Source organism: Devosia faecipullorum (assembly GCF_015158295.1).
Taxonomy (GTDB): Bacteria; Pseudomonadota; Alphaproteobacteria; order Rhizobiales; family Devosiaceae; genus Devosia; species Devosia faecipullorum.
Window position 1 is genome coordinate 166,945 of sequence record NZ_JACDXV010000002.1, and the last position, 83,056, is coordinate 250,000.

Annotated in this window: 91 protein-coding genes and 1 tRNA gene (2 of these 92 running past the window's edge); 40 read left to right on the plus strand and 52 right to left on the minus strand. The window is 62.9% G+C overall.

Annotated elements, in window-relative coordinates; translation table 11 throughout:
• The 4 genes from H0482_RS06610 to pyc form a co-directional block, all read left to right on the plus strand.
• On the plus strand, window positions 1-145 hold the 3' portion of the coding sequence (locus H0482_RS06610; protein WP_193729265.1) for an ABC transporter permease. The gene continues 725 nt to the left of window position 1, outside the view; only the last 145 of its 870 coding nucleotides appear in the window; its start codon lies beyond the left edge, outside the window; its stop codon occupies window positions 143-145.
• Window position 146: 1 nt separating this feature from the next.
• Window positions 147-1,187, plus strand: a complete 1,041-nt coding sequence (locus H0482_RS06615; protein WP_193729266.1) for a quaternary amine ABC transporter ATP-binding protein — start codon at window positions 147-149, stop codon at window positions 1,185-1,187.
• A gap of 179 nt (window positions 1,188-1,366) precedes the next feature.
• Complete coding sequence (locus tag H0482_RS06620) at window positions 1,367-1,783, plus strand: TIGR01244 family sulfur transferase (protein WP_193729267.1); 417 nt, start codon at window positions 1,367-1,369, stop codon at window positions 1,781-1,783.
• Window positions 1,784-1,885: 102 nt separating this feature from the next.
• Window positions 1,886-5,326 carry a pyruvate carboxylase gene (pyc, locus tag H0482_RS06625; RefSeq protein ID WP_193729268.1) on the plus strand — a complete coding sequence of 1,147 codons (3,441 nt, stop codon included), beginning with the start codon at window positions 1,886-1,888 and terminating at the stop codon, window positions 5,324-5,326.
• A 75-nt stretch (window positions 5,327-5,401) separates the two neighbouring features.
• On the opposite strand, the gene H0482_RS06630 is transcribed toward pyc, so the two are convergent.
• From H0482_RS06630 to H0482_RS06645, 4 genes are all read right to left on the minus strand, one after another.
• On the minus strand, window positions 5,402-5,851 hold the full coding sequence (locus tag H0482_RS06630; protein ID WP_193729269.1) for a GreA/GreB family elongation factor: 450 nt from the start codon (window positions 5,849-5,851) through the stop codon (window positions 5,402-5,404).
• Window positions 5,852-6,048: 197 nt separating this feature from the next.
• Window positions 6,049-6,258: a hypothetical protein gene (locus tag H0482_RS06635; RefSeq protein WP_193729270.1), complete on the minus strand. Its 210-nt coding sequence runs from the start codon at window positions 6,256-6,258 to the stop codon at window positions 6,049-6,051.
• 240 nt (window positions 6,259-6,498) lie between these two features.
• On the minus strand, window positions 6,499-6,798 hold the full coding sequence (locus H0482_RS06640; protein WP_193729271.1) for a YkvA family protein: 300 nt from the start codon (window positions 6,796-6,798) through the stop codon (window positions 6,499-6,501).
• A 93-nt stretch (window positions 6,799-6,891) separates the two neighbouring features.
• Window positions 6,892-7,287: an iron chaperone gene (locus H0482_RS06645; RefSeq protein ID WP_193729272.1), complete on the minus strand. Its 396-nt coding sequence runs from the start codon at window positions 7,285-7,287 to the stop codon at window positions 6,892-6,894.
• 94 nt (window positions 7,288-7,381) lie between these two features.
• On the opposite strand from H0482_RS06645, the gene ispG reads away from it, so the two are divergent.
• The gene (gene ispG / locus H0482_RS06650; RefSeq protein ID WP_193729273.1) at window positions 7,382-8,623 is read left to right on the plus strand and encodes a flavodoxin-dependent (E)-4-hydroxy-3-methylbut-2-enyl-diphosphate synthase; all 1,242 of its coding nucleotides are present in this window, start codon (window positions 7,382-7,384) and stop codon (window positions 8,621-8,623) included.
• A 103-nt stretch (window positions 8,624-8,726) separates the two neighbouring features.
• On the opposite strand, the gene H0482_RS06655 is transcribed toward ispG, so the two are convergent.
• The 5 genes from H0482_RS06655 to H0482_RS06675 form a co-directional block, all read right to left on the minus strand.
• Complete coding sequence (locus tag H0482_RS06655) at window positions 8,727-9,161, minus strand: PACE efflux transporter (protein WP_193729274.1); 435 nt, start codon at window positions 9,159-9,161, stop codon at window positions 8,727-8,729.
• A gap of 124 nt (window positions 9,162-9,285) precedes the next feature.
• Window positions 9,286-9,897, minus strand: a complete 612-nt coding sequence (locus H0482_RS06660; RefSeq protein ID WP_193729275.1) for a class I SAM-dependent methyltransferase — start codon at window positions 9,895-9,897, stop codon at window positions 9,286-9,288.
• Entirely contained in the window at window positions 9,898-10,374 is a 477-nt protein-coding gene (locus H0482_RS06665) for a YbaK/EbsC family protein (RefSeq protein ID WP_193729276.1), read from the minus strand.
• Window positions 10,375-10,382: 8 nt separating this feature from the next.
• The gene (locus H0482_RS06670) at window positions 10,383-11,015 is read right to left on the minus strand and encodes an MOSC domain-containing protein (RefSeq protein ID WP_193729277.1); all 633 of its coding nucleotides are present in this window, start codon (window positions 11,013-11,015) and stop codon (window positions 10,383-10,385) included.
• Window positions 11,016-11,017: 2 nt separating this feature from the next.
• Entirely contained in the window at window positions 11,018-11,920 is a 903-nt protein-coding gene (locus H0482_RS06675) for a polyprenyl synthetase family protein (RefSeq protein WP_193729278.1), read from the minus strand.
• A 99-nt stretch (window positions 11,921-12,019) separates the two neighbouring features.
• On the opposite strand from H0482_RS06675, the gene H0482_RS06680 reads away from it, so the two are divergent.
• The 3 genes from H0482_RS06680 (at window position 12,020) to fumC (ending at window position 14,609) form a co-directional block, all read left to right on the plus strand.
• Window positions 12,020-12,730 carry a transglycosylase domain-containing protein gene (locus H0482_RS06680; protein WP_193729279.1) on the plus strand — a complete coding sequence of 237 codons (711 nt, stop codon included), beginning with the start codon at window positions 12,020-12,022 and terminating at the stop codon, window positions 12,728-12,730.
• Between the two features lie 177 nt (window positions 12,731-12,907).
• Complete coding sequence (gene rpmF, locus H0482_RS06685; protein ID WP_193729280.1) at window positions 12,908-13,087, plus strand: 50S ribosomal protein L32; 180 nt, start codon at window positions 12,908-12,910, stop codon at window positions 13,085-13,087.
• A 121-nt stretch (window positions 13,088-13,208) separates the two neighbouring features.
• Window positions 13,209-14,609, plus strand: a complete 1,401-nt coding sequence (gene fumC / locus H0482_RS06690; protein ID WP_193729281.1) for a class II fumarate hydratase — start codon at window positions 13,209-13,211, stop codon at window positions 14,607-14,609.
• Between the two features lie 149 nt (window positions 14,610-14,758).
• Here fumC and H0482_RS06695 read toward each other — a convergent pair whose 3' ends face one another.
• Window positions 14,759-15,232 carry a VOC family protein gene (locus H0482_RS06695; RefSeq protein WP_193729741.1) on the minus strand — a complete coding sequence of 158 codons (474 nt, stop codon included), beginning with the start codon at window positions 15,230-15,232 and terminating at the stop codon, window positions 14,759-14,761.
• A 185-nt stretch (window positions 15,233-15,417) separates the two neighbouring features.
• Between H0482_RS06695 and H0482_RS06700 the strand changes: the two genes are divergently transcribed.
• Window positions 15,418-15,867, plus strand: a complete 450-nt coding sequence (locus H0482_RS06700; RefSeq protein WP_330998217.1) for a hypothetical protein — start codon at window positions 15,418-15,420, stop codon at window positions 15,865-15,867.
• Window positions 15,868-15,889: 22 nt separating this feature from the next.
• Here H0482_RS06700 and H0482_RS06705 read toward each other — a convergent pair whose 3' ends face one another.
• Together H0482_RS06705 and gloB are read right to left on the minus strand one after the other, a co-directional pair.
• Entirely contained in the window at window positions 15,890-16,150 is a 261-nt protein-coding gene (locus tag H0482_RS06705; RefSeq protein ID WP_193729282.1) for a hypothetical protein, read from the minus strand.
• A 160-nt stretch (window positions 16,151-16,310) separates the two neighbouring features.
• Window positions 16,311-17,078 carry a hydroxyacylglutathione hydrolase gene (gene gloB / locus H0482_RS06710; protein WP_193729283.1) on the minus strand — a complete coding sequence of 256 codons (768 nt, stop codon included), beginning with the start codon at window positions 17,076-17,078 and terminating at the stop codon, window positions 16,311-16,313.
• 102 nt (window positions 17,079-17,180) lie between these two features.
• Here gloB and H0482_RS06715 point away from each other — a divergent pair, with 102 nt between their 5' ends.
• The 3 genes from H0482_RS06715 (at window position 17,181) to H0482_RS06725 (ending at window position 20,055) form a co-directional block, all read left to right on the plus strand.
• Window positions 17,181-17,924, plus strand: coding sequence for a class I SAM-dependent methyltransferase (locus tag H0482_RS06715; protein ID WP_193729284.1), 744 nt, complete (start codon window positions 17,181-17,183; stop codon window positions 17,922-17,924).
• Window positions 17,925-17,992: 68 nt separating this feature from the next.
• Window positions 17,993-19,087, plus strand: coding sequence for a histidinol-phosphate transaminase (gene hisC / locus H0482_RS06720; RefSeq protein WP_193729285.1), 1,095 nt, complete (start codon window positions 17,993-17,995; stop codon window positions 19,085-19,087).
• Complete coding sequence (locus H0482_RS06725; protein WP_193729286.1) at window positions 19,084-20,055, plus strand: prephenate/arogenate dehydrogenase family protein; 972 nt, start codon at window positions 19,084-19,086, stop codon at window positions 20,053-20,055. Before hisC ends, H0482_RS06725 begins: the two co-directional genes overlap by 4 nt.
• Here H0482_RS06725 and H0482_RS06730 read toward each other — a convergent pair.
• Window positions 20,052-21,023 (minus strand): DUF2125 domain-containing protein, encoded by a 972-nt coding sequence (locus tag H0482_RS06730; RefSeq protein ID WP_193729287.1) that lies wholly within the window; start codon window positions 21,021-21,023, stop codon window positions 20,052-20,054. The genes H0482_RS06725 and H0482_RS06730 overlap by 4 nt on opposite strands.
• Before the next feature lie 150 nt (window positions 21,024-21,173).
• Between H0482_RS06730 and H0482_RS06735 the strand changes: the two genes are divergently transcribed.
• Window positions 21,174-21,731, plus strand: a complete 558-nt coding sequence (locus tag H0482_RS06735) for a gamma-glutamylcyclotransferase (RefSeq protein ID WP_210319103.1) — start codon at window positions 21,174-21,176, stop codon at window positions 21,729-21,731.
• On the opposite strand, the gene H0482_RS06740 is transcribed toward H0482_RS06735, so the two are convergent.
• The 4 genes from H0482_RS06740 to H0482_RS06755 form a co-directional block, all read right to left on the minus strand.
• On the minus strand, window positions 21,719-22,063 hold the full coding sequence (locus tag H0482_RS06740; protein ID WP_193729288.1) for a hypothetical protein: 345 nt from the start codon (window positions 22,061-22,063) through the stop codon (window positions 21,719-21,721). The genes H0482_RS06735 and H0482_RS06740 overlap by 13 nt on opposite strands.
• Before the next feature lie 106 nt (window positions 22,064-22,169).
• Window positions 22,170-22,988, minus strand: coding sequence for a lysophospholipid acyltransferase family protein (locus H0482_RS06745; RefSeq protein WP_193729289.1), 819 nt, complete (start codon window positions 22,986-22,988; stop codon window positions 22,170-22,172).
• A 68-nt stretch (window positions 22,989-23,056) separates the two neighbouring features.
• Entirely contained in the window at window positions 23,057-23,986 is a 930-nt protein-coding gene (locus tag H0482_RS06750; RefSeq protein ID WP_193729290.1) for a cell division protein FtsX, read from the minus strand.
• Window positions 23,979-24,641, minus strand: a complete 663-nt coding sequence (locus H0482_RS06755; RefSeq protein WP_193729291.1) for a cell division ATP-binding protein FtsE — start codon at window positions 24,639-24,641, stop codon at window positions 23,979-23,981. Before H0482_RS06755 ends, H0482_RS06750 begins: the two co-directional genes overlap by 8 nt.
• Window positions 24,642-24,842: 201 nt before the next feature.
• Here H0482_RS06755 and H0482_RS06760 point away from each other — a divergent pair, with 201 nt between their 5' ends.
• Both H0482_RS06760 and H0482_RS06765 read left to right on the plus strand, forming a co-directional pair.
• Window positions 24,843-25,667 carry an MJ0042-type zinc finger domain-containing protein gene (locus H0482_RS06760; protein ID WP_193729292.1) on the plus strand — a complete coding sequence of 275 codons (825 nt, stop codon included), beginning with the start codon at window positions 24,843-24,845 and terminating at the stop codon, window positions 25,665-25,667.
• Window positions 25,668-25,786: 119 nt separating this feature from the next.
• On the plus strand, window positions 25,787-26,194 hold the full coding sequence (locus tag H0482_RS06765) for a response regulator (protein ID WP_193729293.1): 408 nt from the start codon (window positions 25,787-25,789) through the stop codon (window positions 26,192-26,194).
• A 1-nt stretch (window position 26,195) separates the two neighbouring features.
• On the opposite strand, the gene lysA is transcribed toward H0482_RS06765, so the two are convergent.
• The 3 genes from lysA to argH all read right to left on the minus strand — a co-directional run bounded on the left by lysA (window position 26,196) and on the right by argH (window position 29,854).
• Window positions 26,196-27,455 (minus strand): diaminopimelate decarboxylase, encoded by a 1,260-nt coding sequence (lysA, locus tag H0482_RS06770; protein WP_193729294.1) that lies wholly within the window; start codon window positions 27,453-27,455, stop codon window positions 26,196-26,198.
• Window positions 27,456-27,633: 178 nt separating this feature from the next.
• Window positions 27,634-28,353, minus strand: a complete 720-nt coding sequence (locus H0482_RS06775) for a gamma-glutamylcyclotransferase (RefSeq protein ID WP_193729295.1) — start codon at window positions 28,351-28,353, stop codon at window positions 27,634-27,636.
• A 49-nt stretch (window positions 28,354-28,402) separates the two neighbouring features.
• Window positions 28,403-29,854, minus strand: coding sequence for an argininosuccinate lyase (gene argH, locus H0482_RS06780; protein ID WP_193729296.1), 1,452 nt, complete (start codon window positions 29,852-29,854; stop codon window positions 28,403-28,405).
• 21 nt (window positions 29,855-29,875) lie between these two features.
• Between argH and H0482_RS06785 the strand changes: the two genes are divergently transcribed.
• Entirely contained in the window at window positions 29,876-30,532 is a 657-nt protein-coding gene (locus H0482_RS06785) for a TlpA family protein disulfide reductase (RefSeq protein ID WP_193729297.1), read from the plus strand.
• Here H0482_RS06785 and H0482_RS06790 read toward each other — a convergent pair.
• From H0482_RS06790 to gluQRS, 5 genes are all read right to left on the minus strand, one after another.
• On the minus strand, window positions 30,529-30,738 hold the full coding sequence (locus H0482_RS06790; protein ID WP_193729298.1) for a hypothetical protein: 210 nt from the start codon (window positions 30,736-30,738) through the stop codon (window positions 30,529-30,531). The two genes, H0482_RS06785 and H0482_RS06790, sit on opposite strands and share 4 nt — an antisense overlap.
• A 13-nt stretch (window positions 30,739-30,751) precedes the next feature.
• Window positions 30,752-30,934 (minus strand): hypothetical protein, encoded by a 183-nt coding sequence (locus H0482_RS06795; RefSeq protein WP_193729299.1) that lies wholly within the window; start codon window positions 30,932-30,934, stop codon window positions 30,752-30,754.
• Window positions 30,935-31,049: 115 nt separating this feature from the next.
• The gene (locus tag H0482_RS06800) at window positions 31,050-31,646 is read right to left on the minus strand and encodes a cob(I)yrinic acid a,c-diamide adenosyltransferase (protein WP_193729300.1); all 597 of its coding nucleotides are present in this window, start codon (window positions 31,644-31,646) and stop codon (window positions 31,050-31,052) included.
• Between the two features lie 7 nt (window positions 31,647-31,653).
• On the minus strand, window positions 31,654-31,857 hold the full coding sequence (locus H0482_RS06805; RefSeq protein ID WP_193729301.1) for a twin transmembrane helix small protein: 204 nt from the start codon (window positions 31,855-31,857) through the stop codon (window positions 31,654-31,656).
• A 136-nt stretch (window positions 31,858-31,993) separates the two neighbouring features.
• Window positions 31,994-32,842 carry a tRNA glutamyl-Q(34) synthetase GluQRS gene (gene gluQRS, locus H0482_RS06810; protein WP_193729302.1) on the minus strand — a complete coding sequence of 283 codons (849 nt, stop codon included), beginning with the start codon at window positions 32,840-32,842 and terminating at the stop codon, window positions 31,994-31,996.
• Here gluQRS and H0482_RS06815 point away from each other — a divergent pair.
• From H0482_RS06815 to H0482_RS06825, 3 genes are all read left to right on the plus strand, one after another.
• A complete protein-coding gene (locus H0482_RS06815; RefSeq protein ID WP_230989497.1) occupies window positions 32,841-33,536 on the plus strand; it encodes a DNA-3-methyladenine glycosylase family protein in 696 nt (231 codons plus the stop codon). The two genes, gluQRS and H0482_RS06815, sit on opposite strands and share 2 nt — an antisense overlap.
• The gene (locus H0482_RS06820) at window positions 33,533-34,192 is read left to right on the plus strand and encodes an alpha/beta hydrolase (RefSeq protein ID WP_193729303.1); all 660 of its coding nucleotides are present in this window, start codon (window positions 33,533-33,535) and stop codon (window positions 34,190-34,192) included. Before H0482_RS06815 ends, H0482_RS06820 begins: the two co-directional genes overlap by 4 nt.
• 89 nt (window positions 34,193-34,281) lie before the next feature.
• Window positions 34,282-34,839, plus strand: a complete 558-nt coding sequence (locus H0482_RS06825) for an HNH endonuclease (RefSeq protein WP_193729304.1) — start codon at window positions 34,282-34,284, stop codon at window positions 34,837-34,839.
• Between the two features lie 172 nt (window positions 34,840-35,011).
• On the opposite strand, the gene H0482_RS06830 is transcribed toward H0482_RS06825, so the two are convergent.
• From H0482_RS06830 to H0482_RS06850, 5 genes are all read right to left on the minus strand, one after another.
• Window positions 35,012-35,434 (minus strand): SRPBCC family protein, encoded by a 423-nt coding sequence (locus H0482_RS06830; protein WP_193729305.1) that lies wholly within the window; start codon window positions 35,432-35,434, stop codon window positions 35,012-35,014.
• A complete protein-coding gene (locus tag H0482_RS06835) occupies window positions 35,431-35,829 on the minus strand; it encodes a DUF1801 domain-containing protein (protein WP_193729306.1) in 399 nt (132 codons plus the stop codon). Before H0482_RS06835 ends, H0482_RS06830 begins: the two co-directional genes overlap by 4 nt.
• A 9-nt stretch (window positions 35,830-35,838) precedes the next feature.
• Entirely contained in the window at window positions 35,839-36,249 is a 411-nt protein-coding gene (locus H0482_RS06840; protein WP_330998220.1) for a DUF1801 domain-containing protein, read from the minus strand.
• Window positions 36,246-36,569, minus strand: coding sequence for an ArsR/SmtB family transcription factor (locus tag H0482_RS06845; protein ID WP_193729307.1), 324 nt, complete (start codon window positions 36,567-36,569; stop codon window positions 36,246-36,248). The genes H0482_RS06840 and H0482_RS06845 overlap by 4 nt, the downstream gene beginning before the upstream one ends.
• A 61-nt stretch (window positions 36,570-36,630) precedes the next feature.
• Window positions 36,631-37,209, minus strand: a complete 579-nt coding sequence (locus H0482_RS06850) for an NUDIX domain-containing protein (protein WP_193729308.1) — start codon at window positions 37,207-37,209, stop codon at window positions 36,631-36,633.
• 402 nt (window positions 37,210-37,611) lie between these two features.
• On the opposite strand from H0482_RS06850, the gene sdhC reads away from it, so the two are divergent.
• The 5 genes from sdhC (at window position 37,612) to H0482_RS06875 (ending at window position 41,374) form a co-directional block, all read left to right on the plus strand.
• The gene (gene sdhC, locus H0482_RS06855; protein WP_193729309.1) at window positions 37,612-37,998 is read left to right on the plus strand and encodes a succinate dehydrogenase, cytochrome b556 subunit; all 387 of its coding nucleotides are present in this window, start codon (window positions 37,612-37,614) and stop codon (window positions 37,996-37,998) included.
• 1 nt (window position 37,999) lies between these two features.
• Window positions 38,000-38,383, plus strand: coding sequence for a succinate dehydrogenase, hydrophobic membrane anchor protein (gene sdhD / locus H0482_RS06860; RefSeq protein ID WP_193729310.1), 384 nt, complete (start codon window positions 38,000-38,002; stop codon window positions 38,381-38,383).
• A gap of 5 nt (window positions 38,384-38,388) precedes the next feature.
• The gene (gene sdhA / locus H0482_RS06865) at window positions 38,389-40,200 is read left to right on the plus strand and encodes a succinate dehydrogenase flavoprotein subunit (protein ID WP_193729311.1); all 1,812 of its coding nucleotides are present in this window, start codon (window positions 38,389-38,391) and stop codon (window positions 40,198-40,200) included.
• Window positions 40,200-40,484 (plus strand): hypothetical protein, encoded by a 285-nt coding sequence (locus tag H0482_RS06870; protein ID WP_193729312.1) that lies wholly within the window; start codon window positions 40,200-40,202, stop codon window positions 40,482-40,484. Before sdhA ends, H0482_RS06870 begins: the two co-directional genes overlap by 1 nt.
• Before the next feature lie 104 nt (window positions 40,485-40,588).
• Window positions 40,589-41,374: a succinate dehydrogenase iron-sulfur subunit gene (locus H0482_RS06875; protein ID WP_193729313.1), complete on the plus strand. Its 786-nt coding sequence runs from the start codon at window positions 40,589-40,591 to the stop codon at window positions 41,372-41,374.
• A 111-nt stretch (window positions 41,375-41,485) separates the two neighbouring features.
• Here the strand turns inward: H0482_RS06875 and H0482_RS06880 are convergent, their stop codons facing one another.
• The 3 genes from H0482_RS06880 to H0482_RS06890 form a co-directional block, all read right to left on the minus strand.
• Complete coding sequence (locus H0482_RS06880) at window positions 41,486-42,781, minus strand: hypothetical protein (protein ID WP_193729314.1); 1,296 nt, start codon at window positions 42,779-42,781, stop codon at window positions 41,486-41,488.
• A gap of 235 nt (window positions 42,782-43,016) precedes the next feature.
• Complete coding sequence (locus H0482_RS06885) at window positions 43,017-43,964, minus strand: DMT family transporter (protein WP_193729315.1); 948 nt, start codon at window positions 43,962-43,964, stop codon at window positions 43,017-43,019.
• Between the two features lie 83 nt (window positions 43,965-44,047).
• Window positions 44,048-44,977, minus strand: a complete 930-nt coding sequence (locus H0482_RS06890) for a tyrosine recombinase XerC (RefSeq protein ID WP_193729316.1) — start codon at window positions 44,975-44,977, stop codon at window positions 44,048-44,050.
• Window positions 44,978-45,106: 129 nt separating this feature from the next.
• Between H0482_RS06890 and H0482_RS06895 the strand changes: the two genes are divergently transcribed.
• From H0482_RS06895 to H0482_RS06920, 6 genes are all read left to right on the plus strand, one after another.
• On the plus strand, window positions 45,107-47,275 hold the full coding sequence (locus H0482_RS06895) for a primosomal protein N' (protein WP_193729317.1): 2,169 nt from the start codon (window positions 45,107-45,109) through the stop codon (window positions 47,273-47,275).
• A 333-nt stretch (window positions 47,276-47,608) separates the two neighbouring features.
• A complete protein-coding gene (locus H0482_RS06900) occupies window positions 47,609-48,169 on the plus strand; it encodes a F0F1 ATP synthase subunit delta (protein ID WP_193729318.1) in 561 nt (186 codons plus the stop codon).
• The gene (gene atpA / locus H0482_RS06905) at window positions 48,170-49,702 is read left to right on the plus strand and encodes a F0F1 ATP synthase subunit alpha (protein WP_193729319.1); all 1,533 of its coding nucleotides are present in this window, start codon (window positions 48,170-48,172) and stop codon (window positions 49,700-49,702) included.
• Window positions 49,703-49,724: 22 nt separating this feature from the next.
• Window positions 49,725-50,609: a F0F1 ATP synthase subunit gamma gene (locus tag H0482_RS06910; RefSeq protein ID WP_193729320.1), complete on the plus strand. Its 885-nt coding sequence runs from the start codon at window positions 49,725-49,727 to the stop codon at window positions 50,607-50,609.
• A gap of 21 nt (window positions 50,610-50,630) precedes the next feature.
• Window positions 50,631-52,070, plus strand: coding sequence for a F0F1 ATP synthase subunit beta (atpD, locus tag H0482_RS06915; RefSeq protein ID WP_193729321.1), 1,440 nt, complete (start codon window positions 50,631-50,633; stop codon window positions 52,068-52,070).
• 143 nt (window positions 52,071-52,213) lie between these two features.
• Window positions 52,214-52,636, plus strand: a complete 423-nt coding sequence (locus H0482_RS06920; RefSeq protein ID WP_193729322.1) for a F0F1 ATP synthase subunit epsilon — start codon at window positions 52,214-52,216, stop codon at window positions 52,634-52,636.
• 93 nt (window positions 52,637-52,729) lie between these two features.
• Here H0482_RS06920 and H0482_RS06925 read toward each other — a convergent pair whose 3' ends face one another.
• From H0482_RS06925 to H0482_RS07000, 16 genes are all read right to left on the minus strand, one after another.
• Entirely contained in the window at window positions 52,730-53,416 is a 687-nt protein-coding gene (locus H0482_RS06925; RefSeq protein WP_193729746.1) for an aspartate/glutamate racemase family protein, read from the minus strand.
• Window positions 53,417-53,423: 7 nt separating this feature from the next.
• Window positions 53,424-53,960 carry an RNA pyrophosphohydrolase gene (locus tag H0482_RS06930; RefSeq protein WP_193729323.1) on the minus strand — a complete coding sequence of 179 codons (537 nt, stop codon included), beginning with the start codon at window positions 53,958-53,960 and terminating at the stop codon, window positions 53,424-53,426.
• A 10-nt stretch (window positions 53,961-53,970) separates the two neighbouring features.
• Window positions 53,971-55,104 carry a divergent polysaccharide deacetylase family protein gene (locus tag H0482_RS06935; RefSeq protein WP_193729324.1) on the minus strand — a complete coding sequence of 378 codons (1,134 nt, stop codon included), beginning with the start codon at window positions 55,102-55,104 and terminating at the stop codon, window positions 53,971-53,973.
• Between the two features lie 89 nt (window positions 55,105-55,193).
• Complete coding sequence (locus H0482_RS06940; protein WP_193729325.1) at window positions 55,194-56,594, minus strand: S41 family peptidase; 1,401 nt, start codon at window positions 56,592-56,594, stop codon at window positions 55,194-55,196.
• Between the two features lie 7 nt (window positions 56,595-56,601).
• The gene (locus H0482_RS06945) at window positions 56,602-57,996 is read right to left on the minus strand and encodes a murein hydrolase activator EnvC family protein (protein WP_193729326.1); all 1,395 of its coding nucleotides are present in this window, start codon (window positions 57,994-57,996) and stop codon (window positions 56,602-56,604) included.
• Between the two features lie 181 nt (window positions 57,997-58,177).
• Window positions 58,178-58,660 (minus strand): 23S rRNA (pseudouridine(1915)-N(3))-methyltransferase RlmH, encoded by a 483-nt coding sequence (gene rlmH / locus H0482_RS06950; protein ID WP_193729327.1) that lies wholly within the window; start codon window positions 58,658-58,660, stop codon window positions 58,178-58,180.
• Between the two features lie 13 nt (window positions 58,661-58,673).
• A complete protein-coding gene (gene rsfS / locus H0482_RS06955) occupies window positions 58,674-59,087 on the minus strand; it encodes a ribosome silencing factor (RefSeq protein ID WP_210319104.1) in 414 nt (137 codons plus the stop codon).
• A 167-nt stretch (window positions 59,088-59,254) separates the two neighbouring features.
• The gene (locus tag H0482_RS06960) at window positions 59,255-59,887 is read right to left on the minus strand and encodes a nicotinate-nucleotide adenylyltransferase (RefSeq protein WP_193729328.1); all 633 of its coding nucleotides are present in this window, start codon (window positions 59,885-59,887) and stop codon (window positions 59,255-59,257) included.
• 99 nt (window positions 59,888-59,986) lie between these two features.
• The gene (locus H0482_RS06965; RefSeq protein WP_193729329.1) at window positions 59,987-61,270 is read right to left on the minus strand and encodes a glutamate-5-semialdehyde dehydrogenase; all 1,284 of its coding nucleotides are present in this window, start codon (window positions 61,268-61,270) and stop codon (window positions 59,987-59,989) included.
• Window positions 61,267-62,409: a glutamate 5-kinase gene (gene proB / locus H0482_RS06970; RefSeq protein WP_193729330.1), complete on the minus strand. Its 1,143-nt coding sequence runs from the start codon at window positions 62,407-62,409 to the stop codon at window positions 61,267-61,269. Before proB ends, H0482_RS06965 begins: the two co-directional genes overlap by 4 nt.
• Window positions 62,410-62,575: 166 nt before the next feature.
• Entirely contained in the window at window positions 62,576-63,619 is a 1,044-nt protein-coding gene (gene obgE, locus H0482_RS06975; protein WP_193729331.1) for a GTPase ObgE, read from the minus strand.
• On the minus strand, window positions 63,616-64,158 hold the full coding sequence (locus H0482_RS06980) for a GNAT family N-acetyltransferase (RefSeq protein WP_193729332.1): 543 nt from the start codon (window positions 64,156-64,158) through the stop codon (window positions 63,616-63,618). Before H0482_RS06980 ends, obgE begins: the two co-directional genes overlap by 4 nt.
• A gap of 123 nt (window positions 64,159-64,281) precedes the next feature.
• Window positions 64,282-64,548: a 50S ribosomal protein L27 gene (rpmA, locus tag H0482_RS06985; protein WP_046105673.1), complete on the minus strand. Its 267-nt coding sequence runs from the start codon at window positions 64,546-64,548 to the stop codon at window positions 64,282-64,284.
• Window positions 64,549-64,560: 12 nt separating this feature from the next.
• Entirely contained in the window at window positions 64,561-65,082 is a 522-nt protein-coding gene (rplU, locus tag H0482_RS06990) for a 50S ribosomal protein L21 (RefSeq protein ID WP_193729333.1), read from the minus strand.
• A gap of 254 nt (window positions 65,083-65,336) precedes the next feature.
• Window positions 65,337-66,095: an MBL fold metallo-hydrolase gene (locus H0482_RS06995; RefSeq protein WP_193729334.1), complete on the minus strand. Its 759-nt coding sequence runs from the start codon at window positions 66,093-66,095 to the stop codon at window positions 65,337-65,339.
• Window positions 66,096-66,182: 87 nt separating this feature from the next.
• Window positions 66,183-66,632: a gamma-glutamylcyclotransferase family protein gene (locus H0482_RS07000; RefSeq protein ID WP_193729335.1), complete on the minus strand. Its 450-nt coding sequence runs from the start codon at window positions 66,630-66,632 to the stop codon at window positions 66,183-66,185.
• Window positions 66,633-66,740: 108 nt separating this feature from the next.
• Here H0482_RS07000 and H0482_RS07005 point away from each other — a divergent pair.
• The 6 genes from H0482_RS07005 (at window position 66,741) to H0482_RS07030 (ending at window position 74,070) form a co-directional block, all read left to right on the plus strand.
• Window positions 66,741-66,830 (plus strand) — tRNA-Ser (locus H0482_RS07005).
• 588 nt (window positions 66,831-67,418) lie between these two features.
• On the plus strand, window positions 67,419-68,861 hold the full coding sequence (locus H0482_RS07010; protein WP_193729336.1) for an argininosuccinate lyase: 1,443 nt from the start codon (window positions 67,419-67,421) through the stop codon (window positions 68,859-68,861).
• Window positions 68,862-68,868: 7 nt separating this feature from the next.
• Window positions 68,869-69,852, plus strand: a complete 984-nt coding sequence (locus H0482_RS07015) for an ABC transporter permease (RefSeq protein ID WP_193729337.1) — start codon at window positions 68,869-68,871, stop codon at window positions 69,850-69,852.
• A gap of 12 nt (window positions 69,853-69,864) precedes the next feature.
• On the plus strand, window positions 69,865-70,698 hold the full coding sequence (locus tag H0482_RS07020; protein WP_193729338.1) for an ABC transporter permease: 834 nt from the start codon (window positions 69,865-69,867) through the stop codon (window positions 70,696-70,698).
• Window positions 70,695-72,704: a dipeptide ABC transporter ATP-binding protein gene (locus H0482_RS07025; protein WP_193729339.1), complete on the plus strand. Its 2,010-nt coding sequence runs from the start codon at window positions 70,695-70,697 to the stop codon at window positions 72,702-72,704. The genes H0482_RS07020 and H0482_RS07025 overlap by 4 nt, the downstream gene beginning before the upstream one ends.
• A gap of 7 nt (window positions 72,705-72,711) precedes the next feature.
• Window positions 72,712-74,070, plus strand: coding sequence for an MmgE/PrpD family protein (locus H0482_RS07030; RefSeq protein WP_193729340.1), 1,359 nt, complete (start codon window positions 72,712-72,714; stop codon window positions 74,068-74,070).
• Between the two features lie 105 nt (window positions 74,071-74,175).
• Here H0482_RS07030 and H0482_RS07035 read toward each other — a convergent pair whose 3' ends face one another.
• The 3 genes from H0482_RS07035 to H0482_RS07045 form a co-directional block, all read right to left on the minus strand.
• Complete coding sequence (locus H0482_RS07035) at window positions 74,176-75,669, minus strand: ABC transporter substrate-binding protein (protein WP_193729341.1); 1,494 nt, start codon at window positions 75,667-75,669, stop codon at window positions 74,176-74,178.
• Window positions 75,670-75,897: 228 nt separating this feature from the next.
• Entirely contained in the window at window positions 75,898-76,599 is a 702-nt protein-coding gene (hutC, locus tag H0482_RS07040) for a histidine utilization repressor (RefSeq protein WP_193729342.1), read from the minus strand.
• A 98-nt stretch (window positions 76,600-76,697) separates the two neighbouring features.
• Window positions 76,698-78,041, minus strand: coding sequence for a formimidoylglutamate deiminase (locus H0482_RS07045; RefSeq protein ID WP_193729343.1), 1,344 nt, complete (start codon window positions 78,039-78,041; stop codon window positions 76,698-76,700).
• A gap of 95 nt (window positions 78,042-78,136) precedes the next feature.
• On the opposite strand from H0482_RS07045, the gene hutI reads away from it, so the two are divergent.
• The 4 genes in view from hutI to hutU are tightly spaced (at most 11 nt apart) and all read left to right on the plus strand, a layout consistent with a single transcriptional unit that may run on beyond the window.
• Entirely contained in the window at window positions 78,137-79,384 is a 1,248-nt protein-coding gene (gene hutI / locus H0482_RS07050; protein ID WP_230989499.1) for an imidazolonepropionase, read from the plus strand.
• Window positions 79,381-80,934: a histidine ammonia-lyase gene (gene hutH / locus H0482_RS07055; RefSeq protein ID WP_193729345.1), complete on the plus strand. Its 1,554-nt coding sequence runs from the start codon at window positions 79,381-79,383 to the stop codon at window positions 80,932-80,934. Before hutI ends, hutH begins: the two co-directional genes overlap by 4 nt.
• A complete protein-coding gene (gene hutG / locus H0482_RS07060) occupies window positions 80,918-81,727 on the plus strand; it encodes an N-formylglutamate deformylase (protein ID WP_193729346.1) in 810 nt (269 codons plus the stop codon). Before hutH ends, hutG begins: the two co-directional genes overlap by 17 nt.
• An 11-nt stretch (window positions 81,728-81,738) precedes the next feature.
• A protein-coding gene (gene hutU / locus H0482_RS07065; protein WP_193729347.1) for a urocanate hydratase crosses the window boundary here: on the plus strand, window positions 81,739-83,056 show its 5' portion. The gene runs 353 nt beyond the window's last position; the window shows 1,318 of its 1,671 coding nt (coding positions 1-1,318); the start codon lies at window positions 81,739-81,741; its stop codon lies beyond the right edge, outside the window.

Consider the following 83,056-nt stretch of genomic DNA (forward strand, 5'->3'; position numbering starts at 1 on the left):
CTTGCAGGGCATTGGCCGGCTCGAAGTCAGCCGTGGTCTGTTTGCGGGTCTGGGCATCGTCGTGCTCGCCATCATCTTTGATCGGATTACCCAATCCTTCGGCAGGCAATTGCAGGCCCGTATCGGTATGGCGGAGGCGCGCTAACATGAGTGACAATGATTTCGCCATCCGCATGACCGGCGTCACCAAGATTTTCGGCGACGACCCGCAGGCAGCTTTGGCGCTGTTGCGCGCCGGCAAGTCCAAGGCCGATGTGCAGGCCGAGACCAATCATGTCGTGGGGCTCGACAATGTCTCGCTCGATATCGCTCGTGGCCAGATCTTCGTGGTCATGGGCCTGTCCGGCTCGGGCAAATCCACCCTGATCCGCCACGTCAACCGGCTTATTGAGCCGACTGCGGGCGAAATTCTGGTCGAAGGCACCGATGTGCTCAAGATGGGGCTGCCGGACCTGCGGACCTATCGGCGCAACAATGTCGCCATGGTGTTCCAGAAATTCGGACTCCTGCCGCATCGCTCGGTGATCGACAATGTCGCCTATGGCCTGGAGGTCAAAGGCGTGGGGAAGGTTGAGCGGCTGGAGCGGGCCGCGAAATGGATCGAGACGGTGGGCCTTTCAGGCTATGAGGCCAGCCAGCCAAGGCAATTGTCGGGTGGCCAGCAGCAAAGGGTGGGCCTGGCGCGGGCCTTGGCGCTCGATACCGACATCATCCTCATGGACGAGGCCTTTTCCGCGCTCGATCCCTTGATCCGCTCGGGCATGCAGGACCAGTTGATGGAGCTGCAAAAGAGCCTGGGCAAGACGATCCTGTTCATCACCCATGATTTCGATGAGGCGCTCAAGATTGCCGACCGCATCGCCGTGCTCCGGGATGGGGCGGTGCAGCAGGAGGGCCGGCCGGAAGATATCGTGCTCAAGCCCGCCAATGAGCATATCGAGGATTTCGTGCGCGAGGTGAACAAGGCCCGCGCCATTCATGTGCGCACCATCATGGAGCGCGGCGCCTTCGATGAATGCCAATATAGCGTGCCGGCCGATGCGCGCTGCGAGGACGTGTTGCCCTATTTCGCCGAGCATCAATGGGTGGGCGTCACCGATGAGGACGGCAACCAGATCGGCCGCGTTACCGCCAGAAGGGTCATCAAGGCGCTGGCGCGCTATACGCCGGGCGCCAATGAGGGCTGACCCCCTTGCCACCGCGGGGCGGCGCCGGCATCGGCGCGCCGCCTCATGCTTTGGGATGATAGCCCTTCTGTCTAAGGCGACAGTCTGATGACAGCTTTGCGCCGCGCCCTGTTGCGCCCGCGCAAGGCAGGCGGTTATAAGTGTGCCGCAATGCCAAACTCGGCACGGGGAGCAACGCCTTGGATTTGAAGCGGATCAACGATCGCGTCAGCGTTTCTGGACAGATCAGAGCGGAAGACGTGACAACGCTCAAACAGCTCGGCTTTGTCGCCATCGTCAACAATCGTCCGGACGGGGAATCTCCCGATCAACCGGCGGGCGCCGAGATCGAAGCGGCGGCCAAGGCCGCCGGACTCGCCTATCATGCCATTCCGCTGGGGCGCGAGGGGGTCAATCCCGAACTCGTGGCCCAGACCAAGGCCGTGCTCGAGGGGAGCCATGGCAAGGTGTTCTGTTTCTGCCGGTCGGGCACGCGCTCGACCACGCTCTGGGCGCTGAGTCAGGCGGGGGAAGCCCCGGCCGATCAGATCATCGCCGAGGCGGCAGAGGCCGGATATGACATGAGCCATCTGGCCGGCTATCTCGGCCAGAACTGAAGACTGAATTTATTGGCGGTTGGGCGGGCAACCGCCCGTCGTCGATGTGCTGAGCCGGACCCTAAAGCGGTCCCCGACCCCTTCTGCTCGGAATTTAAATCGATGCCTATCAAGAAAATCCTCGTTGCCAATCGCAGCGAAATCGCCATTCGCGTGTTTCGCGCCGCCAATGAACTCGGGCTGAAGACGGTCGCGGTCTTTGCCGAAGAAGACAAATTGGCGCTGCACAGGTTCAAGGCCGACGAGGCCTATCTCATCGGCAAGGGCCTTGGGCCGGTCGAAGCCTATCTGCAGATCGAGGAATATATCCGCATCGCGCGGATTTCGGGCGCCGACGCCATCCATCCCGGCTATGGGCTGCTCTCGGAAAGCCCCGAATTCGTCGATGCCTGCGAGGCCGCTGGCATCACCTTTATCGGCCCGCGCGCCCAGACCATGCGCGATCTCGGCAACAAGGTGGCGGCCCGCAACATGGCCATTGCCTCCAATGTGCCGGTGGTGCCGGCCACCGAGGCGCTGCCCGACGATCCCGAGGCCATCAGGACGCTGGCCGCGGAAATCGGCTATCCGCTGATGCTCAAGGCCAGCTGGGGCGGCGGCGGACGCGGCATGCGCCGCATCATGGATGAAAAAAGCCTGCTTTCGGAAGTGTCCGAGGGCAAGCGTGAGGCCAAGGCGGCCTTCGGCAAGGACGAGATGTATCTCGAAAAGCTGATCGAGCGCGCCCGCCATGTCGAGGTGCAGCTGATCGGGGACGATCACGGCAATCTGGTGCATCTTTACGAGCGCGATTGCTCGGTGCAGCGGCGCAACCAGAAAGTGGTGGAACGCGCGCCCGCGCCCTATCTGTCCGAGGCGGTGCGCAAGGATCTGACCGATGCCGCGGTGCGGCTGGGCAAGGCGGCCAATTATCGCGGCGCCGGCACCGTCGAATTCCTTATGGACGCCGACAATGACCAATTCTACTTCATCGAGGTCAATCCACGCATCCAGGTGGAGCATACCGTCACCGAGGAAGTGACCGGCATCGACATCGTCAAGGCGCAGATCCACCTGCTCGACGGCGCGGTGATCGGCACCCCCGAAAGCGGCGTGCCGCTCCAGGAGAATATCCGGCTCAACGGCAATGCCATTCAGTGCCGCGTCACCACTGAAGACCCGGAACAGAATTTTATTCCCGATTATGGCCGCATCACCGCCTATCGCGGCGCCACCGGCTTCGGGGTACGGCTCGATGGCGGTACCGCCTATGCCGGGGCTATTATCACCCGCTATTACGATCCGCTCCTGGAAAAAGTCACCTGCTGGGCCCCCAGCGCCGACGAGGCCATTGCCCGCATGCACCGCGCCCTGCGCGAATTCCGCATCAGGGGCGTCGCCACCAATCTGGCCTTCCTCGAAAACATCATCACCCATCCCGATTTTGTCGAGAACCGCTATACGACGCGGTTCATCGACACGACGCCGGCTTTGTTCAATTTCAAGCCGCGCAAGGACCGGGCGACGAAGCTGCTCACCTATATCGCCGACGTGACGGTGAACGGGCATCCCGAGGTGCGCGACCGTCCGCGCCCGCCTGCCGATGCGGCGGCCCCCATCGTGCCGGACTTTGCGCCCCTCGCCGTGGTCGAGGGCAGCCGGCAGGTGCTGGACCGGGACGGCCCCGAGGGCCTGGCGCGCTGGATGAAGGCGCAGGAACGGGTTCTGTTCACCGACACCACGATGCGCGACGCGCATCAATCGCTGCTCGCGACGCGCATGCGCAGCTTCGACATTACCCGCATCGCCCAGGCCTATAGCGCCGGCCTGCCGAACCTGTTCAGCCTCGAATGCTGGGGCGGGGCGACGTTCGACGTCTCCATGCGCTTCCTCAACGAAGACCCCTGGGAGCGGCTGGCCAAGGTGCGCGAGGGCGCGCCCAATATTCTCACCCAGATGCTGCTGCGCGGCTCGAACGGGGTCGGCTATACCAATTATGCCGACAATGTCGTGCAGTTCTTCGTCCGGCAGGCGGCTCGGGGTGGCGTCGATATTTTCCGCATTTTCGACTGCCTCAACTGGGTGGAGAACATGCGCGTCTCCATCGATGCGGTGATCGAGGCGGGCAAGGTGGCCGAAGGCGCCATCTGCTATACCGGCGATCTCTTCGATCCCGACCGGGCCAAATACGATCTCAAATATTATGTCGGCCTCGCCAAGCAATTGGAGGCGGCCGGCGCCCATGTCCTGGGAATCAAGGACATGGCGGGCCTGCTCAAGCCCGCTGCGGCTAAAAAGCTGGTCTCGGTGCTCAAGGACGAGGTGGGCCTGCCCATCCATCTTCACACCCACGACACCTCGGGCGCATCGGCGGCGACGGTGTTGGCGGCGGTGGAGGCCGGGGTCGATGCGGTGGACGCCGCCATGGACGCGCTCTCCTCGACCACCAGCCAGCCGACCTTGGGCTCGCTGGTTGCTGCGCTTGACGGGGATGCGCGCGATCCGGGGCTCGATGCCAAGGCAATCCAGCAGATTTCCTTCTATTGGGAAGCCGTGCGCACCCAATACCGGGCCTTCGAGAGCGATCTCAAGGGCGGCGCTTCGGAAGTTTATCTGCACGAAATGCCGGGTGGGCAATTCACCAATCTCAAGGAACAGGCGCGCTCGCTGGGGCTCGAAACCCGCTGGCACGAGGTCGCCCAGACCTATGCCGACGTCAACCAGATGTTCGGCGACATCGTCAAGGTGACGCCGAGTTCGAAAGTGGTCGGCGACATGGCGCTGGCCATGGTCTCGGCGGGCCTCAAGCGCAGCGATGTCGAAGATCCCAACAAGGACATCGCCTTTCCCGATTCCGTCGTCGGCTTCTTTGCCGGCGATCTGGGCCAGCCGCCGGGCGGCTTTCCTGCGGCGCTGCAAAAGAAGGTGCTCAAGGGTAAAAAGCCGATGCAGGAGCGCCCCGGCTCCTATCTCAAGGAAGTCGATCTCGAGGCCGAGCGGGCCAGGATCTCCGAGGAAGCCGGCGTGCCGGTCGATGATTTCCGCCTGGCCTCCTATCTGATGTATCCCAAGGTCTATTCGGATTTCGAAAAGACCCAGGATCGGTACGGGCCCACCGAAGTGCTGCCCACCCCGGTCTATTTCTATGGGCTCGAAGAGGGCGATGAAGTCCTGGTGGACATCGAAAGGGGCAAGACGCTGGTCGTCACCTATCAGGGCCGGGCTCCGACCAATGAAAAGGGCGAGGTCCGGGTCTTCTTCGATCTCAACGGCCAGCCGCGCACCATCACCGTGCCCGATAGGCTGAAGGCCGGAGAGGTCATCGTACGCGCCAAGGCGGTGGTCAGCGATCCCAGGCAAGTTGGTGCGCCGATGCCGGGCGTCATCTCGACCCTGGCCGTGGCCCAGGGCCAGAAGGTCAGCGCCGGCGACGTCCTATGCTCGATCGAGGCCATGAAGATGGAAACGGCCATTCATGCCGAGGTCGATGGCGTGGTGGTTGAATTGCTGATCAAGCCCGGCGACCAGATCGACGCCAAGGATCTGCTGGTGCGGCTGGAATAGTAAGTGTGCCCAACAAATAGCAAAGGCTCGGAATGATCCGAGCCTTTGCAGGTCTTTTCGGGATGGGTGTGATCGCTATGCGGCGCCCGGCCCCGGATCGTCGTCCCAGCGCGGGGTGGAATTGGCCACCTTGAGCACTTTGAGGCGGCGGGTGACGCCATCGGGATCGAGCCAGGTCATCACATGGCCGGGCCTGAGGCCCAGCAGCGCCGCGCCATGCGCCGAGGTGACCGATAGCCGGTAATCGCCGGGCAGGTTTTCATCGCCCGGCATGACCAGCTTGATGGTCCGCTCCTCGCCCGGCATGGGCTTATAGCGCACGATGCTGCCGATACGCACGATGTCGGGCGGCAGCATGGCATCGTCCACCAGATGCGCCCGATCCAGCTCATAGAGCAGGAAGTCGATGCGGTCGGTGCTGTCGCCGATATCGGTCAGCGCCGCAATGGTGAGCTTTTTGTGCTCATGCTCGCCGACGACGATGTCGGGGGCCTGCGACCAGTCTGACAATGAGATCGTGGTCATGGCAGCTCCCGATTTTGCGGCGGCCCATCCGCCTCTGGCGGGATGGCGCGGTCATAGACGGAAAACAGATGTTCGGGCGCGCTGCCCGGACCGCTATAGCTCTTGTGGCACCATGGACAGCGCCGGGCTGCCCGTGGACGGGGGCCGGAACAGGATCGACAATAACGCAATACTTGCAACTTTTGCTCCTTTCCGGGTCATGCCAAAGGCGACTTGCTGAGGGTCTGCAGCATTGCGGCGCGGTCCTCGACCGAGCGCAGGCGGATCGTCATGGTCTCGGTCTTGACCGGGGTCTGCGGAGGCAGGTTGTAGCTCAGGTTCGGCAGATGGGCTTCTGCCCATTCACGGAACCGGCTGAGCTTGTGGCTGCCGCTGATGGGAACGGTCACGGAATATTTGAAAGTCATGGCAAGGCCTCGAAAACGTCATGCGCCATCGCCGCGCCAGGGACGCGGATGGGCATGCTCAGAATACAGGGAGGTAAATGTCAGACATCCTGGTGCCGCTCTTGCCCGTCGGGCAGGTAGCAACACCAGGCCATCAGCCTGCCTTGCGCAGGCGACTTTCAAACAAGCGAGACTTTGACATCGGGCGGTACATGGCTTGCATCATGGCGATAATATCGGGAATGTCAAATCGACGCGGCCTTAGAGGCGGCGCGCCGTGCCATCCATGGTGGGGCCATATTTTCCGGCATAGACCCTGGCCGGAACCGGAATGCGCGCGACGATCCAGCTGACCATGAGCGGGATCAGGACGAGGTCGTCCACCCAGCCCAGGAACGGGATCACATCGGGCACGATGTCGAAGGGATTGATCAGATAGAAGGCGGCAAAAAGCGTCGCCGCCTTGAGATAAAACGGGGTCTCGCGCGCCCAGAAGGCGGTCCAGAGCTGCACGACTTCCTTGCGGAAGAGGAAAATGCGGGGAAGGAGCCTGTTCATCATGCTCAATAGATGGTCCTTGCGCGCCGGGGTTCAAGATGGCGGCCATCACATCTGGGACCACGATGGTCTTGCCGCCGGGCTCCGATTGCCGGTTCAGCGCTTTCGGGATTGGCGCGCGGCGGCCTTGGCGCGGTTTTCCGCCAGCCGCGCGGCGACGATCCTGGCGATCAAGTCGTCGGGCGGCATTGCCCCGGGCGGGAATTGCAGCGTGCCTTTGGAGGTGCGCCAGGGCGCGATCTCGTCCGCCATGCCGACAAAGACGGCATTGCCCATGGGAAAGAGCGAACAATGTTTCTTGAACGCGCTATAGGAGACCAGCGGCCCATCCAGCCCGATGCCGGGCATGGCATAGGTGATGATTTCTTCGGCTTCCGGCGCAGCGGCGCGGATGACGGCGCGCAAATGGGCGATGGCGTTGCGAAAGGGCGGCGCAAGGCTGGCAATATAGGCATCGATGCGCGCCGATGCCGAAGCGCTTTGTTCGCTCATGCCGGTTCCTCCCAGGGCGGCGCCACGTTATTGTCCAGTTGCCAGCGATAAAGGGAAGTCCTATCTCGGTGGCAGATCATCCAGAGGCAGCAATATGGCCGGACCATCCGCGCGCAGGCAATCGGTAGGCGTCAATGTGGGCGGCGTCATGGTCGGCGGCGGCGCGCCCGTCGTCGTGCAATCCATGACCAATACCGACACCGCCGACATCGACGCCACAGTCAAGCAGGTCATGCAACTGGCCCGGGCCGGGTCGGAAATCGTGCGCATCACCGTGGACCGCGATGAGAGCGCCGCCGCCGTGCCCATCATTCGCGATCGCCTGGCCTTCATGGGCTATGACGTGCCGCTGGTGGGCGACTTCCACTATATCGGCCACAAGCTGCTCACCGACCATCCGGCCTGCGCCGAGGCCCTGGCCAAATATCGCATCAATCCGGGCAATGTCGGTTTCAAGGCCAAGCGCGACACCCAGTTCGCCACCCTGATCGAGATCGCCAACCGCTATGACAAGCCGGTACGCATCGGCGTCAATTGGGGGTCGCTGGACGAGGAATTGCTGACCCGTCTCATGGACGATAACGCAGCGTCACCCCAGCCGATTTCCGCCGCTGCCGTGCAGCGCGAGGCCATCATCCAGTCGGCGCTCCTGTCCGCCGCGCGGGCCGAGGAATTGGGCATGGGGCGGGACAAGATCCTGCTCTCCACCAAGGTGAGCGACGTCCAGCACCTGATCGCGGTCTATCGGGATCTGGCTTCGCGCTGCGATTATGCGCTGCATCTAGGGCTGACCGAGGCGGGCATGGGCTCCAAGGGCATCGTCGCCTCCTCGGCGGCCCTGGGCATCCTCCTGCAACAGGGGATTGGCGACACGATCCGCATTTCGCTGACGCCGGAGCCGGGCGGGGACCGTACTCTTGAGGTCAAGGTGGCGCAGGAATTGCTCCAGACCATGGGTTTCCGGCAATTTTTGCCGGTGGTCGCGGCCTGTCCCGGTTGTGGACGCACCACTTCGACCACGTTCCAGACGCTGGCCAAGGACATCCAGGACCACCTCAACATTTCCATGCCCGAATGGCGCGAGCGCTATCCGGGGGTCGAGACGCTGTCGGTGGCGGTGATGGGCTGCATCGTCAATGGGCCGGGCGAGAGCAAGCACGCCAATATCGGCATTTCCCTGCCGGGCACGGGGGAAACCCCCGCCGCCCCGGTTTTCGTCGATGGCGAAAAGGTCGCCACCCTGCGCGGCGCCGATGTCGCCGACCAGTTCAAGGCCATGGTGGCCGCCTATATCGAAAAGAAATTCGGCTCCGGCCGGCAGGATGCCGCCGAATGAAGACTGAGCGCAATCACAGGCGGCTGTTCTGGCTGGCCATGCTGATCCTGGTGCTCGGCGGGCTCAAGCTGATGGGTCAGATCTAGCCGTTGAGGATAGTCATCTAGCCGCGCTTGCCGATGTCCCATTCGGGCAGCGGAAACACCCGGTCATAGGCCCAGTTGAAGACAAAGGCGTAGCCCATGTAGAAAAGGGCCAGCGCAATATCCATTGCCAATGCATCCCAGAGCGAAATCTGCAAATACCAGGCAATGGCCGGCAGCATGATGAGCAGCAGGCCTAGCTCGAACAGCAGGGCATGGAGCACGCGGATGGGCGTGGACTTTTCCGTGCCGCCGCGCAGCCGGACCATCGCATGGTCGAAGCCGAGATTGTAGATATAGTTCCACACCATGGCGATGGTGGCGCCGGCCACCACGATGACGGCGCTGTCCTCGCCCGGCAGGTGAAAGGCGAAGGCGGCGAGCGGCGTCGCCAGCAGAATGCCGATGATTTCGAAGGAAACGGCGTGACGGATACGGTCGGCAGTTTTGCGCATGGCAATCCCCAAGACTGCGGGCCGTCCCGAACGATGACCCGAAATGGGGGAGGTCGTCCTCACGCCGGGCGATATAGGACGTTCCGGTTTTGCCGGCAAGGCCGGGGCGGGCATGTCCGCTATTCTATGGGCGCAGGGTGAAGATACCGGCGCGCTGTGGGGCGGTTCCGCCCATGTCCGGCAAGGCATATTCGGCGATCTGTTCGAGGGCATGGAGCGGCAGATGGCGGCGAAAGGGATCGCCGATCAGGACGCTGGCGCCATTTTGGGCCAAAGCGCGGAGCAGGGGCAGCGTCGCTCGGGCAATTTCTGCGTCATAAAAGACATCGCCGGCCAGAACCAGATCGGCGGGGACCAGGTTGTCGGTGACGTTCAGATCGAGGCCATTGGCCTTGGCGTTCAGTCCGATGGCGATGCGCCCCAGCGGATCGGGTTCGCAGGCGGTGACCCGCGCCGCGCCGGCCAAGGCAGCGGCAATGGCCACAAGGCCCGAGCCGGCGCCGAAATCCAGCACGCTCCTGTCGGCGACTATTTCGGGCTGGACGGAAAGATGGAGCGCCAAAGCCGCGCCCCCGGCCCAGGCATAGGCCCAATAGGGCGGACGGTCCGCGTGGCCCTGCTCGGCAAGAAAGGCATGGAGCCCGCTTTGCGGAATGGGGCGGTAAAGCGCAATATCGGGGCGAAAGGCCAGCTTTTCCAGCCGCATGTGCTGAAGGATGAAGCCTTCCGGGTTCATCTAGCCGGCATTTTCGGGCAATTGGCAGGCATCCACCCATTGATTGCCGCAGAGCTCGGCCAGCCGGGCGAGGCCGAGCTTGACCGAGGCATGGGTGTCGCCGCCGGCGGGGATCACCAGATCGTAGATCTTGAGCGAAGCGTCGAGATAGATCGGCAGCGGCGCGGGCAGGCCGAAGGGGCAGACGCCGCCCACTTCGTGGCTGGTGAGGCGCAAGACATCCTCGGCCCCCAGCATGCGCGGCCGGCCGCCAAAGGCGGCTTTGGACTTGGCATTGTCGAGTCGCGCATCGCCGCGTGTCACCAGGAGGAATTCCTCGTCCTTGACGCGGATGCACAGGGTCTTGGCGATCTGGCCCGGCTCGACGCCATGCACTTCGGCGGCCAATTGCACGGTGGCGGTCGAGGCTTCGGTGACGATCAATTCAAGGTCGGGGGCGCGGCGGGCGAGGTCGTCTCGGACAGTGGAAAGGCTCATGGCAAAACTCAAAACAGGCTGGTCAGGCGGGTTTCATATTGCATCCGCGTCTTGTCGCGGATGGGCGTGGCGAGGGCGCGGCGCATGAAGGGCTGTGGAATTTCCGCGACGCCGTCAAAACCCATCAATTCGGCAACGCTGATGCGCTCGCCGTCATAGGGGGTGATGCTCACCGCCATGCCGGCCTCGACGATGCCGGGAATGATCACCCGGCAATAGGCGCCGGGCCGGCGCGCCTGATGAAAGCGCTTGGGCCAGCGCCGGTCGCCCATCCTGGCGGCAAAGGTGAGACAGGGCGTGCGGTGATAGCTTATTTCCAGCACTATTGTGCCGATGGTAAAGCGGTCGCCGATGGCCATGGCGGCGCTGTCGGGGCCGTCCAGGGTGAGGTTTTCCCCGAACTGGCCCGGCTCCGGCACGATCCCCTCGCCCGCCCAAAAATCGTAATCGGCCGCGGAATAGACATAGATGGCCTGGTCGGCGCCGCCATGATGCCGACGGTCGGCGATGATGTCGGTTTCGATCCCGGTCCTGCCAATGGCGACGGGCCCGGAAACGGGTTCCTTATAGATGCCGGTGGGCGTGCTGGTGCCGGGAATATTGCGCGGCACGCCGACATTGACGCTGAGCAGCCGCCCCATGGCTATTTCTCCCGCGCCGCGAAATAGCGGGCGGTGGCGCGCAGCCCGTCAGCGCGCGGGCCGAAGGTGCGCAGGGCGGAAATGGCGTCGTTGACGGTGCTGTCCAGCATCTGGCGGGCGCCCTCGATGCCGAGCCGGGAAATGATGGTCTGCTTGCCCGCATCCTTGTCCTTGCCGGTGGCCTTGCCCATGATTTCGGGCGTCGCGGTCACATCGAGAATATCGTCGGCCAGCTGGAAGGCGCGGCCCGCCGCCTCGGCATAGGCGGTGAGCGCCGAAAATGCCCGCGCATCGGCGCCGCCCAGAATGGCCCCCATGCGCACCGCGGCGCGGATCAGCGCGCCGGTCTTCATCGCCTGCATGGTGGCGATCTCGAAATCGGTGAAGCCGCCCTTTTCCCCTTCGATGTCGCGCATCTGCCCGCCCACCATACCGCCGGCCCCGGACCCCGCGGCCAGCTCGGCGACGAGGGCAATGCGCACCGCCGGATCGGGATGGCAATTGGGATCGGAGAGGACGGCGAAGGCATGAGTGAGCAGCGCGTCGCCGGCCAGAATGGCGGTGGCCTCGTCATAGTGGCGGTGCACGCTCGGTCGGCCCCGGCGCAGATCGTCGTCATCCATGGACGGCAGGTCGTCATGGATCAGCGAATAGCAATGGACCATTTCCACCGCCAGTCCCGCCGGCAGCGCGGCCTCGCGGGGGATGGAGAAGATGGAGGCCGCCTGGCGCACCAGAAGCGGGCGCAGGCGCTTGCCGCCTTCAAGACTGCCGTAGCGCATGGCCTCCATCAGCCGATCGGCGGATGGACCGGGGCCGGAAAGCCTTGCGCCGGTCAGATAGTGCGAGAGCCCCGCCTCGATGGCGGCGGCGCAATCCATGCTGTCGGCGGAAAAGTCGTACATGGCCCCGTTGCTAGCCGTTTGGCGGAAGGCCGGCAAGTGGGGAGCCGGCACTTGGGGCGGGACTGGCCTATCGCCGGGGGAGCGGTTAAACAGCCCGCCATGGCCCGGCGCACAAGTACAGTCTGGCGCGTTCTGCGCCTTCCCCTCGGCATGATTGCCGGGCTCATCGTCATTCCCTTGTTGCTGACGCCGCTCTATCTGGTGGTCCAGCCTTTGTCGGTGCCCATGCTCACGCGCATGCTGAGCGGCCAGGTGGTCGAGCGCACCTGGCGGGACATCGACACCATCTCCGATCGGCTCAAGGCGGCCGTGATCATGTCGGAAGACGGGCAATTCTGCCGCCATCGAGGGGTCGATGTTTCCGCCCTGCGGACCGAGATCGACAATTTTTTCGTCGGGCGCGATACGCGCGGTGCCTCCACCATCACCATGCAGGTGGCGCGCAACCTCTTCCTGTGGAATGGACAAAGCGCGCTGCGCAAGGGGCTCGAAGTGCCGCTGGCCTTCTATATCGATCTGGTCATGCCTAAGAAGCGGATCATGGAGATCTATCTCAACATTGCCGAATGGGGTCCAGAAGGCCAGTTCGGCGTCGCCGCCGGCAGTGCGTATGCCTTTGGCCGCGAACCGCAAAATCTCGATTGGCGCACGGCCAGCCTATTGGCTGTCACTCTGCCCAACCCGATTCTGCGCAATCCGGCGCGGCCCGGCCCCGGGCTGACGCGCCTTGCGGGGATCGTCGAGGACCGGGCGCGCCAATATGGCCAGCGCGCCGCCTGCGTGGGGCAGGATGGAAAGCTGGCGCTTTAGCCTTGCACTTCTGCCTGCTCCCTCATATGCGGAAAGCGCAGAACCGGGGATGGGTAAGACCACAAAACCCCTAGCCAAGCTCCCGCTCTTGCTCTATAGAGCCCCCCAATCCCTTTCAGAGATACGTCTCTGGGCCGCTTTCGGCGGCGCAACGATATTGAATTCGGAGTACCGACCATGGCAGTGCCAAAACGCAAGACCTCGCCGATGAAGCGCGGCTTCCGCCGCTCGGCTGATGCGATCGCCAACCCCACCTATGTGGAAGACAAGGATTCGGGTGAGCTGCGCCGTCCGCACCATGTGGACCTGAAGTCCGGCATGTATCGCGGCCGCCAGATCCTCGCAGCCAAGAAATAAGCCGAAAGGCTGTTTGGCGCACATGCGCTTTATCTGATATTCCGGCGGCCGGCCCCCCAAAGGGTCGGCCGTTTTTGTTTTCCGCCGCCGGCAGAGGCGGCCATCAGCTTCAGGGGCAAACATGAGCATGCGCGTCGAATCGGACACAATGGGCAATATCGAGGTTCCGAACGACAAGTATTATGGTGCCCAGACCGCCCGCAGCCTGATGAATTTCGATATTGGCGGGGAAAAGATGCCCGCCGAGATCATCAAGGCCTTCGGTATTCTCAAGAAGGCCGCCGCCCTCACCAATTTCAAGCTCGGGCTGATGGATGAGCCGACGCGCGATCTGGTGATCGCCGCCGCCGACGAGGTGATCGAGGGCAAACTCGCCGATCATTTCCCCCTGGTGGTCTGGCAGACCGGCTCGGGCACGCAGTCCAACATGAATGTCAACGAGGTCATTTCCAACCGCGCCATCGAAATGTCCGGCGGGGTGATGGGATCGAAAAAGCCGGTCCATCCCAATGACCACGTCAATATGAGCCAATCGTCCAACGACACCTACCCCACCGCCATGCATATCGCGGCGGTCGAGGCGGTGGAGAATTACCTTGTCGAGCGCGTGACCCTGTTGCGCGATACGCTGCACGCCAAGGCCGAAGAATTCATGGACGTGGTCAAGATCGGCCGCACCCATTTGCAGGACGCGACGCCCCTCACCCTGGGCCAGGAAATTTCCGGCTGGGTGGCGCAGATCGACTACGGGCTGGCCGCCATCAGGGCCAATATGCCCCAGCTCAAGGAATTGGCGCTGGGCGGCACCGCTGTCGGCACCGGGCTCAATGCCCATCCCGATTACGCGGTGACGGTGGCTGCCGAGATCGCGACCCTGACTGGGCATGATTTCGTCACCGGCCCCAATAAATTCGCGCTGCTGGCCGGACATGACGCCTTTGTCGGCGCCTCGGGCGCGCTCAAGCAATTGGCCGCCGCCCTGATGAAGGTCGCCAATGACGTGCGCTGGCTGGCCTCCGGCCCCCGTTCAGGGCTCGGCGAAATCATCATTCCCGAAAACGAGCCGGGCTCCTCGATCATGCCGGGCAAGGTCAATCCGACCCAGTCGGAAGCCATGACCATGGTAGTCGCCCAGGTCATGGGCAATGACGCTGCCATCGGCTTTGCCGCCAGCCAGGGCAATTTCGAGCTCAACGTCTTCAAGCCGGTCATCGCCTATAATTTCCTGCAAAGCGTGCGCCTGCTGGCCGATGCTGCCAAGAGCTTCAACGACAATTGCGCCATCGGCATCGAGCCGGACCGCAAGCGCATCAAGCAATTGGTCGATCAGTCCTTGATGCTGGTGACGGCGCTCAATCGCAAAATCGGCTATGACAATGCCGCCAAGATCGCCAAGACCGCGCATAAGAATGGCAGCACCTTGCGGGAAACCGCCATCGCGCTGGGCCTGCTCACCGGCGAGGAATTCGACGCCGAAGTGAAGCCCGAGCAGATGGTCGGCCCGCTCAAGCTCAAGAAGTAGGGCGCCTCGGCTTGTACGTCGGTTCAGCAACGAGCCGAATTTGATCGTTGTTGCCGGGCTTGTCCCGGCAATCCATCTTGCGGAACCATTGACCACCGGGACAAGCCCGGTGGTGACGATTGCGACATAGGCAGCGGCCGGACGACGCCCTATCCCCGCAGGGCCGCCTCAATCGCTGCGACATCGATCTTTTTCATCGTCATCATGGCTTCAAAGGCCCGCTTGGCCGGGTCGCCTCCTGCTTCCATGGCCCGGCTGAGGGCGCGTGGGGTGATCTGCCAGGAAATACCCCATTTGTCCTTGCACCAGCCGCACATGCTTTCCTCGCCGCCATTGCCGACAATGGCGTCCCAATAACGGTCGGTTTCCGCCTGGTCGTCGGTGGCGATCTGGAAGGAAAAGGCTTCGCTGTGCTTGAAGGCCGGCCCGCCATTGAGGCCGATACAGGCAATGCCCATGAGGGTGAATTCCACCGTCAGCACCGCCCCGGCGGGGGTGGAGGGATTGTCGCTGGGCGCCCTGCTGACCGCAAGCACGCGCGTGTCGGGGAAGGTTTTTGCGTAGAAATTGGCGGCTTCCTCGGCCCCGCTGTCGTACCAGATGCAGACGCTGTTTTTGGCAATGTGCATGATGTTCCTCCTTGGTCGTGCTCTTTGAAATCATGTTCCGTCGCGCCTGTGCAACGGGATCAACCTCACGACGTTCCACAGGATGCAGATTGGACAGGGGGAAGGTTTTCCCGCAAAGCCGGCCTTGCCGCCCCTAGGCACGCTCTGGCATGGTGTGCAAAGCCAAAGGGAGGCTATTTGTGAGCGAAACCGTCATCCTGCCAAGCAATGCCGCGCCCAGACGCAAGGGCGTGTTCATTCCGCCGCTGCTGGTCTTTCCTTTCGTCGCTTATAATCTCGTCGTTTTCTTGTTCTTCGGCGGCAATCCGGCGAACTGGGCCTTCGGCATGTTCGCCCTGCCCATGCCTTCGGGCATGCCCTGGGCGATAACCGCCGGGGATTTCCTGCTCGTCGTCGGCATCATCCTGCTCTTCTTCGAAGTGCTGAAATCGACGCAGACGGCACGGGCTTCCATTATCGAGCATATGCTCTCCATGGTGTTGTTCGTGGTCTTTCTGGTCGAATTCCTGCTGGTCGGGGCGGCGTCGAGCTCGGTCTTTTTCCTGCTCATGGTCATGAGCCTGATCGACGTGGTCGCCGGTTTCACCGTGTCAATCACCAGCGCCAGCCGCGACGTGTCGATGAATTGAGTGCATCCGATACGCGTCGGGATCAGACCAGCATGGTTTTCCGATAGCCCAGCGGCATGCGCCGTTCGCTGATGCGCGCCCCCTTGCCATAGGCGCTGAGCGCGCCTGCCGGCGTGCCTGGGCGCAGAACGGGGTACGGGCCCAATTTCTGGCGCGCGGCGATGAGCTGGCTGACGAAAGCGGCGGTCGGGGCGCTATGGGCAAGCGAGGGGCGTGGCCGCGCCGCCCCCGATGGGACGGGCAGGCTGGCGTCATCGCCGTCATCCTGTTCCGTTTTGGACATGGACTGTTCCATTTCCGGCCGCCTTGTCCCGGTATGGGACAGAATGCGCCGACCTTCACCCCTGTCGGAGCAAAGGTCGTGCCAGATGATAACAGTCTGTTAACGAATTACGATCCCGCGCTAGGCGGTTTCGCACATGCTTTTGATCGCGAGGGAGTGCCTAGAAAGTGTCCTTGCCCTTGCGGATGGCGGCGAAGACCTCGGCCGGATCGGCCCCTTCCAGCCCATAATGCCGTGCCAGTTCGGGGGCATCCGCCCGCAGGAACGGATTGGCCAGCTTGTCCTCACCCAGCGAGAAGGGAATGGTCGGCTTGCCTTGGGCGCGGAGCGATTTTACCGTTTCGGCACGGGTCTTTAGCGCTAGGTTGTCCGGGTCGATGGCGAGAGCGAAGCGGGCATTGCTCTCGGTATATTCATGGCCGCAATAGACCAGAACGGTGTCGGGCAGCTGGCGCAGCCGCTTGACCCCCTCCCACATCGGGCCGGGAGTGCCCTCGAACATGCGGCCAACGCCCAGCGAGAACAGCGCGTCGGCCGAAAACAGATGTCCGCCCAAGGCGTTATAGAAGACGATATGCCCCAGCGTATGGCCCGGTGTCGCCATGACCTCGAACGAAGATTCACCCAAAGCGAGCTTATCGCCATCGCCCACCAATGCGTCCAGTCCATCGATCTTGTCGGCCTCGGCGGCGGGGCCGGTCACTTTGGCGCCGAACGCAGCCTTGAGTTCGGCAATGGCTTCGACATGGTCAATATGGTGGTGGGTGACGAAGATGTCGGTCAGCGTCCAGCGGCGCCGCGCCAGGGCATTGCGGATGGCGAGGGCTTCGGGGGCGTCGATGGCGGCGGTGCGTCCGGTTGCCTCGTCATGCACGAGATAGCCGAAATTGTCGTCGCGGGCGGGAAAGACATCGACGATGAGGGCCATGGCGAAACTCCTTTGCTCTGGTTCGGCTGCAAGCTAGGGAGCCCGGACCGGGAGTGCAAGCCGGGGTTGGACAAGTAGGCCCGGCTTTGGCAAGCTTGCGCCATGACCAGCGATGTGCGGCGCCTGATCGACTATTACAAATCCCCGCTTGGCGGCATTTCACGCTCATTGGTGCGCGACCAGATCATCGACCTGGCCGGCGATGTGGGTGGCAAGCGCGTGCTGGGCCTGGGCTTTGCCACGCCCTATCTGCGCTTCGCCCTCGGCAAGGCCGAGCGCGTCCTGGCCTTCATGCCGGCGCGGCAGGGCGCGTCGTCCTGGCCGCGCGAGGGCCCGTCACGGACGATTCTATGCGATCCCCTGGAAATGCCGTTGACAGATGCTGCCCTGGACCTGACCATTGCCGTCCATGCCCTCGAACACGTGGCCGATGCCGAGGAATTGATGCGCGAACTCTGGCGGGTCACTGCGCCCAATGGGCATCTCATCATCGTTGTGCCCCGACGTCGGGGCATCTGGGCCCAGCGCGACAATACCCCCTTCGGGCAGGGCAATCCCTATTCGGGTGGGCAATTGGAAAAGCTGCTGCGCGATCACAGTTTCGTGCCGGTCGCGTGGCGCGACGCGCTGTTTCTGCCGCCGTTCGAATCGGGTCTGATGCTGAAATCGCGGCAATTCTTCGAGCGTTTCGGGCGATTTTTTGGTCCCGCCATGAGCGGGATCATCTGCGTGCGGGCGCGCAAGGAGGCCTTCCCCGCCGTGCCGCGGCGCAAGCGCGCCGAGCGCTATGTTCGGGTGCCGGGCCTGTCGGCGGCCACGGCACGAAATTCCTGGCGTGCCCAATAGAAGTTTTGCCTTTGGCGGCTGCTTTCACTATGGTCCGCGCGGCTTTCCCGCCTGCTCAAAAGACCATCATGACCCTTCCGATCCGCCCCATTCCCCAGCCCGGCATTCTCGACATCGCGCCCTATCTGCCCGGAAAATCCGGTGCGCCGGGCAGCGCGGCCATCAAGCTGTCGGCCAATGAATCCCCGCTCGGGGCTAGTCCCAAGGCGCTGGCCGCCATGATGGAGGCCGCCGCGCATCTCGAGATCTATCCCGAGGGGTCTTCGCGGCTGTTGCGCGAGGCGCTGGGGGAGGTGCATGGCATCGATCCCGCCAGCATCGTCTGCGGCAATGGTTCGGACGACCTGCTGCATTTGCTGGCGCAGATCTATCTCGGCGAGGGCGACGAAGCAGTGATGAACCGCTTTGGGTTTTCGGTCTATCCGATCATCACCAAGGCGACGGGTGCCCGGATCGTCATGGTCGATGAGCGCGACTATCAGGCCGATATCGATGCAATATTGGCGGCGGTGAGCGCGCGCACCAAGGTGGTCTGGCTCGCCAATCCCAATAATCCAACCGGTACCTACCTTTCTGATGCCGATGTGCGGCGGCTCCATGCCGGGTTGCGTCCCGACATCCTCCTCGTCATCGACAGCGCCTATGCCGAATATGTGACGGCCGCCGACTACAATGTCGGGCTCGATCTGGTGCGCGAAGCCAGCAATGTGGTCATGGTCCGCACCTTCTCCAAAATGGGGCTGGCGGCGGTGCGGATCGGCTGGATGGTGGGGCCCGATCATGTGGTCGATGCCATCCACCGCATTCGCGGGCCGTTCAACGTCAACCTGCCGGCGCAGATGGCCGGTGCGGCGGCGGTCCAGGACGTCGAATTCACCCAGCGGCTCAAGGAGCATAATCGGTATTGGCGCGATTGGCTGACCGAGGAGCTTTCGGGAAACCATCTGCGCGTCGTGCCCAGCCAGGCCAATTTCATCATGGTGCTGTTCGAGGGCGCCGATGCGGCGGCCAGGGCGTTCACCATCCTGCTTGAGGCAGGCTATATCGTGCGCGAGATCGGGCCGTCCTATGGCATCGACAATGGCCTGCGCATCTCAATCGGCTCGGAAGAGGCGATGCGCGGGGTGGCAGCCGTGCTCAAATCCATGGATGGAACGCGATGAGCGTGCATTTTCGCAAACTGGCCCTGATCGGCATCGGGCTGATCGGCTCTTCCATCGCGCTGGCGGCACGGCGGCAGGGATTGGTCGACGTCATTTCCATCGCCACCAGACGCCAGGACACCCTGGACGAAGCCAGGCAATTGGAACTGGGCGATATTTACACGCTGGATGCCGCAGAGGCGGTACGGGGGGCCGACCTCGTCATCCTCTGCGCTCCGGTCGGTGCCTACGGCGCGTTGGCGGAAGCGATTGGACCCTCACTGGAGGCTGGAGCCATCCTCTCCGATGTGGGGTCGGTCAAGGAATATGTACACAAGATCGTTGGGCCGCATGTGCCTGACGGGGTGCGCTTCATTCCCGGTCATCCCCTGGCGGGTACCGAACATTCGGGGCCTTCGGCCGGCTTTGCCGACCTGTTCGCGGGCCGTTGGTGCGTGCTGACGCCGGCTCAGGACGTGCCGCAGGCCGATACCGACAGGCTCGTCGCCTTCTGGCAGGCCCTGGGCAGCAATGTCGAATGCATGGATGCGGCCCATCATGACATGGTCCTGGCCATTACCAGCCATGTGCCGCATCTGATCGCCTACAATATCGTGGGAACGGTGGCCGATCTGGAAGCGGATACCAAGTCCGAGGTGATCAAGTTCTCGGCCTCAGGTTTCCGCGATTTTACCCGTATCGCGGCGTCGGATCCGGTGATGTGGCGCGACGTGTTTCTGACCAATCGGGACGCGGTGCTGGAAATGCTCGGTCGTTTCAATGAGGACCTGTCCCGTCTGCAGCGAGCGGTGCGGATGGGCGACGGCCCGGCGTTGGAGGCGCTGTTCACCCGCACAAGGGCCATCCGGCGGTCCATCATCAGTGCCGGCCAGGAAACCGCGGCGCCCGATTTCGGTCGCCCGCACAAGGCCTCGCCCGCGCCGGACTTGTCGCCCCTGCGCGAACATGGCGGCGGCGACGACGCCTAGAACAGAGCCGGTATGGCGGTGATCGGCACGAGGCCGGAGGACATGCCGCCGCCGGCAAAATTGAGCTGGTTGCGGTGTCGGCCGTTTTCGGCGGGAGTACCGAGGACCAGGGTGCGCCATGGTTCTTCGATGAAGGGGCCGATGCGCTCGGCCAGTCCGAGTGAATCGATGCTGATCGATCCGGTGAGATAGCCGCTGGCGTCGAGCCTCAATTCACCATCGGCGCTGACATCGGAGGTACCATCGCTGGCTCTGAGGCCAACGAGGCGCAGGGTGCCGCCGGCCTGCTGCCAATCCGGCAGGAAGGGCACGAGGCCCCAATCGCGAATATCGTCTCTGAGGCCGGTCATTTCGGCTTCAAGCTCGGCATTGGCCGGCGCCAGCTCGATCCCGGGCGCGGCAATGCCGGCCGCGCGGGCGAAGATCGCCAGCGCCGCCCGGCCGGCTTCGGCATCGCGCCGCTCCGGAATATCGAGGACATGCGCCTCGATATGGGAGGCGCTGGCTATGAGATTGTTTCCGAACAGGGTGTCGGTCCAGGCCAGGTCGTCGCCAACCAGCGACAGCCTGGCGATGCGCCAGTTCTCGAGCCTGGCACTAGCCTCGATGCCGGTCCAGGAAATGTCCTGGCGCAGCCCGGTGAAGGCGTCAGAAATCCGTGCCGGGCCGAGGGCCGAGCCGAGGATATGATTGAGCCGATAGATCATGGCGCTGACCCGAATTGCGGGCAGTTCGATCAGGATGTCGCCTGAAAGGATTGCCGCATCGGCGCATTGGATATCGAAGCGAAAGGGAAAGCCGGCAATAGCAATGTCTTGGCAGGTCAATTGCGGCGCATTTTCGCCATCGGCCAGAGCCAGCATTTCAACTTGCTGTCGTACCTGCGCCGCCGCAAAATACCAGGCGCCGGTCCAGGCGAGAACGACGAGCAGCACGATCGTGCCCAAAATGATGATTCGCTTCTTCATATTGCCTTCTTATCCTTGGACTTGTGTCGTCAGAAGCGGGTTTTCGTGCGACCACGATTTTGCGACTGATCTCGACGTGAGAAAACGAGACAGAGGCGATGGGCGGCCGGAGCGCAATGAGACAGATTGGACGACGAATGAAGTTTGGTCATGGCACCGTTCATGCAGGGTGAAGGCGACAGTTTTTGGGTCTTTGGCTATGGCTCGCTGATCTGGAATCCGGGTTTTTCCTTTGTCAGCGCGCAACTCGGCCTGCTCCGGGGCGCGCATCGCTCGCTGTCCATCGTCTCGCATCATTATCGCGGCACGCTCGAACAGCCGGGGCTGGTATTCGGGCTGGCGCGGGGCGGCTGCTGCCGGGGAATGGTGTTCGAAATCGAGACAGCGCGCTGGCCCGACGTCGCGGCCTATCTGTATGCGCGGGAAATGGTCACTTCGGTCTATCGCGATGTGAGGCGCCCGGTGCAGCTGGCCGATGGGCGGCGCGTAGAAGCCCTTACCTACCTCATTGACGAGAAACATGAGCAATTTGCCGGTGTGTTGAGCCTCGAGGACCAGGTGGCCATGGTGCGTAAGGCGGTCGGCAGTGCGGGATCCAATGTAGATTACGTCCTCAACACCGCCCGCCATCTGGAGCAATTGGGTATTCGCGACCGGGCGCTGCTGGCTTTGGCCAGAGCGCTGGAGGCCGAGGATCAGGCGGCGTGAACCATGGCCTGGCGGGCCGGCATGCTCTCCTCGAGATCCCAGATGGTGGCGAGCCTGTCTGTGGGCGCGTCGAGCCGGAAGGCCTCGGTGGCGCAATCGAGCGCCAGACGAAAGCGGGCGCGGCTTGTGGGATCGTCAACCAGGTCACTGGCGGCGCCGACCCAGAGCACATGATTTCCCTTGGCGATGAGATAAAGATCGCTCTCATGCATGACGAAGGAGCTCAGATGTTCGCTGGCCAGCAGGTAATGGCGGCCCGAGCGGCCTTCCCAGTCCACTTTCGGCGGCACCGGCCCATGGGCGCTTCGTATGAGATCGCTAATCGCGGCCATCGCTGTCCCCCTGCTTCAGAAGAAGAACAAAAATAGAACAAATTTGAGACAAGTCAAGCAGACATTCATTGTCTAACTATATATATGGTTGTGTTCGTATTTTTGGTCAATATGTAGTGTTTTGGCGCTGGTGCAATTGCGCGATGCGCTGTTCCAGGCCCTGATCGACGGGCCGGTCCAGACCTTTTTCCAGCGCCTGACGAGCAAGATCGTCCGAAGCCGCCTCGATGGTTTGTCGCAGCGTTGCCAGAAAGACGTCCGGCGGCAAGCCGGGGGCGATGGCGGGGAGGAAGCGGGCTTTTGCCTTGCCCGGCCAGATGATGAGGCTGTTCCGGCCCCAATAGAATCCCGAATCGAGCGCAACCGGCACCACCGGCACGTTGAGTTCGCCATAAAGGCGCACAATACCCTGCCGATAATCGGGCGGCGCCAGCGGCGCCTTGCGGGTTCCTTCGGGATAGATGACGATCCGGCATCCCCGTTCGGTGGCGGCGCGGGCCTGCGCGATCATTTCGGGAATGGCCTGGGCGCCTTTTTGCCGGTCGATTTCGATGCAGTCTAGGGAATGGGCGGCCCAGCCGAAAAACGGGATCCGCATCAACTCCTTCTTGGCGATGAAGGCCGGGCGGCCGACATGGGGAAAGGTGGCAAAGATGTCCCAATCGGATTGATGCTTGGAGGCGATGATGCAGCCGCCAGGCGGAATGTTCTCGGCTCCTGCGACATCGGTGTCCATGCCGGTCAGGAAGCGCAGAATTCGCACATTTGACCAGCACCAATAGCGGGCAATGGCAAAGCCGAATTGGGTTCTGCCGGCAATGATGCCGATTGTGCCGGCGATGATGGCCAGAATCGACGTCTGACCAATGAAAACGACATAGAAAATCGCCGTGCGGATCGCCTGGATGGCGGTCTTGAATGGCATGTACTCCCCCGGGCCTTGCATTCCTGGTCTGTTTTATCGGGGCGAGCCGCGCTTGGCGAGATATTCGGTCACGATGCTTCGCTGAGATAACGTCTAACGGTGACACGGGAGGTTATCGCGGTCAGCGCGGCAATCACCGGCACCACCAGAACGATGCCGATCATGCCGTCCCAGCCGAGCACGAACTGGCCAAACAGCACCCCGACCTGGGCCGTCGCCTCGCTGGGGAGAACCCGGCCGGCCGCGGCGCCGGTCAGCGCGAAGAACAATATGGCCAACACTGTGCCCAAAAGGCCGCCCTGCAGGCCGATGGAAAGGAAACGCCCCTGGAATTCCCCGGCGATGAAGCGATTGGACGCGCCGATGAAATGCAGGACATCGACGATTTCACGGTTCGAGGCCATGGCGCCCCGGGTGGCGAAGACGATGGCCAGCACGGTGGCGACGCCGATCAGGCCGAGAACCAGCAGGCCCGAGACCACCACGGTGCCGGCCATAATGTTGAGTTGCTGCCGCCAGGCGGCATGGGTATCGAGGCTGGCGCCTTTGACCGCCTGAAGATTGCGCTGCAATTGCTCGATATCGGCATCCACCGGATCAGCCAGTTGCACAACAACGAGGCGCGGCACGGCGATGGCAGACAGATCGAGCCCGGCGCCGAGCCAGGGTTCGAGCAGCGCCTGGCTTTCCTCGAGCGTCAGGGCGCGTGCGCCGGCGACGCCCGGCGTCGATTGGGCCAGCGAGACCGCGCTGCGCAGATTGCTCTCCATCACCTCGCCCTCGACCGGGCGGATCTGGATGGTGAGTTCGCGCCCGACATCGGCGGACCAGGCGATGGCCGATTTCTGCACCAGCATCACCCCGCCCAACGTTACGGCCGAGAGAAAGGCCATGATGGTGATCAGGAGCAGCAAGGTCCGACCGGCGACGCTTTTTTCCGGGACGATGGGTGCGGCGCCGCCACGACGGAAAAGCTGGGAAAGCCCAAATTTAGTCATGGATCGACAATTCCCCCTTGTTGAGCACCATGCGGGGATAGGAGAAGCGGTCGAGCAGCGGCAATTCGTGGGTGGCCAGGATGATGGTCATGCCGAGTGTGCGGTTGAGTTCGGCGAAGAGATGGACCAGTCGGCTCGAGAGGTCGGGATCGACATTGCCGGTCGGCTCATCCGCCAGCAGGATTTTGGGGCGGGCGATCACCGCCCTGGCAATGGCGGCGCGTTGCTTTTCGCCGCCCGACAACAGGGTGGGCGAGGCATGCATACGTTCGCCCAGCCCCACCCATTCGAGCAATTCGATGACATTGGGCCGGTATTCGCTTTCCGGTTGCCCCAGAACGCGCAGCGGCAGGGCGACGTTCTCGAACGTCGTCAGATGATCGAGCAGGCGGAATTCCTGGAATACGATGCCGATATGCCGGCGCATCTGCAACAGCCGGTCCTGATCGAGATTGCCTACGTCCTGGTCGAACATGGTGACGCGACCGCGGCTCGGTTTCAAGGAAAGCAGCAAGAGGCGCAGCAGGCTGGTCTTGCCTGAGCCGGACGGGCCGGTCAGGAAATGAAATGAACCCGGCTCAATGGCAAAGGTGAGATCCTTGAGGATTTCGGGGCCATTGCCATAGCGCAGGCCCACATCGGAAAACTCGATCAAAAAGCTCTGCTCCTCATTGGTCCGGCAATGCTGCGAGGGCGAATCAGTCGCCGCCATCATAGCAGCGCTACGACCTTCTACTTCATGGCCATGGCTTTGCGCCCGACAAAGCGGCGCAATTTTGATCCCCGGCCGGTTTGAGGAGTTTTAACTCCCCGGCATTAGGGTCGGCGGCAAGCCCCCTCGAGATCAAACCGCCTGATGATCATCATCTGTCCGCATTGCCAGACCAAGTATCAGGTGACCTTCGAGGCCATCGGCTCGGCCGGTCGCAAGGTGCAATGCGCCCATTGTCATCAGGCCTGGGATCAAAGACCGGGTGCGCCGGCGCAGGACGCGTTGCCCGAACCGGACAGTTTGACCGCCGCCATGAGCGAGGATGCGCTGGATGAAGCCATGGCGAGCGAGGAAAGAAGCGCCGCCGCAAAACCCGTCCTGACCGCACGAGCACAGCCGGAGCGGGCGGCCTCGGTTCCCAATGCGGCCGAAATCAGGAAACGCCAGGCCGATTTCACCAAAAGGCGCAGCGCGATGATTTCCCGTCTGCCGCTGGCGCGGTTGCGTCGTGCAGCGCGCATCGGCGGCGTGCTGATCCTTGCCGGCCTGATCGCCGGCGCCTATTTCGGGCGCGTAATGATCGTGGAGCGCTATCCCGACCTTGCCGGGGTCTATGCCGGGATCGGCCTGGGCGTGAATGTGGTCGGACTGGACTTTTCCAATCTGGAATCGCTCAAGGCGCTGTCGGGCGGCAATGACGTCTTGATGGTTTCGGCGCAGATCGTGGGCCTGACATCCAAGCCCGTGCGGGTGCCGCCTGTCGTGGTGAGCCTGCTCGATGAAGAGGGGCGCGCCGTTTATGAATGGAGCGTGGCCACGCGCGTGCGCGACCTGATGGCGGGGGAGCGCGCAACCTTCGATACGCGCCTGTCCTTGCCGCCCAGTGAGGCGGTGCGGGTGAAGCTGAGCTTTGCGAAGGGATCCGGCTCCCAGGCCGACCATGAGAAGGGCGCAGGACGCCCGGATTGACCACCACCGGAGAATTATCGGCAATTCCCAAAAAATACCGATTCTTCCCCTGATTTTGTCCAGTTTCCGTGTTTGAAAGTGCCGTGCCACTTTTCCCGGCAACGCTCAGGAGAGAGCCAATGGCCCGCATCCTAGTCGCTGAAGATGATCCCTCTGTCCGTGCCTTCGTCGTCAGTGCCCTGACCATGAAGGGGCACGATGTCGTGGCCGAGGAGGATGGGGGACTGGCCGCCGAGACCGTGGATGTCGAGGACGGCCAGTTCGATCTGCTATTGTCGGACATCAAGATGCCGGTGATGGATGGGATCGCGCTGGCGCTGCATGTGGGCGCGCGCTATCCCGAAATGACGATCCTGTTGATGACCGGCTTTGCGGACCAGCGCGAAAGGGCGCATGGCCTGGATGCCCTGATCTATGACGTCATCGCCAAGCCGTTCACCCTGGCCGATCTATTGGCCAAGGTGGACGATGCGCTCAATGGCCGGCCCGTCGAGGTCGTCTCGCTCGGTCGGCAGGCGCTGCAATAGCTCAGAGCCAGTTGGGCAGGCTGTCGAGCGCGAGCAGTTCCGCAATGGCTTTGCGCGGCCTGATGACGTGCCAGCGGGCGCCATCGACCAGAATTTCGGGCACGAGCGGGCGCGAATTATAGGTCGATGCCATGACGGCGCCATAGGCCCCGGCGCTGATGACGGCGAGAAGATCGCCTTCCTTGACGCCGGGAATAGTACGGCCGCGCGCCAGATAGTCGCCGGTTTCGCAGACCGGACCGACGATGTCGCCGGTGATCGGCGGCAGGTTGGACTGGTTGACCAGTTCGATGTCGTGATGGGCTTCATAGAGCGTGGGGCGAATGAGATCGTTCATCGCCGCATCGACGATGATGAAATTGGCCTCGCCTTCCTTCACATATTCGACCTTGGTGACGAGGATGCCGGCATTGCCCACGAGGAGGCGACCGGGCTCGATGACCAGCGAACAGCCCAATTGGCCGACCTTGTCGCGCACTACAGCGGCGTAGGCATCGGGATGAGGCGGGGCTTCCTGGTCATGGTTATAGGGAATGCCCAGGCCGCCGCCGACATCGACATGCTCGATATGGTGGCCATCGGCGCGCAGCGCTGTCACCAGTTCGGCCATGAGGCCAAAGGCATTGCCGAAGGGTTCGAGATCGGTAATCTGGCTGCCGATATGCATGTCCACGCCCACCGCCTCGATATTGGGCAGTTCGGTGATCCGCCGATAGACCTCGCGGGCGCGCTTATAGGAAATGCCGAACTTGTTCTCGGACTTGCCAGTCGAGATCTTGGCATGGGTACGGGCATCGACATCGGGATTGATGCGCACCGAGACCCGCGCGGTCCGCCCCATGCTCGCGGCTACCATCGAGAGCCGTTCCAGCTCAGGCTCGCTTTCGATATTAAAGCATTTGATGCCGACTTCGAGGCCGCGGCGCATTTCGGCAATGGTTTTCGCGACGCCGGAAAAGACGATCATGTCCGGCTTGATGCCGGCAGCCAGCGCCCGTTCCAATTCTCCCAGCGAGACCACATCGGCCCCGCACCCTTCTTTGGCCATCAGCGTCAGGACGGCCTGATTGGAATTGGCCTTCATGGCATAGGCGACAAGGGTCGGAATGCCCTCGAAAGCCTGTTTCACCACCCTGACATGGCGGCGCAGGGTGGCGCTGGAATAGACATAGAAGGGCGTGCCGACATCGCGCGCTAGATCGTTGAGGTTGACGTCTTCGGCGAAAAGAACGCCGTCGCGCTGCTGAAAGTGATGGACCATGGTTTGGGTTCCTGCCTTGCCGCTCTCATTTGGAAACGGGTGCCCGAAGGGCGGGTGAGGGATAGTGTTCGATCTTTTCAGAACCCCTCATCCGGCGCTGTGCGCCACCTTCTCCCGCGAGGAAGAAGGGGGTCCGGTGGATGTCCTAGGCGAAGTGCGGTGAAAACGAAAGCCGGACTTATCGATCGGCTTCGTAGGCGGCTTCGATCCGCTCCGCGACGAGGTGCTGAAGCCGCCAAAGATGGGGGTCGTGAATGCCCATCTGTTCGAGGTGTCCTACCGTGGCGAAGAGATATTCAGCCATCGAGCCGCGACTGCCCGATGCGCGGGCCAGAACATCGGCGATCTGCGTTTCGCTGAGGCCCGAAACATAGCGGCCCGAATTGCGGTCGATGCAGAATGTCAGGGCCCTGATGCGATGATTCCCGCTTTGCACGCTGACCCAGCGGGGCGGAAAGGCCGAGGGCAGCCAGGCCATTTCGCGCTCGAAAAGCCTCACCAGATTGTCTTCGATGCGGTCTGGCGGCAGGCGATAGGCAACGCCCTTGCAGGCGCCGCCGCGGTCGAGCGCCAACATCAGGCCCGGATTTTCATCGCTGCCGCGCCAATTCTTGTTCCAGCCCAGGCAGAAAGCGCGGTGCCAGCCCCGGATCAGGCCGGTGCGCATCTCGACGAAATCGCAGGCCGGTTTCCAGATCAGCGAGCCATAGGCGAACAGCCAGATTTCGCCGGGGTCCTCGATCTGTTGCAGCAGACGCTCGATGGTGGCGCGGTGATCATCGAGGTCAGCCGCGTACATGCCCGCTGGTGGCGCAGGAATGTCTTCGCTGACCTGTGTGGGCTGGAGATAGGCGACATGGCGCTCGGTGAGACGCATCTGCCGCGGCTTGAGAGGCATGGGCGGGGTCCAAATCAGTTCGGGCCCCGACCATGCTAGATTTTCGCGTCTAGGATTCAAGCCCGCCATCGCCATGGGCAGGCGGCTTTTTCGTCGCGAGCGGGCGGGGCTGGTGATCCACGCCGGTAAGCGCGCTTTTCCAGCGGGCGGCCTGGGCCAGCACATTGGCCGGGGCGGTGCCGCCATAGGAGGCGCGCGCCGCCACCGAGGCTTCAACCGTCAGCACTCTATGGATGCGGCTGTCGATGCGCTGGTCGACCGCCTTGAAATCCTCGATGGTGAGCCCTTCCAGCCCGCAATTCTTTGCTTCGGCCAAGGCGACGATCTGGCCGGTAATGTGATGGGCGTCGCGGAAGGGAATATCGAGTTCGCGTACCAGCCAGTCGGCAATGTCGGTGGCGGTGGAAAAGCCGGCAGAAGCCGAGGCGCGCATCTTTTCGCGGTTGGGCGCCATGTCGGCGACCATGCCGGTCATCGCCGCCAGCGACAGCGAGAGCGCGTCGAGCGCGTCAAAAGCGACTTCCTTGTCCTCCTGCATGTCCTTGGAATAGGCGAGTGGCAGGCCCTTCATTACTACGAGCAGGGAATTGAGCGCGCCCAGGATGCGACCGATCTTGGCGCGAACCAGTTCGGCGGCGTCCGGATTGCGCTTTTGCGGCATGATCGAGGAGCCGGTCGTGAATTTGTCGCTGAGGCGGACAAACCCGAATTGCGCGCTCGACCAGATGACCATTTCCTCGGCGAAGCGCGAAAGGTGCATGGCGCAGATGGAGGCGGCGGCCAGGGTTTCGAGGATGAAGTCGCGATCGGAAACGGCATCGAGCGAATTGGCGGTGGGCCGGTCGAAGCCGAGCGCGGCGGCGGTCATGTCGCGGTCGATCGGATAGGGCGTGCCGGCCAGGGCCGCCGAGCCCAGAGGGTTCTCGTTGAGGCGCTTGCGGGCGTCGAGCAGGCGGCCGGCGTCGCGCCCCAGCATTTCGACATAGGCGAGCAGGTGATGGCCGAAGGTCACCGGCTGGGCGTTCTGCAAATGGGTGAAGCCGGGCAGGATGGTTTCGGCCTCCTCCTCGGCGCGGGTGACCAGCGCCAATTGCAGCGTCTGGATCTGGGTTACCAGATGGTCGATGCTGTCGCGGACATAGAGGCGGAAATCGGTGGCCACCTGATCATTGCGCGAGCGGGCGGTGTGCAGGCGACCGGCGGCGTCGCCGATCTTTTCGCGCAGCCGGCTTTCGACATTCATATGAATGTCCTCGAGCGCACGCGAGAATTTGAACGTACCGCCCTCGATTTCGGCGAGCACCTCGTCTAGACCGGCCAGGATGGCGTCACGGTCGGCTCGCGTCAAAATGCCCGTGGCTTCGAGCATTGTCGCATGGGCCTTCGATCCGGCAATATCCTGGCGGAACAGGCGCTGGTCGAAACCGATCGAGGCGTTGATTTCTTCCATGATGGCGTCGGGGCCGGAAGCGAACCGGCCGCCCCACATCTTGTTGCTCATCTCTAGCCTTTCGGAGAACCCATGTCGGACACAATCGCCCCCCGCAACCGGTATAGCTGGCAGCTTCCTGTGGTCATCGGGGTGGCTGGTTTGGGCGTAGCTATAGCGGCGTGGTTTTATCTGGGCAATGCCGCAGAGGCGAGCTCGTGCCCGGTACAGTCCATGCCGGCCCAGGTGATCGATGCCGCCGCCAAGGGCGAGCTTGCCGCGCTCAACGGCACGGGAGAAGGCCGCGGCTATGCCGACATGGCGTTCAAGGACGCGTCTGGCAAGGAGATGACCATAGCCGATTTCGCCGGCAAGGCATTGCTGGTCAATTTCTGGGCCAGCTGGTGCGTGCCCTGCCGAGAAGAAATGCCGGCGCTCGACGCCATTGCCACCCAGTATAATTCCGAGCGCTTCATGGTGCTGCCGATCAATCTCGACATCGGTGCGGGCGGGCTGGAAAAAGCGCAGAGCTTTCTCAGTGACGGGCAGTTCCAGAACCTGCCGCTTTATGCCGACAACAGCTTTGCCGCCTTCGAGCGCCTGAAGCGGGAGGCAGTGGCCGTGGGCCTGCCGGCGACGCTTCTGCTCGACCCCGAAGGGTGCGAATTGGCAGTATTGCAGGGACCGGCTGAATGGCACAGCGATGACGGCAAGGCCGTGGTGGAAGCGCTGATTGGGCTCAGGGGTTAGATCAAAAGGTCTATTTCAGCGCCATTGGCGGGATGAGCGAGGGCCGCTTCGGAAGCCTGATCGCTTTCCTCCTTGCCGGCCTGGGCGCTCGCTAATTGCAGGCGCAATTGCGCCACCTTGGCCAATTGCGTGGTGAGGGACGCACCCTCATTGTGGGCGATGCGGTTGATCATGACCGCTGGACCGATGCCGATTGGATTGGTCATCGCAGCATGTCCGTCAAGCCAGCTTGTCGATTTTGAGCCCTTGACCGGGCGGCGGCGCGCTGAGGGCGGTCTGCATGAGGGTTTCGAGCAGTTCGGTCTGCATCTCATGGGCCTTCTTGACGATGGCGACCTGCAGGGAATTGCTGGTCGCGGCGGTGCGCGCGGTCAGCATCTGCATGGAGAGATCGATATCCAAAGCCCCGGCCTTTCCTGGCTCAATGGCTTCAGTTTATGGCCGGGATGTAAACAAAACCTTCCCCGGACCGGCAAACTTTCGGCAAAAGCCCCGCACCGCGCGCGGTCGGTCTGGATCAATCGGGCTTGTCGAGGTCGCCATAATTGCCCGGCACCCACAAGACATCCCTGGCGCCGTTGTCATTGGTGACGCGGCCCAGAACGAAGAACAGGTCCGAGAGCCGATTGAGATAGCGCAGGGTTTCGGGGCTGGTCTCGGGCTCGGCCTCGATCAGCGCCGATGCCAGCCGTTCGGCGCGGCGGGTGATGGTGCGGGCGATATGGAGGGCCGTGGAAAGGGGCGTGCCACCAGGCAGGATGAAGCTTCTCAGCGGGTCGAGCGCGGCATTGAAGCGATCGATCTGCTGTTCCAGCCAATCGGTCTGCACCGGCCTAATGCGCAGGCTCGGAAAGTCCGCATCAGGTGAATCGGCGCCGGGCGTGGCGAGGTCGGAGCCGACATCGAAGAGGTCGTTCTGGATGCGGGCGAGAACGGCGTCGATCTCGGGCAGGGCAGCGCTGGCCAGCCGAGCATTGCCGACAAAGGCATTGGCTTCCTCGATCGTGCCATAGGCTTCGATGCGCAGGTCGTGCTTGGAGCGGCGGGGGCCACGCACCAGGCCGGTCGTGCCCTTGTCGCCGGTCCTTGTATAGATCTTGTTGATCTTGACCATGTTTTCCTCAGCCGGGCCGGTTGCCGCCGAACAGGAACAGCGCGCCCAAAAGCAGGACGAGCGCCACGGCCTGGCCGATGACGCGCAGCCGCATAAGGCGCTGGCTGGTATTGCCCGGCCCGCCCTTGAGCATGTTCCACAGCCCCATGCCAAGGACGATGACGACGAAGAGCAGGGCGAGGCCGATGCCGATATTGAGAAGCGTTTCCATGTCAGCCTTAACGGGTGAGCGATGCGGTCGGTTCACTTAAATAGAATGGGTTTGGCCCGCCGCCAATGCGTCATAGATGGCACGAATGGGCGACAAGAGAAACACTTGCTTGCGTTCCTTCAGCCCGTTCATTGCCTCAATGAAAGCCGACAGCGCGCCTGACGTCATCGGGCGTCCAACCCTCGGCGCGCAAGTCGCGTAAACTCGGCGATTTCCGGGATTTTGACAGCTTTTCTCCGGCATTATCCAACACCAGACGGTGGAAGTGGTAACAGACTGTTGACGTCGCGAGCAGCATCTGGAGCAGGACATGGATGTCGGTCGCCGCTTCGAGATCCTTGCCCCTGGTCACGTGGGTGATGCCCTGGGCGGCGTCATCGACGACGACGCTGAGATGGTAGGAGGTGGGAGTGTCCTTGCGCTGCAGAACCACGTCGCCCCAGCGCTCGGGACGGGCATAGCGGATCTGCGGCCGGTCGAGAATGCTGGGGCCGACAAGGGTGAAGGTGAGCAGGCCGGTGCGCGCCATGGCCGCCTGGCTGTCGAGGCGGAACTGGACCTTGTCGCCGCGTTCCAGCTTTTCGATGCGCTCGGCATTGGAGAGGTGGCGGCAGGTGCCGGCATAGAGCGGGGCGCCGTCGGGATCGGTCCCGATGGCTTTTTCGGCGATTTCGGTGCGGGTGCAGAAACAGGGATAGAGCAGGTCCATGTCCCGGAGGCGATTGGCCGCTTCGGCATAAAGCTCGAACCGCTCGGACTGGACCAGAACCGGTTCCGGCCAGGAAAGGCCAAGCCAAGCGAGGTCTTCGAAAATGGCGGCGGTAAATTCGGGTTTACAGCGCTCGCGGTCGATGTCCTCTATGCGTAGATAAGCCGTGCCGCCGAGTTTTTGCGCGGCGTCCCAGGTCAGCAGCGCCGAGAGTGCGTGCCCGAGATGGAGCAATCCGTTGGGGGAGGGGGCGAAGCGGAGGCGGGGCTGGGACATGACCGATCTGGAGCTGGGTTTGAGCGCACATACCATTCTCGCGGGAGAAACGACACCAAGGATCGATACGCCGGAAGGCATTGCCTGGCATCTCGATGCGCTGACCGCCATGGTTCCGGCGCTGGTTCCGATGCGGGACATGGCGGGTGTAGTGCTGCCGCGGGTTAATCCCAGACATTTTGCCGGCATGGCCAAGGTGGTCTGCGGGCAGCAATTGTCGGTGCAGAGCGCGGCGGCAATCTGGTCGCGCTTCGAAAGCCTGCCGGGCGCCCTGTTGCCGGAAAGCTATCTCGCGCTCAGCGAGGACCTCGTGCGTGGCACCGGGTTTTCGCGCAGCAAATTTTTGACCTTGCGGGCGGTGGCCGAAGCCGAGCTTGCCGGGGAACTGGACTTTGCCGAGGTCGATGGCATGCCCGCGGAAGCCGCCATTGCCCGGTTGGTGGCTTTGCGGGGAATCGGACCTTGGACGGCGGAGGTCTATCTGCTGTTCTGCGCCGGCCATCCTGATATTTTCCCCGCCGGCGATCTGGCCCTGCTCAAGGCGGCGCATCTGGGGCTCGGCCTTGACGCGCGGCCGAGCATCAAGGAGATGATCGGCCTAGCCCAGGAATGGTCGCCGCACCGCTCGGTGGCGGCATTGCTGTTCTGGCGCTATTTCGCCGCGCACAAGCAAAGAGAAGCGAGCCTATTATGATTGCATTGTCCGGCCCCATGCTGGCCCCCGCAAATGGCGGCGATCCCGATTGCGCCGTGGTGCTGCTGCATGGCTATGGCAGTGACGGCAATGATCTCATCGCGCTGGCGCCGCATTGGCAGGACCAGCTTCCCGGGGCGCTGTTCGTCGCCCCCAATGCGCCCGAGGCCCTGGGCATGGGGGGATTTCAATGGTTCGCCATCGACTGGACGGGCGACCGGCTGGCCAGCCGGCAGACTGGCGTGACCCATGCCAGGCCGGTCCTGGTGGATTTCCTCAATGCGCTCTGGGGGCAGACCGGCATCGCTCCGGCGCGCACCATCCTCGCCGGGTTCAGCCAGGGCGCGATGATGGCCCTGCATGTGGGCGCGTCGCTCCCAAGGGACCAGCAATTGGCGGGCGTGATCGGGTTTTCCGGGGCCTTCCTGCCGCCCGACAATTTTGGCGGACCGGAGCTGGCACAACCCCCTGTCTGCCTCGTCCATGGCGATATGGATGACGTGGTCGATCCCCGGCACAGCGCCGAGGCGGCTTCCGTGCTGCGCCAAGGCGGGTTCGCGGTGACCTATCACGTGAGCCGGGGCGTCGGGCACGGCATCGCGCCGGACGGGCTGGACTTCGCCACGGACTTCATTGCCGGTCTCACGCAAAAATAAGCTCTTTTCGCCCGCTTCACACGCTCGACACAAAGGGCTTATTATAAAGGGGCTATGGACTTACGCGATTCCCGTATCGGGAGACTCAAGTGACCATCCATGTGTCGCCTGAGACCTGTCCCGCTTTGGTGTTGAACGCCGATTTTCGGCCGCTCAGCTATTACCCGCTGTCATTATGGTCGTGGCAGGATGCCATCAAGGCCGTATGCCTCGAGCGGGTCAATGTGGTCTCGGAATATGAGACGGTAATCCATTCTCCCAGCTTCGAGATGCGGCTGCCCAGCGTGGTCTCGCTCAAGGATTATGTGAAGCCGGCGCGCCATCCCGCCTTTACCCGCTTCAACGTCTTCCTGCGCGACCGCTTCCAGTGCCAATATTGCGGCAGCACCCATGATCTGACCTTCGACCACGTCATTCCCCGCTCGATGGGCGGCACGACGACCTGGCAGAATATCGTGGCCGCCTGCGCGCCATGCAATCTGCGTAAGGCCAATCGATTGCCCAGCGAAATCAGGATGTTCCCCCGGCAGGCGCCTTATGCGCCCAGCGTCTATGACCTGCACAATAATGGCCGGGCCTTCCCGCCCAACCATCTGCACCAGAGCTGGCTCGATTATCTCTATTGGGACATCGAGCTGGAGCCTTAGGTTTTTGCGGATATAGCGAGGCCGGCGAGTTCGGCCCTTCAGGGATGAGGGTGGGCTGGCGCACGGGCAAGGTGCCCATTGCCGGCCCACGCCGCCATGAGATGGATTGCCGGGGCACGCCCGGCAATGACGGGATGGCAGGACGGGTCCAAGCGCCGTGTTTTTTTCGCGTTCAGAGTCCGGCGACGACCGTATCCAGCTTGCCCAGAAAACCCTTCCAGCCGGCATGGGCGCCGCCATAGGCCTGTTTCTGGTCGGGGCGGAAGCCGGATTGTTCGACGCGCAGATGGGTGCCGGTGGCCGTGGGGGTCAGGGTGAAGGTGACGGTGCTGGCCAGCGCATAGGCCGGATCGTCATTGGCAAAGTTCCAGCTATAGGACAGGTTCTGCTCCGGCGCGATGGCGAGCACTTCGCCATCGATTACGCCGCCCCATTCGCCGCGCAACTGGAATTTGTGGCCCAGGGAGAGCGCGAAATCGTTCTGCATCAGCCATTCGGCGATGAGATGGGGCTGGGTGAGGGCGCGCCAGAGTTTTTCGGGCGCATGGGCGAAATCGCGTTCGATGGTGACTTTGCGGAGGTTTTCGTCGGTCATTTGGCTTTCCCTGTTTCATTGAGCGCGATGGCGGCGCGGATCAGCGCGACAAAGGCTTTGGCGTCGAATGTCTCGCCTTCGCGAAAATCGATGGCCCGACGGGCATTGCCTTCGAGGCTGGAATTGAAGAGCCCTTTGGGGTCCGCCAGAGCGGCGCCCTTGGGAAAGGTGGTCTTTATCGCCGCCTTATAGGCTTCGCCGGTGCAGATGATGCCGTTGAGTGACCAGACCGGCTGGTTCCACTTGAATTCCTCGACGATCCCCGGATCGGCCGAGAGGATGAGCGAGCGGATATGGGCCAGTGTCTCGCCGCGCCAGGAGCCGAGTTCGGCGATGCGCTGGTCGATCATGGCGGGCGCCTGGGACTGGTCGAGATGGGCGGTGGCCTTGGGCATTCGGCTTCCTCACATTTTCTCGCCGGGCAACAGGCTGGCTTGCCTGACCCAATCGGCGAGACGGGTTTCGAACTCATCGCCCTCGCAGATATTGAGATGGCGTATGGCGGGATATTTGGACTTCCCCTCCGGCGCAGGGACCAGCGAGGCACCGGCAAAGAAGGTGATTTTGACATATTTGTCGAAGCAATGGACGTTGAGAAACCAGACGTCCTTCTCCATGCCGTAAAAGGGCGAGTTCCATTTCACCGCCTTTTCGACGCCGGGAATCTCGCGGGAAATGACGGCGTCGATCGTCTCGCCGATCCCGCGCTTCCAGCCGGGCATGGCGGCGATATAGGCGTCGATGGGGCCCTGGCCATAGCCCTTGGCGATCTGCGGATTGCCGCCCGAGAGCAAGGTGACGAATTTGTCGGTCACTGATCCATCCTCGTCAGCAAATGCTCGAGCGCGTCCATGCGCTTCTCCCAGAAGGCACTCATTTCGGCGCTCCAGTTCGTGAGCGGGGCGAGCGCGGCGGGAATGGCGCGGTAATGGGTCTGGCGGCCAGCGGGACGATCGGCAACGAGGCCCGCCTGTTTCAACACCCCCAGATGTTTGGAGACCACCGGCTGGGACACGCCCGCCCCGGCGGTGAGGGCAGCGACGGTGCGCTCGCCGTCCCGGCACAGGCGCTCGAAAATGGCGCGGCGCGTCGGGTCGGCCAGGGCGCGGAACAGGGGATCGGCTTGGGGCTGCATGGGACTTGATCCATAGCTGTTGAGCTATGGATTGATTTATAGCCATGGGGCTATGAATGAGTCAAGCGCGGCGCTGCGACAGGGCGAGGTGCTGGAGGAGGATGATGGTCTTGGCGTCGATGATCTGCCCGCTGCCGATCATTGCGAGGGCCTCGGCAAGGGGCAGTTCGACCAGCTCGATCTCCTCGCCCTCCTCGGCGACGCCGCCGCCGGAATGGCGCAATGTGGACTGGTCGTAATGGCCGACAAAGAGGCTGACCTTTTCGCTGAGGGAACCGGGACTGGCATAGCAATCGCAGACATGGGCGATGTTCCGGGGGGCGTGGCCGGTTTCCTCCAAAGCCTCGCGGGCGGCGGCGCTGGCCGGATCATCCCCATCCAACAGGCCGGCGCAGGCTTCGAGCAGGTCGGGGTCGTCGCCATTGAGCTGGGCCGGCAGGCGGAACTGGCGCACCAGCAGGACGGTCCGGCGCGTGGGATCAAAGAGCAGGATCGCGGCGGCATTGCCGTGATCGTAAATCTCGCGCTCGAGACGCTGGACCCGGCCGTCACGACGCCGATAATCGAGCGTGACATTGGTGAGCGTGCCCCAATTGCGCGCCAGGATCCGGGTGTCGATAATGGTGATGCGTTCGGTCATGGCGGCCTCCAGGTCCGGCCAGGAACCGGCTGGCCGGAGAGCGGGTTTGGGCTTCTCGAAGTGCTCTTAGCGCGCTCGGGGGCCATGGGATAGGTCGGACGCCGATCCGGCGTCCCGTTTCCGGTGCAATCGCGCAAGATCCGTTCGGCCCGAACAGATGGCGTGGCATGGGAAGGCCAGCTTCCGATGCGCCCCGAGGCGGCAAGCCGGGTGAGGAATGAGGAAATCCCACTCGCCCTCCGAACAGGCTGTGCGCCAAGCGAACAAAGTGCGGCTTGCGCCGAAAGTTGCATGTTCTTGCCTCTTAGGGGCTTTGATTTCGTAAGGATTGGGCGCTAGAAACTCGAACCATTCCAAACTGGACGGGTATTTTGCCCTGTCCGCCGCCCCCTGGATTGCCCCATGTCAGTCAGAGCCCGACCCACTTCCCCGCATTTGCAGATCTACCGCTGGACCATCACCATGGCCATGTCGATCATCCACCGCGCCACCGGCATCGCCAATTATGCCGGCATGGCGCTGTTCGTGATCTGGCTAGTGGCCGCCGCGATGGGTCAGGAGACCCTCAATGCGGTCAATTTCGTCTATGGCTCCTGGTTCGGGCAATTGGTGCTGTTCGGCTTCACCTGGAGCCTGGTGCATCACATGCTGGGCGGCCTGCGGCACTGGGTCTGGGATTTCACGGTGATGATGGAGCCGGGGCAGCGCGAGGCGCTGGCCTGGGCGACGATCATCGCATCGGTGATCATCACCTTGCTGATCTGGACAATTTTCGTGTGGGTGGCCTGAGATGAACGCGACCAAGAATCCTATCGCCGATCCGCGCGCCCGCTATGGCAATGGCCCGGCCTCGACGCGCCATTTCATCACCCAGCGCCTCAGCGGGCTGATCAATATCGCCTTTCTGGGCCTGTTGCTGTTTCTGGTGGTCCGGCTCGGCGGCCAGGATCGCGCCGACCTCGTCGGGGTGATCGGCAGTTTTTGGATCGGGTTGCCGCTCATGGTGCTCATCGCCATCGTGGCCATCCATATGCGCAATGGCATGCGCGACGTGCTGGAGGACTATGTCGGTGGCCGGATGTATCGGCTGACCATGGGGCTCAACAGCTTCTTCTGTCTTTGCGTCGCACTGGCCGGCATCGCCGCCGTCGGCAAAATCGTCTTCTGGGGTTAAGCGCCATGGCCAATTACGAACTGATCGACCACGAATTCGACGTGGTAGTGGTGGGCGCCGGCGGCGCGGGTCTGCGCGCGACCCTGGGCATGGCCGAGCAGGGCTTCAACACCGCCTGCATCACCAAGGTCTTTCCCACCCGCTCCCATACGGTGGCGGCGCAGGGCGGCATTGCCGCTTCCCTGCAGAATATGGGTCCCGACAGCTGGCAATGGCACATGTACGACACCGTCAAGGGGTCGGACTGGCTGGGCGACAACGACGCCATGGAATATCTGGCGCGCGAGGCCCCTGCGGCCATCTATGAGCTGGAGCATTACGGCGTGCCGTTCTCCCGCACCCAGGACGGCAAGATCTATCAGCGGCCCTTTGGCGGTCACATGACCGAGTTCGGCGATGGCCCGCCGGTGCAGCGCACCTGCGCCGCCGCCGACCGCACCGGCCACGCCATCCTGCACACGCTCTATGGCCAGTCGGTCAAGAACGATGCGCAATTCTTCATCGAATATTTCGCCCTCGACCTGATCATGGGCGAGAATGGCGAGTGCCAGGGCGTTATCGCCTGGAAGCTCGACGATGGTACGCTGCACCGTTTCCGCGCCAAGCTGGTGGTGCTGGCGACCGGCGGCTATGGCCGGTCCTATTTCTCGGCCACTTCGGCCCATACCTGTACCGGCGACGGCAATGGCATGGTGGCGCGGGCCGGATTGCCGCTCCAGGACATGGAATTCGTGCAATTCCATCCGACCGGCATTTATGGCGCCGGCGTGCTGATCACCGAGGGCGCGCGCGGCGAGGGCGGGTACCTGACCAATTCGGAAGGCGAGCGCTTCATGGAGCGCTATGCCCCCAATGCCAAGGACCTCGCCAGCCGCGACGTGGTCAGCCGCTGCATGACGCTGGAAATCCGCGAGGGGCGGGGCGTCGGTCCCAAGAAGGACCATATCTATCTGCACCTCGATCATCTCGATCCCAAAGTGCTGCATGAGCGCCTGCCGGGCATTACCGAAAGCGCCAAAATCTTCGCCGGTGTCGATTTGACCCGCGAGCCGATCCCGGTCCTGCCGACGGTGCACTACAATATGGGCGGCATTCCCGCCAATTATCACGGCGAAGTGCTGAACCCGACCGCCGACGATCCCAACCGCATCGTGCCCGGCCTGATGGCCGTGGGCGAAGCGGCCTGTGCCTCGGTGCATGGCGCCAACCGCCTGGGCTCGAACTCGCTGACCGACCTCGTGGTCTTCGGTCGCGCTGCGGCGCTGCGGGCCGGCAAGGTCGTCGACAAGAGCACGCCGGTGCCGGGCATCAACAAGGCGCAGGACGACAAGATCCTGGCGCGCTTCGATCGCCTCCGCAACGCCAATGGCAGCCAGCCGACTGCAAGATTGCGCGACGAGATGCAACACACCATGCAGGCCGATGCTGCCGTGTTCCGCACCGATGCCTCGCTCAAGCAGGGCGTCAAGGCGATGAGCGAGATCTATGCGCGTCTGCCGGACGTCAAGGTTTCGGACCGCTCGCTGATCTGGAATTCGGATCTGGTGGAAACGCTCGAACTGGAAAACCTCATGACCTCGGCCATCGCCACGGTGGTGAGCGCCGAGGCGCGGCACGAAAGCCGGGGCGCCCATGCGCATGAGGATTATCCCAATCGCGACGACGTGGAATGGCGCAAGCACACGCTGGCCCATGTGAACGTGGAAACCGGCGCGGTCACGCTCGGCTATAGGCCGGTGATCACCGAGCCGCTGACGCCGCAGGATCAGGGCGGCATCGATCTCAACAAGATCGCACCCAAGGCGAGGGTCTATTGATGAACAGGATCATTCTCTCACTGGCCCTGATGCTGGCCGCGGCGTCCGCCATGGCGGCGCCGAGTTCGGCGCAGAAGGACGAATTCTATTCGGTCTGCGTGGGTATTTCGCAAAATGCCGAACTCTGCCGCTGCAAGGCGGATGCGGCGATGACGCTGATCGATGAGCGCTTCATGGGTGTGGTGATCGCCTCGATGAAGGGCGGTTCGCCCGCAGCGGCCGATTATCAGGCCTACAATGCCTATGTCGCCAGATCGAACCAGATCTGCAAGCCGAATTACTAGGCGGCCCCAAGACCTCAAGATGGATCCCGGCCTGCGCCGGGATGACATCGGAGATGTGAAGACCTTTCGGACGACCCCAAGCGTCCCGCTAGAAGGAATGAAAAATGGCCGAACTGACGCTTCGCAAGGCCGACCAGCCGCAAAAGGGCAAGACCTGGCCCAAGCCGTCCGGGGCGACGCGCCTCCGCGAATTCCATATCTATCGCTATGATCCCGACAGCGCCGACAATCCGCGCATCGACACCTATTTTGTCGATCTCGACCATTGCGGGCCGATGATCCTGGATGCGCTGCTCTATATCAAGAACAATACCGATCCGACGCTGACCCTGCGCCGCTCCTGCCGCGAGGGCATTTGCGGCTCGTGCTCGATGAATATCAATGGGCTCAATACCCTCGCCTGCACCAAGGGCATGGACGATTCATCGGGCCCCATCAAGATCTATCCGCTGCCGCATATGCCGGTGGTCAAGGATCTGGTGCCCGACCTCACCAATTTCTACGCCCAGCACCGCGCCATCGAGCCCTGGCTCAAGACCACGTCGCCGACGCCGGAAAAGGAATGGACGCAATCGGTGGAGAACCGGGCCAAGCTGGACGGGCTCTATGAGTGCATCCTGTGCGCCTGCTGCTCGACCTCCTGCCCGTCCTATTGGTGGAATGGCGAGAAATATCTCGGCCCGGCGGCGCTGTTGCAGGCCTATCGCTGGCTGATCGACAGCCGCGACGAGACCACCAATGAACGCCTCGACAATCTCGAAGACCCGTTCAAGCTCTATCGCTGCCACACGATCATGAATTGCTCGCAGGCCTGCCCCAAGGGGCTGAACCCGGCCAAGGCCATCGCGCAGATCAAGAAGATGATGGTGGAGCGCAAGGTCGCGGCCTGAGCCGAATTAGGCCGTCAAGGCCGCTCCTCTGCGGAGCGGTCTGGGGATGCTGAAGACAAAAAACGGCGGGTTCGAGCCCGCCGTTTTCGTATTTCAATGCCCTTTATGGGCTCAGCTTTCCCCGTCGCGCAGCGTGATCGTGCCGGCTTCGAAGGCGGCACTGCAATCGTCAGCGTCGGCCTGCCGGTCGCTTTCGAGCAGCGTATAATCGGCGCCCGGCCCTTCAAAGCGCGGGTCGTCGCATTGATTGTCGCGGGCATAGGGCGAGGAATTGTCGCCAAAATCGATGTCCGAGCCGTCATAAGGCGCGCCCAGGACATAATCGGGCTGATAGACCGGGCGGATCGAAACGTCCCCCTCTTCCTCGAGCGCGCGGCAATCGCTGGCGTCGGCGGCAATGTCTTCGCGGTCGAGCTTCTTTGCCATGCCGGGACCGGTAAAGCGCATATCGTCGCATTGCCCGTCATTGGACCAGCGGGAGCTGTCATCGCCGTAGTTGAAGCCGCCTGCCACGCCGTTCAGCGTGCGCAATGTTATGGTTCCGGCGATGAAGGCAGAGCGGCAATCGCTGGCGTCGCCCAGGCGATTGGCGTCATAGGGGTCGGAATAGGCGCCGGGTCCGACGAAATCGGGGTCATCGCATTGACCGTCATGGGGCCATTCACCGCTATCGTCGCCGAAATCGATGCGATTGGCGAGAATTGCCATGCTGGCCAGGGCGGCGGAGGCATTGGCGGGAACGTCGTCATCGGCCAATATGATGGAACCGTCCTCGAAGGCATTGCGGCAATCGCTGGCGTCGCGCAGGCGATTGTCGTCGCTGAGGCTGCCTGCCATGCCGGTACCGACAAAGCGGGGGTCGTCGCATTCCTGGTCGTTCGCCCATTCGGAGCTGTCATCGCCGAAATCAAGCCCGGCGCTCTGCTCGCCATCCGTTGCCAGCGTGATCGCGCCATCCTCGAAGGCGGCGCGGCAATCGCTGGCATCGCGGGCGATATCGATGTCTTCCAGCTCGATGGCCATGCCCGACCCGGCGAAACGGGGGTCGTCGCATTCGCCATCATTGGCCCATTCACCGCTGTCGTCGCCGAAATCGATCTCCGTGGCTTCCGGCTCACGGCCCGCTTCAGGCGCGGCGGCGGATGTCGCGGCGAGCGCAATGCGGCCAGCTTCGAAAGCGGCGCGGCAATCGCTGGCGTCCCGGCCAAGATCGATGTCTTCCAGCTCGACCGCCATGCCTGCGCCCTCAAAGCGGGGGTCGTCGCATTCCCCGTCATTGGCCCATTCGGAGCTGTCGTCGCCGAAGTCGATTTCGGCATTGGCCTGGGCCAGGGCGGGAACGGAAAGGCCGGACAGCAAAGCCAAAGCCAGGACTGCGCCGCCCAGACGCCTGTTCTTGATGTGCATGGATCATCCCTCCTGATTGACGCGAGCATGCCCGTTCCCGAGGCGACTACCAAGTCCCGTTCGGCGCCGCTATCGGTTTCCGGCATTGCCGGTACGGCCCATTAATGGCGGCAAGGAGGCATGCCTGCCTGTTCTGCCATGCCTACCGGTTTGGCTCCAGATGTTTCGTGATCCAGCTCCTTGCTTCGTCGCGATTGCGAACCGCAAAGCGGTTTCCACTTTTGCCGGAAAGGCTTTAGCCGGCGCTGGCCCGGCCCCGGCTCTCGATCCGTGCAAAGAGCCAGGACCCGAAGAGGACGAGGGTGGTGCCGATGGCGTGGAAGAGGGTGAAGTCCTCGCCCAGAATGAGCACCGCCAGCACGATGGTGATGATGGGGCCGAACGAGGCGGTGGCGGAGGTGGCGCGCGCCCCGATCCGGGTGATGCCGGCATTGAGCAGGAAGGAGGGCAGGACGGTGCCGAAAATGCCCAGCATCAGGCCGAGGAACCAGATATAGGGGGTGAATTGGGCATAGGTGGCGGGACCATCGACCACAAGGCTCTGGCAGATCGCCAGGAAAGCGGCGGTGGACATGCCGATACAGGTGAACAGGCCCGAACCGATGATCAGCATCTGGACGCGGGCGAGATGCTGGTAAAAGGCAAAAGTCAGCGCCGAGCCGAGGACCAGGATTGTGCCGAGCAGCAAGCCGTCGGGCTGCACCGCCAGGTTCCAGGCGAAGATGACCATCAGCCCGCCATAGCTGATGAGCATGGGCGCCAGCAATTTCCAGTTCATCCTGTCGCCGAAGAACCAGACGCCGAACAGCAGCACGAAAAATGGATAGGTGAACAGGACCAGCCGCTCATATTGCGCGGAGACGAAGGCGAGGCCGGCGAAATCGAGATAGCTGGAAATGTAATAGCCCAATATGCCCACCGCCATGGAGGCGAGGACGCGGCGTGGCGTCAGCAAGGACCGCAGCGCCGGATTGCGGCGCAACAGGCTCACCAGAATGATGAGATAGACCGGCAGCGCCACCAGCATGCGCAGCGCCAGGGTCGCCTCGGTCGAGACGCCCTGGGCAAAGGCGAGCTTGATGAAAATGCCCTTGGTGGAGAAAAGGGCCGCCCCGCCAATGGCGAAGCCATAGCCGACCATGTCGATGGCGGGCGGATGGGACTGGATGTTCGGGGCGGTCATGGCTGTCTTCTGTTTCGCGCCAGCAATAAAGGCTCCGGCCATGGGCTCAAAGGCCAAAGCGGGCAAATGCGTCCAGCGGCAAATTATCCGCGCGGATGAGCCTTGGCATAGCTGTCGAGGAGGCGCTCGGTATCGACGGCGGTATAGATCTGGGTGGTGGAGAGGCTGGCATGGCCGAGCAATTCCTGGATGGAGCGCAGATCGCCGCCCTTGCCCAAAAGATGGGTGGCGAAGGAATGGCGCAGGGCATGGGGCGTGGCGGAGGGCGGCAGGCCAAGGGCCGAACGCAGCGCCTCCATGCGCTTCTGGATGAGGCGCGGCGACAATACGCCGCCGCGCAGGCCGCGAAACAGCGGCTCCTCGGGCCAGAGCTTGAAGGGAACGAGGCCGAGATAGGTGTCGATGGCCTGGCGCACCGGGGCGATGAGCGGCACGATACGCACCCTGCCGCCCTTGCCGGTGACGCGCAAAATATCGGCTTCTAGATCGGTACGGGTGACGGCAAGGGCTTCAGAAATGCGCAGGCCGGCGCCATAGCAGAGGGAGAGGACCGCCATGTCGCGGGCGGCGATCCAGGGCCGTTCTTCCATGGCGTCTGTGGCCACTATGGCGTCTTTGGCCTCGGATATGGTCAGCGCCTTGGGCAGGGCGCGCGGAATTTTGGGGGTGCGGATGACATTGAGCGCCTCGCTGGTCAGCGTGCCCTCGCGCTCGAGAAAGCCGAAAAAACTCTTGAGCGCCGACAATATCCGGGCCAGCGAGCGCGAGCCCAGGCTTTCGCTGCGCCGCTGCGCCATGAAGGCGCGAATATCGGCGCCGCGCAATTCCCGCAAGGATTGCAGCCCGACCGTGCCGCCCATATGGCCGGCAAGAAAGCTCATGAACTGGCCGAGGTCGCGGCCATAGGCTTCGAGCGTCTTGGGGGCGAGGCGTTTCACCGCGCCCAGATCGCGCAGCCAGGCGGAAATGCGTTCGCGCACGAAGTCGTCGGTGGCAAAGGCGCTGTCGGTCATGAGGCCAGTCTGATCCTTGCGGGTAAAGCCGCTGTTAAGCGGCGCGCCTTGCGCACAGTTTCGCGCGTGGGAGTAGCCGAATCGCGGCGCTTTCCTATCTAAAGGCAAAAGAGAACGGAACGCGCACAAATGTTCGACGCCGGTGACATCGTGGCAGTGATGGTGGGGGTGGCCGTGGACGGCCCCTATTCCTATCGCGTGCCCGAGGGCATGGCGGTCGAGCGCGGCTCGATCGTCGCGGTGCCGCTGGGGCCGCGGCTGGTTCTGGGGGTGGTCTGGGGCGCGCCCAGGGATAACATCGCCCATAACAGGCTGCGCGATCTGTCCCTGGCCTATGACGTGCCGGCTTTGTCGGAAGAATTGCTCAAACTGGTGGAATGGGTGGCGCGCTATACTTTGGCGGCGCCGGGCCAGGTATTGCGCGGCGTCTTGCGTTCGCCCGAGGCGCTGGACGCCCCCAAGCCGGTCATCGCCTATCGACGCACAGGGCATGAGCCGGAAAAGCTTACCTCGGCGCGGCTGCGGGTGCTCGACTGCCTGATGGACGACATGGCCTGGCCGAGGCCGGCGCTGATCGGGGCGGCGGGCGTCTCGGTCTCGGTGATCGAGGGGCTGGAGCGGGCCGGGGCGGTGGAAAAGCTGCAGACCCCGCCCCCGCCCGTCGTGTTGCCGCCCGATCCCGATGACCGGCCGGCGCAGCTCAATGCGGAGCAGCAGCAGGCGCTGGACCGCATCCTGGCGCTGGATGTCGGTGCTTTCGGCGTCGCCCTGCTCGATGGCGTCACCGGGGGCGGCAAGACCGAAGTGTTCTTCGAAGCGGTGGCCGATACGCTGCGGGCCGGGCGGCAGGCGCTGATCCTCTTGCCCGAAATCGCCCTCACCAACACGTTCATCGACCGCTTCACCAAAAGATTTGGGGCGCGGCCGGCCGAATGGCATTCCGACATGACCCCTGCCCAACGGGCCAAGGTGTGGCGCGGGGTGCTGGACGGCTCGGTGCGGGCCTTGGTGGGCGCGCGCTCGGCCCTTTTCCTGCCCTTTCGCGAACTGGGCCTGCTCGTGCTCGATGAGGAGCATGACGGGGCCTATAAGCAGTCGGAGGGTTTCACCTATCACGCTCGTGACATGGCCATCGTGCGCGCCAATCTCGCCGGGGCGCGGGTGATCCTCTCGTCGGCCACACCCTCGGTCGAATCGCGCAACAACGCCAATAGCGGACGCTATGCGCATGTGCGGCTCGAAAGCCGCTTCGCGGCGGCGGCGCTGCCGGATGTGACCGCCATCGACATGCGCGTGGATGGGCCTGAAAAGGGCGAATGGATCGCTCCGGCGCTGGCGCGCGAAGTGTTTGCGGCGCTGGACCGGGGCGAGCAGGCCCTGCTGTTCCTCAATCGTCGGGGCTATGCGCCGCTGACGCTCTGCCGCGCCTGCGGGCACCAATATCAATGCCCCGATTGCTCGGCCTGGATGGTGGAGCATCGCTTTCGTGGCGTGCTCATGTGCCATCATTGCGGGCATGAAATGCGCACGCCTTCAATATGCCGCGAATGCGGGGAAGCCGACAGCCTGGTCGCGGTGGGGCCGGGAATCGAGCGGGTGGCCGAGGAGGCGGCGATCCGTTTTCCCGAGGCGCGGCGGGTGCTGCTTTCCACCGATATGGGCAGTCATGGCCAATTGCGCGAACGCTTCGCCGAAATCGAACGCGGCGAATATGACCTCATCATCGGCACGCAATTGGTCTCCAAAGGCCATCATTTCGAAAAACTGTCGGTGGTGGGCGTGCTCGACGCCGATCTGGGCCTCGCCCATGGCGATCCGCGTGCTGCCGAAAAGACCTTCCAGATCCTGACCCAGGTGGCGGGGCGGGCGGGGCGGGCCAGTCGGCACGGCAAGGCGTTCCTCCAGACCTATCATCCTGACCATCCGGTGCTGAAGGCCATGGTCAGCGGCGACCGCGAGGCGTTCTACGCACAGGAATTGCTGGCGCGCGAAGCCGGGGGCATGCCGCCATTCGGGCGGCTGGCGGCGCTGATCGTCTCGGCTGACAGCCAGCAGGCGGCCATGACCTATTCGCGGCACCTGCTCTCGGTGGCGCCGATGGCGGAGGGCGTGCGGCTCTATGGACCCGCCGATGCGCCGGTGGCGATGATCCGGGGGCGGCACCGGGTGCGGCTCCTGGCGCAATCGGGCAAGGATTTCGATCTCTCGGGTTATGTGCGGTTCTGGCTGGGCGGCGCGGAAAAGCCCAAGGGCGATCTCAAGGTGCAGATCGATATCGATCCGATGAGTTTCATGTAGCAGGGGGCGGCGCAGGCGGAATCCATGGCTTGAATGATCCTAAATGGATGGGCCGGTTCATGCCATTCGCGCGTCGCGCTCATGGCCTCCCCGCCTTAAATCATGCCACCGGCATGAATTGCCCCGCATGGGTGGCGGGGAGTGCGACAAATTCGCCGCATTTGAATCACGTTGCCAAGCCTTGCAAGCCCGACTTTGCATGTGTTAGAGACGCCCGACTTTTGAGGGGTCCGGCTCGAACCCCGTTTCCGAGCACGTCCAAGCGTTACAAACCCGCCCAGGCTTTGGCGACAAAGCCAGAGAGGGCCGGACAATACAAAGGGTGAAGCGGCATTGGCAGCGCAGAATTCAGTGCTTACCCAGATCGCACGGCCATATGCGTCGGCGCTGTTCGACCTCGCCAAGAGCGAGAACCAGCTGGCCCAGGTGGAAACCGGCCTGTCTGACATTTCGCGGCTGATCGGGGAAAGCGAGGATTTCTCGCGCTATCTCCGCTCCCCCGTCATTCCCGGCGACGTCAAGGCTTCGGCGCTCGATGCCCTTCTGGGCAAGGCCAAGGTCAATCCGCTGGTCGGCAATTTCCTGCGCATCGTGGCGCGCAACGGGCGCCTCTTCGCGCTCGACCAGATCATTGTCAGCTTCCGTGCGCTGGCCGCCGCCGCCCGCGGCGAGACCAATGCCGATGTGACCTCGGCGGCCCCGCTGACCGATGCACAGGCCAAGGCCCTGGCCGAGACGCTCAAGCAGAAGCTGGGCAAGACCGTCACGCTCAATCAATTCGTCGATCCCTCGCTGATCGGTGGCCTTCAGGTGAAGGTCGGCAGCCAGATGATCGATTCTTCGCTCAAGACAAAACTCGCCGCGATGAAAATCGCCATGAAAGAGGTCGGATAAATGGACATCAAAGCCGCTGAAATCTCTGCGATCCTCAAGGACCAGATCAAGAATTTCGGTCAGGAAGCCCAGGTTTCCGAAGTCGGTCAGGTGCTGTCCGTCGGTGACGGTATCGCCCGCGTCTATGGCCTCGACAATGTGCAGGCCGGCGAGCTCGTCGAATTCCCCGGCGGCATCAAGGGCATGGCTCTCAATCTCGAATCCGACAATGTCGGCGTCGTGATCTTCGGCAATGACCGCTCCATCAAGGAAGGCGACGTCGTCAAGCGCACCGGCGCCATCGTGGACACCCCGGTCGGTCCGGGCCTGCTCGGCCGCGTGGTCGATGGTCTGGGCAATCCGATCGACGGCAAGGGCCCGATCGAGCACACCGAACGCCGCCGCGTCGACGTCAAGGCGCCGGGCATTTTGCCGCGCAAGTCGGTGCACGAGCCCATGTCCACCGGCCTCAAGGCCATCGACGCGCTGATCCCGATCGGCCGTGGCCAGCGCGAACTGGTCATCGGCGACCGCCAGACCGGCAAGACCGCCATCATTCTGGACACGTTCCTCAACCAGAAGCCGGCCCATGATGCCGGCAATGAAGGCGACAAGCTCTATTGCATCTATGTGGCTGTCGGCCAGAAGCGCTCGACCGTCGCCCAGTTCGTCAAGCAGCTCGAAGAATCGGGCGCGCTGCCCTATTCCATCGTCATCGCCGCCACCGCTTCGGATCCGGCGCCGCTCCAGTATATCGCGCCGTTCACCGGCTGCGCCATCGGCGAGTGGTTCCGCGACAATTCCAAGCATGCCGTGATCGCCTATGACGACTTGACCAAGCAGGCCGTCGCCTATCGCCAGATGAGCCTGTTGCTGCGCCGTCCGCCGGGCCGCGAAGCCTATCCGGGCGACGTGTTCTATCTCCATTCCCGCCTGCTCGAGCGCGCCGCCAAGATGAACGAAGACCACGGTCTTGGTTCGCTCACTGCGCTGCCGGTCATCGAAACCCAGGCCAACGACGTGTCGGCCTATATTCCAACCAACGTGATCTCGATCACCGACGGCCAGATCTTCCTCGAGACCAATCTGTTCTTCCAGGGTATCCGCCCGGCGGTGAACGTGGGTCTCAGCGTGTCGCGCGTGGGCGGTTCGGCCCAGGTCAAGGCGATGAAGCAGGTTGCCGGCTCGCTCAAGGGCGAATTGTCGCAATATCGCGAAATGGCCGCCTTCGCCCAGTTCGGTTCCGACCTCGACGCCGCCACCCAGCGTCTGCTCAATCGCGGTGCGCGCCTGACCGAGCTGCTCAAGCAGCCCCAGTTCAGCCCGCTCAAGACCGAAGAACAGGTCGCGGTGATCTTTGCCGGCGGCCAGGGCTATCTGGACAGCGTTGCGGTCAACAAGGTGCAGGATTTCGAAAAGCACCTATTGAGCAATCTGCGCTCCAAGCATGCCGACCTGCTCTCGACCATCGCCACCGAAAAGGCCTTGAGCGACGATACCCGCGCCAAGCTGAAATCGGCTCTGGACGAGATCAAGAAGACCTACGCGGCTTAAAGCCTGAAGGAGACGACAGGCCATGCCGTCGCTAAAGGATCTTAAGAACCGGATCGACTCGGTCAAATCGACCCAGAAGATCACCAAGGCCATGCAGATGGTGGCGGCGGCAAAGCTGCGCCGTGCCCAGGAAGCAGCCGAAGCGGCCCGCCCCTATGCCGAGCGCATGGGCAAGGTGCTGGCTGCGCTTGGCGCCGTCTATGAAGGACAGGAAAATGCTCCGGTCCTTCTGGGCGGCACCGGCAAGGACCAGGTGCATCTGCTGGTGGTTGCCACCGGCGAGCGCGGCCTGGCCGGCGGTTTCAATTCCTCCATCGCCCGTCTCGCCCGCGATCACGCCACCAAGCTGATCCGCGAAGGCAAGACCGTCAAGATTTTGACCGTGGGCCGCAAGGGCCACGACATCCTGCGCCGGCAATATCCGGAGCTGATCATCGACACCTTCAATTTCCGCGAGGTCAAGCAGGTCGGCTTCACCCAGGCCAGCCAGGTCGCGGACAAGGTGCTGTCGCTGTTCGCCGCCGGTGAATTCGACGTCGCCACCCTGTTCTTCGCCAAGTTCGGCAGCGTGATCAGCCAGGTGCCCACGGCCCAGCAGATCATTCCGGCCAAGCTGGAAAAGAGCGAGGGCGAAGGTCAGGCCAGCGCCGCCGCGCCCTATGAGTACGAGCCGAGCGAAGAAGCCATCGTCGAAGATCTGCTGCCGCGCAATATCAGCGTGCAGATCCTCAGGGCCCTGCTCGAAAACTCCGCCTCGTTCTATGGCGCCCAGATGTCGGCAATGGACAATGCGACGCGCAATGCGGGCGAAATGATCAACAAGCTGCAGCTGAGCTTCAACCGCCAGCGCCAGGCCCAGATCACCAAAGAACTCATCGAAATCATCTCGGGCGCCGAGGCGCTCTAAATCATCAGCGAGGACGAACAAATGGCAGACAAAAAGGCCGGTCGCGTTTCGCAGGTCATCGGCGCCGTCGTTGACGTCGTTTTCGACGATCACCTGCCCGCCATCCTGAACGCGCTTGAGACCACCAATAATGGCCAGCGTCTGGTGCTGGAAGTGGCGCAGCATCTGGGCGAAAACGCCGTGCGCACCATTGCCATGGACACGACCGAAGGTCTGGTGCGCGGCGCTGAAGTCAGCGATACCGGCGCCGCCATCTCGGTGCCGGTGGGCGATGTGACCCTGGGGCGCATCATGAACGTCATCGGCGAGCCGATCGACGAAGCCGGCCCGATCGGGGAAACCGCGCGCCGCGAAATCCACCAGGACGCGCCCAGCTTTGTCGAGCAGAACCCGGAAAGCCAGGTTCTGGTCACCGGCATCAAGGTCGTTGACCTGATCGCGCCCTATGCACGCGGCGGCAAGATCGGCCTGTTCGGCGGCGCCGGCGTGGGCAAGACGGTTCTGATCCAGGAGCTGATCAACAACGTCGCCAAGGCCCATGGTGGCTATTCGGTGTTCGCCGGCGTCGGCGAGCGCACCCGTGAAGGCAACGACCTTTATCACGAAATGATCGAATCGGGCGTGAACAAGGACCCGCACGAGAACAATGGCTCGGCTGCCGGTTCCAAGTGCGCCCTGGTGTTCGGCCAGATGAACGAACCCCCGGGGGCCCGTGCCCGCGTGGCGCTGACCGGCCTCACCGTCGCCGAGAACTTCCGCGACCAGGGCCAGGACGTGCTGTTCTTCGTGGACAACATCTTCCGCTTTACCCAGGCCGGCGCCGAAATGTCGGCTCTGCTGGGCCGTATCCCGTCCGCCGTGGGTTACCAGCCGACGCTGGCCACTGACATGGGCGCGATGCAGGAACGCATCACCACCACCACCAAGGGCTCGATCACCTCGGTGCAGGCCGTTTACGTGCCCGCCGACGACTTGACCGACCCGGCCCCGGCCACTTCCTTCGCGCACCTTGACGCGACGACCGTGCTCAACCGCGCGATCTCGGAAAAGGGCATCTATCCGGCTGTGGACCCGCTGGCCTCCAACTCGCGCATTCTCGATCCGCAGGTCGTGGGTCTGGATCACTACCAGGTGGCCCGCGACGTGCAGGCAATCCTGCAGAAGTACAAGGCGCTGCAGGACATCATCGCCATCCTGGGCATGGATGAATTGTCCGAAGAGGACAAGCTGACCGTGGCCCGCGCCCGCAAGATCGAGCGCTTCATGAGCCAGCCCTTCGACGTGGCCGAAGTGTTCACCGGCTCGCCCGGCGTGTTCGTGCAGCTCGATGATACGATCAAGGGCTTCAAGGGCCTCGTCAACGGCGATTATGACCATCTGCCGGAAGCCGCCTTCTACATGGTCGGCACCATCGAAGACGCCGTCGCCAAGGCGCAGAAGCTGGCCGCACAGGCTGCCTGATTTTGGACCGGGCCGCTGCGGCGGCCCGCCCTCTCGCTATGGGGCCCGAATGACAATTCGGGCCTTTTTGGAATATGCAAGCCGCGCGGCCGAACCGCGAAAGTGACGCCACTTTCGCCGGCCACGCTCTAGAGGACCAAACAATGGCTGAAGGCCTCAGAATAGAGATCGTGTCGCCCGAGCGGCTGGTGCTGTCGGAAGTGGTGCAGTCGGTGACCGTGCCGGGCAGCGAAGGCTATTTCACCGTGATGAACGACCATGCGCCGTTCATGACCACGATGCGGCCGGGCTTCATCACCGTGTCCAAGGACAATGGCAGCGACGTCTATTTCGTCAAGGGCGGCTTTGCCGACGTCTCGCCGGAAGGCCTGACGATCCTGGCCGAGCAATCGGTGCCCTTCGCCGAATTCGACCATGCCGACCTGCAGGCGCAGATCAAGGCGGCGGAAGAGGAACTGAACCGGGCCGGTTCGCCCGAGGACAAGTCCTATGCGCAGGAGGTCGTTTCCGGCCTGCTCAACCTCGCCATCGAAGCCCAGCATATCGGCGGCGCCCATATCCATTGACGGGAGCCATCCCGCACGTGAAGCGATCAAAGCCGCTCCCTTTGGGGGCGGCTTTTTTGTTGGCAAAGCGGCATATCCGACCCGGGATTGGCGTCAGGCGAGAGCTGCGCCGACCAGAGCGCGGGCATGCAGATCGGTGGTGTCGTAGCAGGGCAGGGGGCTGATGCCATCATCGATCAGCATGCCGATTTCGGTACAGCCCAGAATGATGGCCTGAGCGCCGCGGGCGGCCAGGCGTTCGATGGCGGCAATATAGATACGGCGGGAATCGTCGCGCACGATGCCCTTGCACAATTGTTCGTAGATGATGCCATTGAGATTGGTGCGGTCGACTTCGGGGACCAGCACGTCAAGGCCCCGCACCGCGAGGCGGTCCTTGTAGAAATCCATTTCCATGGTGAAACGGGTGCCCAGAAGCCCGATCGTGTCATAGCCATCGGCGAGCAGTGCATCGGCGGTCGGGTCGGCAATGTGGATGAAGGGCACGTCGAGCCCCTTGGTGACGCTATCGGCGACCACATGCATGGTATTGGTGGCGAGGCCGAGAATTTGCGCGCCGACCTGCTGCAGACCGAGAGCGGCAGCGTTGAGTTCGGCGCCAGCCCGGTCCCATTCGCCCGCCGCCTGCATGGCGGCGATGGGGGCAAAATCGAGAGAATGCACGATCAGCGGCGCGGAATGGAGGCCACCGCGCCGGGCCGAGGTCTCCTCATTGATGATGCGGTAATAATGGGCGGTGGATTGCCAGCTCATGCCGCCGATAAGGCCTATGGTCTGCATCGCATCCCTAGACATGGGTGAAGCGCCGGGGGATGTCGGCAAAGGCGGCGACGACCTTTTCATAGGCCGGACGCTTGAAGGGCACGATCAGCGCCGGGGTATGGCTCAACCTTTCCCAGCGCCAGGCATCGAATTCGGCCCCGAAGCGACCACCGGCCGGGGCGAGGACGTTGATTTCCGGTTCCGCGCCGGTAAAGGCAAAGGCAAACCAGCGCTGTCGCTGCCCGCGATATTTGCCCTTGAGGGCGATGCCGAGGGCGTCGTCGGGCAGGTCGTAGTAAATCCATTCGGGCGCTTCAGCCAGAAGGCTCACCGAGGTGATATTGGTCTCTTCATGCAATTCGCGCAGCGCAGCGCGCAGCGGATCCTCGCCCTTGTCGATGCCGCCCTGTGGCATTTGCCAGGGCGCCTGCAATTCGGATGCATTTTCCCAGTTCACGCCGGACTTGCGGCGGCCGACAAAGACCTGTCCTGTCGCATTGAACAGGGCAATGCCGACGCAATCGCGATAGGGCATGGCTTCGCGCTCGGGCGCTTTGGTCATGGTCAAAACTCTATTTCATCAGGGCGCTGGCGGGCACCAGGGCGATGCCCTTGGCGTCTAGCTCAAGGGCCCAATCCGATATGGCCTGCACCGATATGGGCAGGGCACTGACAATACCGATGGCGCTGCCCGAAGCCAGTGCCCTCTCTTCAAGGCTGGCAAGCGCTGCAAGAATGTCTGAACGGGCGGGATTGGCGTCCACCATCAGGCTGGCGCGGGCAAAGGGCACATTATTGGTGCCGGCCAATTGTGCGGCGACCGAGCGGTTGGAACTGCCATCGTCGACATAGCCGAGGCCACGGGCACCGAATTCCTCCAGCACCGGCGCCATGTCCGCCGCCGAGGCGGTGAAGCGCGCGCCCATATTGTTGATCACCCCGAAATAGCCGCCGAAACGGGCCATCAGCCAGAACAGCTTTTCGAGATTTGCGCGGGGCGCTTCGCCGGTGAGGATGGTATGCGGACCCGGGTCGTTCTGCGGATAGTCGAAGGGCTCCATGGGGATTTCGAGCATGACTTCATGGCCGGCGGCGCGGGCGGCGGCGACGGAATTGCCCAGCGAGCGACCATAGGGGGCGAAAGCCAGAGTCGCATCCTTGGGCAGGGCGTCGATGGCATCGAGCGAGCCCTGTTCATTGATCCCGAGCCCGGTGACGATGATGGCGATGCGCGGGCCGCTATCGGCACCGGACGGCGCGGCGCGGCGATAGGCCATGAACGGGGTGAGGCCGGCATTGGACATGCGCGGGATCGGCCCATTGGCGGTCTCCTCGCTCAAATCCGGCAGGGCGCCGAAATGGGCTGAATTCTGCGCCGAAAAGCCGCCAGCGGCGGGTGGCGGCGCGATGGAAGAGACGGGACTGGTTCCGGCGGGGAATTGTTCGGAGTCGGCGGTAATCGTCGCCGGGCGGCTGGCGACGTCATTGGCGACGACATTGCCGTCGCGCGTCGAGGTGATGGCGGCATCGAGGCTGGGCCGCCCGCCTTCGGGGGCGTCCACCAAAACGATGCGCAGCACCGCCCCGCCGATGATGAGCGCAATGACGGCAAAGAGCAGCCGCGCCAGGGGGAAGTGAAACGGCCCCGATCTGTCTCTGATCCGTCGCTTGCGGCCGGTCAGAGGCGTGGAAAGGTCATTGGGCATAGAGGTCGTGCTCGTGCCTGTCTGGGCGTTTTGCCGAGGGCCTTTTCGGGTCCACGGCGCTGCGTGTCTTGGGCTTGTGAAGCCCCGATCTAGTCCGCCTTGGGCGGAAAGGCGGGATTGGTCTCCTCGCCATTGAGCAGGCGGATGGCATATTGCAATTGCGCATCCTCTTCCTTGTCCACCGGCACGTAGACCGATGAGCCAACGGTGGATTCCTCCTGCCCTTCAATAGTGATGTGACCGTCGAGGCCTGCTTCGCCGATGATCTCGTCGCGGCCCTGGAATTCCTCGGGGACGACCTGCTTGATCTCGATGTCGGGGGTGATTCCCAAAGCCTGAATCGAGCGGTTGTCAGGGGTGTAATAGCGCGCCGTAGTCAGGCGCATGGCCCCGTCCGGCCCCAGTGAAATGATCGACTGGACCGAGCCCTTGCCGAACGATCTCGTGCCCACCAGCGTCGCCCGCTTGTGGTCCTGCAAGGCGCCGGCGACGATTTCGGAAGCCGAGGCCGAGCCGCCATTGATCAGCACGATCATGGGAATATCGGCCAGCTTTTCGTCCAGCTCGTCGGGCATGGCGTCGTAGCGGGCGTTTTCGCTCTCGGTGCGGCCACGGGTCAAAACGACCGCGCCGCGATTGAGGAAAGCATCGGCGACATAGACCGATTGGTCCACGAGGCCTCCCGGATTGTTGCGCAGGTCAAGAATGATACCCTTGGGCGGCACGTCTTCGCGCTGGGCATAGATGGCGTCGATGGCCTGTTCGATGCCGACGAAAGCCTGCTCGGAGAAGCGGGAGAGGCGCAGAACGGCGATGTCGCCTTCCATGGACCAGCGGGCGGCGCGCATCGAGATAATGCCACGGGTCAGTTCGAATTCGAGCGGATCGGCCACGCCTTCGCGGATGATGGTGATGGTGACCTTGGTACCAACCGGGCCGCGCATCCTGTCCACGGCTTCGTCCTGGGTCATGCCCTGGACCTGAGCGCCATCGATCTCGACGATCAGGTCATTGGCCAGGATGCCGGCACGGGCGGCAGGGGTGTCATCGATGGGCGAGACCACCTTGATGACCTGGTCTTCCATGATGATCTCGACGCCCAGGCCACCGAACTGGCCCGAAATGTCCTCGCGCGTCTCGTTGTAATCGGTGGGCGGCAGATAGCCCGAATGGGGGTCGAGCGAGGTCAGCATGCCCTGGATGGCGGCGCGGATCAGTTCCTTTTCATCGGGCGGATCGACATATTCGGCGCGGATGCGGTCGAAGATTTCCCCGAACAGGTTGAGATCGGAATAAATCTCAAGCGGATCGCGAGGCGCGGCGGCCTTCTCGGCTGCCGTCGGTTCCGCCGGCTCTTCGGCGGGGGCCGGGGGCAATTCCTGCGGCGCTTCCTCGATGGGCGCGGAGGGCTGGTCCTGGGCGATCAGCACGGAGGCCGGCACCAGCAGGGCCGCGAGGATGGCGGCGGCGCCAAGTGTGGGGAAACGCATGGATGGATTATCCCGTCTGTTCGTTGTCTGCCCACCACCCGGCCGGGTCGAAGGGCTCGTTGTTCCGTCGAAATTCAATATAAAGCGTTGGCTGGGCGTTACCAGCGCTGGTGGTCACGGTCCGTCCAATTGTGCGTGATCCCATCTGGCCCAGCGGCTCGCCCATCTGCACGAACTGGCCGATCTCGGCGCTGATGGTGTCCAGCCCCGCCAGCAGCGCCGTATAGCCATTGCCGGCATTGAGAATGACGATCTGGCCATAATTGAGGTAAGGCCCCTTATAGAGCACCCAGCCATCGGCGGGGGCCAGAACCTGGGCCTCGATGGGGGTGAGGAGCGACTGGCCCTGGGCGATGCCGCCCTTGCCGTCATTGGCGCCGAAACCCATGGCCATCGCGCCATTGGCGGGCCGGGCGAGATAGCCGCGGGTCAGCGCGAAAGGCACGGCCGGCTGGGTGCGGGCGGCATTGGCGAAGGCCAAGTGAATGGCTTCGGGCGAGAGCTGGGGCAGGTCGGCGTCTATATCGGCCGGGGCGGCGGTGGCGCCGGCAGCGGCTCGCTCGGATAGGGCGCCGATCAGTTCGCGCAATGTGCTGGCGCGCTCGGCCAGCTCCACGGCTTCGGCCTCCTCCGCCGCCAGTTCGGCGCTCATCCGCGTGACGCCCTGCTTGCGGGCGGCGATCAGCGTGGCGATGCGAAGTTGTTCTTCTTCAAGGACTTCATGATTGGCCTTGAGCGTTGCTTCCTCGGCGAGAGCGGCAGTTTTGATCTCGGTCAGGGCCGCAAGATCGGCGGCGACCTGGTCGGCGCGTTCGCGCAATTGCGGGACAATTGCGGCGATCAGCATGGCGCCGCGGGCCGAGCCCAAAGCGTCGTCGGGATCGACGATCAGCGCCGGGGGCGGATTGAGCGAGATGCGCTGCAAGGCCGCGAGAACATTGGCGATTTCGGCATCGGCGCCATCGAGACGGCCGCGGATGGCAAATTCGCGGACGATGAGGTCGGACAAGCGTTCCTCGACATCGGCCACTTCGATTTCGGCCAGGGTGACGCGCTGGGCGGCGGCAATCAGGGCGGCGTTCTGCTGGGCGGTGTCGCCTTCCATGGCGGCGATTTCGGACTTGAGCGCCTCGATGCGGTCGCGGCTGAGGGTGAGGGAGGCCTCGACCTGATCGAGGTCGGCGGCACTTGCCTGGGCGGTTTCGGCGCCGGGCTCAGCGGCAATTTCTTCTATCTGTTCAGCCTCTTGGGGGGTATCGAGCGAGAGGCCGGGCCGCAAGTCGGTCTCGACCATGGCGGGGGGCGCGGCTTCGTCCTGGGCAAGGCTCGACGGGCCGGCGAGCCCCCAGGCCAGGAGGCAGGCCAGCATAATTCTGGTCACGCTTGCCGACGGCAAGGGCATGGTCTCTCCCCGAATCAGTGGCTGCACATTAGCAAACCGGCGGCAAAGAGCCGGTTAACATTGCTTAACCATAGCCCGTCCCCGATTGGCGAAAATGTGTCCGCGATCAGCGGCCGATTGCCGTCTCAATCGCATTGGTGAGCGCATTGCCAACATCTGGCGCGCGGATGTGCGAAAACGCCTATTCGCCGCGATGATAGGGGTGGCCGGAGAGGATGGTGGTCGCCCGGTAGAGCTGTTCGGCGAGCATGATGCGAACCAATTGGTGCGGCCAGACCATGGGCGAAAAGCTGACCACCAGATCGGCCTGGCCGACCAGTTCGGGGTCGATGCCATCGGCGCCGCCGATGACGAAACCGACCGAGGAACGCCCCTCGTCGCGCCAGCGGCCGAGCTGGGTGGCGAAAGCCTCGGAGGACAGGGACCGACCTCTTTCGTCGAGAGCAACGACGATGCCCTCGGACAGGGCGGCGCGAATGGCTTTGGCTTCCTCGGCCTTGCGGGAAGCAGCGGAACCGGCGCGGCTTTCGGACAGTTCGGAAACCTGAAAGCCGGTGAGGGCCAGCGGCTTGCCCGCGCCGGCGGCACGTTCGAGATAACGGGCCACAAGCTCGCGCTCGGGCCCGTTCTTCATCCGGCCGACAGCCGCAAGGGCAATGCGCATGGGCGCTGCCGCGTCAGTGCTGGTCAGCCGAGAAGTCGGCCTGCCACATCTTTTCGATATTGTAGAATTCGCGCACTTCGGGCCGGAAGATATGGACGATGACGTCGCCGGCATCGACCAGAACCCAATCGGCATGCGGCAGCCCTTCGACGCGCGGCTTGCCATAGCCGTTGTCGCGCAGCGCCGTGATGAGCTGGTCGGCGACGGCGGCGACATGGCGATGCGAGCGGCCGGAGGTGACCACCATGTGATCGGCCAGCGAGGACTTGCCGGCAATATCCACCGACACGGTTTCCTCGGCCTTGGCATCATCGAGAACATCGAGAATGAGGTCGATCAGCGGCTTCTGGGCGGCGCCGGAGGCGGCGGGGGAAGCGGAGAGAGAGTTTTCGGGCAGCGCGGCCATCATAAATAGCCTTCCGCCCATGCGCGTGCATGGGTCATGCGTAGGTCAAGCATCCTTGGTTGTTGATCGGAATGTTGCGGCGTCGTGAAAACGGCAAGCCGTCTGTTCCTGTTCCGGTGACAATGATCACACTTGCAGCCAATATGCGCTTTCGGGGGGGATTTCGCAAGATCGGCGCGGGAAAAGGCTTAATTCCTCGCCGCTCCCGCCCTGATGGCGGTGGAGGAGAGCGCCGATTGGCGGCCCTGGAGAAAAATCCAGGCGGGCGGGCGGGCGGCAGCGAGGAGCGGGCCGGCGCTCTCGTCGAGCCGGGCGTGACCGAGCACGGATGCGGCGCGCGAGGCCAGGGCGCGGCGGCCGGCGCCGGGGCGGACATAGACGGCGATGGGCACTTTGGCGGCAATGTCGCGCCAGCGTTCCCAGCGATGGAAATCGGCGAGGCTGTCGGCGCCCATGATCCAGACAAAGCGCCGTCCTGGCAGGGTGGAAGTAAGGAAGTCGACGGTCTGCCAGGTATAGGCAAAGCCCCTGGCGGCCTCGAAGCCGGTGACGCGGATGCGCGGATCCCTGATGGCGTTCCGCGCGGCGCGAACCCGGGTTTCGAGCGGCGGCAGGCCGGCATTGTCCTTGAGCGGATTGCCTGGGGTGACCAGAACCCAGAGCGCGTCGAGCGCCAGACGCCGCAGGGTTTCCTCCATGACGAGGATATGACCCGCATGGAGAGGATTGAAGGAGCCGCCAAACAGCCCGATGCGCATGCCTGTCGCCGAGGGCGGGATTTCGGTGATGCCGGGGATGCGGAGCGGCGGGCGCAGGGTCATGGGTGCAAAGTCATGGGTGCAGGGTCATGGGTGCGGAGCCGCTTCCCCTCTCCCTCAAGGGGAGAAGGCCATCACAGGAGCGCCTGCGTTTGATCGTGCTCAAGGCCGCAATTGTCCGTTGCCGCGAACGCGGTATTTGAAGCTGGTCAATTGCTCGACGCCGACCGGGCCGCGGGCATGCATCTTGCCGGTGGCGATGCCGATTTCGCCGCCGAAGCCGAATTCGCCGCCATCGGCGAATTGGGTGGAGGCATTGTGGACCAGAATGGCGGAATCGATCTGGTTGAAGAATTTTTCGACCGCCGCCGCATCCTCGGCGATGATGGCCTCGGTATGGTGGCTCGAATAATGCTCGATATGGGCGATGGCCGCTTCGAGACTATCGACGATTTTGACCGAGATGATGGCGTCCTCGTATTCGGTCTGCCAGTCTTGCTCGGTCGCGGGCTTGGCAGCGGGGATCATGGCGAGGACATTGGCGTCGCCGCGAATTTCGCAGCCCTTGGCGACCAGCGCCTCGATGACGGGCTTCAAGTGGGTCGCCACCACATCCTTATGGACGAGCAGGGTTTCGGCGGCCCCGCAAATGCCGGTGCGGCGCATCTTGGCATTGAGGGTGATGGCGACGGCTTTGTCGAGATCGGCGCTTTTGTCGATATAGACATGGACCAGCCCTTCGAGATGGGCAAAGACCGGCACCCGGGCCTCGGACTGGACGCGGGCGACCAGCGATTTGCCGCCGCGCGGCACGATGACGTCGATATTGCCATCAAGGCCCTTGAGCATTTCGCCGACGGCGGCGCGATCGGTAATGGGGACGAGCTGGACGCATTCGACCGGCAGGCCGGCCAGATGCAGCCCATCGAGCAGGCAGTCGACGATGGCGCGGGAGGAATGGACCGAATCCGAGCCGCCGCGCAGGATCACCGCATTGCCCGATTTGATGCAGAGCGCGCCGGCATCGGCGGTGACATTGGGCCGGCTCTCGAAGATGACGCCGATGACGCCGAGCGGGGTGCGGACGCGCTCGATATGAAGGCCATTGGGGCGGTCCCATTCGGCGATCACGGTGCCGACAGGATCGGGCAGTTCGGCAATGGTGGTGACCGCTTCGATAATGGCATCGATGCGCGCGTTAGTGAGCAGCAGCCGGTCGAGGAACGCGCCGGAAATGCCTTTCTCGCGCGCCGCCGCCATGTCGAGTTCATTGGCGGCGAGGATTTTCTTGCGATGGGCATTGATGGCCCCGGCGGCGGTGAGCAGAGCGGTGCGCTTCTGCTCGGACGTGGCGTTCCTGAGGGCGCTGGCGCCGATACGGGCCTGCCGGCCCAGTTGGGCCATCAGGGTGGAGAGATCTTCAGTGCCGGGTTCGATTGCGCTCATGAGTGAAGTTCCTCCTTGGCGCCGATCAGCACCAGATTGTCGCGGTGGACCAGTTCGGACCGGCTGCCGGCGCCGAGCAGGGCAATGATGGTGTCGCGGTGCTTGCCGATGACCTGACGGGCATCGGCGCTGTCGAGGCCGGAAAGGCCCCGGGCGATCTCGCGGCCATCGGGCCCGGCAATGGCGATGGTGTCGCCGCGCTCGAAATCGCCATTGATCCGGGTGACGCCGACCGGCAGCAGCGAGCGGCCCTGATTGAGGGCGCGGACGGCGCCGGCATCGATCTGGACCGAGCCGGACACCTGCAATGTGCCCATGATCCAGCGCTTTCGCGACTGGGCGCGGCTGGCGACCGGCTGGAACAGGGTGTGCAGCCCGCCCTCCGCCAGGCTGCGCAGCGGATGGGGCTCGGTGCCCTTGGCGATGATCATGGCAGTGCCGGCCTGGGTGGCGATCTTGCCGGCCTCGACCTTGGTGGTCATGCCGCCGCGCGAGAGATGGCTGGCGGCGCCGCCAGCCATGGCCTCGATGGCGGGCGTGATGGTTTCGACCAGCGGAATGTGGCTGGCGGACGGATCGCGGGCAGGCGGGGCGGTATAGAGCCCGTCGATGTCGGAGAGCAGGACCAGCAGGTCGGCCTCGATCATGGTGGCGACACGGGCCGAAAGCCGGTCATTGTCGCCATAGCGGATCTCGGCGGTGGCGACGCTGTCATTCTCGTTGATGATGGGAATGGCGCCGAGACCGAGCAGGGTCTGGATCGTGGTGCGGGCATTGAGATAATAGCGCCGCTCCTCGGTGATGTTGGGAGTGATGAGAATCTGGCCGGTGACGATGCCGTGCTGGCCCAGCGCCTCGGCCCAGGCCTGGGAGAGGGCGATCTGGCCGGCGCTGGCGGCGGCCTGGCTCTGCTCGAGCGTCAGCGTGGTGGCCGAGAGGCCCAGAAGACCCCGGCCCAGCGCAATAGCCCCGGAGGAGACGACGACGATGTCGCGGCCTTCGGCCTTGAGCGCGGCAATGTCGGTGGCAAGGCCCGCCAGCCAGGCGGCGCGCAGCTTGCCGGCTCTATCGACCAGGAGGGCCGAGCCGATCTTGATGGTGATGCGGTGATAGGGGGCGAGGGGCTGGTTGGCACTCATCTGGCGACAAACTCGATCCACTCCCTCCCCCTTGAGGGGAGGGTTGGGGTGGGGGTGCTGTGACAATAGCTGGAATCAATGGTCTGGAGCGTGCCGACGGGCCGACACCCCCACCCTCTGTCCCTCCCCTCAAGGGGGAGGGAGGCGAAAGAGCCCAAGCATCCCATCAAGGCGTCCATTTCGTTTCGGTCTTTTTCTGCTCGGCTGCCGCCGCTTCGGCCTTTTCGGCGTCGAGGAAATGCAGCACGTCCCAGAGCACCTGATCGACGCCCTTTCCGGTGGCGGCCGAAATGGTGCGCACCTCGGCCTTCGAGGCTTTTTTCAATGCCTTGACCTTGGCCGCCAGGTCTTCGGGAGACAGCGTGTCGACCTTGTTGAGGACGACGATTTCCGGCTTGTCGGCGAGAATGTCGGCATAGGCGGCCAATTCGTAGCGCACCGCCTTATAGACATGGGCCACGTCCTCGGCGGTGCCGTCGATGAGATGGATGAGGATATTGCAGCGCTCGATATGGCCCAAGAACCGGTCGCCGATGCCAATGCCCTCGCTGGCCCCTTCGATAAGGCCGGGAATATCGGCGAGGACGAATTCGCGTTCCCCGATCCGCACCACGCCCAGATTGGGATGGAGCGTGGTGAAGGGGTAGTCGGCGATCTTGGGCTTGGCGGCGGAAACGGCGGCCAGAAAGGTGGATTTGCCGGCATTGGGCTGACCGACGAGACCCGCATCGGCGATGAGCTTCAAACGCAGCCAGATGCCCTTTTCGACGCCCTCCTGGCCGGGATTGGCGCGGCGGGGAGCCTGGTTGGACGAGGTCTTGAAATAGGCATTGCCGAAGCCGCCATTGCCGCCCTTGAGCAGCACGACGCGCTGGCCGATCTCGGTGAAATCGGCGATCAGGGTTTCCTGGTCTTCCTCGAAAATCTGCGTGCCCTTGGGGACGCGCAGCACGATATCCTCGCCATCGGCGCCGGTGCGGTTCTTGCCCATACCGTGCACGCCGGTACCGGCGCGGAAATGCTGCTGATAGCGGAAATCGATCAGCGTATTCAGCCCGTCGGCGCAGACGGCCACGACATCGCCGCCCCGGCCGCCATTGCCGCCATCGGGGCCGCCGAATTCGATGAATTTTTCACGATGGAAACTGACGGCGCCACCGCCGCCGGAGCCGGACTTGATATAGACCTTGGCCTGGTCGAGAAATTTCATGGTTTTCGAGCCTTCCAGGCGGATTGAGACAATTGGGTGTCGATATGCTCCACCTCGGCGTTGCGCGCAAGGCAGAGCAGGCAAGAGCGGCCGGTCTCGGTGAAGCCCAGCTTGTGCTGGATGGCCAGAGAGGCGGCGTTGAAGTGAAAGACCCCCGAGCGGAGGATGGGGGCGGAACTGCGGGCAAAGAACCAGTCGATCGCCGCTTCAGCCGCCTCGCTCATGAAGCCGCGCCCCCAGAAGGGCTGGCCCAGCCAATAGCCGATCACCGGACCATCGGGGCCAGGGTGAAAGCCGACCTGGCCGATATAGGCGCCGTCCCAGTCGATGGCGAAATTGACCTCCTCGGGCGGCAGGCCGGGCGTTCTGCTGCGCAGCCAGGCCTGGGCGTCTTCGAAGCGATAGGGAAAGGGCACGCGCGCCAGATTGCCGGCAACGGCGAAATCGTTGAGGTAATGGGCGATGGCCGGCGCGTCTTCCCGGTGCGGCATGCGCAGCGTCAATCTCGGGGTGCGCAGGCGATCCTTGATGGGGCTCATGGCTCAAAACATCCGAAATGCGAAAAGGGGAACCGGGCGGACCCGGTTCCCCTCTGCTTTGTCTCGTCTTGATCCAAACAGCCGGGGAACAGGGTCTCCGGCGCGCTGGTCAGGCCTGCCGGGTTATTCGGCAGCCTCTGCCGGGATGACAGACACGTGTACTTTGGAATTGGCGCGGGTGCGGAACGCCACATTGCCGTCGATCAGGGCATAGATGGTGTGGTCCTTGCCCAGGCCGACGCCGGTGCCCACGGCCCATTTGGTGCCGCGCTGGCGGATGATGATATTGCCGGCGACGACGGTTTCGCCACCGAACTTCTTCACGCCAAGACGACGGCCAGCGGTATCACGACCGTTGCGGGACGAGCCGCCTGCTTTCTTATGTGCCATTGTCCTGTCTCCTTATTCGTTGTCGGCCTTGTCGGCTTTCTTAGCCGGGGCCTTCTTTGCCGGCTTTTCAGCGGCAGTGTCGTCCTTGGCGGCGGCCTTCTTGGGCGCTGCCTTCTTGGCCGGCGCGTCAGCGGCGGCTTCGGCCTTGACCGACTTCTTGGCCGGGGCCTTTTCGGCAACGGCTTCGCTGTTGACGGCCTTGGCGGCGGCCTGGATCGTCGGCTTGGCGCCGCCGGTCAGGATCTCGGTGATCCGCACCGTGGTCAGCAGCTGACGGTGACCATTGCGGCGACGCGAATTGTGGCGGCGACGCTTCTTGAAGACGATGACGGTCTTCTGCTTTCTGGTTTCGACCAGCTCGGCCGCAACCAGGGCGCCTTCCACCAGCGGAGCGCCGATGGTGTCGCCAACCATGAGAACCTGGTCGAAGGTGACGATGTCACCGGCCTCGGCCTCGAGCTTTTCGATCTTGATGACGTCGTTGGCAGCAACCTTGTACTGCTTCCCGCCCGTCTTGATAACGGCGAAAGTCATAGTCTTTGCCGAGCGGCTTATCGCCCGGTCCCTTTTTGTCGCGCTCTGTGGCGCCGCGGATTTCGTGCCGTTTCCGCGGGCTTTTCGAAATGATGGACCGCAAAGAGCGATCGGCAGCCTCGAGCAGCGTGTGCAAACAAAACCAGCGCTCCGGACGAGCCGGGGCGCTAGACAGGCGGGCTTATCGGGCGAAAAGCCCCCGGAGTCAAGGTCTTCCCCAGCGAAAGCCCCGCGCCGACCGCTGCCGAGCGGGGTCAGCGGCCATTGGGATACCAATCGCGCAGGCGCAGTTCCAGCCCCGGGGCGATGCCGGCCTCAAGCGGGGCGAGATCGCTGTCGCCATAATGATAGGGATAGACGATGGCCGGCCGGAAGCTGTTGATCGCGACCAGAGCCTCGTCGGGCGTCATCGTATAGGGCAGGTTCATCGGCAGGAAGGCCAATGCGATGTCGCGCAGGGCCAGCATGTCCTCGGTGGGTTCGGTGTCGCCGGCAATATAGATGCCGGCGCCGCCCAGGGTCAGCACATAGCCATTGCCGATGCCCGCCGGGTGATAGCGCCTGCGCTCCTCGGTGATATTGTGGGCGGGAATGGCGCGGATCGGCAGGCCGAGAATGTGTCCGGCCTCACCATTGGCAAGCGCGATGGTCCGCGCCTTGAGCGTTTCGGGCAATTTTTCGAAGACGTCACGATTGGTCACCAGCGGCGCGTCGCCGGCAATGGCCTCAAGGGTCGGCAGATCGAAATGATCGCCATGGCCATGGGTGATGAGAATGGCGCTGGCGGGAGGCAGGCCCGCATAAAGGCCGGCGCCACCCACCGGGTCGACATAGATCGCCTTGCCGTCCCATTCGAGCACGAGGCTGGCATGCTCGACCGGATGGACGAGGAGATCGCCTCCCGGGGTGGAAACTTTATCGGCCATCGCGTTTTCCTGGGCAAGAACAGAGGCGGAGCGGCCGGCAAAGGCCAGGCCCATCATGCCCGCCATAATGGTGCGACGCGTTACCATGGTCAAATCTCCGGCTGCGGATGGGGCAATCAAGGTTTAAAGCCGCCAGACGGCGACAAGGATCAAGGCGCACGCAATTGTGACAGTTCAATCCGAAGGCGACGGCCCGGCAGCGTGCGCGGCGCGGGCCAGGGCCAGTTCCGCGGCGAGGATTTCCGGCTTGTGATGGGCGCGCCAGAAAGAGAGCGTCCAGAGCGGAGCCTCTTCGGGGATCGAGGCCGTCGGCCAATAGACAAAAGCCTGGCAGAGGCCTGCTGCCGTCATCACGGGGCGGCTCTCGCGGCGATATTCGTCGCCCTCGAAGGCGTCGAGCGCCGCCAGGTCGGACGGGCCCAGCCCCGCGATCAGGCATCCGGGCGCATTGGCGTCGGGGCGGGGCAGGAGGGCGGGATAGACCCGGCCGGGATGATAGACAATGGCGTGGTCGGCGAGGTGCGCCGGCACCTGATCGGCCTCGCGGACAATTTTGCCCAGAACCGCGGCCAAAATGTCGGCATCCTGCAAAGTGCCATAGGCAAAGAGCGGCTGGGGGATCATGGTTTCCTCATCTGGAGGGCAGAAGGGATATTGCAGGCCGGTCCCTGCTATGCCATAAGCCGCCCCGTATCGACCAGCCGCGCCCCCCAAAGGCGCTTTCGATCTCGCGGAGAGATGGCAGAGCGGTTGAATGCACCGCACTCGAAATGCGGCATAGGGGCAACTCTATCGGGGGTTCGAATCCCTCTCTCTCCGCCATTCATATCCCATTGATTTCATTGAATATTTGCCGTTTCTGGCGGGAATGATGCCCGGCAATTTACCCGATGCGGTCGCTCGCCCCTCAAGGCGCGTTCCGGGCTGGCGATTTCGGATCAAAATCCCGCATTCCCTTGAGCCATGTTTCGACACCGTGCCGATTAGGCTCAACCTTTGTCCCTTGCCAAAGCGTCCGGCATTTCGCCCGGCGCGTTTACTGGCCGGTCATGCCGGGCAATTAACCGAGAAACCGAAGGCTGCTGGTAAGCTTGCGTTGAGGGTCGCCCTGGCTTGAGCGGTCGGCATCATCGCTGATTGTCGTTATGGATGGCGGGAATGGGTGTCGAGACGGGTGGAGTGTCAACGGACGCTGGACAGTCCAGTGCCTGGTAAGGCATCCCGTCTTGGGCGCGATTGTCGAACTTGACGCTCGTTTTGGTTATGTATAGACTTAATGACCACGAAGGCTGCGCCTGGGCATTGGCAGCAGGGACTAGGTCGCTCGTCGACGGATTAAGGGAGAAGTCAATAATGTCGGATGTCGTGAGGCAGGTAGGGGCCCGGCTAACCGGCCAAGTGGATCCGCTTTTGCAGAAGCGTTTTTATCCCGGGCCGATCAGCAATCTGCGTCGCAGCTATACGGCATTCCATTCTTTTGACAAAGCGCACACGATCGCATTGCTCGAAGCCGACCTCATCACGCCCGAAATTGCCCGTGCGATCCTGGCAGGTCTGCGCCGCATGGAAGGCGAGGGCATCGAAGTCATTCGCGACCGTATGGGGGGTGGACGCCATTCCGGCGAAGCCTTTCTCACCGAGACTATCGGTGCCGAATATGCTGGCTGGATCAATGTTGGCCGCTCATCCGGCGATCTGGATGCAATGTCCTGGCGCTTCAACCTCCGCCGCCGGCTGCCGGCATTGCTGATGCGCCTGAATGATCTGCGTGGTGGCCTGCTTGATGTCGCGGGGCAGCACACAACGACGATCATGCCGTGCTACAGCATCGGGCAGCACGCACAATGCACCTCGTTCGGCCACATGCTTCTGTCGTGGGAGGCCATGTTTGCCCGCGATGCTCAGCGTGCCATGGCCCTGCATGGGGAGACCGGAGGGAGCCCGACGGGCTCCGGCATCATGACCGGCTCGCCCTTCCCCATATCCCGCCAACGCACCGCGGAACTGCTTGGTTTTGACACGGTTCAGATCAATACGCGCGATGCGGTGGTCAATCTCGATACGCTCATGCATGCGCATAGTGTCATTGCGATCTGCATATCCAACGCTCTCAGCGTCGCCAATGATCTCTATCTGTGGACGATGACAGAGTTCAAGTATCTTGAGCTGCATGACAGCTATTGCAGCACCAGCAGCATCATGCCGCAGAAGAAGAATTCCTGGGCCCTGGCATGGATACGAGGCCAGGCTTCTCTGGCAATCGGGCGTCTTTCCGGGGTTTTCACCCTGCTCAAGATGGAATCCGATGGCCTGGAAGACACGCTCATGGCGCCGTGGCAGCTCTATGAGGCCATGGATGAAGTCGAAGACATGCTGGCAATGCTGCATGGCATGGTCACCACGATGACCGTCAATGTCGAGCGCCTGGCCTCGCTGGCCGGCCATGGCTGGACGCAGGCTGCCGATATTGCCGCGATGATCATGGTCAAGGGACATATCCCGTGGCGCGACGCTCACCAGATCGTTGCCCATCTCGTCCGTGAATTCGTCGACGCCGGCAAGTCTCCCGAGGATCTTCTGCCAGCAGATATCGACCGGCTGGCCGAGCAGCTCATCGGACGCCCCGTGTCCGTGACCAAAGAGGATATCGGCAATTCCATCGATCCGCTGCAATCGCTCTACAATCGCGGCCACGTCACCGGTTCGCCGGCACCGGCGCAGGTTGCGGCGCAAATTGACGCCGCGCGCAGCCGCATAGCGGAGGATCATGATCGCGGCGAAGCCAATGAGGCGGCGCTGGCGGAAGCAGCAAAACGGCTGGAAGAGGCTGTTGACGCCATAATCGGGGCTTGAGGCGGAAATGCCCGATATCAATCCTTTCGTCGCCTTTATCGGCCGGCGCGTGATGTTCGCCATCCCGACGATCATCGCCCTTGTCACCGCAGTCTTTGTTCTGGTGCACAGCGCGCCCGGCGATCCGCTGAGTTTCATCACCGGCGATGCCGACATGGGCACCGAGCAACTTGCCGAGCTGCGCCGCGAATACGGCCTCGACCAGCCGCTCATCCAGCAATATGCCATCTATGTCAGCAAGATATTCCAGGGCGATTTCGGATCGTCCTATCGCTATCGGGAGCCTGTTCTCGACCTGATCATTGGCCGTACGCCCGCCACGCTGATGCTGATGGTGCCGGCAATGGTCCTGTTCATCGGTCTTGGCATTCTGCTCGGCGTCATGGCGGCCCGATTTCCCAATTCGCCCGGTGATCTGGGACTGACCGGGCTGGCCCTGTTCGGCTGGTCGGTGCCGGTGTTCTGGCTCGGCCAATTGCTGGTGATCGTATTTGCGCTCAAGCTTGGCTGGCTGCCCTCGCAAGGCATGTACAATCTGAGGGCGCCAGCCGAAGGCTTCGGGCGAATTCTGGATATCGGCTGGCATCTCATCCTGCCCGGACTGGCGCTTGGCATGCGCTTTATTGCGCTCGCCACACGCATGACCCGGGCCAGCATGATGCAGGTCATGCGGCTCGACTATATGACGACGGCCCGCGCCAAGGGCCTGAAAGAGCCGGTGGTGCTCTATCGGCATGCCCTGCCCAATGCCCTGCTGCCCGTCATCACCATTATCGGCATGAACATTGGCACCATGCTTACCGGCTCCGTGCTTATCGAGGTCGTATTCGCCTGGCCGGGCATGGGGCGCCTGCTCTACGACGGCGTGCTGGCCCGGGACTATCCATTGATCACCGGCATTATCCTGGTGACGTCGATCATGGTGATCCTGATCAATCTGCTCACCGACATCCTTTACGCGATCATCGATCCGCGTATCCGCTACACGTGAGAGGACCAGGACATGATTGCTCAAAACTGGCTCCGCCTCCTGCGCAGCCGCTCCGGCATGGTGGGTTTCGTACTCGTCCTCATGGCGACGCTGATCGGCATCTTCGGCCCAATGCTGACCGGATCGCCTACGCAAATTGGTGCTGAGGCCTTCTGCTCACCCGGCGCAAGTTGTCTGCTCGGAACCGATGATCTGGGCCGTGACATGTTCGTGCGCATGGCCCATGGCGCAAGGGTTTCCCTGCTTGTCGGCTTTGCGGCTGCAGCTTTCGCATCCGTATTGGGCATTGTCATCGGCTCGATATCAGGCTTTGTCGGCGGCAAGGTCGATGAATTGTTCATGCGCATTGCCGAAGCCTTCCAGGTCGTGCCGCAATTCTTCCTGGCCATCCTGATCGTGGCTCTGTTCGGTCCGTCGCTGACCAAGATTGTCCTTGTCATCGGTATTCTGAGCTGGGCCGATACGGCGCGCATCGTGCGGGCCGAATTTCTCAAGCTGCGCGGGCAGGACTATGTCGTTGCGGCGCAGCTTGCCGGTGCTTCGCGCGCGGCGCTGATCTTTTCGGAGATTCTGCCCAATGCGCTGCCGCCGGTGATCGTCACGGCTTCGCTGCAGATCGCCAGCGCGATCCTCACCGAGGCAAGCCTCAGTTTCCTGGGCCTTGGCGACCCCGACCAGGTGAGCTGGGGGCAATTGCTGTTTGCCGCGCAGCCCTTTCTCAACCAGGCCTGGTGGATGGCCATTTTCCCCGGCATCGCCATCTTGGTGACCACACTGGGCTTCAACTTGTTAGGCGACGGACTGAACGATGTGCTCGATCCGCGCCAGAAAGGCAGCACGCGATGACACTGCTTCAGGTCGAGGGGCTGGCGGTTGATTTCCCGATCGGCGATGGGCGCAAGGTTCGCGCCGTCGAAGGCGTCGATCTTCGCGTGGATGCCGGCGAGATTGTCTGCATTGTCGGCGAGTCTGGCTGCGGAAAGTCCGTCACCGTCCGGTCGCTGTTCAACCTGTTGCCGCCCCCGGGGCGGCGCAGCGAAGGGCGCGTCATTTTCGATGGCACCGACATTGACACGCTTTCCGCCGAGCAACAGCGCGAGCTGTGCGGTACGTCGGTAGGCTATGTCTTCCAGGATCCGATGACCTATCTGAACCCGCTGCTGACGGTGGGTGCGCAGATCTGCGAGGCCTTTGCCGGCCATGTCAGGTTCAACCGCGATCCTGTGGCGATGCAGCGGATATTGGAATTGCTGGGCGAACTCGGCATTGGCGATCCCAAGCGCGTCGTCCAGTCCTATCCGCATCAGCTGTCCGGTGGCATGCGCCAGCGCATTCTGATCGCCATGGCCATTGCCCGCCGGCCAAAACTGCTCATTCTGGACGAGCCCACCACGGCTTTGGATGTCACCATCCAGGCGCAGATTGTCGACCTGATCCGCGTCATCCAGAAGCATACTCAATGCGGCATGATTTTCGTGACGCACGATTTCGGCCTCGTGGCCGAACTCGCAGACCGGGTCTATGTCATGTATGCCGGCCAACTGGTCGAGCAGAATAATGTCGAAGCCATCTTCAACGCCCCGCAGCATCCCTACACGAAGGGGTTGATCGAATGCGTGATCCCCGTTGGGGAATCCGCTGGGCTTCGCACCATTCCCGGTGAAGTTCCCAATCTCCGCATGCCGCCGCCCGGCTGCCGCTTTGCCGTGCGCTGCCCGCGCAAGACGGCCGAATGCGAGGCGGAAACACCGCCGCTCGAAACCAAAGCGCAAGGCCAGATCCGCTGCTTCCATTCGGGAGGCGACGGCGCCAGCCCGGCGGTGGATGTCGGTACCTTGCCGCGGCGCGATGATCGCTTTTCCGGCATCCGCGCGGAGGACGGCGACAGCGAGGCCGGCAGTGTCACGGTCGAGGCCGCCACGAAATACTTCCCCGCGCGGGGTGGATCGTTCGGTAGCAAGGCGATGGTTCATGCCCTCAACACGGTTTCCGTGACGCTCGAGCCAGGCGAGATATTTGCCCTGGTGGGGGAAAGCGGCAGTGGCAAGTCAACGCTGGGTCGGCTGGTCGCGGGGCTCGAAATGGTCAGTGGCGGACGGATCGTCATTGGCAATCAGAATCCGGCAAAACGCCTTGCCAGCGGTAGCAAGCCGCTTGCGCAAATGGTGTTCCAGGACCCCTATTCGTCGCTCAATCCACGCAAGACCATCCGCCATACGCTGGCTCAGCCGCTGCTCAACTACAAGATTTGCCGCCGTGACGAGGTGGAGGCGCGGTCAATCGCCCTGCTCGAGCTTATTGGCCTCACGCCTGCCCGGGAATTTCTGGACCGCCATCCGCATGAATTGTCGGGCGGACAACGCCAGCGTGTCGTCATGGCCCGCGCTCTGGCAGCCGAGCCCAGGGTCCTGGTGGCCGATGAGCCGGTTTCGTCACTGGATATGTCAACCCGCGCCCAGATTCTCGGCCTGCTGCAGGAATTGCGCAGGAAGATGGGGCTGACCATCTTGCTGATCACGCACGATCTTGCCGTGGTCAGCACGGTGGCCGACAGAATGGGCGTAATGTATCTCGGGCGCCTGTTTGAGATTGCTCCCGCCAAGCTCGGTGTCGCCGCGCCATTGCAGCCCTATACGCAAATGCTCGTCTCCTCGGTCCCGCTGCCGGATCCACAAAAGGCGCGTACGCGCGAGCGGCTGCTGATGAACGGCGAACCGCCCTCGCCACTCAACCTGCCCTCCGGATGTTATCTACACGCACGCTGCCCCAAGGCGCTGCCGACCTGTAAGGTCGAGGCGCCGGAATGGCGGGAAATGCAGCCTGGTCACCATGTCGCCTGTCACCTCTACTGATTCCGAAATGTCGGACACCATTTCGGCGCGTATCGCCGCCTTTGCCGTCGCCGCCGCGTCTGATCCGGTGCCGCCCGAGGTGGCCGAGCGCGCCAGGCACTGTGTGATCGACCACCTGCATGCCGCGCTACAGGGCACGAACAGCCAGACCGCGGCCATATTGAACGGCTATGATGGCGCTGCGGGGGCGGAGGCGCTGGCCTTGCGACTTGGCGCATTGTCGACCGTCTACGAGATCGACGACGTCCATCGCGATACGTCCATGCATCCTGGCTCGACGGTCGTTGCCGCAGCGCTCGCTGCTGCCCTGGATTCCAAGGCCGACGATGCCCGGCTGCTTGCCGCCGTCGCCGCGGGCTACGAAGTCGCTATCCGCCTGAGCGTGGCGGCGGGCGAACGGCACTATCACTACCATCAGTCCACGGCCACCTGCGGAACCATAGCTGCGGCCGTCGCCGCCAGCATCGTCTACGGCCTTGATGCCGAACAGACGAAAAACGCCATCGGCCTCTCGGCGACCATGGCCAGCGGATTGTGGGAAGATATCAACAATGCGGCGATCATGGTCAAACATCTGCATTCCGGCTTTGCGGCCGAGCGCGGCGTCCGTGCCGCGCGGCTGGCGGCCTTGGGCATGAACGCTGCGAGCAGGGCGATTGAGGGGCCGAAGGGGTTTTTGGCGGCATTGGCGCGCCAGGATGCCGCCTATCCCCTCGAGAGCACGCTGGACGAAGCCGCCTTGCGGAAAATTCTTACCGAGGGCCTCGGCGAGCGCTGGTCGATCCTGCGCAACATCTACAAGCGCTATCCTTTCTGTCTTGGCTGTTTCGAGCCTCTTGAGGGGATGCGGCATGTTCTTTCCACTTCAGGGCGGGCCATTGCCGATATCGAAGGGGTGACGATCGAGATCTACCCTCCGACCGCACAACTGGTCGGCAATCGTGCGCCCACCAATCAGCTCCAGGCAAAATTCAGCGCCGTCTTTGCCATTGCCTTGCTGCTCGCCGGGCGCGATCCGGAGAATGTTCTGTTGCCGGTCGAGTGGCTGAGCGCGCCGGACGTGGTCGCCTGGTATCCAAAGATCCAATGCCTGGGCAATGGCTCGCTTCGTCCTCGCAGCGCCCTTGTCAATGTGACATGGAAAGACGGCACGACCACATTGGGCAATGAACCGCTGCGCTCCCTTGACGAGAACGAAGTGCTTGAGCGCTTTGCAGGACTGGTTCGCCGGACGCTGGGCGACGAGGCTGCAGGGCTGGAAGCGCGCCTCGCAAGGCTGGGGACGCAGCCGTCCAGTGCCGATCTGACGAGGATGGTCGTGTCGGCCCTCACATCGAAGGCGGTCGAAACCGCCAATCCTTCATAAAGCTGATCATATCGCGCCCACGGCCGCAGTGGGCCGTCGGGGAAAAGAAGCAACAAAAAAGGCGGCGACATGTCCTGTCGCCGCCTTTTTCAGGACAAGCAGGCCTTACTGCTCCTTGCCATCCTCGGTCCAGGCATCCCAGAAGCTGTAATAGGAATAGGCGCTCCACTCGTGCAGGCCGTGGAACTTGCTGTTCCAGACGCCAACGATGCCAACTTCCTCGAGCCAGATTGCAGGAAGTTCGTCTACCAGAATTTTCTGGGCCTCCTGATAGGCGGCGACGCGACCATCAAGCGTGAACGCACTCTGCCCTTCAGCGAACAGCTGATCGACGGTTTCATTCCGGTAGCCGGACGCATTGGTGAAGTTCACGGGCCGGATATTGGTCGAGACATAGAGGCGCGAGACGTCGATTGCCGGGTCGGCGCCGGTCGAGAAGATGTGGATCTGCGTATCGAAATCGCGCTTGATATAGACGTGGTCAAGCATGACGTTGCGCTCGAGCAGTTCCAGCTCGAGGTTGACCCCGACCTGGGCAAATTGCTCCTTGAGGATCTCCGCCGCCTTGCGATGGAACTCGACTGCACCATCGGCGATGACGCGGATGCTGAAGCGGGTTCCATCGGCCTTTACCGGGTAGCCGGCTTCGTCAAGCAGCGCAGCTGCCTTTTCCAGATCATGCGCATAGGCTTCGACATCTGCCTCATAGGCCCAGCTTGTCGAGGCGATCGGTCCGGTCGCCGGTTTGCCCACGGAATAGTCAGCGCGCTCGGCGATGAGATTCTTGTCCATGGCATAGGCAAGAGCCTTGCGCACGCGCACGTCGCTCAGGATCGGATTCTCCACGTTGATGGAAAGCATGCCGATCGATGCAAGCGATTCAAAACCTTCCGTCGTCGTGGTCAGGTTCGGGGTCTCCTTCAGGCGCGGCACGGCAGAGGACGGAACCGACTGATAGGACAGATAGTCGATATCGCCCGATTCCAGCGCGAGAACCCGACTTGCCGCATCGGGAATGGTCTGGAAGACCAGCCGATCCAGATAAGGCTTGCCGGCAATGAAGAAGTCTTCGTTGCGGGCCAGGGCGACGTGCGACCCCTTTTCCCATTCCACGAACTTGAACGGACCGGTGCCCACTGGCTTGGCATTGTAGGGATTGTTCTTGATATCCGTGCCGGCATAGAGGTGCTTGGGCAGGATGAAGAAGTCATATCCGAGTGCGTTCATCAACGGACCGAAGGATGTCTTGAGCGTGATGACCACAGTGTTGGCATCAGGCGCCTCGACCGTGTCGATCACACCCTGATAGGTCGCGCCACGGCTGTGGAGCGGCAGGATGACTTCCTCGATGGTGAACTTGACGTCGTCGGAGGTAAATGGCTGACCATCGTGCCATTTGACGCCCTGGCGAAGATGGAATGTATAGGTCAGGCCATCTTCGGATATGTCCCAGCTTTCCGCGAGATCGGGCACCGGCTGGAATGTCTTGTCGAGCCGGATCAGCATGCTGAACACATTGCTCGAAATGGTCTTTTCCACCAGATTGGCGCTGATGGAGGCGTTGAGAACGCCCGGGTCGGCACCGATGCCAACAATCATGCCGCCACCGATACGCGGTTTGGCGTCCTCTGCATGAGTGGCAGCTGCACCGAGCATAAACAGTGCAGACAAAAGAGGGACGATCGCTTTCCCCCTCAGTATTCTTCTTAGCATGGATCGGTCCCCTTTACCGATTAAAGTTGTGGCGGAGATGGTCTCTCCGTCGGCCAAACCGTATCGAATTTGGTGAATATGTCTATATATATTCGTCGGGCGATCTGGCTGATGTCAGGATGCCGGTTCGAATCGGGCTATCAGCGTATGGCTATCCCCGGGATAGACAAGTCGGACAAAAGTAATAGGACCGGCACGGTTCCAGGTGCGGCGCTGCACCATCAGGCAGGGCGTGCCCTTGGGCAGTTCGAGCAGGCGCGCGATTTCGGCCGAAGCGGGGAGGGCCTGAATGCGATTTTCTGCGGCGCTCCAGGGCACTTGTGCAATAAGCCAGCCGCCAGGAGCGTTGACGGCAAAGTCGGCGGTCTCGGCCTCAGGCACGACGCCGACATTGATCCGCCGTTCTTCCACGCAGAACGGTTTGGCACCGGCATGGTGCACGGCCAGAAGTTCCAGCACCAGCGTATCTGCTTCCAGTTCCATCACGGCGCGGTCCTGAGCGTCGGACGGGCGGAGTTTGCGGCTCACCAAGGTGTAGGCATAGGGGACACCGAGGGACTTCACCTCGGTCTCGATGTCGTGCAGTTCCAAAGCGGCCGATTGGGCCCGGGGCATCGTCACGAAGCTCCCGGCACGGCGATGGCGCTCTATCAGCCCGGCTTTGGCCAGTTGGGTCATGACTTTGTTCACGGTCATGCGGGAACAGCCATAATGTTTGGCCAGATCAACCTCGAATGGCAGGCGGTGCCCGGGCGGCCACTCGCCTGACACGATGCGGCTTTCGATCTCGCCCAGTATCGTTTGATGGAGTGTCATTCCGCTGAGGCCCCCCTCTTGCCGCCCATCCTGTTCCAGGATCGATGCAGCTTCGCTCTCACTGTCAGTCTGTTCAGGCTAACAGATGTTTACAAGGCTTACGCCGTCAGTTCTTTCATTGCTGCAATGAAGCGGGCCGTGATTGCGTCTCTTTTCTTGTGCCGCCCGCCTTCTACCTGTTTTGTGCCGCCCACCCAGACACTATCAACGCCGATGCCGCGCGAAAAAATGAAGTGATCCAGCACCTTGTCGGTCGGGACATATTCGGCTGCCGCCAGATCCAGCGACAGCAGGTCGGCGGGTCGGCCGGCCTCGATGCCGGCATGGACGCCCAGGGCCGAGGCCCCGCCATGCAACGCTTCCACGAAGAGGCTCATTCCGGTCGAGTGACCCGGATCGGCAATGACATTGCGCGCGCGCCGGAACAGACGCTGGGAATATTCCAGCATGCGCAATTCCTCCGGCAGCGAGATCAGGACATTGCTGTCAGAACCTATGCCGAATCGACCGCCTGAAGCCCTGAAGGTGGCCGCCGAAAACACGCCGTCGCCAAGATTGGCTTCGGTGATCGGGCAAAGCCCCGCGATCGCCCCGCTTCGTGCGAGCCGTTCAAATTCATCATCTGTCATATGCGTGGCGTGGATCAGGCACCAGCGGCGATCCACCGGCATCGCGTCCAGCAGCCATTCTACCGGGCGCCGCCCCGACCAGGCCAAGCAGTCCTCCACTTCCCTGACCTGCTCGGCAACGTGAATATGCACCGGCCCGCCATGGGCCAGCGGAATCACGGCCTGCAATTGCTCGGAGGTCGCTGCGCGCAGGCTATGTGGCGCAATGCCGAGAACGGCGTGTGGCAGGGCCGAAACGATGGATCGCGAGCGGTCCATCAGGCGCGCAAAGCCCTCCAGATCGTGGATGAAACGACGCTGGCCGTCGGCCGGCGCCGCGCCACCGAAACCGGAATGGGCGTAGAAGACGGGCAGCAGGGTCAGGGCAATGCCGGTGGATGCGCTCGCCGCCGCGATGCGCCCCGCCATTTCGGCGGGATCGCCATAGGCGGTCCCATCCCTGTCGTGGTGCAGATAGTGGAACTCGCCGACGCGGCCAAAGCCGGTTTCCAGCATTTCCATATAGAGTTGTGCGGCGATCGCTTCGACATGGTCGGGCGTCATCGACAGCGCGATGCGATACATTTCGGTGCGCCAACTCCAGAAACTGTCCTGCCCGGGCCCCCGGGTCTCGGCGAGACCCGCCATGGCGCGCTGAAAAGCATGGCTATGCAGGTTGGGCATTGCCGGGGTGACGAAGCGATGACGTTCGTCCCGGTCATAGGGCCGCACGCCGACCTCGACGCTTTCGATGCCCGCCTCGGAGAACTGGATGCGAACGTCCTGCGCCAATCCGGCCGGCAGGAGCGCGCTTTGGGCATGGATGGCTGGCATGGGGCACCTTCGAAATAGTTTGGGCTTGCGTCACTTGCCTTTAAGTATATACATATGATGAGTGTTCGGCAATGTGGCTGGCGGGGAGGGGATGTTTGACTAGCGGTGATCGTGTTTGGACCAATGCGCGGCTGGCGACGCTCAACCCGGCCCGGCAGGGGCTCGGTATTGTGGAAAATGGTGCTATCGCGGTGCGCGACGGCCGGATCGTCCATATCGGCTCCATGAACGACCTTCCCATTGCCGAGCTTGCAGGCGCGGAGACGATCGATTGCGAAGGGCGATGGATCACCCCGGGGCTTGTCGACTGCCACACCCATATCGTTCACGCCGGACACCGGGCGCGGGAATTCGAGATGAGGCTGGCCGGGGCTTCGTATGAAGAGGTGGCGCAGGCTGGAGGCGGCATCGTGTCTTCCGTGACAAGTACGCGCGCCGCCGATGAGGCTCAACTTGTTCGTGAGAGCCTGGTGCGCCTCGACGCCTTGCTGGCCGAAGGCGTCACAACGGTCGAGATCAAGTCCGGTTATGGCCTGACGGTGGCCGACGAGATGAAAATGCTGCGCGCCGCCCGTCGATTGGGTGAAGTGCGGGATGTCGCCGTGACCACCACATATCTGGGCGCCCACGCGATACCTGCCGAGTATAAGGGCCGCAATGACGCCTTCCTGAATGACGTCATCCTTCCGGGCCTTGACGCCTGTCACGCCCAAGGGCTGGTCGACGCGGTCGATGGTTTTTGCGAAGGCATTGCCTTTTCACCCGATGAAATACGATCGGTGTTCGATGCCGCTTCGGCAAAGGGGCTCAAGATGAAGCTCCATGCCGATCAATTGTCGAACCTGCATGGCGCCGCCCTGGCCGCGAGCTATGGAGCTCTTTCGGCGGATCACCTCGAATATGCCGATGAAGACGGCGCGCGAGCCATGGCCGGCGCCGGCACCGTCGCGGTCCTATTGCCGGGTGCCTTTTATTTCATTCGGGAGACGAAGAGGCCACCTGTCGATCTGTTCCGCCAGCATGGCGTGCCCATGGCCCTGGCCACTGACTGCAATCCGGGCACCTCGCCGCTGACATCGCTGCTGCTGACCATGAATATGGGCGCAACATTGTTTGGCCTGACGGTGGAAGAATGTCTGGCCGGCACGACCCGCGAAGCAGCCCGTGCGCTGGGCCGCCTGGCCGATATCGGCACGCTTGAGGTCGGAAAAGCTGCCGATTTCGCCATCTGGGACATCTCCGAACCTGCGGAACTGGTCTACCGCATCGGTTTCAATCCGCTTGCCGCCCGCATTCGTGGCGGCCGCGACGCGCACCAGCCTTCCGTGAGGATACATCCATGACGATCACGCTTCGGCCGGGCTCGGTGCCGCTTGATGATCTTGCCGCAATCTACTGGACGAGTGAGAATGCCGTTCTCGATCGCGCCTTCGATGGCGGTATCGAAAAGGCTGCGGCCCGGATCGCCGCCATAGCCAATGGCAACGAGCCGGTCTATGGCGTCAATACCGGCTTCGGCAAGCTCGCTTCGATCAGGATCGATGCGGCCGACGTCGCCACTCTGCAGCGCAATTTGATCCTCTCCCATTGCTGTGGCGTCGGGGAGGCTCTGCCGCAGGCCATCGTGCGGCTCATCATGGCATTGAAGCTGATATCGCTGGGGCGCGGTGCGTCAGGCGTACGGCTGGACGTTGTTCGCCTGATTGAGGGCATGCTGGCCAAGAATGTCATCCCGGTCATTCCCGAAAAGGGATCCGTTGGTGCATCGGGCGATCTGGCGCCCCTGGCCCATATGGCTGCGGTGATGATGGGAGAGGGCGAGGCCTTCTATCAAGGCGAGCGGCTGGCTGGTGGCGTGGCTCTGGCACAGGCCGGCCTGTCGCCCCTGGTGCTCGCCGCCAAGGAAGGCCTTGCCCTGATCAATGGCACCCAGACGTCGACGGCATTGGCGCTGGCCGGCCTGTTCCGCGCGCATAGGGCCGCGCAGGCGGCCCTGATCACCGGCGCGCTGTCCACCGATGCGGCCATGGGGTCGTCGGCGCCCTTCGTGGCCGACATTCATAATCTGCGAGGCCATATCGGCCAGATCGACGCAGCTGCGGCCTTGCGCATGCTATTGGCGGGTTCGGCCATTCGCGAGAGCCATCGGCATGGCGACGAGCGCGTCCAGGATCCCTATTGTATCCGCTGCCAGCCGCAGGTCGACGGCGCCTGTCTCGATCTGCTGCGCCAGGTGGCGCGCACGCTGGAAGTCGAAGCGAATGCCGTGACGGACAACCCCTTGGTGCTGCCGGATGGCAGCGTCGTTTCCGGAGGCAATTTCCATGCGGAACCGGTGGCATTCGCCGCCGACCAGATCGCGCTGGCCATATGCGAGATCGGCGCGATCGCCCAACGCCGCATCGCCCTTCTCGTCGATCCGGCGCTTTCATATGGGCTGCCGCCTTTCCTCGCCAAAAATGCCGGCCTCAATTCCGGACTGATGATTGCGGAAGTCACTTCGGCGGCGCTGATGAGCGAAAACAAGCAGATGTCTCATCCGGCCTCGGTCGATTCCACGCCAACCTCCGCCAACCAGGAAGATCATGTGTCGATGGCCTGTCACGGCGCCCGCCGCCTGTTGCCGATGACGGAAAATCTGTTTGCCATTATCGGCATCGAAGCCCTTGCCGGCTCGCAGGGCGTGGAATTGCGTGGACCATTGGCCACCAGCCCCGAGCTGCAAAAGGCGATAGACTGTGTTCGGGCCGCTGTTCCGCCGCTCGACAATGACCGCTATATGGCGGGCGACCTTGCCGCAGCCACCCAATTGATCGCCGGCGGCGCGCTCGTCCGGAGCGTTTCGCCGGACATCCTGCCGTCACTTGGAGGCAGCGATGAGCGCCGTATTTGAGGTCAGGCAAGGATCCTCGCCCGTCATCCTGGCCTTTCCGCATACGGGAACTGACATGCCGGCGGATATACGAGCCCGGCTCAATGACAATGGCAGCCTGCTTGCCGACACCGATTGGCATATCCATCACCTTTATGAAGGGCTTTTGCCGCAGGCAACCACGGTGCGGGCCACATTTCACCGCTATGTCATCGACGCCAATCGTGATCCGTCCGGCGCCAGCCTTTATCCCGGCCAGAATACGACGGGGCTGGTTCCCGTCAGCGATTTTGACGGCAATGCCATCTGGAAAGAAGGGTGTGAGCCGGACGAGGCGGATATTGCGGCCCGGCTGGAGACCTTTCATCGCCCCTATCACCGGGCTTTGTCAGCAGAGCTTGAGCGGGTGCGGCGCCTGCATGGCGTGGCCGTGCTTTACGATTGCCACTCGATCCGCTCCTTGATCCCGTTTCTGTTCGAGGGCCGCCTGCCGGATTTCAATATCGGAACCGACAACGGGGCCAGCTGTGATCCGGCGATGGAAAAAGCGGTGACCGACATCGCGGCGGCGGCAGGCGCAGATGGTTATAGTTCGGTACTCAATGGCCGGTTCCGCGGCGGCTGGACGACGCGCCATTACGGCAAGCCCGAGACGGCAACGCACGCCATCCAGATGGAATTGTCGCAGTCCAGCCATCTTGCGGCTGAAGCCTTGCCCTTTGCCTATGACCCGGCAAAGGCGGCGCGCCTGCGTTCCCACCTGAAACAAATCCTCGAGCGCGTCGAAGCCATCGCGCTCGGCATGAAACGCTGAAGAGATACGACATGAACGATCGACGCCACAACGAACGGGAAATCCACGCGCCGCGCGGGAGCGAACTGAGCGCGCAAAGCTGGATGACCGAAGCGCCGTTGCGCATGCTGATGAACAATCTTGATCCGGACGTGGCGGAGCGCCCCAATGATCTGGTCGTCTATGGTGGTATCGGTCGCGCCGCCCGCACCTGGAAGGATTTTGACGCCATCGTCGCCACGCTCAAGAGATTGAGCGAGGAAGAGACGCTGCTGGTTCAGTCCGGCAAGCCCGTCGGCGTGTTCCGCACCCACAAGGACGCGCCGCGCGTCCTCATCGCCAATTCCAATCTCGTGCCGCACTGGGCCAATTGGGATCATTTCAACGAATTGGACAAGAACGGTCTGGCCATGTACGGCCAGATGACGGCTGGATCCTGGATCTATATCGGTGCACAGGGCATCGTGCAGGGCACCTATGAAACCTTCGTCGAGGCTGGTCGCCAGCATTATGGCGGCGACCTCAGCGGAAAGTGGATACTGACCGCCGGGCTCGGTGGCATGGGCGGCGCCCAACCTTTGGCCGCGGTGATGGCGGGCGCCTGTTGCCTTGCCGTCGAATGCGACGAAAGCCGAGCCGATTTCCGTCTGCGCACCCGCTATGTGGACGAGAAGACGCGCAGCCTCGATGAGGCCCTGGCCAAGATAGAAGAGTGGACCAAGGCTGGTAAGGCAAAGTCCATCGCGCTGATCGGCAATGCTGCCGAAATTTTTCCCGAACTGGTCCGGCGGGGGGCGAGGCCCGATATCGTCACCGACCAGACCTCTGCCCATGATCCCGTGCATGGCTATCTGCCGCTCGGCTGGACGTTGAGCGAGTGGCGTGACCGGCAGGAGAGCGATCCCAAGGCGGTCGCCAAGGCGGCCCGAGCCTCAATGAAGGTTCAGGTAAAGGCTATGGTCGACTTCTGGGAGATGGGTATCCCGACCGTGGACTATGGCAACAACATCCGTCAGATGGCGCTTGAGGAAGGACTGGAAAATGCCTTTGCTTTTCCAGGTTTCGTGCCTGCATATATTCGACCGCTGTTTTGCCGGGGCGTTGGTCCCTTCCGCTGGGTGGCCCTTTCGGGTGACCCGCAGGACATCGCCAGGACCGATGCGAAGGTCAAGGAACTGCTTCCGGACAACAAGCACCTGCACAATTGGCTCGACATGGCGCGTGAGCGCATTGAGTTCCAGGGCCTGCCGGCGCGCATTTGCTGGGTTGGCCTGGGCGACCGCCACCGGCTTGGCCTGGCGTTCAACGAAATGGTGAGGACTGGTGAGCTCAAGGCGCCGATCGTCATCG

Bases quoted from the DNA above. Each gene is read 5' to 3' on its own strand.
- H0482_RS06615 (WP_193729266.1), top strand. From the start codon at position 147: ATGAGTGACAATGATTTCGCCATCCGCATGACCGGCGTCACCAAGATT.
- pyc (WP_193729268.1), top strand. From the start codon at position 1,886: ATGCCTATCAAGAAAATCCTCGTTGCCAATCGCAGCGAAATCGCCATT.
- H0482_RS06630 (WP_193729269.1), bottom strand. From the start codon at position 5,851: ATGACCACGATCTCATTGTCAGACTGGTCGCAGGCCCCCGACATCGTC.
- H0482_RS06635 (WP_193729270.1), bottom strand. From the start codon at position 6,258: ATGACTTTCAAATATTCCGTGACCGTTCCCATCAGCGGCAGCCACAAG.
- H0482_RS06640 (WP_193729271.1), bottom strand. From the start codon at position 6,798: ATGATGAACAGGCTCCTTCCCCGCATTTTCCTCTTCCGCAAGGAAGTC.
- H0482_RS06645 (WP_193729272.1), bottom strand. From the start codon at position 7,287: ATGAGCGAACAAAGCGCTTCGGCATCGGCGCGCATCGATGCCTATATT.
- ispG (WP_193729273.1), top strand. From the start codon at position 7,382: ATGGCCGGACCATCCGCGCGCAGGCAATCGGTAGGCGTCAATGTGGGC.
- H0482_RS06655 (WP_193729274.1), bottom strand. From the start codon at position 9,161: ATGCGCAAAACTGCCGACCGTATCCGTCACGCCGTTTCCTTCGAAATC.
- H0482_RS06660 (WP_193729275.1), bottom strand. From the start codon at position 9,897: ATGAACCCGGAAGGCTTCATCCTTCAGCACATGCGGCTGGAAAAGCTG.
- H0482_RS06665 (WP_193729276.1), bottom strand. From the start codon at position 10,374: ATGAGCCTTTCCACTGTCCGAGACGACCTCGCCCGCCGCGCCCCCGAC.
- H0482_RS06670 (WP_193729277.1), bottom strand. From the start codon at position 11,015: ATGGGGCGGCTGCTCAGCGTCAATGTCGGCGTGCCGCGCAATATTCCC.
- H0482_RS06675 (WP_193729278.1), bottom strand. From the start codon at position 11,920: ATGTACGACTTTTCCGCCGACAGCATGGATTGCGCCGCCGCCATCGAG.
- H0482_RS06680 (WP_193729279.1), top strand. From the start codon at position 12,020: ATGGCCCGGCGCACAAGTACAGTCTGGCGCGTTCTGCGCCTTCCCCTC.
- rpmF (WP_193729280.1), top strand. From the start codon at position 12,908: ATGGCAGTGCCAAAACGCAAGACCTCGCCGATGAAGCGCGGCTTCCGC.
- fumC (WP_193729281.1), top strand. From the start codon at position 13,209: ATGAGCATGCGCGTCGAATCGGACACAATGGGCAATATCGAGGTTCCG.
- H0482_RS06705 (WP_193729282.1), bottom strand. From the start codon at position 16,150: ATGTCCAAAACGGAACAGGATGACGGCGATGACGCCAGCCTGCCCGTC.
- gloB (WP_193729283.1), bottom strand. From the start codon at position 17,078: ATGGCCCTCATCGTCGATGTCTTTCCCGCCCGCGACGACAATTTCGGC.
- H0482_RS06715 (WP_193729284.1), top strand. From the start codon at position 17,181: ATGACCAGCGATGTGCGGCGCCTGATCGACTATTACAAATCCCCGCTT.
- hisC (WP_193729285.1), top strand. From the start codon at position 17,993: ATGACCCTTCCGATCCGCCCCATTCCCCAGCCCGGCATTCTCGACATC.
- H0482_RS06725 (WP_193729286.1), top strand. From the start codon at position 19,084: ATGAGCGTGCATTTTCGCAAACTGGCCCTGATCGGCATCGGGCTGATC.
- H0482_RS06730 (WP_193729287.1), bottom strand. From the start codon at position 21,023: ATGAAGAAGCGAATCATCATTTTGGGCACGATCGTGCTGCTCGTCGTT.
- H0482_RS06735 (WP_210319103.1), top strand. From the start codon at position 21,174: ATGGCACCGTTCATGCAGGGTGAAGGCGACAGTTTTTGGGTCTTTGGC.
- H0482_RS06740 (WP_193729288.1), bottom strand. From the start codon at position 22,063: ATGGCCGCGATTAGCGATCTCATACGAAGCGCCCATGGGCCGGTGCCG.
- H0482_RS06745 (WP_193729289.1), bottom strand. From the start codon at position 22,988: ATGCCATTCAAGACCGCCATCCAGGCGATCCGCACGGCGATTTTCTAT.
- H0482_RS06750 (WP_193729290.1), bottom strand. From the start codon at position 23,986: ATGACTAAATTTGGGCTTTCCCAGCTTTTCCGTCGTGGCGGCGCCGCA.
- H0482_RS06760 (WP_193729292.1), top strand. From the start codon at position 24,843: ATGATCATCATCTGTCCGCATTGCCAGACCAAGTATCAGGTGACCTTC.
- H0482_RS06765 (WP_193729293.1), top strand. From the start codon at position 25,787: ATGGCCCGCATCCTAGTCGCTGAAGATGATCCCTCTGTCCGTGCCTTC.
- lysA (WP_193729294.1), bottom strand. From the start codon at position 27,455: ATGGTCCATCACTTTCAGCAGCGCGACGGCGTTCTTTTCGCCGAAGAC.
- H0482_RS06775 (WP_193729295.1), bottom strand. From the start codon at position 28,353: ATGCCTCTCAAGCCGCGGCAGATGCGTCTCACCGAGCGCCATGTCGCC.
- argH (WP_193729296.1), bottom strand. From the start codon at position 29,854: ATGAGCAACAAGATGTGGGGCGGCCGGTTCGCTTCCGGCCCCGACGCC.
- H0482_RS06785 (WP_193729297.1), top strand. From the start codon at position 29,876: ATGTCGGACACAATCGCCCCCCGCAACCGGTATAGCTGGCAGCTTCCT.
- H0482_RS06790 (WP_193729298.1), bottom strand. From the start codon at position 30,738: ATGACCAATCCAATCGGCATCGGTCCAGCGGTCATGATCAACCGCATC.
- H0482_RS06800 (WP_193729300.1), bottom strand. From the start codon at position 31,646: ATGGTCAAGATCAACAAGATCTATACAAGGACCGGCGACAAGGGCACG.
- H0482_RS06805 (WP_193729301.1), bottom strand. From the start codon at position 31,857: ATGGAAACGCTTCTCAATATCGGCATCGGCCTCGCCCTGCTCTTCGTC.
- H0482_RS06815 (WP_230989497.1), top strand. From the start codon at position 32,841: ATGACCGATCTGGAGCTGGGTTTGAGCGCACATACCATTCTCGCGGGA.
- gluQRS (WP_193729302.1), bottom strand. From the start codon at position 32,842: ATGTCCCAGCCCCGCCTCCGCTTCGCCCCCTCCCCCAACGGATTGCTC.
- H0482_RS06820 (WP_193729303.1), top strand. From the start codon at position 33,533: ATGATTGCATTGTCCGGCCCCATGCTGGCCCCCGCAAATGGCGGCGAT.
- H0482_RS06830 (WP_193729305.1), bottom strand. From the start codon at position 35,434: ATGACCGACGAAAACCTCCGCAAAGTCACCATCGAACGCGATTTCGCC.
- H0482_RS06835 (WP_193729306.1), bottom strand. From the start codon at position 35,829: ATGCCCAAGGCCACCGCCCATCTCGACCAGTCCCAGGCGCCCGCCATG.
- H0482_RS06845 (WP_193729307.1), bottom strand. From the start codon at position 36,569: ATGCAGCCCCAAGCCGATCCCCTGTTCCGCGCCCTGGCCGACCCGACG.
- H0482_RS06850 (WP_193729308.1), bottom strand. From the start codon at position 37,209: ATGACCGAACGCATCACCATTATCGACACCCGGATCCTGGCGCGCAAT.
- sdhC (WP_193729309.1), top strand. From the start codon at position 37,612: ATGTCAGTCAGAGCCCGACCCACTTCCCCGCATTTGCAGATCTACCGC.
- sdhD (WP_193729310.1), top strand. From the start codon at position 38,000: ATGAACGCGACCAAGAATCCTATCGCCGATCCGCGCGCCCGCTATGGC.
- sdhA (WP_193729311.1), top strand. From the start codon at position 38,389: ATGGCCAATTACGAACTGATCGACCACGAATTCGACGTGGTAGTGGTG.
- H0482_RS06870 (WP_193729312.1), top strand. From the start codon at position 40,200: ATGAACAGGATCATTCTCTCACTGGCCCTGATGCTGGCCGCGGCGTCC.
- H0482_RS06875 (WP_193729313.1), top strand. From the start codon at position 40,589: ATGGCCGAACTGACGCTTCGCAAGGCCGACCAGCCGCAAAAGGGCAAG.
- H0482_RS06880 (WP_193729314.1), bottom strand. From the start codon at position 42,781: ATGCACATCAAGAACAGGCGTCTGGGCGGCGCAGTCCTGGCTTTGGCT.
- H0482_RS06885 (WP_193729315.1), bottom strand. From the start codon at position 43,964: ATGACCGCCCCGAACATCCAGTCCCATCCGCCCGCCATCGACATGGTC.
- H0482_RS06890 (WP_193729316.1), bottom strand. From the start codon at position 44,977: ATGACCGACAGCGCCTTTGCCACCGACGACTTCGTGCGCGAACGCATT.
- H0482_RS06895 (WP_193729317.1), top strand. From the start codon at position 45,107: ATGTTCGACGCCGGTGACATCGTGGCAGTGATGGTGGGGGTGGCCGTG.
- atpA (WP_193729319.1), top strand. From the start codon at position 48,170: ATGGACATCAAAGCCGCTGAAATCTCTGCGATCCTCAAGGACCAGATC.
- H0482_RS06910 (WP_193729320.1), top strand. From the start codon at position 49,725: ATGCCGTCGCTAAAGGATCTTAAGAACCGGATCGACTCGGTCAAATCG.
- atpD (WP_193729321.1), top strand. From the start codon at position 50,631: ATGGCAGACAAAAAGGCCGGTCGCGTTTCGCAGGTCATCGGCGCCGTC.
- H0482_RS06920 (WP_193729322.1), top strand. From the start codon at position 52,214: ATGGCTGAAGGCCTCAGAATAGAGATCGTGTCGCCCGAGCGGCTGGTG.
- H0482_RS06925 (WP_193729746.1), bottom strand. From the start codon at position 53,416: ATGCAGACCATAGGCCTTATCGGCGGCATGAGCTGGCAATCCACCGCC.
- H0482_RS06930 (WP_193729323.1), bottom strand. From the start codon at position 53,960: ATGACCAAAGCGCCCGAGCGCGAAGCCATGCCCTATCGCGATTGCGTC.
- H0482_RS06935 (WP_193729324.1), bottom strand. From the start codon at position 55,104: ATGCCCAATGACCTTTCCACGCCTCTGACCGGCCGCAAGCGACGGATC.
- H0482_RS06940 (WP_193729325.1), bottom strand. From the start codon at position 56,594: ATGCGTTTCCCCACACTTGGCGCCGCCGCCATCCTCGCGGCCCTGCTG.
- H0482_RS06945 (WP_193729326.1), bottom strand. From the start codon at position 57,996: ATGCCCTTGCCGTCGGCAAGCGTGACCAGAATTATGCTGGCCTGCCTC.
- rlmH (WP_193729327.1), bottom strand. From the start codon at position 58,660: ATGCGCATTGCCCTTGCGGCTGTCGGCCGGATGAAGAACGGGCCCGAG.
- rsfS (WP_210319104.1), bottom strand. From the start codon at position 59,087: ATGGGCGGAAGGCTATTTATGATGGCCGCGCTGCCCGAAAACTCTCTC.
- H0482_RS06960 (WP_193729328.1), bottom strand. From the start codon at position 59,887: ATGACCCTGCGCCCGCCGCTCCGCATCCCCGGCATCACCGAAATCCCG.
- H0482_RS06965 (WP_193729329.1), bottom strand. From the start codon at position 61,270: ATGAGCGCAATCGAACCCGGCACTGAAGATCTCTCCACCCTGATGGCC.
- proB (WP_193729330.1), bottom strand. From the start codon at position 62,409: ATGAGTGCCAACCAGCCCCTCGCCCCCTATCACCGCATCACCATCAAG.
- obgE (WP_193729331.1), bottom strand. From the start codon at position 63,619: ATGAAATTTCTCGACCAGGCCAAGGTCTATATCAAGTCCGGCTCCGGC.
- H0482_RS06980 (WP_193729332.1), bottom strand. From the start codon at position 64,158: ATGAGCCCCATCAAGGATCGCCTGCGCACCCCGAGATTGACGCTGCGC.
- rpmA (WP_046105673.1), bottom strand. From the start codon at position 64,548: ATGGCACATAAGAAAGCAGGCGGCTCGTCCCGCAACGGTCGTGATACC.
- rplU (WP_193729333.1), bottom strand. From the start codon at position 65,082: ATGACTTTCGCCGTTATCAAGACGGGCGGGAAGCAGTACAAGGTTGCT.
- H0482_RS06995 (WP_193729334.1), bottom strand. From the start codon at position 66,095: ATGGTAACGCGTCGCACCATTATGGCGGGCATGATGGGCCTGGCCTTT.
- H0482_RS07000 (WP_193729335.1), bottom strand. From the start codon at position 66,632: ATGATCCCCCAGCCGCTCTTTGCCTATGGCACTTTGCAGGATGCCGAC.
- H0482_RS07015 (WP_193729337.1), top strand. From the start codon at position 68,869: ATGCCCGATATCAATCCTTTCGTCGCCTTTATCGGCCGGCGCGTGATG.
- H0482_RS07020 (WP_193729338.1), top strand. From the start codon at position 69,865: ATGATTGCTCAAAACTGGCTCCGCCTCCTGCGCAGCCGCTCCGGCATG.
- H0482_RS07025 (WP_193729339.1), top strand. From the start codon at position 70,695: ATGACACTGCTTCAGGTCGAGGGGCTGGCGGTTGATTTCCCGATCGGC.
- H0482_RS07030 (WP_193729340.1), top strand. From the start codon at position 72,712: ATGTCGGACACCATTTCGGCGCGTATCGCCGCCTTTGCCGTCGCCGCC.
- H0482_RS07035 (WP_193729341.1), bottom strand. From the start codon at position 75,669: ATGATTGTTGGCATCGGTGCCGACCCGGGCGTTCTCAACGCCTCCATC.
- hutC (WP_193729342.1), bottom strand. From the start codon at position 76,599: ATGACACTCCATCAAACGATACTGGGCGAGATCGAAAGCCGCATCGTG.
- H0482_RS07045 (WP_193729343.1), bottom strand. From the start codon at position 78,041: ATGCCAGCCATCCATGCCCAAAGCGCGCTCCTGCCGGCCGGATTGGCG.
- hutH (WP_193729345.1), top strand. From the start codon at position 79,381: ATGACGATCACGCTTCGGCCGGGCTCGGTGCCGCTTGATGATCTTGCC.
- hutG (WP_193729346.1), top strand. From the start codon at position 80,918: ATGAGCGCCGTATTTGAGGTCAGGCAAGGATCCTCGCCCGTCATCCTG.